Origin of the sequence: Pseudoalteromonas sp. 0303 (assembly GCF_013349995.1) — a bacterium.
GTDB lineage: Bacteria > Pseudomonadota > Gammaproteobacteria > Enterobacterales > Alteromonadaceae > Pseudoalteromonas.
On sequence record NZ_JABVXF010000004.1, the window covers coordinates 57,672 to 173,014 of the forward strand.

Consider the following 115,343-nt stretch of genomic DNA (forward strand, 5'->3'; position numbering starts at 1 on the left):
CGAAACCGAATCAACCCCAGTTTCAGGGGTTGAAACTAAAAATGCTGTGGTAGCACTTTTTGACGCTCCTGCCCTTCTTAAACCAATGGCCGCAGGGATCACACCACATGAGCACAAGGGCATTGGGGCACCAATAAAGGCTGCTTTAACTGTGGTCCATAACCCTTCTTTGCCTAAATGCCGGTTAAGAAAGTTAGCAGGCAAATACACATTGAGAAGACCCGCTATGAATAAGCCCAACATTAACCAAGGCGCTGAAAGTAAAAACAGATGCCAAAAATTATTGAGTAAGTCCATCGATATCCTCCAGCGTCGTTAGTATTGAACAGTTTTCAGCAGGCTCTTCTCCGCCACAGCATTTATCTGCTAATAATGATAGTGAGTCATAGAAGCGAGTAAGCTCTGCAATTCGTTGTGCAACGAGATCACGTTTTTGTATCGTCATCTCTTTAACTTCATGACAAGAATGCTGATCTTTATGAAACTTAATTTGCAGTAGCTCTTTGATCTCAGCCAGACTAAAGCCAACATTCTTTGCTCTGAGAATAAACGCCATTTGCTTATAGTCATTCTCAGAATAAAAACGATATCCCACGTCTGAACGCGAACTAGGCGTTAACAAACCATGCTTTTCGTAGTACCGTAGCGTATCTGTTGAGACACCCAACTGACGGGCAAACTCACCTATTTTCATCACCGTCTCCATTGTGAAGCGTTTATTTATTATGCTCACTATAAACCTTGGAGTACACCCCAAGGTCAAGCAATAAATTAAAAAAAGGAAAGCACATGAATATTACTGTCCTTGATGCAGCGACATTAGCCAACACTTCGTTAGATGCCTTAGCGCAATTAGGTAAATTAACCTGTTACGATTTAACCGCTCAAGAACAGGTTGTTGAGCGCTGCCAAGATGCCGATATCGTTATCAGTAATAAAGTGGTGATTGATCATAACGCCATGAGCAAATTACCTAATTTAAAATTAATATGCGTTGCAGCGACAGGGACTAACAATATTGATTTGGTAGCAGCCAAAGAGCATAACATCGCAGTGACAAATGTAGCGGGCTATTCAACACCGAGTGTGGTGCAGCATACCTTTACTCTTATCACTAATTTACTGGGCAATACTCACAGATACATTAATGATTGCCAGCAAGGCTTATGGCAGCAAAGCCCTATGTTTTGCCGTTTAGATTACAGCTTTAATGAAATTGCCGGTAAAACACTGGCTATTGTTGGCTATGGTTCACTGGGTAAAGCCGTTGCCGATGTAGCACGCGCCTTTGGTGCCAATGTCATCATTAGTGAACGAAAAGGCCAAACGCCTCGTGAAGGTCGTGTTAGTTTCAATGATGCCCTAACCACGGCCGATATTATTAGTGTTCACTGCCCGCTAACTGATGAAACACGCAACCAAATCGCTGCGGCAGAATTAAGCATGATGAAACCGTCAGCTATCATTATTAATACTGCTCGCGGTGGGATCATCAATGAAGCCGATTTAGCTGATGCATTAGCTAATAATATTATTGCCGGAGCCGGTGTTGATGTACTCAGTAAAGAACCTGCAGAGCAAGAAAACCCGCTGGCACTATACAAAGGTGCAAACTTATTACTTACTCCACATATCGCATGGGCCAGCCAAGAATCTATCGTGCGCCTAGTTAACGAAATTGCATTAAATATCCAGGCATTTAATCAAGGCGAAGCACGTAACAGGTTGGTCTAAACCGCAACTTATTAGTCAATAGAGCTAAGTAGTTAGCAATTTATTACTTAGCCCATTGAGTAAAAACAACATAAACAATTGATTTTGTTGTAATTTATAAGTTTGGCAAGCAGTTTGCTATTAAGTGAATAACTATAAAACAATTTCTTCGGGATAAAATAACATGAAAAAAGCACTTCTAATTGCCGCGCTAACTGCACCATTTTTAACTGGTTGTGTCATTGCTGTTTCTGACGGCGAAGCCGATACACATTGGGCGGGAAGCTCATCTAGCTGGCAGCAACAGCATAAAAATAACCGTGAAGTGATTTCTAATCTTGCATTAGATACGAGCTACCAAACTGTATTAAACAAACTAAATACACCTAACTTTACCGAGTTATTAAAGCAAGGTGATGATGTTTACCAAGTATTATTCTATGCAACGCATAGTATTCACTCTGATGGCAAGATGACTAAAGACGAGTGTACGCCACTCGTATTTAAAAATGATAAGTTAATTGGCGTGGGTGATACGATTTATAAATCACTTAGCAATGGTTAATAAATAATTTGAAACGAGTGAGTAGGCTTTGCCTACTCATGTTCATTTACTGCAATCATTCTCGATACTATCTGATCTCGTCCGGCGTCTTTAGCCTGATAAAGACCTAAATCAGCTTCTTCAAGTAAGGCTTGTTCTGCATAAACCTGACCATTTTCTGTGGTCGCAATACCAATACTAATTGTGACATGGTCGGCATTTAGCGACGCTTTGTGAGGGATGTTTAACTCATTCACCGCATTGCGCAATTTATTTGCAAACGAGATAGCCTCTTTCACTGAAGTATTGGGTAACACTGCAGCAAACTCTTCACCACCATAACGAGCAACAAAGTCACTGCCTCGTTCACACGCCCCAACTAAGGCATGAGCAATTTGTTTTAAGCAATCATCACCTGCTCGGTGACCATAGCAATCGTTGTAACGTTTAAAGTGATCAACATCCATCAGTAACACCGATAACGGGGTTTGATCTCGACGGCAACGACGCCACTCTCGCGCTAAATTTTCATCCAGATAACGTCGGTTTGGGATCTCGGTTAGGCCATCAATTGAGGCGAGCATTTCGAGTAAGTCATTTTTTTGTTTGATCAGCAGCTGATTGCGCACTCGAGCACGCACAATAGCAGCACTAAATGGTTTAGTGATGTAGTCCATCGCACCTAATTCAAGGCCCTTCGCTTCATCATCATGACTTGTATTGGCTGAAATGAACATTACAGGCAACATACTGGTGATTGCGCTTTCTTTTAGCTTAGTAAGCACTTCGTAGCCGTCAATGCCGGGCATTACAATATCCAAGATCAACAAATCAACAGTTTGCGTTTTTAAAAACGTTAGTGCTTTTTCGCCACTCTCAACACAAAAAACATCATAGTCTTGCTGCAATGTTTTCTCTAATACCAAGCGGTTTAACTGATCGTCATCAACAATCAGTACCTTGGCTCTTTTCAACATCAGTAGATCCTTGTTCGATGATAAATGCGATGACCTGTTTTATTTGCCACTGCAACTCATCATTTAATTGTTCGGGCAGTTCGCCATCTGCTTTAAGCCTAGCTTCACATTGATGAGCGCACGCTGACAATCGCTTAAAACCGAGATTTCCGGCTGACCCTTTTACATTATGAACCACACGGACCAACTCATCGGTAGTTTTTAATGTAGAGATTTGTAATAACTGCTCTGCTGCCATAGTCGCAAACTTCGACAACATAGTTAATACTAACATAGTATTGTTTGCAAACTGAGACAGTATAAAATCTTGATCAAAAAAGACTTCTTTTGTGTTATCAAGTTCACTCATTGCTAAAAACAACTTACTAGCAACAATCGGTTTAGTTAAATGCTTATTCATACCCGCCGCGATTGAATGCTCAATATCTTCGCTTTCACTGTGTGCAGTGAGTGCGTAAATCGGCATTTGCTCTTTGGTGAATGACTGACGAATAATACGCGTTGCCTGACAACCATCCATTTCTGGCATCTGAATATCCATAAAAATGAGATCGGGCCTTAAGCTATTTGCCAGCTCAATGCCTTTTTCACCACTATGTGCACACACAACGGTGACATCAATTTGCTCTAAAATGCTTTTAATAATGCTTAAATTAAGCGGGTTATCATCCACAGCCAGCACTAACATGCCAGATAAATCAGTACTAGAAGGCAATGAAACCAGCTCTTTTTTCACAGGCTCCGCGGCTTTATCTAGCTGTAAGCAAAAGCAAAACTCACTGCCTTTACCTTTTTCGCTTTCCAGCTTAATTTCGCCTCCCATTAGCGCAACTTCGTACTTAACAATCGCTAAGCCTAAACCAACCCCCTGATGAGAGCGCGTTAATGATTCATCACCTTGAGTAAATGCATCAAATAAGCGGCTTTGATCTGCCTTGCTAATACCAATACCGGTGTCTTTAACAGTAAAGCAAATGAGTTGCTGCTCAGCTGACTCTTCCACCAGCATTAAGTTTAATGTCACTGTGCCTTGTTCGGTGAATTTGGCAGCGTTGGTCAGTAAATTAGCCAATACTTGCTGTAAGCAAATCTGATCACCCATCAAGTTATCGCTAATGCTTTTATCGCATTCGACTTTAAACTCGATATCTTTATTTGCGCATAAAGGGGCTGTTATTCCCTGACAGTAGTCGATTAAGTCAGGCAGACTAAAAGGGGCTTTATTAAGTTGTACTTGCGAGCTTTCAGCGCGGGCAAAATCGAGCATACGATTCAATAAAGTAAGCAAGCTATTGGCTGCTGATTTTGCTTGTTCGGCATGATTACGCTGCGGCTGTGTTAAGCCTTGTAAAGCGATGACATCAATTAAGCCTAGTACAGCATTGAGTGGTGTGCGTATTTCATGACTAAGGTTTGCAATGAAGCGGCTCTTAGCTAATGTGGCCCGCTCTGCGTCATCTTTTGCTTTTACTAAATCCGTCACATCCTGTACATGAACAACATAGTAATCAGGTGTTTGCTCAGCATTCCAAACTAATGACACACTAATTTGTAGCCAGCGCTGTAGTTCTTGCTGCTCAAGACTAAAGTGATAAACTTTTTTCTTCTCATGCAACAGCTCTGTCAGGGTATTTTTTAACGTCTGATAAGACGCCTCAGCAAATAAGTCTATTAATTTGAGCTCATTGGCGTTTTCAATTGCAAAGATTTTACGTGCCGCTTTATTTGCTTGCAGCACCTGATCGTCAAGCGATACCAAAAGCACCCCATTTGCAGCATACTCCATGGCGCTACGTAATTTTGCTTCGGAGCTTTGTAATGCATTGAGCGCATTATGCTGCTCGGTAATATCACGACCAATCGCCATGGTGCCGAGAAATTGCTGATGCTCGTTATAAAATGGCACGATGCTAAACAGATAACTGTTATCTTCTGTGGTCAATCTTTTTTGATAAGCTTGGCGGTCTTTGAGTACTTGCTTTTCAAGCTCGTTTAACTCGCCATTATCATCGCTAATATCACATAATTGCTGCCCTACTAGCTTTTCTTGTGGCAAACCAATATAGCGCTCATACGCCTTATTACAGCCTAAAAACGAGCCATCAATATTCTTAAAATAAATGAGATCCGGTACGTTATTGAGCATGGTATTTAATAACGCTAAGTGACGCTCTTTCGCATCAATACTACGGCGTAATTGTTTTGACTTTACCTGTACTTGCGAATCAAGCGCTTTATTTGCCTCTTGTAACGACTGAACGAGCTCTTCATTACGGCTAAACACCTTTTTCACACGGCTGAACCAAGGCTGCCAATCAACAGGAATACGATAATGAACTAACGCTTGTTTGCCTTCATCATGCTGCTCAAGATAATTCATTAAGTGTGTCATTGGTTTTACAAAAATACGCTGACTTAACCAAAAAACAGCGCTGAACATCATCACTAAAAACACACTCAAAAATGCGAATTCTAAAAAAATGTCGTAGCCTACCGGTTCACTCAGGGCTTGCTTTGATTCATAGAAACGAGTGTAAATAGGTAAGTTGGTTGCTTCTTGCACTAAATGACTGTGGTTATTCTTGCTCATATCTACAGCGACATTCGGCCAATGCTCGCTAGCACTAATGGCAGTATTAAGTGCTGTTTTTGAGCTGGCAATAACTTGGTTATCTTGGTTGATAAAAATATACTCACCATAGTTAGGCGCTATTTTTTTTAACCAGTTAGAAATTGCTTTAAGGTTATAAATCAACACGATGTAATCACGACTATTGGCAGCTCGTTGCTTGCCAATAGCAAAGTAGGCATGACCATTAATCGTCAATACAGAGCTCGAAGCAAGTTTGTTGCTATTTATTGATAAAGGTCGAAATTTGTTATCTAACACGCTGGTCAGAAATTCACTTTTTGCTGTGCTACGGCGCTTAATATATACAAAGCCTTGCTCATTAACATAAGCAACCGCCTCTAAAGATTGAATAAGCGACAGCGTGGTATTAAAAGACGGGCCGAGGGCAATAACTCGTCGCCATTGATTAATTGCATAAGCGGTTGAGGCAAACTTTCCTTGCCCGACAACCTCCCCCACTCCATCACCAACACTTTGATAATAATAGTGATCAAACTGGTTCACATTGCGTGCCCAACTAGGATCAAAATCATAAGAAAGTGGCTGCTCGTAAAGCTTGAACATGGTGTCTATAAGGGCATCTGCGGCACTCATAGCATGGCTAAGCTGAGCTGATATATTATCAAAACCGTTTTGCCTGCTTTCTATCGCCCGCTCAAGTTTTAAATTATATAGGTGTAAACACAAAAAAAACGCCACCAGCAGTGGCACAATAAGTGCCACTGCCAAAGAGCGATAGTAATGCTTTAACGGTAAAAAATTCACTGGCTTATAAGTACCTTACCTCGATAACAGCTAGGTTAACGAGGCATAGGAATACTGGCAAGTTATAAATTTTCTTCAGCAAAGCTGGCTAAGCGGCTACGTACCACACCGTTTAAGTTAACAGTGGCACTGCCCTGAAAATCTTTAAAACGTTCAACAATATAAGTTAAGCCTGAGGTAACTGGCGTGAGGTAATTACTATCAATTTGCGCTAGGTTACCTGAGCAAATGAGTTTAGTGCCTTCGCCGCAGCGAGTAATAATGGTCTTCAGTTGTGAAGCAGTTAAGTTTTGACTTTCATCCAAAATAACAACCGCGTTTTGAATACTACGACCACGCATAAAGTTTACCGATTTAAACTGTACGTTGGCTTTTTCCATAATGTAATTACGGCTTGAAATTGGATTCTCATCTCCTTTATGCAGCACTTCTAACGTATCGGTAATAGCAGCTAACCAAGGCGCCATTTTCTCTTCTTCAGTACCCGGTAAAAAGCCTATCGATTCAGCAATTTCTGGGGTATTACGAGTGACAATCACTTTATCGTAAATGCCTTTTTCAATAATCATTTCGAGGGCACTGGCAAGAGCGAGTAAGGTTTTACCACAGCCTGCCGGGCCAGTTAAAATCACCAATTCAATACTTGGGTCAAGTAACGCATCAAGTGCCATCCCTTGATAAACATTTTTTGGCTTAACGCCCCAAGCGGTATGGCTCATCAAGCGCTCAACACTGATATCCTTTAAAGTAATTTGTTTATCATCGTAGCTTGTTACTCGAGCCGCAAAGTGGTCGCTTTCATCTAAAATATATTCATTACAGAACACATCGCTAATCGTGCTCTTTGCCACATGATGATAGGTATCTCGGCCTTGCTGCTCTGTTTCGCATTCTCCAACCTGTTGCCAAAAATCACCTTCAATTTTTTTATAGCCGCTAGTAAGCAAAGCAATGTCGTCAATTAATTGGTCTGTTCTGTAGTCTTCAACAAATTTAAGGCCTGCCCCTTTCGCTTTGAGGCGCATATTTATGTCTTTAGTGACAAGCACCACCTTGCTATCGCTGTGTTGCTTCTGTAAATGAACAGCACAATTGATGATGCGGTGGTCGTTTTCGTTGCCAGGTAAACCCGAAATACTGTCTGCAAATAAATGGTCATTAACGATAATTAAGCGGCCACGAGATTCTGTTTTAGCCTTTTTGTTACTAGGGAGCGCGACACCCTGCAACATTTGCTCTGGCGAAGCGTCCTTTAGCACTTCATCTAAACCACGAATAGCAACACGGGCGTCACGGCTAACGTCATGTTTCCTATCTTTAATGTGGTCGAGCTCTTCTAATACTGTCATGGGGATAACAACATCATGTTCTTGGAAAGATAAATAAGCGAGGGGTTCGTGGAGTAATACATTGGTATCGAGCACATACATTTTACTATCAAGGTTCGAAGCTTTTTCCATAGCACTTTCCTTACGTTTTATGATTTTTATGCTATACCCAATAAACTAAACAAGCGGCGGATGAAGCTATGGTTTATTCGTCAGGTATATACTCAGTTTAGTCTATTTACGACAAAAGTCCTTTTTATGACAAACAAATATACAATTATTTAACCGGTTAAAATACATACAATTTTTACCGTTAATAATGGCTTAAAAAGGTTGACTAAATTTAATTGTGCGCGGCGAGTTTACTGCCTTGAAGTAGCATGGCGTTACAGGTAACATAGCCGCCTTTTTTCTTCATAGACGAGACATACATGAATTTTTCCTTAGGTCAGCGTTGGATCAGTGATACTGAGTCAGATTTAGGATTAGGCACCGTTGTTGCCCTTGAAGGCCGTCAGGTCAGCATTTTATTTCCAGCCAGTGGAGAAAACAGAGTTTATTCTTTAACAGAAGCACCTGTTACTCGTGTCGCATTTAATCCAGGTGATATTATTCGCAGCGTTGAAGAGTGGGAATTAGAAGTCGAGTCTGTTGAAGAGCAAGGCGAGTTACTATGCTATCACGGCATTCGCGTCGATAATGGTGAAAAAGCGCAGTTAAAAGAAACCTTTTTAGATCACTTTATCAAATTCAATAAACCACAAGACCGCTTATTTGCAGGCCAAGTGGACCGTTTTGACCGCTACACGCTGCGCTACCAAACTTGGCAGCACCAGTTTGAGCGCCAGCAATCTCCTTTAAAAGGTTTAATTGGTCAGCGTGCAAACCTTATTCCGCATCAGCTTTACATTGCACAAGAAGTGGGTAAACGTTTTGCACCACGCGTATTACTTTCTGATGAAGTGGGTTTAGGTAAAACCATTGAAGCAGGTATGATTTTACATCAACAAATCATCAGTGGCCGTGCTAGCCGCGTACTGATTGTTGTGCCTGAAAACTTACAGCATCAGTGGTTAGTAGAAATGCTACGTCGCTTTAACTTACGTTTTTCAATCTTTGATGAAGAACGTTGTGATGAAGCATTCGCAGACTCTCCAAACGTATTCGAAACAGAACAGTTAGTACTTACTAGCCTTGAGTTCTTAAGCAAGAAAAAACGCTGGTTTGAGCAAGCAACCCTAGCTGATTGGGATTTATTGGTTGTTGATGAAGCGCACCATTTAAGTATCAATAATGGTAAGCCAAGCACTGAATACCAACGCATGGCAGAGTTAAGCCAAGACATTCCGGGCCTTATCTTATTAACTGCAACGCCAGATCAACTTGGTCACCGCAGTCACTTTGCCCGCTTACAATTACTCGACCCTGATCGTTTCTACGACTACGATGCGTTTGTTGAAGAAGAAAGTAACTACAAAGAGGTTGCTGAAGCTGCTAATCAATTACTGGGTGAAAAAGGCCTTGATGATGCATCTCGTGCTACATTAAAAGAGCTATTAAAAGAAACCGACATCACTGACCTTTTAGCGAAAGCGGAGCAAGGTGATGAAACGGCGCGCAACGAAATTTTATCAATGCTGCTGGACCGCCATGGTACGGGTCGTATTTTATTTAGAAATAGCCGCAGCGGTATTGATGGTTACCCAAGCCGTAAGCTTCATGCATACCCTATGGCAATGCCAAAACAATATAAAACGGCGATGTCGGTACTGGGTAACATGGGCGGCATTCAAAATGCTGAACTAACGGCACTTCGCGCTCTATTCCCTGAAAAGATCTTCCAAGAGTTTGAAGGTGAAAATGCTAGCTGGGGCGCATTTGACCCACGTGTTGATTGGTTAATCGAAACCTTAAAAACCCTTAAACACGAAAAAGTACTGCTTATCTGTGCTAAAGCCGAAACCGCACTTAGCCTAGAACAGATTTTACGTGAGCGTGAAGCAATTAAAGCCTCTGTTTTCCATGAAGGCATGTCGATTGTTGAACGTGACCGTGCAGCGGCTTACTTTGCCGACGAGTACGACAGCGCGCAAATTCTACTTTGTTCTGAAATTGGTTCTGAAGGTCGTAACTTCCAATTCTCGCATCACCTAGTATTGTTTGATTTACCACTTAATCCAGACTTACTTGAGCAACGTATAGGTCGTCTTGACCGTATTGGTCAAACTCAAGACGTAAACATTCATGTGCCGTATTTTGAAAACACCGCACAAGAAGTGTTATTACGTTGGTACAACGAAGGCTTAGATGCGTTTGAAACAACATCGACAACAGGGCAAATGCTGTATAAAGAGTATGGCGAAGAATTGCTTGAGTTTATTGGTGCACACAATTGCGACGAAGAAGAGCTAGACCCACTACTAGAACAAGTTGCAGGTCAAAATGCTAAGCTTCGTAAGCAAATGGAAAGTGGCCGTGACCGCTTACTAGAGCTGCATTCAAGTGGCCAAGGCCGAGCAGAAAGCCTTGTAGCTGATATCGAAGAGTTAGACGATCAATTCACGCTACCAAGTTACATGATCAATGTGTTCGACACCTTTGGGGTAAGCCAAGAAGATAAAGGTGAAAATACCATTATCTTAAAACCAACTGAGCACATGCTAAATCCATCTTTCCCATGTTTGAAAGATGATGGCATCACAGTAACGTTTGATCGCAGCACCTCGCTTTCGCAAGAAGACGCGCATTTCATCAGTTGGGACCACCCAATGGTGCAAGGCAGCTTAGACATGATTTGTGATGATGACTTTGGTACTGCCTCTGTGGCGTTACTGAAAAACAAAAAGCTTCCTGCTGGTACCTTCTTTGTTGAGCTTATTTTCATTGCGGAGGCGATGGCGCCTAAAGCTCTTCAGGTTGGCCGCTTCTTGCCACCAACGCCTATTCGTATCTTATTAGATAAGGGCAGTAACAATCTGGCTGATAATGTTGCTTTTGATGCTTTCAATCAGCAGTTGTCTGCGGTTGGTCGCCAAACGGCAAGTAAATTAGCCAGCGCGCTACAAAGTGCCATTCACCCAATGATCACTAGTGCGCAAGGCATGGCACAAACCAAGCTTGAAACACTACGCGCTGAATCGCTAGAGAAAATGCAAACTGCACTCGGTGAAGAGCAGGCTCGTTTAACAGCTCTTAAGCAGATCAACCCGAATATTCGTGATGAAGAACTGAGCTTCTTTGATAAGCAACGTAGTGAACTCACTACTTACATCGAAAAAGCCCAAGTTAAACTGGATGCAATTCGTTTAATTGTCGTTTCGCACTAACGTTAAATAGCTAAACTCAAACTACAAACGCGATGTGCTTTCACATCGCGTTTTTTATTACCCTCACATTGACCTTACCGAAACAAGGTGTACACTGTACACAACATAGATTAAATGGAATTAATGCTATGACACATGCAATTGAATTTATAGAAACCTCCATCTTCACTAGGCAAATAAAGCAAATTGCCACTGACGATGAGTTACGAAGTTTGCAAGTTGAACTAATAGCCAACCCTCTGAAAGGAGAGCTAATAAAAGAAACTGGCGGGCTTAGAAAAGTACGAATGGCAACGGGTCACAAAGGTAAAAGCGGTAGTACCCGAGTTATTTATTTTGTTGCTCATTTAGAACGTATTTACTTTGTTTTGGCATACCATAAAGCAACTAAAACTACTCTTAGTAAGTCTGAAAAGGCACAGCTTAAAGAGTTAGTTATTAAACTAAAAGGTGAATAATCATGAGCTTATTTGATGAGTTGAAAGCTTCTTTACAAGAAGCTGTTGATATTGAAAAACAAAAAGTCGCTCCTGCACGTAGTACTCAATTCGATATCGCCGATGTAAAAGCTATACGTATGAAACTGAACGTTTCTCAAGCTGAATTTGCTAAGGCACTTGGGACCAGTGCAGACACCATAAAAAGTTGGGAAACTAAACGTAGAAATCCAACTGGTTTAGCGGCAAAAGTGCTGGCTACAATTCAAGATAACCCTAACATCTATTTTGAAATTGCGGCTCATTAGCTAACAGCAAAGCCATGACGAATGTTTATACAAAAAACACCACTAGGGTAATAATTGAGGCCACTGCCGCTAGCTTGCAAAATAACTTAGCTAAGCTTTTGCTTCTTTGTATTAAATCGTCTTTGTAAGCTTGCTTCAAATATACTGCTTGTAGGTCTGAAAAACCTTTACAGTGCGGGCATTCAGGCTCAAGGTCATTAACTTCTAAGCCACAACGTGTACAAGGTTTACTGCGAATTAAACCAAGGCGAAACATTCACTTGTCCTTTTATTTAAACTCCATAGCTGAATTTACTGTATCTCAGCTGCTACTCGAAAACCAGCACTGGCATTGTGTATGCGCTCATACTCCTTTAAAATAGCGCCCTTGCATATCATCGAGGCTGGCTGTGTTACTCAATTATAATCCCCCAATGACACCTTATTTAAGTATTGTTTATCAAGACGATGACTTGCTTATTGTGAATAAACCAAGTGGTTTACTTACTGTGCCGGGAAAAGATCCAAAACACGCCGACTGCCTTATTGCTCGCATTAACCGCGTTTTTCCAACGGCAAAAATTGTTCATCGCCTTGATATGGCTACCTCTGGCATTATTTGTTTAGCTATGCACAAAGAAGCGCATCGTAATTTAAGCATTCAGTTTCAAGATAGGAAAACTGCAAAACGCTACATTGCTCGTGTATTTGGTAAGCTTGAGCAAGAAACTGGATCGGTAGATTTGCCACTTATTTGTGATTGGCCGAACCGACCAAAGCAAATGGTTGATCACGATAATGGCAAACCGTCATTAACCCACTTTAAAGTGCTTGAGTATGAACAGAATGCAACTCGTGTTGAGCTGATCCCAATTACTGGGCGCTCTCACCAACTACGTGTGCACATGCTGTCATTGGGTCACCCTATTTTAGGCGATAAGCTGTATGCTCACCCCGAGGCATTCGCCATGGCTCCTCGCTTACAACTGCATGCCGAAATGCTTACCTTAGCTCATCCAGCCAACGGTGAAACATTGATTTTTGAAGCAGCACCTGAGTTTTAAGACAATTCGCTAAATATTTAATAAATACTGCCGATAGTTAATTTAATCACTGATTTAATTAAAGACTCAGGTAATATCGGCATGAATTTGAAACCCGCACATCGCTTACTTTACGCAGCCTGTTTTGCGTTCATGGGCATTGTGAATGCTGCCGATTTTATTAAACCCACCCCTTGGTCAAGTTTGGTCACTAACGATATTCAACGCTTTTTACCAAGCGATGAAGTACGCACTCTGCTTGCCGGGGAAGATGAGTTCATTAGCTTATATCGCCAATCGATGGCAGCCAGTCAACGCGGAATTGTGCTCATTATTCCTGATTGGCAGCACCTACCCACTAATAATGCTGGTATTAACTTTTTGCGCAAGCAGTTAAACGAAATTGGCTATGCAACCCTTGCCATGACCATGCCTGACATTGATTGGCACCCTGTCGATATGACAACGCCCGAGCCACCTGAAAGCTCTGAACCTGAGTCAACACAAACTGTTGAACAAAGCGATGAGCAAGCAGCTTCTGCTCCACCAGCCGAAACGCAACAAGCGCCGCATTTTGTTACGGGTGAGCCCAATATCAGTGAAGCCGTGCTTGATGATTACAAATTAAAGCTAATTGCCAGATTCAATGCCTTGTATAACAGTGCAATGGATGAAGGCGGCAATATTATTGTGGTGGCACAAGGTGCCAGTGCGGGGCTATTGATTGAGCATTATGCTAGCTTTCCAAATAACGAACTAAACGCTTTTATTAGCCTAGGTAGTTATTTACCTAACAGTGTTCGTAACCAGCATCTCAATGCGACGCTTTCAACTATCAGCCCACCGTTACTGGATATTTTTTACAGCGAGGGTAACCCTGACACCCTGCAAAGTGTTAAAGACAGAAAACGCTGGGTAAGAAAACACGCTAAATATGACTACCGACAAAGAGAGTTATTTGGTGTGCCTTCAGAGCCTGAGCAGCACCAGCGGCTGCTTAAAGAGGTAGACGGCTTTTTACGCCGCCTTTTTTAAATACTCATAAGCCGCTTGAATATCTTGGCTTTTCTTTACCGCAACTTCCATCATATGTTTTGGTAAACCTTGCGATACCAGCTTATCGGGGTGATGCTGAGCCATGAGCTTTCGATAGGCTACTTTAATATCTCTCGCAGAAGCATCACTGTTTAAGCCTAAAAGAGCCAACGCTTGGGCGCGATTCATACCATTATTCGGTGGCACACTGTGCCCTCTTTGTTCACTATGACTGCTGCGATTTTGCTGGCTTTGTTGACGTTGTTGTTCATAAAAACGCTGTTGTTGCTGACGAAATGCAAATTCGGCTTGGTAGCGTTTTAATAAAAATGCGAACTGAGTACGTGAAATACCTAACTGCTTGCTCACCTCTTGCAATAGCTGCTTTTCTTGCTCTGCAAGGTGGCCATCAGAAAAGGCCATTTGAATTTGTATTTCGAGAAACAGTTGCAATAAATCATGGCGTCGAGCAAAGCGCTCTTTAAAGTCATGAACGGTTTCTTTTAATGAAAAATCGCTTTCTTTACCACTACGAAAGGCATCTTGTGCTTCTCTGCGCTCATCACCCGATAAGCCCATTTCGTCCATAAACAAACTTGCAGCACGAATATGCGTTTCACTAACGCGACCATTCGATTTGGCGATATGCCCCATCACTGCAAAACAGCTAGAAAAGAAAAGTGCTTGGCGCTCGTTAATATCATCGCCTTTAAACAAACCAGAAAAACCACCTGCTTTATCAAAGTCTTGTTTTAAGCTGCGATCGAACATATGGCCTAGGTATAGGCCCAGTAAGGCTCCTATAAATTTGCCAAACATAAAGCCAAAACAAAAACCGAGTACTTTTCCCCACATAATTTGGCAAACCTCTGTTGTTATTACAAAGCGAAACGTTGATTGATTTCGTCGAGTCTGGCAGGTGTGCCAATGTCATCCCATTGCCCCAAATAAAGCTCAGTCGAAACTTGATGTTCACTGAGCTTTTCTCGCAAAATGGGCCCAAGTGGACGAATACCTGCGCTGAGACCTTTAAAGAAATCAGCATGATAGCGACTTATACCGGAAAAAGTATACTTTTGACTATCTGGGCTTAGGTGACTCAGTGCAAAATCACCATCAGGGTTATGCGCAGGGTTTTCTACAAGGACAATATGCGCCTCCCCTGCTTGCAGATGAAGCTGCATCAACGAAGTCACATCATAATCAGTAAACACATCACCATTGATGACAATAAATTGCTCACCCAATAACGGCAATGCTTGAATGATGCCCCCGGCGGTTTCAAGCCCCCCAGCCTGCTCTTGGCTGTAAGTGATCGATACACCAAACTGCGAACCATTACCGAAATACTCTGTTATTTTGTCACCTTGCCAGGCAAGGTTAATGACAATATCGGTAATGCCTGCTTGGCGTAAGTTATTAATATGATGCTCTAATAATGGCTTGCCGTTAATCTTTAGCATCGGCTTTGGCATCGTTTCTGTTAGCGGCATCATGCGTTTACCACGCCCCGCCGCTAGGATCATTGCTTTCATTTGGACTCTTTCGTTAAACGCTGCTTAGTCTGTGGAATAATAGTCTGCTCTATCCACTGGCCAAGGGCTGTTAACTCTGGGTATTCTTTACTGACATTACTAATGTATGTAAGGGTTGGCAGTACATTATTCAAATAGCCAGACTTACCGTCACGTAATTTTAAGCGGCAAAATATGCCCGCAGCTTTTAAATGACGCTGCACGCCGGTTAAGTCAAACCAACGTTTAAACATCGCAAACGAAGTGTCTTGCAATAGCTGCTGCTCGCTAAATTCGTCATAAGCGTAATGTAAAAGGTAATCTAGCTCTTGCTCTGGTAACTTGAAATAGCAATCCCTTAATAACGACACAAGGTCATAACACACTGGCCCTTGTACCGCATCTTGATAATCGATAATTGCCCATTGCTGCCCCGTGCGCATAATATTGCGGCTATGAAAGTCTCGGTGCACCGTAACAATTGGTTGTTCAAGGGCATTGTTAACTAATAACTCACAAGCCTGTTGCCACATTTGCTGCTCATCAGCAGAAAGTTGCTCACCAATAAAGTTATCGACTAACCAATCTCTAAAAATGCTCAGTTCAAATTGTAAAAACTCGCCATCAAATACTTTCATATATTGGGCTGGCGGGATTTGCGCCCATTGTGCACTTAACTTTATTAGATGTTTGTAGTGTAAAGTGCGGTCTTCGTCGCCCAGTAAATCAGCTAAATGAGTATTGCCTAAATCACTCAACAAGAAGAAGCCTTGTTTTTCATCAGCCTGAAGAATTTTTGGTAATTTAAAGCCATGCTGAGAAAACACTTTATTGAGTTCTATATAAGGCGTGTTATCTAATTTATCTGGATCTGAGTCCATGACAATATAGCTTTGATCACTTGTGTTTACGCGGAAATAACGGCGAAAACTCGCATCCCCTGTGATGGCGGCTAATTGATATTCATCCTCTTTAAAATGAGGATTTAAAAACTGCTGTAAACTTTTATAACGATTCATTTAGTAAGATATCTATTTTTCACTAAGTCAATTACTGTATTTGCCATTGTTTTCCTTTATTATGTCTAGCTTATATCCAACCAAAGAGCATTAAGGTCATTAAATGAGCAAAACCTGGGGCATAATGATGCTAAGCGTACTTAGCGCACCATCGTTCGCCGAAACTGAACTGACACACAATTTTTGTGGCACTTCAATGCAAACCAGAGCTTGGCAACCGCTCCCTGGCCTTGAACTTAATATGATCGATATCAAATCCGATGATATTGAACTATTGGGTACCCAAAGCGCAGAATTTACCGGTAATGTAGATATTAACACCCTAACGATGAATTTGTCCGCACAAAGTGCACTGATTGACAAACAACGTGGGTTACTTAATGCAACCGGCCCTATCGTTTATCGCGATAAAGTAAGCCAAATTAATAGTTCTGGGCTCAATGCGGATTTAAATAATTCTGAATTAAGCTTGCTTGGTGCTGATTATAAGCTCACCGACCAACTTGGTCATGGTGGCGCAGAAAAACTAACAGTCAACGAGTCTGGCCTAAACCTGATGAACGCAAGCTTTACTACCTGCCCGGGCGAAACACCGGTGTGGGCAATTGAAGCTGACGAAATTGACTTATCTAGTGAAGATGGCTGGGGCGAAACTCACAATACCGTATTACGGGTATTTGATACGCCGGTGCTGTATGTTCCTTATTTTACGTTTCCGTTAGATGACCGTCGTAAATCAGGTTTATTAACACCTAACTTCTCAAGTTCAGGCCGCTACGGTATTGAAACCATCACTCCGTATTACTGGAATATTGCTCCAAATTACGACGCCACCATTACGCCTCGCTATATGTCTAAGCGCGGTTTACAAATGATTGGTGAGTTTCGTTATTTAACAGAGCAAAACAACGGTCTCATTGCCGTTGAGTACCTAGATAAAGATGATGAAGAGCCAAATGTTGACTCGCGTTATCTATTCCATTGGCAACAACAAAGTTACTTTGGTGAAAACTGGCGCGGTAATATCGATATTACTAACGTTAGTGATGATAATTACTTAACCGATTTAAATTCTGGCTACGCGACTCGCACAGATACTCAGTTATACCGTACAGGTTCACTCACCCACTTAGGTGACACTTGGCGCACTAATATTAAGCTACAGAGTTTTGAAGTACTTGGTGATCACCGCGAATCATATGCGGCACTGCCACAAATTAGTTTTTCGCAAACTGATGCGTATGATTTTTATGGCGTTGATTTAACCCTTGATGGTGAGCTTAGTTATTTCACGAATGATGACGCAGTTATTGATGAAGCAAGCCGTGTTCACATAGAACCTAAAGCAAGCTTTGGTTATCAAGAATACGCATGGTCATTTTTATCTGAGTTCAGCGTATTACATACTGAATATAACCAGCATGGCGATTTAGCAGGGACCGACTACGACGAAAAAGTCACCCGTACCCTGCCAAAAGTGCGTTTATACAGCCAATTAAATTTTGAGCGTGATACCGCATTTTTCTTTAAAGATGGTATTCAAACTCTTGAGCCACAAATTCAGTACTTGTATACGCCAAATAAAGACCAATCAAATATTGGCCTTTACGATACGGCAAAATTACAAGATGACTTTTTTGGTTTATTTAGAGACCGTCGTTTCTCAAGTATCGACCGTATTGCCACTGCGAATCAATTTACGTTAGGTGCGACTACTCGCTTATTTAGCAATGAAAACGAAGAAGTATTTAATTTCAGCGCAGGCCAAATCTTCTATTTAAGTGATGATGCAAAGCCTACATCACAAGGTATTAATGTTGATACTAACTACAATGCCTTGTTCGCAGCGCAAACCATGTTACATTGGCACCGTCGCTGGTATCTATCAGGTGGTATTCAATACGACACTGATGGTAAAGAAATTATTCAATCAAATATCACCTTAGATTATAAAGGTGACGATAAACAGCTCGTGCAATTGAACCATCGCTATGCAAATGATGTCTCAGGCAATACAATCGAGCAAGTTGGTCTATTTACCAGCATTCCGCTATCGCAAGATTGGCAGTTTGTTGGCAGCTATCACCGCGATTTAGAAAGTGGTCGTAGTATTGAGGTTTTCAGCGGTCTTCAGTATGAATCGTGCTGTTGGGCGTTTCAAATCACAGGCCGTCGTCAAATCGAAACAGATTTGAACCAGGCGATTGGTCAAGAGCAAGCAACCTTTGATACCAGTATTGGCTTCAATATCGTATTAAAAGGGCTTGGAAGTAAAAGCCGTTATGATGCACAAAAATTATTACAACAAGGTATTTTTGGCTATCGTAGACCGTATTTTCTTAATAACTAGTACCGCAGTACTATTAGCAAGAGTATTAGAAAAAGTATGAATTTAAAAAAATTATTTGCATCTGCATTATTAACAGTTGGCCTTTGCCAAAGCGTTTTCGCAAAACCTGTCGAAATTGACAAAGTCGTTGGTGTAGTTAACCAAGGTGTTATTTTACAAAGTGAAGTAGACACCATTATCAATCGCGTAAAAACTCAAGCGCAAGAGCAAGGTCAGCAATTACCTTCTGATGATACGCTTCGCATTCAAGCAATCGAGCGTTTAGTAAACCAAACTCTGATGATGCAACTTGCTGAGCGCATGGGTTTAGAAATCTCTGACTCTCAGTTAGACCAAACACTTGAAAATATGGCTCGTGAGCAAGGCGGTACAATCGCTGATTTACGTCGCACTATCGAGGCTGCAGGCGAGAGCTACCCAGCATACCGTGAAGAAATTCGTAAAGAAATCACCACGCAACAAGTAATGCGTGCGAACGTTGACCGCCGTATTTACATTAGCCCACAAGAAATCGATAACCTTCTTAAAATCATGGAAACTCAAGGCAAGAATGCCGAAGAGTATGATATTGGTCATATCTTGATTGATATCCCAAGTGATGCAACAGCTGATGAAATCACCAGTGCTAAAACGCGTGCAGATAAAGTTATCGAGTTTTTAAAAGAAGGCAAAGAGTTCAAGCGTATCGCTATTTCATCTTCTAGCGGTTCAAAAGCCCTTGAAGGTGGTCAGCTAGGTTGGATGAGCATCAACGAAATGCCATCACTTTTTGCTGAAGCAGTAAAAGGCCACAAAAAAGACGATATCGTTGGCCCGCTTCGTTCAGGTGCTGGTTTCCACATTATTAAAGTGCAAGATGTTCGTGGTCGCCAAGTTGTTGAAACAACAGAGGTTCGTTCACGTCACATCTTAATTAAGCCTTCTATCATCTTAAGCGAAGAAAAAGCGCGTGACATGCTAAAAGGTTTTGCTAAAGAGCTACGTGAAGGTAAAGCTGACTTTGGTGAACTTGCTAAAGAATACTCTGAAGACCCGGGTTCTGCATTAAAAGGGGGTGAGTACGATTGGACTGATCCAAGCACCTATGTACCAGAATTTAAAAATACCCTGCTTTCTCTAGATAAAAATGAAATCAGTGAGCCATTCAGAACACAGTTTGGTTGGCACATTGTACAGCTACTTGATAAGCGTGTAGCTGATAAAACAGAGCAAGCTAAGCGTAACCGCGCTCACCAACTACTGTTTAATCGTAAATTTAAAGAAGAAAGTTTCAACTGGCAGCAAGAAATGCGTGAACAAGCGCACGTTGATATTTTCCCAACAGAATAAAAATTATGACCATTAGAATTGCAATTACCCCAGGTGAGCCAGCCGGTATTGGCCCTGATTTACTTATCAAGTTAGCCCAGCACCAGTGGGATGCCCAACTGGTGGTGATTGCTGATGGCGCGCTGTTAAAACAGCGCGCTAAGTTGCTTGGTTTAGATATCAATTTAATTGACTTCGATGATAGCCAAGCACCAAGCATTGCCCCTGCAGGCAGCGTTTACTTACACCAAGTAGATTTAGGCTCTGATGTTGAAGTGGGCGTACTTAATGACGCCAATGGTCAATATGTGCTGGATACACTGCGCATTGCCAGTGAAAAAAATATGGATGGTACCTTTGCCGCTGTTGTTACAGGCCCTGTGCATAAGGGGATTATCAACAAAGCAGGTATCTCATTCAGCGGTCACACTGAGTATTTTGCACAGCAATCGAATACTGCCGATGTCGTGATGTTGTTAGCTACAGAAGGCTTACGCGTGGCGCTTGTTACAACGCATATACCGCTTGCTTATGTATCGCGCGCAATCACCGTTGAACGTTTAAGTAAAGTTGCCACTATTTTAAACCATGACTTACAAACTAAGTTTGGTATTGAAAATCCGCGTATCCTTGTATGTGGTCTAAACCCACATGCTGGCGAAGATGGTCATTTAGGCACTGAAGAAATTGATACCATAGCGCCAACGTTAGAGCTGTTAAACAATCAAGGTATGAACTTAATTGGACCATTGCCTGCTGACACCTTGTTCCAAGATAAATACCTTTCGCAAGCAGATGCCGTGCTTGCAATGTATCACGATCAGGGATTACCTGTGCTAAAATACAAAGGTTTCGGCAATTCGGTCAACATCACCCTTGGCCTGCCATTTATTCGCACCTCAGTAGATCACGGTACGGCTCTCGATTTAGCCGGCACAGGTACTGCTGATGTAGGTAGTTTTGAATTAGCGATCCGCGAAGCAATTAAGCTCGCCCATGAAAAAGCACAGAATCAATGACAGATAAAGTACATTTAGGACACCGCGCTCGTAAGCGTTTTGGTCAAAACTTTTTAAACGATGACATGATCATCGACAAAATCGTCACGGCTATCGATCCTAAACCTGAAGACAATTTAGTAGAAATCGGCCCGGGTCTTGGTGCAATCACTGAGCCAGTCGCTGATTTAAGTGGCCACCTAACGGTTGTTGAGCTAGATAAAGACTTAGCAGAACGTTTAACGAGCCACCCATTCTTAGGGCCAAAGTTAACAGTGCATCAAGGCGATGCAATGAAATTCGATTTTAGCTCTTTGATCAAGTCTGACGAAAAGTTAAAGATTTTTGGTAACTTACCATACAACGTTTCGACTCCGCTGCTATTCCATTTATTTGAGTTCGCAGATAACGTAGAGCACATGCACTTTATGCTGCAAAAAGAAGTGGTCAAACGTATGGTCGCAGGCCCGGGCAGTAAAGCATTTGGTCGCTTAAGTGTAATGACGCAATATTACTGTCACGCAATGCCAGTGATTGATGTGCCGCCAGAGTGCTTTAAACCAGCACCTAAAGTAGATTCAGCGGTTATTCGCTTGATCCCTAAAAAGCCTGAGCAACGTTCAGCTAAAAGCACTAAGCTATTAAACACGGTATGTTTAGAAGCCTTTAATCAACGCCGTAAGACTCTGCGTAATAGTTTATCTAACTTACTGACAGCTGAAGAACTAACAAGCATAGGCATTGATATCACTCTGCGTGCTGAAAGCCTGTCTTTACAACAATTTATTGATATAGCTAATTGGATTTATGACAACAAGCAGTAATTTAGGTTCTCCAATTAAGGTGTCGGTTGAAACCTTCTATGTAGAAGGCCAATCAGAGCCTGAACAAGATAAATACGTTTTTGCTTACTCAATCACCATTAAAAACCACAGTTTATGTAGTGCTAAGCTATTGAGTCGTTACTGGTTAATTACCGATGCCAACGGCAAAGAAGTGGAAGTACAAGGTGAAGGGGTTGTGGGTGAAACGCCTACCATTGCCCCAGGTGAAAGCTATAAATACACCAGTGGTGCAGTGCTTGATACCCCTGTTGGGACGATGCAAGGCCATTACACCATGCGTAACGAATTTGGTACTGAGTTCGAAGCGCCAATCGAGGTGTTCCGTTTAGCCCGCCCAAACATTTTGCACTAGGTAATAATGGCTGACTACGCAATTGGTGACTTACAAGGTTGTTACAGTGAATTTGATGCGTTACTAAAACGTGTCAATTTCAACCCAAGCCAAGATCACCTTTACTTAGTTGGCGATATTGTTGCTCGAGGTCCAGATTCACTCGCTTGCCTCGAGCGCCTTCATACTATGCAAGGCAGTGTAACTATTACTCTTGGTAATCATGATTTACACCTAATTGCTTGTCATTATCTAAATAAACCAGCAAATCCAAAAGATAAGCTTGCAGATGTTTTTGACAGCCCAAAGCTCCCTGAATATATTCACTTTTTGCAACAACAGCCATTAGCTATTTGGCTTGAACGCTATGACATGCTGATAAGCCATGCTGGCTTAAACCCAAATTGGTCAATAAAAAAAGCATTAAAACGCGCTCGCTTTGCCGAAAGTTGCTACCAAGGTAATGATGCCCATCATTACTTTGCCAATATGTATGACCCCCACCCATTAGAATGGCAATCAACGCTACCTAACGAGGCTAAATTTCGTTATATCGTTAATTACTTCACGCGCATGCGCTTCGTTAATTCGCTTGGTGAACTCGATTTCAGCAACAAAACCAGTATTAGTGAAGATAGTTCAATAATCCCTTGGTTTGAGCATCCGAGTATAAGTAAGCTCAAGCAACAGATCACATTTGGTCATTGGGCTGCTTTAGAAGGTAAAGTTAAAGCCGAAAATATTCATGCCCTCGACACTGGCTGTGTATGGGGAGGCGCGATGACCCTCATGGAACTCAGTCAAAAAGACTGTTTTGTCGAAAAATCCCACTCTTTTATCTAAATAAACTGAAAAATAGCTGAACATCTGTTAGATTTATAACAATTAAAGTTAATTTAATTTAAAGCTAATTAAATTTAAATACTTAACTAATTGGCAACCTTGCCGATAAGTGATGATTAGTACTATTTTCTGGAATTACATATGAACTTGACCGTTAGACAGCGTATTTGGGGTGGCTTTATTGTTATTACGTTACTCCTGCTATTTATTGGTGGTAACTCGTTGATCAGAATTACCAACATTGATCAATCGACACAGCGAGTTAATCAGCTGTCATTACCGGCTCTCGATAAAAGTTATGAATTGCAGGTTGAATTCATCCTGATGAGTAAATCAGCGCAAGCTAGCTTTTACACCACATCACAAGATGAATTAGCAACTATTCGCAAGAACTTTACCGAGCAGAAAAAGCGTTACGATAGCTCTTATCAAGACCTACAACAAATAGTGAGTAACGACCCTAAATTAAAACAAAGCAGTCAAGAAGTTGAGCAAACCTATAAGCGCTTTGCCAAATCTGTCGATAATCTTTTTAAAGATAAACAAACGCAACTTGAGCTTAACAATACGCTGCGCACCCAGCTTGAAGATATTGAGATCAGCGCAGAAGATGCTAACTCTGTTGTGCTTGATATCATTGATATTGATGGTCTTGAAGAGAACCATTCACGTGCCTACCAAGCTGCTAACAACATGGAAAACAACTTCCAGTCGGTAGTGACTAACAGTACCGATATGTTAACGGTTAAAACTCTTAACACGTTAGATATCGTGAAAAACGAACAAGTTTATTACTTAGAAGAAGTTGAGCGCAGCCTAGGTCTTATTCGCCCTGCTATCATTGAAAGTAATGCTGATTTATACAACGACCTAAACAGTTATGTTGAAAACCTTGTAAATAACGTACGTGGCAACAACAGCCTATCAGCAAATAAAAAGCGTTTAATTGATGCAATTGCACAAACTCAAGCTGAGCTAGCCAATGCAGAAAAATCAACCACTGAGGCCCTAAAACAACTTAAAGAGCTTGTTGACCAAGCAACGGTACTTGCCTTTGACTTACAGCAAGATGTAAGTGGTAACGTATCTACGGCAACCATCTGGACTTGGATTGCCATGGTTATCGCCACTTTAATTGCTATTGCTGTTGCAGCAATTACTGTTAGCCGTATTACTAAACCACTTTCTGAAGTAAACCGTATTCTTGATATTGTTGCTAGCGGCGACATGACTCAACGCTTAGATGACTCAGCTAAAGACGAGTTCGGTGAACTATCACGTAGTTGTAATACGCTAATCGAAAGTTTACGTACACTTATTCAAGGCATTATCTCTCGCTCAACCCAGCTTGCTGCGGCCTCTGAAGAAACTTCAGCAATCACTGAAGAATCAAGCCAAGCTATTCGTAACCAACAAGCACAAGTTGAACAAGCTGCTACAGCAACCACGGAAATGAGCAGTACATCACAAGCGGTAAGCAGCAGTGCTCAACAGGCACTTAGCGAAATCAAGAACGCTGATAAAGAAGCTGACCGTGTTAAAGGCATTTCTTCACAAAACAAAGCGACTATTGAACAACTTGCCCGTGAAGTTGATGATGCTTCACAAGTTATCAATAAGTTACACAAAGATAGCGCATCAATTGGTGGCATCTTAGATGTTATTCGTGGCATTGCAGAGCAAACAAACCTACTTGCACTTAATGCAGCCATTGAAGCAGCCCGTGCCGGTGAACAAGGTCGAGGCTTCGCCGTAGTTGCTGACGAAGTGCGCTCTCTAGCGAGCAAAACACAAGAGTCGACTCAAGAGATTCAAGCTATGATTGAATCGCTTCAGGTTGGCGCTGAGGCTGCTGTATCGGCAATGTCGAAAGGTAAGCAACAAGCTGAGTCGTGTGTTGAGCAATCAGACCTTGCAAATACCGCCCTTGATTCAATCACTGCAGCCGTTGCGCAAGCTCACAACGTAAGTGAAGAGATCTCAACAGCTGCTCATGAGCAACAGCAAGTTTCACAAGAGATTAGCGAGCGCTTAGAGTCGATTGTAGCAATTGCTGAACAAACAGCTGAAGGCGCAAACCAAACCAATATTTCAAGTTCAGAAGTTGCTAAATTAGCGGAAGAACTACGTTTATCGGTCGATGCGTTTAAAGTTTAAGAAGCTGTAAACGAGCTACGAGTTAACAAAAATAGAAGCCGTGTTTGTGAAAGCAGACACGGCTTAATACTATTGGGTCTTAGGCTATAACCCTTTAATAGCTCACTTACATTTTATCATTACTAATAACTTCTTTAGCGTACTTATACTCAACTCACCCATTTGTTCGTTATTACTTAGCGCATAAATAGCCCCTTCAACGGCACTCTCGTCGATGTCTTGCCTGGACTCTACTACATTTGCCCAAAGTTCTAATTCATCGATATCTATTTCGCCGTCTATAACACGCTGTAAAACCTGGCAGAAAACATCTTGTGTCAGAGTATAGACACCACCTTGCGTGTCTGGAGTACTGGTAATTACTGAGATTGCCTCAAATCGGTTATCACCAAAGCGGGCAAACTCATCTAATGCGTCTAATTTATCCATTTGCTATGCTTACCTTTTCAATCTCAAAGCATCTTTTTACTTAATGACAACCCTTACTTGCTCACAATGCAAAGCAACGCTTAACTGCCAAGCCGACAATATTAATGCCTGTTGGTGTAATGAGCTGCCCAACATTTTACCACTCGATGAGGCAGCAACAGAGTGTTTATGCCGAGACTGTACTATAAAAAAGATAAATTCATTTTTATCTAAACTTTACCAACAGCCTCTTGAACAGCAGCTTGCCTTTGCTAAGCCTTATTTTACTCAAGGTAATTTAATAGAAAATCTCGATTACACCATGCAAAACAACTACATGGTATTTAGCCGCTGGTTCTTTTTAAAACGCGGCCATTGCTGTAGTAATGGCTGTACTCATTGCCCTTATTCCGATAGCTAACCTCTTACAGAGTATTTATTCAATTATTTTGCATTTAATTGCAAACAACGCATGGACGATAAGAATAAAAATACATTATAATTGGATATAAATTCACTAAATCATCAATTTTTAAGCTTAAATCACTAGTAATGTCTATTTTTTAAGCATAAATTTACTGTAACTAAGTCGGAATCAATCATGAACACTTTTAAGCCTGCTCTACTTGCAAGTGCAATTTCTGCAGTTTTAATCAATAGCAATATGGCGTTTGCTGCAGAAGATGCTATCGAAGTTGATAAATCAATTGAAACTATTCAAATTACTGCAACACGACGTGCAGGCTCTGTGCAAGATGCACCGCTTAATATCACAGCGCTCAATGGCGATGTAATTAGCGACCAAAACATTGGCGATCTAGAAGATGTTGCTCGCTGGGTCCCTGGCTTAACAATTTCTGATCAAGGTGGTCGTGAAGGTTCTCCGATTATCGTGCGTGGTTTGAATACAAATACTTCTGACCGTATTTCTGATAGTGGCACAGTGGCAACCTATGTTGGTGAAATTCCACTTAGCATCGACTTACGTTTAACTGACGTTGACCGTGTTGAAGTGCTAATTGGCCCACAAGGTACACTGTATGGTGCAGGTACTTTAGGTGGTGCAATTCGTTACTTACTAAAACAACCAGAGCTTGATATCACTGAAGGTAAGGTTACAGGCGATGTATTTAGCATTAACGAAAGTGACGGCACAGGTGGTGAGTTTGGTGTGGTATTCAACACCCCGCTAATTGAAGAAAAATTAGCGCTTCGTGCTAGCTTAAATTATTACGATAACCCTGGTTACATTGACTACACCCACGTGGTTCAAGAACCGGGTGTATCAAACCCAAATCCTGATTTTTCAGACAGCAGCGATGTAAATGCCAACTTAAAAAGCGTAAGCGATGTTAACGATGAGCAAATCACCACTGCACGTTTATCACTTCGTTGGCTTGCAACCGAAGATATTGATGCAACGCTAAACTACTTCTATCAAAAGCAAGAAAATGGCGGTAACTCAACATCGCAATACGGCTCACTTGCTGATAGTAGTGCACTACAAGGTGTCCCAGGAAAGTACGAAAACGTAGCTCGTGTGCTTGAGCCTGGTGAAGAAGAAAACGATTTATTAAGTTTAGAAGTAAAAGCAGATCTTGGTTTTGCTGAGCTGGTATCTGCATCTGGTTGGTCTAGCTATGAGCAGTCTGGTCAACGCGATCAAACTGATCTACTTTACGATATTTGGTCAGGTTATGCCGACTTCCCTTCTTTTGTTGGCTACACGCACGATACCTCAGATCGCGATACCTTTACGCAAGAACTTCGTTTAGTTTCAAATAGTAATAGTGCTTTTAGCTGGATTGTAGGCGGCTTCTACAACAAAGTAGAAAGTTATTCTGATGATCGTGAGTACACGCCGGGTCTGACTGAGTACTGGGGTGGTGGTATTCCAAATGTTGAACAAGACCTTGAGTACATTCTAATTTCAGATAGCGAAACCACTGAAAAAGCACTTTTTGGTGAAATCGGCTACAGCATCACAGATCAGTTTGATGTAACTTTAGGTGCTCGTTTTTACGAATACGATGTATCAACAACATCAGGCTCTGCTACACCGCTTTATTCTGGTGATTTTGATTCACTAGATAACCTTGTTATGGAAAATGTGAGCGCTAGCGATAACGGTAACTTATTTAAGTTTAATGCTAACTATACATTCGATAATGGTGTACTTGCTTACTTTACTGTGAGTGAAGGTTTCCGTATTGGTGGTGGTAACGGTATTGCTCCTTGCCCTGATGTATTACCTGAGCAACAAATTGTTTGTGCCCTGCCAAACGAAGAAGATTACAAACCAGATACAACAGTCAACTACGAGCTAGGCTTTAAGTCATCATGGTTACGTAACCGCCTACATTTTAATGCGGCGCTATTTAATGTTGATTGGAAAGATGCACAAGTGGGTAGCAGCACCGTAAATGGTCAAGAGCTAATTACCTCAAATGCAGGCTCTGCTAATTCTAAAGGTGTTGAGCTTTCTACTCGCGCAATGATTGGTGATAATTGGGCTGCATATGCGACATACGCGTATGCAAAGGCTGAATTGACCGAAGATGCGCCTTACTTATTTGGTGTGTTAGGTGATGACTTAGCACAGTACCAAAGCTACTATGATGGTGCCAAAGGCGACCGTTTACCGGGCGCTCCTGAGCATCAATTCTCGTTTGGTCTTCGTTACGAGCAAGATGTCTTAGGTGATAAGTTATTAAGCGTAAACTACGGTATCACAGCGCAAAGCGATGTAATCACCAAAGTAGGCTTAAAAGCAGACGGCGAAGTATTACCTGGTTATGCACTAAGTAACTTATCTGCCAAAATTACTGGTGATATGTGGTCTGCAACGCTTTACGTAGACAACTTATTCGATAAGTACGCATTCACTTCTGTACGTCGTGATAAGTCTTGGGCTGGTATGTCGCAATATGCTGAGCTTAACAAAGAACTACCTGAGCTACAGCGTGTTTATGGTCACTACACCACAGCGCCTCGTACTATCGGTATGAAGTTTAGCTACAACTTTGAGCTGTAATTAAACATACCCATAAAAGCCTTGCCACCTTCAGGCAGGGCTTTTTAATACCTGAAAATAATTAATTGGTATACTATGCGCTTATGCTAAATGATACCCAACAAGCGCTTCGCGCTCATATCCAACAGTTGTTAAACAACAAACAACTAACCGATGCACATCACTTACTTGTGCAGCGCCTAAAACAAAATCCTGAAGACCATGTTTGTTACTTTTTGCTTAGCGAAGTCAACACCGCAGCTGGCGATATCACCAAAGCGATTAAGCTCCTTGAAAAAGCCCTAAGCCTAGCCCCTTTTGCAGTTTATCATTTAGCACTTGCCAGGTTATACGTACTGTTAGGCAAAGTAAGTAATGCAGCTGTACATTATCAAAGCGCATTACAAACAGCTGGTTTTAGTGGCGCAGACTTTGATACATTAGCCAACATTGCGACCCGTTTAGGGCATTATGACGATGCCCTTAGCTTTCAACAAGCAGCCTACCAGCGCAATAAAGATAACCCACAAATTAGCTATAATTTGGCGGTATGTTATAAAATTCACGGACTGTTCGATGAAGCTAAAAGCTTATTGCAGCAACTTACCATAAAACAGCCTAGCTTTTATCAAGCCCACTATTCGCAGGCTGAACTCAATACGAAAGTAGATGCCAAGCAGCATATACAAAAACTACAAACCTTGGCGGATAAAGAAAAAAGCATTGTTGAACAACAAGTGTATTTTCATAGTCTTGCTCTTAATTATGAGCACCTTAATGACTACAAAAATGCATTTAAATACTTTGCACTAAGTAAGCAAGTGATAGCCGGTAAACTTAACTACCAAGCAAGCCAACACCACCACTTTTGTCAAAAGCTCATTACTCAAAGCAAACAACAAGCACCTGCAAGGACTGACTCTGAGTTCTCACCCGTTTTTGTTGTTGGCATGCCCCGTTCTGGCACAACCTTAGTTGAAAAAATCCTTAATCAAAGTACACAGCTACGAGGCATTGGAGAATTAAACGATATTGCGCAGCTCATACAACACGCCACGCAATCAGCGCGTATGATTGATAGCGAAATGCTCGATAAGGCATATGAATCTGAAGCAATAAAAACAGCACTGGCTAGCTATCAACAAAGAGTCCAGCTGCTAAGTAATGACCAAAGAAGTTGTGATAAACAGCCATTTAACTTTTACTATATTGATTTTATTTTAGCGGCTTTTCCTAATGCGAAAATCGTTTGTATGCAGCGGGGCTGGCAAGATTGCAGCATCGCCAATTTTAGGCAGATGTATAACCCGCAAAGTGTGTTTCATCACTACAGCTTTGCACTTGAAGATATTGCCTCGTTCCATCAAGATTACTCGGCATTAGTCAGTCATTTTGCTAGCAAGTATCCTGAAAACGTTTTTTTACAAAGCTATGAGCAATTAGTAACAGAGCCTACCCAACAAACGCAAAAGCTCTATGCGTTTTGTGATTTAAGCTGGCAGGAAAACTGCCTGACTTTTTATAAAAGTAATGCAGCATCAGCCACGGCGAGTAAAAAGCAAATTCGCCAGCCACTGAATAAAAACAGTATAGGCAGCTGGCAAAATTACGCTGATTTTATTGATGCGGGCCTGTTTCAATAGGTAGGTCGTGACAAGCGCCCCACTCACTCCATGAGCCATCGTAAACACGTAAGTTAGCGTAACCGCATTCATCGGCACACAATGCAATTGCACAAGCGGTTACACCTGAACCACAGCTAAACTGCAACTGGGTGTGATGCGGCGCTATGTGTTGTTCAAATAATGCCTGCAATTCGCTAAGGGGTTTAAGCTCACCGTTATTTAGCAATGTTGCTAGAGATAAACTGCGACTATTTGGAATATGACCACTGCGCATACCTTCGCGCGGCTCTTCGTGTTCACCGGTAAAGCGCTCATAAGGACGAGCATCGAGTGTTAGTGTGCTGTGTTCATCAAGTGAGTTAAGTACTTGCTCAGCACTTATAAAGTAATTAGCGCGTGGGCTGGCAACAAAGTTGCCTTGATCAGTAGCAGCTGAATAGCTTGCTTGTGTAGCAAAGCCAAGTGCCTGCCACTTAGCTAAACCGCCACTTAAAACTTTTACGTTATCAAAGCCCATGGCTTTAAACATCCACCACGCTCTCGCTGAACTGAATAAGCCTTGGTCTTCATAAATCACAACCAGAGAGTCTTGGTTAACCCCAGCAAGCTGCATATGTTCTGTGAACTGCTCGCTACTGCACATCATACTTGGTACAGGATTACTGTTATCTGCTAGCGCCTTCTTGAAATCAAAACGCTGTGCATTAGGAAGCATAGCCTCAGGTGCATACTCACCCGGTAAACCAGGGCGCACCATTCCTGCATCGAAGATAACCAAGTTATCTTGGTTTAAATGCTCGTTAAGCCACTCTGGCGAGACGATGTTCTTCATTAGCTTTTACTGATCTTATCAAGCACTTCACGCAGTTTTGTGCTTGATGTGTGAGATGTGTAAGAAAAGTAGCAAATCTCAACATTAAGTTTTGCAAAATCTGCTTCAATTTTGTTCCACTTTTCAGTTCCTTTCCAATCATCTCCCACAAACATTTTATCAAATTTCAAATTGTTCCAAGCTTCTTCTTTGTCGTAATTAACCTGCGGAACAACTTCATCCACAAATTTAACTGCTTCAACAATTTCCATTCGCTCTTGAAAAGGGATGACGGGCTCTTTATTTTTTACATTACGACAAAGTTCATCGGTAGTTACACCAACAATTAAGTAATCACATTCTAATTTTGCTCGTTTTAAAATGTTTAAATGACCTATATGAAATAAATCAAAAACACCTGTCGTGTAACCTATCTTCTTCATTAATTTTTCCAGTGTGTACTCTTAATAACTTAATTGTTTTCGACTAAGTAATTGACGATTCGTTCACTTGCTTTACCATCAAGTTTACCTGCTAGCTTTTCAGCTAATTCAAGCCTTGTCTCAGCCAAAGACTCAGGGTTTTCAAGTTGCTCGATAACAAGTTTGTGTAAGTCTTTGTAATTTTTTGCATGTACCGCAATATTGGCATATTCACCGTAGTCTTGATCCATACGACGTTTAAAACGATAAGAGAAAACACCTCTGTAGCTCCAACGCAACTTCAAGAAATCGCACCAAATTACAGGTTTATTAAGTAAAGCAAATTCAAAAAGAGCGGAAGATGCATCACTTATAAGTAAGTCAGCCTGATCTAAAAATGGTAATAGTGAATAGTCCTCAACCCGAGCAAGATAAACATTATCGTAGTTTGACCAATGCTCTAATAAATCACGTTGCTTTTGATAGCGGCTTTTACATATTGAGAAATAGTGAGGTTTGATCAGAATGTTAAAGTCAGAAAATTGCTCTGGCCAGTTTTTTGGAAAGCGCTCGATACTACTTGGGTAGAATGTAGGAGCATAGAGAATAGTCTTTTTACTTTTATCAAATTTCGTTAAATCTAAAGCACCATCAAGAGGCACTTGATTAAAAATATCGTCAAGTTTACAAAAACCCACATCAACAAAACAATCATCTGGGTACATATTTTGTAAACGCTTAAGGCGATATTGCCCCTCAACAAACCTGACCGTCATGGCTTGTGATGATTTGGTGTAATAACTAGATTTAGGCCCAATGCCATGCCCTAACTGAGCGCTTTTAGACACTTTGTGTAAACGGTCTAAAAACTCGAATGAGTTTGCAAAAAACACCCAATCTGCTTGCTCATTTTCGTAATATTCAATAGCTTGGTTTTGATCATCAACCCAAATATGCTCAAGTTCATTGTCATCTATGATTTCTTGGGTTGTTTGTTCATGGCTATTTCGATAAAAAACAAACCGACCAGTTATTCCCTTAGTAAGTAGTTTTTTGTAGACCGGAATATATTGCGGCAGGTAGTAGAGGCTTTGAGTATCGAAAATTATATTCATTAAGGCTAAACAATCTTTATTATTATTTTTGAAAAAGGTAACTAGCAAGGAATCTTAAAAAGTACGAAGTATACATGGATTATACTATTGTTTCAGCTTTCAAAAGCAATAGACATGCTACTTTAGAAAGCATATTTATGGTTTAGAATAAAATTGTAGCATAATGTATGTAACTTATACGAAACGGCAATTCAACAACACTAAGAAAGTTAGTGTTATGATATTACTTCCAACAATTACAGTATATTTGAAATCGATAAACCTTTATGCAAAAAAAAATTATTGATGCTAAATCTATCAAAGGGAACATTTTAGTTATTCTGCCAAAGTTCATAGGCGATGCTATAAACTGTTCTCCAGCCATAGAGTTACTTAAGTCGCTTTATCCTCAAAAGCAAATTTTTGTAATTGCTCGGCCTCATTTAGTGCCTATTTTCGAAAGAGATAAATCACTCGTGATTATTTCCGACGACCGATTTAGCTCAACCCAACCTATATCACTACTTGGGTTTGCTAATTCCCTGAAAAAAAAGGATATTGAACTGGCATTTATACTGAGAAACTCTCTTTCAGAAGCCCTTCTTTGCTTTTTTGCAAAAATTAAATTCCGTATTGGCTACGCCCAAAATGGCCGAAGCCCCTTTTTGACCCATTCTCCGAAATTAAATAAGAATCATCATTACATTTTTCGTTATTGTTTTTTAGTAAACCATGCTCACGGAAATCTATTGCAGGAAATCCCTAACACAAAGATAAATATAAAGAAAAGTACTTTTATCGATACTGACATTAAGACTCTAAACATTGGGTTATATTTTGGAGGAAACAATAAGAAAAGTCGCCACTACCCTAATGATTTAGCGACCACAGCGATAAAAAAAATAGCTGAAAATAATAGCAATATCCATTTCATTTTGATCGGTGACCCGAGCGAAAAAAAAGACTCAGAACTTCTAATTGAAGAACTCAATAATCCTAAGATTAAAATCAGTAACTTGGCAGGGGAAACATCGATAGGTGAAATGCTGGATGTAATTGGCTCATTAAATTTATTAGTTACGATTGATTCAGGTCCTATGCATATAGCTGCAGCTGCTGGTATCCCATTTGTGGCTATTGTAGGTTTAGGCACTTCACCTTGGAGCACAGTTGCACCGAAGCAAAAAAATTACATCCCATTAGTTGCAAATGGCTACCAATTGGATGAAAAAGCTATAATTAGAGATATAACCCCTGATGATATAAGCTCTGCTGTGAGTAAACTAACTAAATATAAATTACCTCAGGGCGAAGTGATGCTAAGCGGCTAAGGATTTGATTTTTTTAACATTTGCAGAACTTATTGCTCATCCATAGCATTAATCAAAAGCTCTACCACACGGTTAAAGTCTTTTCAGAAGTGTTCATTCCTGTGTGGATATCAACCATTGACGGGTTAAAACACTGCGGTAGATGCTTCAAGTAACTATTACTTATAGTTTAGATATTACTTAAAAACATTTCAGCGACATTTATATCTTCACGTAACTTTGAACATTGAAGGGATTTATCGACCACCAAGAGCTCGCTAAACTGACTAAGCTAGTTAATAAAACGGGCTTACGCATAATACATTTGCTGCGCAGCACAGAACTACAAAAGAACATACCGTGCGAGCACAGTGCGCAAAAAACGTCATAATTGAACCCCCTTAGCCTAGTTTGCTAATAAGTATAGATTAATCTTAGCTTAAGTTAATGAGAGAGGGTATGAAAAGCAAGAAAAAAGCCAAGCAGTTTTAGTAGAAAACCAACTTGGCTTTAATAATATTGACTTAGAGCATATCTAAGTTAAAAAAATAGCAATTAATTGTGCTTAATTAAGCCGTATTCTTTATCTAAAATAGCGATTACTTCACTACGAGGGTCGCTTGGAATAGTAATTTCTTGACCAATGATTTTACTCGCAATGCCAACGTAAGTATCAGACACTTCAAGCATCACTGATTCTGGCAAGGTGTAGTCTTTAGCAAGCTGCTCACGCTCGTCCATGCGGTCTTTATTTAATAACACATCGCTGTCTGGCACGTTATTAATTAATAACTGGCGGAAACCCTCTTTTGAGTTTTCAATGATTTTACCGTCACGGTAAGCTGGGCCATCCCAGATACGTGATGAATCAGGCGTGCCTACTTCATCAATGTAGATAAGCTTATCTGAACCATCAATGTCTTCAACATAACCAAATTCAAATTTAGTATCGACAAAGATTTGGTCAAGCTGTGCAAGTTCATCACTGATCAGCTTAAAGCCTTCAACAAGTAATTGCTCATATTTAGCGACATCGTCTTCAGACTTGAAGTTAAAAACAGATAGGTTATTGGTGATGTTTTCACGGGTAATGTTCACATCATCTACTTCAGGAATGTCAGTAACACCTGTGATAATGCCTTTCGTTGATGGCGTAATTAACACTTCATCTAGCTTTTGGTTCGCAGCTAGTCCCTCTGGTAAATCAATACCACAGAAATTGCGCGTGCCTTTCGCATAATCACGCCACATACTGCCAGTAATATATTGGCGAGCAATGGCTTCAACTTTTACAGTACTTGCTTTACGCACAATCCATACATAAGGGTGTGGAATATCAACAATATGGTTACCTGCAAGGCCTGCTTTATCAAATAACTTAAACCAATGAGATGCCACAGAGTTTAGCGCGATGCCCTTACCAGGAACACCATTTAAACCGTTTTCACCTTGCCAAATACAATCAAACGCAGAAATACGGTCAGAAATAACCATAATAGCTAGCTCAGTTCCTTTTGGAACTTGATAACCTTTGTCATTAATTAAACGAGCGCTGTCTTCATCAGTTAACCAATAAACTGAACGCACTTTACCACTGTGTACCGCACCTTTGGTACGAATCGGTAAATCATCGTTTACGTCTAAAACTTTATAGCTAGTCATGCTATCTCCGATAGTATTTGGCATGCTCTTGTGAGCACATGTATGGGATTGGGGTTATGGCCGCCTATAATAATCTAGACGCCTTGAAAGCTCAATCATTGCACTATCATCAGCAGCCTGCGGATGTAATAAAAACCATAAAAATTTAAACTTTCAGTAATTTTGCTGTCATAAACATTATTTCGCTATACTAGTGCCCTCGAAATAGGAGGTTTTCTTGGATTACTTAGCAGCTACCGCAGAAAAAAGATATTTAATGTTTATTTCGCAGAACTATTCGTACGCGATCTTACGCCCATTGCAACGGGAGATTTTAGCTCGTGGTGGTGAAGTTAAATGGTTTTTCTATGGTGATGAAGTTAATCAGAACTTCCTTCGTTCAGATGAATCGTGTTTAGAAACTATAGATGATGTAATCCAGTGGCAACCAGACATTTCATACATTCCCGGGAATGTAATTCCAAACTTTATCCCAGGAAAAAAAGTAGCTGTTTTTCACGGCTTTAATTCTGGAAAACTAAATCGAAAAGGATACGAAGATCATTTTAACATCCGAGGCTGCTTTGACCTGTATTGTACCCAAGGCCCTAATACAACTTCTAAGTTTGAGGAACTAGCTAAAAAGCATGGTTTCTTTTTAACTAAAGAAACAGGTTGGCCTACTCTAGATCCATTATTTTCAAAAATAGAAAACAATCCATACGTAGATGAAGGCGATAAAAGGCAAACTCTTTTAATTTGTTCAACTTTTTCTAGAAACCTTTCTCTTGCACCTAAATTATACGAACAAATAAAAGCGTATAGTGAGCAAGGTAAATGGCGAATTTTGGTGCAATTCCACCCGAAAATGCCAAGCGAGCTTGTTGATAAATACAAGGCTCTACAAAACGACAATCTAATCTTTGTCGAGACTGATAACGTATTACCACTATTACAAGCTGCTGATGTCATGCTGTGTGATACCTCATCTATTTTGCTTATGTTTATCTTACAAAGAAAACCCGTCGTGACTTTCTGCAACCAAGCACCCGGCGAGCACCTTATTGATGTCACAGATGTCGATAAACTAACTGAAGCGATTGATTATGCCTTCACACAGCCTGCTGAATTAATGGCGAAAATTGAGCACTTCTGCCAGCAACTGCATCCATATCAAGACGGCTTATCGAGTCAACGTGTACTTGCTGCTAGCAATGAATTACTATTGAGCAATCCTGCACTTAAGCCGAAACCACGTAATTTTATTCGTAATTTTAAAATGCGTAGAAAATTAAATTACTGGCGATGGTAACAATTCATAGGTCGTTATGATCACGCTTGAAAATGTGCTTTTTAAATGGCACGCAAAACAACCCGAGCCGACGATCAATATTACTAAGCTAGATATTGATCAAGGCGAACATGTTTTTCTTCACGGTCCGAGTGGTTGTGGTAAATCAACGTTATTATCATTGCTTGCTGGCGTCACAGTGCCAACACAGGGCAATATCGAGCTGCTTGGTAAAGCGATTAACCAACTTAGTAATAGTAAACGTGACCGTTTTCGTGCCGACCATATTGGCTATATTTTTCAAAACTTTAATTTACTACCCTATTTATCGCCCATTGAAAACGTGACTTTGGGTTGCCAATTTTCAAAGCAAAGGCAAAAAAACGCATTAAAAAATAGTGCAACAATAGCCGCTGAAGCAAGCCGCTTACTGAGCGCTTTAGGGCTAAATGATAATTTGCAACATCAAGCCGTTGCACAGCTGAGTATTGGCCAGCAACAAAGAGTTGCCGCTGCGCGAGCCTTTATTGGCAGCCCTGAAATTATTATTGCAGATGAACCTACCTCAGCACTCGACACACAAAATCGCCAAGCATTCGTAAAATTGTTATTTGAGCAGGCAAGCGCAGCAAATAGCACGCTAATCTTTGTTAGCCATGATGAAACATTACAAACGCTATTTACCCGCAGTATCAGCCTTGTTGAGTTACAAGGAGGCACAGATGCTACTCATTAAACTCGCCACAAAAAGTTTATTAAACCGAAAGGCCAGCGCCCTACTCACCCTATTTACCATTGCTATCAGCGTAATGTTATTGATGTCGATTGAGCGGGTTCGAGTTGATGCTAAAAGTAGCTTTAGCAATACAATTTCTGGCACTGATTTAATTGTCGGTGCGCGTACCGGTGATATCCAGTTGCTGCTGTCTTCGGTATTTCGAATTGGCCATGCTAACAATGGTGTGAGTTGGAAAAGTTACCAATACATCACTGAGCAACGGGGTGTAAAATGGGCTATTCCTATGTCACTTGGCGACAGCCATAAAGGCTTAGCTGTACTTGGTACAAATAAAGACTATTTTGAACACTATCGCTTTGCTAAAAAGCAGTCGTTGAGCTTTTCACAAGGCCATGAATTTAATCACTTATTTGAGGTTGTTTTAGGTGCAGAGGTTGCCAGCAGCTTAGGCTATCAGCTAGGCGATGAAGTGGTGATTGCGCACGGCATGGGCAATACCAGTTTTCATAATCATGACGATAACCCATTTAAAGTGGTCGGTATTTTAAATCCAACGGGCACGCCTGTTGATAAAACCCTGCATATTCCACTTGCAGCAATTGAAGCGATTCATGGTGGTCATGCTCATCAGCATGAAGCCGTTCAGGCTGATGCAAATGACCACGACCACGACCACGACCACGACCACGACCACGACCACGACCACGACCACGACCAGCATGATGATGTTGATTTAATTGGCACACCAAAACAAATAACCGCTTTTTTACTTGGTTTCGATTCACCACTTTATACCTTACAAGTACGTCGTAATATCAACCAATACAAAGATGAGGCACTGCTTGCCATCATGCCGGGGGTTACTTTGCGTGAACTATGGGAAATGCTCTCTATCGTTGAAAAAATCTTGCTATTATTTTCTATCGTCGTGGTGCTGATCAGTTTGCTTGGCATGTTAACGAGCCTGCTTTCAAGCTTAAATCAACGCCGCAGAGAACTTGCTATTTTGCGCTCTGTTGGCGCAAGACCTTGGCATATTTTCACCTTGATCAGTGTCGAATCATTACTCATTACAGGGCTTGGCTGCATTGTTGGTATCGCATTATTCTATGCTTTAATGCTACTCGGCGCAGATTACTTGCAAAGCCATGCCGGAATAAGCCTAAATATAGCCTTATTGTCATCCTATGAACTCATGCTTTTAGCTGCGATAATGGTTGCAGGCTTTATTGTAGGGTTAATTCCCGCAACTCGCGCGTATTTCTACTCTCTTGCTGATGGTATGAGTATTAAAATTTAAGGAATGTTATGCCGTTTTTTCGAAAATTCGTCGCTTCAGTCGCATTAGTTGTGTGTGCTGGAGCTAATGCTGGCGCACCTAAAGAAATCTTCTGGGAAGATTTAATTCCAAAAGGTCATGTGCAAATCGATACCCAAGCGCAAGCAAACCATGAAGGCTCTGAACAAAACTGGGTGCAACCAGACCTTGATGCTCCCGTGGTAAAAGAACTTAATGGTCAATCAGTAAGTTTGCCTGGTTTTGTTGTTCCGCTTGAAGGCGACAGCGAAGTGATCACCGAGTTCTTATTGGTGCCTTATTTTGGTGCTTGTATTCACGTACCACCACCGCCGCCAAACCAAATTGTGCATGTCACGATTAAAGACGGCGTACCAATCGAAAGCCTCTACGATGCGATTGTCGTGACTGGCGTTATCAGCACCGAAACCTGGTCTGGTGAAATTGCTCAAGTCGGCTATAAAATGAAAGCCGTTGGTGTAGCACCATTTGAGTTATAAGTTTTTAAAGAGCATGCTTTTGCATGCTCTTTTAATTAATCTACCACCTTTTCTTTTTCTAGTTCCTGTTCGCTTAATTCATACCATCCGCCACCAAGGGCTTTATAAAGCGTTGCTAGGCTTTGCAGACGATCATTCTTTGCCTGCGATAACGCTATTTCTGCCGAAAATAGCTGGCGCTGTGCATCCATTAAATCAAGAGAGCTGGCAACACCATTGCTATACCTAAGACGTGCTAAGCGGTAGTAATCTTGACTACTGAGCACCAAGCTTCTTTGCGCATCATAGCTTTGCTCTGCCGACTGATAGTTCGAAAGCTGATTGCTTACTTCTTGCAGTGCCACCAGCACTGTTTTTTGGTATTGAATACTTGCCTGATAAGCTCGTTGTTCCGCCACCGTTAAATTTGCCTGATTGCGTCCCATATTAAATATTGGCATTAACAGCTCTGAGCCCAGCAACCAAACCTGCGAATTACTGGCGAGCAAATCACTAAAATCAGTGCTTTCACTGCCATATTCGGCATACAACTTAAGTTTTGGGAATAACGCCGCTTTTGCGACCCCAATTTCAGCCATGGCCGCTTGCCATTGATACATTGCTTGCTGCACATCTGGTCTACGCTTTAACAGTTCACTAGGTAGTCCTGTGGGTAATTGCTTAGGAAGAGTTTGCACAGATAACTCATTCCCCCCTTGCACATCAGCATTGGCATCACCAATCAAAAACTTTAACTGATTAATAATCCGCCTTTCACTGTGCTGTAAAGGCGGGATCTTCACTTTCGCTGACTCTAATTCAACCTCGGCTTGGCGCTGTTCTAACCCTGAAATAATACCGCCTTTTTTACGAATACGCGCAATTTCAAGCTCCTTCTCGCGAAGCTTAATCGTACTCAGGCTAATTTTTAATTGCTCTTCAACTTCTTTAAGGGCAAAAAACTGCTGCGCAACATCAGCAATCAAGGCGAGCTGCAACGCGTTTCTTACTTGCTCTTGGCTATAATAATTTGCCAGTGCGGCTTCGCTTGCACGTCGGTTACTACCAAATAAATCTAGCTCCCAACTTAAGTAACCTTTTAAATCAAAGGTATTTTCGGGGCTACTATTGAGTTCTTCTTCTCGCTCTGAAGTAAGCCCTACATTCACATCAGGCCATAAAGCGGCATCGGTAATTCGATACCGAGCTCGCGCTTCAATAATTTTCGATTGCGCAATTAACATATCTTGGTTATTAAGAAGCGCTTGGCTAATCAGCTTTTGCAAATGAGGGTCGCTATATATTTGCTTCCATCCCGCTAAAGCCTGCGACTGTGGCGTAGCTGTTGCACCCATAAAATTAGCAACTTCACTATGCTCAGGTGCTTCAAAATCAGGCCCTACAGCACAGCCTTGAATGCAAGCGAAACAAAGCAATGGTAACAATTTATGCATCGACTTGCTCCTCTACTACTTTAGAGGCCGGTATTTGCTGTTTTTTTACAAACCGTGCAGCGGTAATAAAGAACAGCGGCACTAATATTATGCCGATAGAGCTTGCCAGTAACATCCCCCCTAAAATAGGCATAGATACCGACTGCCGACCAACCGCTCCGGGGCCAGAAGCAAGTACCAACGGCAATACACCAAGCACAAAAGAGGCTGCAGTCATTAATATAGGCCGAAAGCGAGAACGGGCGGCTTCTATTGCAGCATCAGCAGCGTCCATCCCCTCCTGATAAAGCTGATTTGCCACCTCAACAATCAATATAGAATTCTTTGCCGCAAGGCCAATCAAGGCAATAAAGGCGACTTGGAAGAATAAATTGTTTTCATGCCCCGTCACTAAGGTTAATACAGAGGCTCCCAACATGGCTATCGGGCTTATTAGTAGTACAGCAAACGGCAAGCTCCAACTTTCATAGAGCGCCGCTAAAAATAAAAATACAAACACAATAGCAAGGCTGATAGCGATACTTAGCTGACCCGATGAGCGAATTTCTTGATAAGTTAATCCCGTCCATTCATAGCCAAGGTTAGGCGGTAGTTTTGCCATTTCTTCTTTAATTACGTTAATTACATCTCCCGATGCATAGCCCTCAGCTGGCGACACATTCACCATGGCACTGGTAAACATATTAAAGCGATTTATTGCAGACGGACCGGTTGTTAAATTTAACTTAGCAAGCACATTTGATGGCACCATAGCGCCATTTTTTGAACGCACATAAAATTCGTTGAGGTTTTCAGGGCGTGCCCTAAATTCATCTTCAGCCTGAACTTTAACCCGATAAACGCGGCCAAATAAATTAAAGTCATTAATTGTTGATGAGCCAGTAAGCACTTTCATTGTGCTGTAAACATCGGCAATCGGCACCTCTAGCGCCATGGCTTTTTCTCTATCTAACTCTAAAAACAGCTGAGGTACTGAGCCACGCAGTGAGCTACTTGCTTTAGCAACTTCAGGGCGGTTATTTAAATTTGCCAGCAGTACCTCGAGCGATTCAACCAGACCCGTTAAGTTGCCTCCTGTTTTTTCTTGCAGCGCAAACTCAACACCAGAGCCCGAACCAAGCCCCGCCACAGCCGATGGCTGAAACACATTAAATTCAGCATCGGGAATGGCGTACAGCTGCTTACGAATATCATTCATCACACTTGTGACCGTAAAACCTTGCTCTGCACGCACTTGCCAAGGCTTTAAAATCACCTCCATTTGACCATGTGATTGCGCACTACCAGCACGGCGGTTTTCACCCGCTAGCGTGAATGAATAAGCTACCCCAGCATGGCTCATAACAAATTGGTTAGCTTTACTTATCACCTCGTTGGTACGTGAGACCGTTGCCGCATCTGGCAAGGTAATATCAACAAAAAAGCGTCCTTGATCTTCTTGCGGCATAAAGCTACTTGGTAATTGGCTGAACACAAAGTAACAGCCACCAAGCATTATAAAAAAGCCAATATAACTACGTTTTGCTTTTTCAGAGCATGCCTTTACAAGCCAGGTGTATTTTTTGCCAACACCTTCAAGCCAATTATTAAATTTAACAAAAATCTTATTGTTTGATGGGAGGCTAGGTTTTAAGAAAATCGCACATAAAGCAGGGCTCAAGGTTAACGCAACTAGGGTCGAAATGAGTACCGCAACGGTAATTGAAATCGCAAATTCTCGGTACATAATGCCCGTAATACCTGCTAAAAATGACACCGGCACAAACACCGCTGCCAGTACTAAAGAGGTTGCCACTATGGCGCCAGAAAGCTCTGTCATCGCTTGCTTAGTAGCAGCAACTACCTCCATATTTTGCTCATTGATCAGTCGCTCAACACTTTCGACTACGACAATCGCATCATCAACGACGATGCCGATTGCCAATACCATAGCCAATAAACTGACATTGTTTATGGTAAATCCAAATGCAGCCAAGGCGATAAAGGTACCCACTATTGACACCGGCACAGCTAAAGCGGGTATTAAAGTTGTTCGCCAGTTTTGCAAAAATAAATACACCACTAAAATCACTAAGATCAGCGCCTGAATAAGGGTATTGATCACCTCATAAATCGACAGCTTGATAAACTCAGAGGCATCATAAAATAACTGCCATTTCACTCCCTTTGGAAAAGCCTCGCTCAGGCGCTCCATCTCAGCCTTAACACGCTCGGTTACCGCTAATGCATTAGAGCCTGGTAACATATAAACCTGCAAAATAGTGGGGGCTGTTCATTTAGTTTTGAATTTAAAGTATACGCAGAGGAAGCTAGCTCAACCCTTGCGACATCTCGTAAACGGATCATCGAGCCATCACTGTTCACTCGCAGCATAATGTTATTAAACTCATCCACCTTATTAAGCCTTCCTTGCGCTCGTACTGGAAAGTTAAGCTTAATTGCATCGCTCATTGGCTGAGCCCCGATCTCCCCAGCAGCGGCCTCTTTATTTTGTGCTTTGATTGCTGCGGTCACATCATTCACGGTTAATTCGTAACCCGCTAAAATATCGGGCTTTAACCAGACCCGCATAGCATAAGAACGCGAGCCGGTGTTACGCACTTTTCCACCCCCCGGAACACGCTTTAAAGCCGCCTCAACATTGATGCTAGCGTAGTTACTCAAATAGATTTCGTCATAGCGAGGGTCATCAGAGGTCAGTGCCAGTTTCAACAACTCAACGGAACTTTCATTAGAGACATTCACCCCTTCAGTTTGCACATCAACAGGTAAATTACTGCCTGCTTGGCTTGCGGTGTTTTGCACATCAACAAGGGCGAGATCTGGGTCGGTGCCAACATCAAAGGTGAGTGTGATCCCAACACTGCCAGAGTTAGTTGCCTTTGACTCCATATACAACATATTCGGTGTGCCATTTAATTCTTGCTCAAGAGGAATGGCTACCGACTCCGATGCGGTCTCAGCCGTTGCGCCAGGGAATGAAGCAGACACTTTAACCGACGGCGGAGCAATATCAGGGTATTGATCAATGGGTAGGGTAAAGAGCGAGACCAAGCCTGTGAGTAAAATAACTAACGAAATAACGATAGCAAACACTGGACGCTTGATAAAAAAATGCGAAAACATAGTTAAGCTCCCTGCTGATTTTTTTCATCATCTTGTTTGCTTGGTTTATCTGGCGCCAGTGGAATAGTGCCCGTGTTTGGCGTTAATCGGCGTTTTTCAAACTCGGCTAACGAAATCGCTTTTACTTGCTGACCATGACGAATGCGATGCAAACCTTTCACCACCACTTGCTCACCGGCACTCAAGCCTCCGCTAGCAACAATTCCTTGTTCACCGTAATGCTCAACAACAATAAAGCGCCGCTCTATCTCACCTGAATCAAGTACCACCATTACATAAATACCACCCTGTTCCACTTGGGTGGCTTCTTCAGGGACGACAATGGCATCTTTCAACTCAGATAATTTAATCCGTGCTTTTGTATATTGCCCAGGTAATAGCTCACTATTAGGGTTAGGCAGCTTTGCTCTTACTTTAAAGGTGCCCGTTTTCGGGCTAATTTTAGGGTCGGTGAAACTCACATCACCCCAATATCGATACTCACTGCCATCAGGCAAAGAAATACGTACGAAGCCTTCTAGCGCCTTGCCTTGTTGTTCGGCTTGTAGCTGCTCCATCATGCTGGTCATACGCCGCTTGGCATTCAAATAATCAAGTGCCGACATATTAAAATTAACGAAAATAGGGTCTATTTGCTGAATGGTAGTAAGGAGTGAAATACCGTTACTGCCGACCAAAGCACCGAGATCGGCTTCAGAGCTACCAACCATGCCGCTAATTGGCGCCGTAATACGGGTATATTCTAAATCGAGCTTGGTTTCTTCAAGTTCTGCTTGGGTTGCTGATAATGACGCTTGCGCTTGCTCTTGAATAGAAATTGCATTGTCGTAGTCGAGCTGACTTGCTGCGTCTTGCTCATAGAGGGGTTTTAAACGAGTAACATCGCGCTTTGCTTTTGCCAACGCAGCTTGGTCTTTTTGTAGTGCGGCTTTAACGCGATTAAGCTTAGCTCGGTAGGGTCTATCATCAATGGTGTAGAGTAAATCACCTTCGTTTACCCAACTACCTTCAACAAATTCAACACTTTGTACAAAGCCGGTGATCCGTGCGCGTACTTCAACATCAAGTGATGCGTCTGTACGCGCCACGTAATTCCCATACAGCGGCACATCAAACTGCTTAACCTCAGCGGTAACCACTTCTTCAACGATAACTTGAGGTTTCTCTTTAGAACAACCCAGCAGTGCCGCTAAGCACACGCACCCTATGACGTATTTGTTTAATAGCATACAACCTTCTCATTCCTTAAGCCTGTCTCTATCTTGCTATCTGTTGCAATACTACATAGATGAGGGATTCTTTGTTATTTTTGACAATTAGAGCAGTACACAGTGCTTCTTTGCCCTAATCTAATTTCTTTTAATGGCTCTTTACACGTTACACATGGCTCACCTTTGCGACCATAAACTAGTAATTGCTGGGCAAAATAACCGGGCTTACCATCACTTTGAGCAAAATCTTTTAATGTTGTGCCGCCTTGCGTGATAGCCGCAGCAAGTGTTTCTTTAATAATAGGCACTAATTGCTGATAACGCTTTAAAGACACCTTGCCGGCTTCTCGTTTCGGGTGAATTCCGGCCTTAAATAACGACTCATTGGCATAGATATTACCTACACCAACGACCACAGCGTTATCCATAATAAACTGTTTTATCGGTACTTTTTTATTTCTAGACTGTTCGTAGACACGCTTTGCAGCGAAATCATCGGTAAGTGGCTCCGGCCCAAGCTTGGTTAGCAAGGTATGACATTCGCCTGGAGCTTGCCATAAGCAGGCACCAAAGCGACGCGCGTCGTTGAGTCTTAGCGCTTTACCTGAGGCTAAAATAAATTCGATATGGTCGTGCTTTTTTAATGGCTCATCTGCGCTCACAACTCGTAAGTTGCCCGACATTCCTAAGTGCAAAATAACACTACCCAGCTCACAACCGAGTAATAAATATTTTGCTCTACGCTCCACTGAAGTAACTTTAAGTCCTTGTAATTGATATACATCATCAGGCACAGGCCAACGCATACTGGCGTTATGAATATTTACTTTGGTCACTGTTTGGTTAAGCACATGCGGCGTTATTCCCAAACGGCTAACTTCAACTTCTGGTAATTCAGGCATCTGTGACTCTCTTAAAACGGGTATAACGGAAATAACTTAGCAGCATCAGCTTGTTCAAGCTCAAATACTCGTTGTAACCGCTTATCTAATAAATAGTATTGCTGATCTATGTTGTACAACTGATACACCGCTGGCAACTGCTCCCCGGCTAGCCACACGGAGGCAACATAATCAGCCGATGTCTGTGAAATTTTACTCACAGGGAGACTGGCAATAGTGAGTTGTTGATGCTGCCAAAGTTCAACAAGTTGTTCGAGCTGCTGCTCATCGCCTTGCCATATGGTTTCTTGCAGTGATTGGCTACGCCAAGAGGTGCCGATACGCTCTATTTTTAATTCTGGAAATGCCATTGCTAAAATGAAGCTTTGCTCTGGGAGTAGTGCTTGTACTCCTTCTTCAACGGGCTGTGTATTGAGCTTTTTATGTAGGCCATTGAAGAAAAAAATCATCAATAGCATCGAAATAATCACCACATTATTCCATGCTTTTCGGCTCAAGCGCATCAGTATCTTCCTCAGTTTTCAATATCTTAAAGTGTAACCAAAAAGGACATTAATTGGCAGTTGTAATTGATCAACAAAATTTCATGTCTGTTATGTATCAATCTGTCGATACTTTGCTAAAATATCCGCCAAATTTAAAGGAGTTCCGTCAATGTCAATGTATGTAGTGGGTCATAAGATCCCTGATTCAGATTCAATTTGCGGTGCAATTGCGCTTGCTTACTTAAAAAACCAGATCAATGAACCTGCGATCCCGACGCGTTTAGGTGAAGTATCACCTGAAACACAATTTATCCTAGATAAATTCGGTTTCGAAGCACCTGAGCTAAAACTTAGCTACGCAGGCGAAGACGTTTATATCGTTGACCACACAGAAAAAACACAAGCACCTGATGACATCGATGAAGCACGTGTTGTAGGTGTTGTTGATCACCACAAACTAGGCGACTTAACATCATCAACACCACTTGAGTGTTGGATCCGCCCAGTGGGTTGTTCAAACACTATCATCAAAATGATGTATGACTTCTACAACGTAGAGATTCCAAAAGATATCGCAGGCATCATGTTATGCGCTATCTTAAGCGACACTGTAATCTTTAAATCACCAACGTGTACAACAGCTGATATCAAATGTGTTGAAGCACTTGCTGAAATCGCTGGCATCGAAGATTTCAAAGAACTTGGCATGGAAATGTTCAAGGTTAAATCAGCAGTTGAAGGCACGCCTGCACGCGATTTAGTAATGCGTGATTTCAAAGACTTCAACATGAACGGTAAGCTAGTAGGTATTGGCCAGCTAGAAGTTATCGACCTTGCTGTATTTGATGAGATCAAAGCAGATCTTGAAGCTGACATCGCAAAGCTTAAAGAGGAAGGCGGTCGCCACTCAGTATTACTCCTGTTAACTGATATCATGAAAGAAGGCTCAGAAATGCTAATTGCGTCTGATGACGTATCAGTAATCGAAGCTGCCTATGATGTTAAGTCAGAAGACGGTCGCGTATGGTTAGATGGCGTATTAAGCCGTAAGAAGCAAGTAGTACCACCACTACAAGACGCTTTTGCAAAGATCTAATCTTATTAAAAAGACCGCATAAACATTATGCGGTCTCTAAGATCAAATTAATTCAATGTTATTAAAAGGATTTATATACATTGACTACCTTTATTATTGATGACAAATCAGGCGCATGTGATTCTATGTGGTCTGATGAATATGGATTTAAAGTAACCGTTCCGTTAAACAAGTACCTTTTCATCCCAACTTTAGAGCCTTTTGAAAATACGCAAGCTCTGAAAATAGGTGCACCTAAATTACTGTTTTATTGCGGCTCTTATGAACAAATAGTTCTTCATCAAGCATTTTCACTTAACCTTCTAAATACAGATCAATATTCTATTTATGCGAGTAATGCAGTAAAACTTGGGTTCGATAGTTTTGGTTTTATTGAAGTATTGCTCAATAACTGGGAACCTATAGCTTATTCAAATATTGAAAATAGCTTAGGCGTATTATTTGGCGGAACAGGTGGGAATATAGCAAATCTGCATTATAAAGATAATTACAGTACAGTCCTTGCTGTAGAAGAAGCTATAAAACTGGACGCACACTCAGATAGCCCCATATCTCACTATCATCACACCATTGGCGGCGAAGATTTTTTTGAAAATTTAGATTATACTGGCAATAAAGTCGTTCAAAATATATACTATTTAGCAAGCGAGTTAATTATTTCTATGCAAACGGGTGAGCGAGGTGGAAATATGAAAGATATTCAATATTCTGGCTGTACTACTTCAGCACAGCAAGAAGCCCCAGCTATTAATATAAACAATGTTGTGGGCTCTGCAAAAGTTGCTCAGAGGAAAATTTTAAAGCGAAGAAGAAAACCTTCAACTTTAAAGTTCAGAGATGATATGAACATTACTCCTGAAAAAGTTCAGTTTAAAATGATAGATGTATAAAAGCCGATGTAACATCGGCTTTTTTATGTCTGAAATTTTCGCGGCAGTTAGATTTGCGTTGCATTACGCTGGCGTAACACTTCAAATAAACAAATACCGGTCGCAACTGACACATTTAAACTAGATACCGAACCAGCCATTGGGATTTTAACTAATAAATCACAATGCTCACGAGTAAGGCGGCGCATACCATCCCCTTCAGCACCCATAACAACAGCCATTGGCCCTGTTAGATTTGCATCAAATAACTCTGTATCTGTTTCACCGGCAGTGCCGACAACCCAAACGCCAGCATCTTTAATTTCACGTAACGTACGCGCAAGATTGGTTACTTGCACCAATGGCACTGTTTCTGCCGCACCGCATGCTACTTTACGCGCTGTGCCGTTCAGTTTTGCAGACTTATCTTTAGGAACGATGATCGCGTGCACGCCCGCAGCATCTGCACTACGTAAACAGGCACCTAAGTTATGCGGATCTGTTATACCATCAAGCACCAATAAGAAAGGCGTTTCTTCACGGGCTATGATCTCATCTAGATCTTTTTCGTTATACATGCGCGCCGCTTTCACATTAGCGATAATGCCTTGGTGCTGCTCACCATTTGCTTTATTATCAAGCACTTTACGCTGCATAAATTGTACAGAAATACCGAATTTACGTGCTTGTTCAATAACCGGGTTTAAACGTTTATCTTCACGCCCTTTTAAAGCGTATATTTCTAAAAAGCGCTCAGGCTCTTTTGCTAATATTGCTTCAACTGAGTGAAAACCAAAAATTAATTCATTACTCACGTATTATTTGCTCCTCGGCCATTACGTTTACGGGCATTCTTACCCGGTCTTTTTGCCTTTTTGGTGGCTTTTTTCTTACTCTTCTTTTTGCCGGCTTTTACAGCATCAGCTTGTTTACTATTAGGCTTTTTGCGCCCTTTAGAAGGTGAAGACTTGCCACGTTTTTCATTCTCTTTGTCGCCTGATTTTGCCTCAAAGCTGCCTGACTGCGGTTTTTTACCAGGAATTTTACCTGCTTTAAGCTGGGCTCGAACACTTGGTTTTGCAGGGGCACTACGGCCACGACGACGCGCATAACGGTCTTGTTGCGCCTCACCTGCTAACACTAAGTTTATACGTCGCTCATCAAGACTGACAGATGACACCTGAACCGTTAATTTATCGCCTAGACGATAAACGGTGTGAGTTTGTTCACCAATCAAGCAATGCTTAGCACCATCGTAATGGAAGTACTCATTGCCCAGGTTAGTTACATGGATCATGCCGTCGATTTGTAAATCGTCTAAGCGTACAAATAAACCAAAGTTAGTTACCGATGAGATCACCCCACCAAATTCGTCACCAACATGGTCTTGCATAAATTCACATTTAAGCCAATCTGCCACTTCGCGAGTCGCATCATCAGCACGGCGTTCAGTGGTTGAACACTGCTCACCTAAAATATCAACTTCGTCATCAGTGTAGGCATACTCACCCGATGTTTGCTGACCTTGCGCTTTAAGTACCGCTTTAATTGCACGGTGCACCACTAAATCAGGGTAACGACGAATAGGCGACGTAAAGTGGGCATAGGCTGGTAAAGCTAAACCAAAGTGGCCAATGTTATCTGGCTGATAAACCGCTTGCTTCATTGAACGGAGCAACATGGTTTGAATAAGCTCAGCTTCTGGGCGGTCGCCTAATTTAGCTAACACTTGCGTTATTTCTTTTGGTGTTGGCTCATCAGAAATCGCGGTTTCGATACCAAGCTCTGATAAAAAGTTTCTGAAGAAACCAAGCTTTTCAGCATCAGGCTCATCATGCACACGATAAAGCGCACTCGCCTCGTGCTTTTCTAATAATCGGGCTGCCGATACGTTCGCTAAAATCATGCACTCTTCGATAAGTTTGTGTGCATCATTGCGAACCACTGGCACGATTGATTCAATCTTACGATGTGCATTAAACACAAAGCGCGTTTCTAAGGTTTCAAACTCAATCGCACCACGCTCTTGGCGAGCAGCTTTAAGTGCCATGTACATTTGCTGTAAGTCAGTTAAGTGTGGCACCATCTTGGCGTACTCTTCACGCAGCTTTTCATCGCCTTGTAAAATCGCATTCACTTTCGTGTAGGTAAAACGAGCGTGTGAATTCATCACCGCTTCGTAAAATTTATACCCAGACAACTTACCCGCTTCTGACACCGTCATCTCAGCAACCATACATAAACGGTCAACTTCTGGGTTCAATGAGCACAAGCCATTCGATAGCACTTTTGGCAGCATCGGAATAACTTGCTCAGGGAAGTATACTGAGTTACCACGTTCAATCGCTTCTTTATTCAGAGGCGTGTTCATTCCTACGTAGTGCGACACATCGGCAATGGCCACCCATAAACGCCAACCACCTGATGGTTTGCGCTCACAATAAACGGCATCGTCAAAGTCACGGGCATCTTCACCGTCGATTGTCACCAGCGGTAAGTCACGTAAATCAACGCGACCTTGCTTTGCTTGTTCATCAACAAACTCACCTAAATGAGCAACTTGCTTTTCAACCGCTTCTGGCCAAACGTGGGGAATATCGTGATTGCGTAGTGCAACTTCAATTTCCATACCCGGTGCTAAATGCTCACCCAGTACCTCAGTGACTTTACCTACCGCATTCATATGTCGGCTTGGGTTTTGGGTAATTTGCACCTGCACCATTTGGTTGTGGCGCGCGCCATTTTCACTACCCGGTAGTATCATAATATCTTGCGTTATGCGTGGGTCTTCAGCCACAACAACTGCAATACCATGCTCAACAAAATAGCGGCCAACAATCGGGGCTCGCTCATTGGTCAGAACCTTGATGATGCGTGCATCGCATTTGCCACTTGAGCCTTTGCGGTTGCCTTTAGCAAGCACAATGTCACCGTGCAACACCATATTCATTTGGTGCTTTGCGATAAACCAATCTTTACTCTCACCTTCAACTTCTAAAAAGCCGAATCCGTCACGATGACCAATGACCTTGCCTTTAACCAGGCCTGATTCATCAATCAATGCGTAGCATTTAAACTTATTGAAATACAGTTGACCATCGCGTTCCATAGCACGTAAACGACGTTTGAACGCAATTTGACGCTCTGTATCATTCACATGTAATTCGTCACAAAGTTGTGTGAAATTTGCTGGTTTGGCGCGAGATTCTAAGTGAGTAAGTATAAACTCACGGCTAGGGACGGGGTTTTCGTACTTTTCTTGTTCTCGACTGAGATTTGGATCCTGTTTTGACATTCACTATCTTGTTAGTTGGTTATGTTGTTATTTTAACCCATAACCTAACAATGAGACAGGCAAAAGCTATGAAACTTTTAAGAAATTGATTAATTCTGCCAAAAATGAAGCTTTGATATTCTTTGCAACAAACACTCTGTGTTAATATTTTCGGAAAATAACAACAAGCTAACATAATTATATGGATATTAACTTAACCCACCACCTTGCAACGATGGCCTACAACAGCGCCTATATTGGTCTGTTCATTGCGATCATAGCCGTTGCAAAACTGTCGTATAACTTAGCAACCCCTTATAACACCACCAGCCAATTAACAGATAATGCCAACAGTGCCTTGGGTTTATCTATTGGCGGCTACTTAGGGGCAATTACCATTATTTATGGCTTTGTTTTAGCTGGGCCTAGCCAAGGTTTGCTAAGCGATTTGATGAATGTATCACTGTACAGTGTATTAGGTATGGTGCTGCTAACCTGCTCACGTATTTTAAATGACAAATTACTGCTACGTTTGTTCTGTAACCAAGAGCAATTAATTAACCAACAAAATGAGGCTGTTGGCTTAGTACAAGCAGCAAACTATATGGCCGCAGCACTGATCATTGGTGGCGCATTAACCGGTGAAGGCAGCTGGTTATCAGCCATAGTGTTTTATTTTTTAGGGCAACTAATGCTGATCATTTTTGCCAAAGGCTATGATCACCTAACTGCTTTTAATCTTCACGAACAGCTCGAAAAAGGCAACAAAGCCGTTGCACTTAGCTTTTCAGGCACTATGTTGGCGTTAGCTATTATCTTGTGTCATGCGCTCATTGGTGGCTTTCATACTTGGCAACAAAGCTTAAGCTTATTCTTTATTGACGCATTATTTGGCTTTTTAATTTTACCAATTGTGCGTTACCTCGTTGATAAAATTATCTTTAGCAAAATTTCACTCGACCAAGCAATGCACGACAAAAACACCGCCGTTGCGGTTATTGAAAGCAGCATTGCAATCTGTGTTGCTGTTATCATCACTATCGCTATTTAAGCTTATTTATGGAGTAATGGATGAACATCTATAAGCTTTTTATTATTGCCGCTATCACATTTGTTGTTTGCTTAGTGATACGTGCAGATCTACAAGCGCCACTTATTAGTGGCCAATATGGCAACTTTAAAGACTACGACGGACAAGACAAACCTTACCTATTTACTGTGCCAGAAGGTGGCCAAATGATGCGCTTAGAAATTAAAGGCAGACTGCCTTTAAACTCATGGAAAGCCATTGATATCGAAATTTTTGACCCTGATGGTAACTACTTATTTAGTTACTCTGATGAACTTTGGGCCGAAACCGGACACGATTCAGATGGAAAATGGACTGAGTACCGAGATTATACTCATCACGATGTCCACTTCCCTAAGAAGGGGCAATATAGCGCCTACGTCAGTAGTACGTTTGGCCCAAATAAGCGTGCCGAACATTTTAGTTATACGTTTCGTATTATCCCAATCAAAGGTAACAGTAATTTTATGCTACCGCTGTTATGGATTTCTGGTTTCATCGGCGGTGTAGCGCTATTTGTAATGCTGCATCGTTTAGAAGCTGAGCGTGAAGGCTCTGATATTACTTATAAACCAATCAATAAGTTAAACCCTGAGGCTATAAAAGCAATGGAATCGCGCATCTCTGTTTGGCCTATTGTGTTACTGTTTTTAGCACCCGTGCTCTTCTTTTCCTTCTTGGCATATAGCAAAGGTGACAAAGAGCAAGATTGGCAAGTTTACTCCTATCACCACCTCACGATAAGCGTTGATAAACAATTGCGTGAACAAAGTATTGGCAGTGCAGGTTTCCGTTCACGAGGCGGCCCAGGTGGAAAATAAATCAATTCGCGAAAGCCACATTTTACTGTTTAGTATTTTTGTTGCTGGCCTTTGCTCAATTATCTATGAGCTACTGATCGCAACCACTGGTGCCTACTTTTTGGGTGATAGCATCACCCAATTTTCCCTAACAATTGGCGTTTATATGGCAGCAATGGGAGTTGGCTCTTATTTTTCGCGTTTTGTGCCTGATAAGCCATTGCTGGTGTATTTTATTGGTTTTGAGCTTGCGCTTGCACTACTTGGCGGTTTGAGTGTGCCATTGCTGTATTTCTGTTATGCGTTTGGCTTACCACTGCAAGCCATTAGTATTTTACTCACCACGCTAATAGGGATTTTGATTGGCTTAGAAATTCCGCTATTAAGTCGCCTAATGGAAAAACATTATGCGCTAAAAGCAAACCTCGCCAATGTGTTATCTATTGACTACTTTGGCGCCCTACTTGCGACTTTACTGTTTCCTTTTCTATTTTTACCTTGGCTTGGGGTTTTTAAAACAGCCTTAAGCTTTGGCTTAATGAATCTAAGTATTGCGCTGTTATTGTTGTGGTACTTTATCGACCATATCAGCCCAAATCGTCGAAAAGTGCTTAGATTCACTTTAGTTTTAGTCAGCTCAGTATTAGTGCTTTGTTTATTTGCTAGTAAACAGCTCACCCATCTTTGGCAAAGCCAAATCTACGATGACCGTGTAGTACACTCAGAGCAAACGCCCTATCAGCAAATCGTACTGACTCGTCATAAAGATGATATTCGGCTTTATTTAAACGGTGGCTTACAGTTTTCATCGATTGATGAGTATCGCTATCACGAAGCGCTTATTCATCCCGCTATGGTGCGCCATGGTAATGCCAAACGTATTCTAATTTTAGGCGGTGGCGATGGCTTAGCAGCTAGAGAGCTTTTGAAATACCCGCAAATAGAATCTATTACCCTAGTCGATTTAGACCCAGCAGTAGCTAAGCTTGCGCAAACTAATCACAACCTGACAACACTTAACAAGCACTCACTCAGTGACCCTAAAGTGACGGTTATTCATCAAGATGCTTATGTGTTTATTGAGCAAAACGAACAGCTGTTCGATATTATTTTTATTGATTTACCTGATCCAAAAGCAATCAATTTAGCACGGCTTTACAGTCAGCAGTTTTATCAACTAGTAAAAACACGACTACCAAATAACGGTATTGTAGTGACCCAGGCCACCAGCCCATTTTTTGCGAAACACGCATTTTGGTCTATCAATAACACACTCAGTGCAGCGGGCTTTGCGCACACCTTGCCTTATCATTTGAATGTGCCCTCTTTTGGCGAATGGGGCTTTGTTATGGCTTGCAACTTGATGTGCAGTAACCAACAAGTATTACCAGTTAAAACCCGCTTTTACCGCCCAGAAAATGACGCACAATTGTTTATTTTCACCCCAGATATTAGCGCTAACAATGAAAAAGTATCGACCCTTGATGAGCCTAATGTGCTGCACTATTACTTGCAGGGGTGGAAATATTGGAACTAAACGAATGGATTAGCCCATTTGGGGAGTTTACAAAGTAAAGGATTACCGTTACAAAGAGAGTTAATAACAACAATAACAAGGTTTGTAATGCAGGCGCACAAACAGAGCCTTATATACTTACATATTGCAGTACTCCTATTTGGTGGTACTGCATTATTCGCAAAGCTAGTCAGCTTAAGTGCATTAGATATTACCGTTTACCGAACAGCAATTGCAGGCTGTGCCTTACTGATCTTACTTACAATTCAACACAAAGCGATTAAGCTTCACTCGCGTCGCGACTACCTTATAGCCTTGTTACTTGGTATCACTGTTGGAATACATTGGCTCACCTACTTCGCAGGTATGCAACTAGCAGGTATTGCAGTCGGTATGATTGCCTTTTTTACTTACCCTGTTATCACGGTATTTTTAGAGCCTCTATTTCATGGCAGTAAACCACAGCTCAAAGATATTTTTAGCGCCTTAGTGGTGATGCTTGGTATTTATTTACTTATTCCTGATGCCAGCTTAGGCAATGATGTCACACTCGGTATTGCTATTGGCATTTTGTCAGCGTTCTTTTTTGCGTTTCGAAATATCGTTCACAAACGTTACTTTAGCCAATATGGCGGCCCACAAACCATGCTTTATCAAACTTGGATCGCCTGCATTATGCTGTGCGCCTTTGTCGAAGTACCGCCATTACAAGTTGATACAATAAATTGGCTGCTATTAATTACCGTAGGGGTTATTTTTACAGCAGCACCGCATTCACTGTTTGCAGCAAGCCTAAAAAACTTATCAGCTTCAACCGCTGGTTTGATATCGTGTTTGCAGCCTTTATACGGTACGTTTTTCGCTTTTTTAATTTTGCATGAGCAACCTTCAATTAGCACTCTTATTGGTGGCGCACTGGTGATTAGCGCCGCTTTTTATGAAACATGGTCAGTGACTCGTAGGTATAAGCAATGATGAAAGTATTCGCTCACAGAGGTGCCAGTGGTACCTACCCAGAAAATACTCAAAGCGCCATTATCGCAGCTGTTGATTTAGCAGTAGATGGCATCGAAATTGATGTGCAAAGCTGCCTTGATGATTACATGATTATTCACGATACTTGGCTTGATCGCACAACCTCGGGTCGCGGTAAGGTAAATGCCTGCTCAAAAGAGCAAATTCAACAATACGATGCTGGCAATGGCGAGTGCGTGCCCACTTTACAGCAGGCAATCGATTGGGTTGCTGATAAAACCTTGCTTAATTTAGAGCTTAAACATACTTTTTCGTTAGATAAATTTGTAGAGCTTATTGAGTCAAACGTTAGCGCTGGGAAAATTTCTCGTGATAACCTGTTAGTCTCTTCATTCGATCATCACCAACTGATGTGGCTAAAGCAAAAATTGCCGTGGGTAAAGATAGGTGCACTCACCGCTTCTATTCCAATTAATTACAGCGAGTTTGCTCAAAAACTCCATGCCTATAGCATTCATGTAGATAAAAACTTTATAAACCATGAGTTTGTTGCTGACGCAAAACAACGCGGCCTTCAAGTTTATGCTTACACGGTCGATAAAGTGGAAGATATCGAATTAATGCTAGAGTATGGCGTAGATGGTATTTTTACTAATTTTCCGTGTCATACACAAATGACACTGCAGTCACTGTAACTCAACAAAACTAAGCTATACTGTTGAATTATGTGACATTGAACAATAAAAAATTACGCCAAAATGAATCAACACAACACCTTAATGAGTAGCTATATGCGCATTTACAATTTTATCGAACAAACTTTCTTTTACACCCTCACACGTAAGATTGTCGGTAATTTAGGTTTTGTGTTTGCGTTTCAAGCCATTACTTTGATCTGGCTTTATAGCAGCCTGTCAGAACAGCAAGCTGGCATGGGACTATTTTGGTTAATGACCTTTGTTATCATCGCGAGCTTTATTTTTACTATTTTCTATATGCGCTTTTTAATTGTGCGCCCAGTGCAAGCAATGCGCGATACACTTGAGCAAATCAACCGCCATGATGCCGATTTATCTGCCAAGTTACCACATTTTACCTACGATGAATTTCGTGATTTAAGTGAGCAGTACAATACCTTTACAGTTCATTTAGCAAACCTATTAGCAACTACTTATCAAAGTGCACAAGCCAGTGCTGATAGCAGCTCAAAGATGACTCATTCGATGCAGCAAACCGCAGAAATGAGCCATCAGCAAATAAAATTCAGTCAAACCATTACTGATTCAAGTAACCAAATTACTTCAAGCCTTGAGAATATCTCAGCAAATACTGACAGCGTGCACCATGTTAATAGTGAACATTTAAACTTTGTTAAGCACTCAGCCACTGAGTTATCGGCATTAGTTAAAAAGGTCGCGATGATTAGCCAAATTTTGGGTAACTTCTCAGCAACGGTGTCTGGCCTTAAAGAAAACAGCGAGAACATTCGTGCCATTTTAAAAATGGTCGAAGAGTTTTCTGATCAAACCAATTTACTTGCCCTAAATGCTGCAATTGAAGCGGCACGTGCCGGTGAAGCAGGCCGAGGTTTTGCGGTGGTTGCCGATGAAGTTAGATCGCTATCGGTTAAAGTTAACGACGCAACTCGCCAGATCAGTGATTTTATTAATCAAATGAATAGCCTTGTTAGCGAAACCAATAAAGAGTCTGAGCAACTAATTAGCCACTCGAGTGAAGCGGAAACAGCAATTAGCAACACCTCAACAGGTTTTAGCAATATGCTTGGCGAATTTGAGCAAAACCAACAACAACTACAACAGATTGTCAGCGCGGTGCATTTACTAGAGCAAACCCAAATCCAAACCCATCAAACGGTTGAGCAAATAGTTGCTTTGGGTGAGCAAGCTAAGCAGCAAATTGATGAATCACTCGCTGATTGCCAACAGTCGCATAAACTGAGCCAACAAACCCAAGAGCAGTTAAAACGCTTTGTGTAAAAATTGACTTAATTCAATTAGTTACAGTACTGTATAAGAAAACATCAAAAGGGAATTTAAATGAAAAATGTTTTCTTTGCAGTGCTCACGCTATGCACGCTTTTTATTACTTATAAAGTCGTTAATCTGCTCGAGGATAACACTACACACAATGTTACGGCTGTAGAAACAGCAGAAGAAACCGCATCCCTTGCTATTAAGTCATCAACACTTCAAACAAAAATAAACCCGCAATTATCTCAAGAGACTGACTCACTAAGTTCTGATGATGCTTTTACCGACACAGACAGCTCCATAGGTGCACTAAGCTCATTGGATGAACTCGTAGCAGACAAAGAAAACGGTCAAAAAGTGCTTAATACTGAGCCATTAAATGAAATGGGATTTGCACAAATTCAAAATTATGTTTCTGAGTTAGCGAATGGCTTAACTGATGCCAACAAAGCGCAAGTTAGAGAACTGGTTTACGATGAAACAATAAAATACCAAGAAAAACACGCAGACATTACTGTGTATGATATGCAGTGCTCAAATCAACTATGCGGCATTATTCTGCAAAGCGATAATACAGATACTATTAGCCAGAGCCTAGATGATTTAATTAGCAACAATACTGTGAGGCAAAACAGTAAAGGTGGATTATCGCGTGTTTATACTGAAAACAATGTCGAGTACGGCTTACTAATTGCTGTTATTACTGACGATGGAATTACCCTACAATAAGTGATTATTGTTCAGAGCCTACCTCAAACTATGTTAAAGTAGCCGCTTCTTGGCTACTTTTTTATTGACCGTGACAACACCCGCTATTGATTATGAACAACTCGCACTGCAAATAAAGCAATGGGGTAAAGACCTTGGCTTTGCAGAAGTCGGGATCACTGATATTGACCTAACGAAGCATGAAGCGCAGCTACAGCGCTGGTTAGATTTAGGCTATCACGGTGAGATGGAATACATGGCAGCCCATGGTATGAAGCGAGCGCGCCCAGCAGAGCTGGTACCTGGCACGCAGCGAGTCATCTCAGTAAAAATGAACTACCTGCCGCCTGATGCAAGTTTTGCTAAAAACCTTAAACAAACCGACAAAGCGTACATTAGTCGCTATGCATTGGGTCGTGACTATCATAAGTTAATTCGCAACCGTCTGAAAAAGTTAGGCCAAAAAATAGAGCAGCAAGTTGGCCAACTCGGCTTTCGTCCCTTTGTTGACTCAGCCCCAGTACTTGAAAGGCAACTAGCCGAAAAGGCAGGCTTGGGCTGGCGTGGAAAACATAGTTTATTAATCAATAAAGAAGCAGGCTCTTGGTTTTTCTTAGGTGAGCTGTTTGTTGATATACCGCTACCAATTGATGAAGAAAATAGCTTTGAAGGCTGTGGGAAATGCGTTGCCTGTATGACGCTGTGCCCAACCGGTGCGATTGTCGAGCCTTATGTAGTCGATGCCCGTAAATGTATCTCTTATCTTACTATTGAACTGCAAGGCGCTATTCCTGAAGAGTATCGCCCACTGTTAGGGAATCGTATTTATGGCTGTGATGACTGCCAATTAGTTTGCCCATGGAATCGCTATGGTCAGCTTACCGATGAAGCTGACTTTCATCCAAGAAAGCAACTTAAAGACCAAGACTTACTGACTTTATTTGCATGGGATGAAACTACCTTTCTTAAAAATACCGAAGGCAGCCCTATACGCCGCATTGGTCACGAACGTTGGTTAAGAAACCTCGCTGTCGGATTAGGTAACGCTGATTACAACGAGCAAATAATCGAGGCTTTAGAGCAAAGGTTAACAACCGCTACACCTTTGGTCGCTGAACATATCGAGTGGGCGCTTGAGCAGCAAAAAAATAAGCGCCAGTTAAAGCTTCGTAAAACGGCGCGCTTAATTCGCATTGTTGAAAAAGGCCTACCCAGAGATGCTTAATGACTAGTTAAAGCTTTGCCCTATCGCGTTAATAATAGCGATAAGTCATTTTCAATTTCTTTAAAGGCCGCTTTAACCCCTTTTACAGACTCCTCTCGAGCCACTGAGTTTTGAATGGTTTCGTCGACCTTTTGATATATAAACACCTCTTGGTCTTCATCTAAACCCATGGTTGGTATGCGCCTTTCTAAATCTTCTTGAAGCTGCTTAAAAATCGCTTCGTTATTGATACGGTTTTCATTTAAAAGCTCAATCAAACCAGTAAATTTACTATGCACTTTACTTACAGCATCATTTAACTGTTGCTGCTGCTGAAGAAGCTCTTTTTTAGTCAGAATCGCTTTAAGCTGCTGCTCTGTGACACTGACTAAAAAACAAATATGATCTCTGATTCGGCCATGTTTATCAGGGTCTTGCTCAGGCATGTTTAAGATAAGCAAACTAATCATTTCATAGTTAACTAAAATCCGGTTCGAGAACTCATGCAAACGACCTTTATTTTTGAGCATTTCAAATAGTTCAATAACTATGGGTGAACACATGCCAGATACAGAAAAGTGTTCAACGCCTGTCGCTAAGCGAAACTCAACATTGCTTTGTAAATCAAATGAGCTTAGGCAGTTAAGTAGAGCCTTGCCCAGCTCTTGCTCATCTTCAATAGCACCAATATGCTCAATATAATTAACAATTTGACCCATTTCACTGCTGTTTGCCATGGCGTTAAACGCCGTTGAAGTCGCATCTTCAACCTGTTGCTCTAACGACTCTTTTTCAATGAGTACTTGATTCAAATGTTGTAATTTAAGTCTCAGTTCTTCATGGCTAAATGGCTTAACAATGTAGTCTTCTGCACCGACAGAGTAGCCTTCCATGCGCTCTTCAACCGTGCCCCTTGCTGAGACAAACATCACTATAATTTTTTGTGTGATTGGGTTTTCTTTGAGTTTGCGGCATACATCGTAACCACTCATTTGTGGCATGCTCACATCGAGTAAAATCACCTGAGGATCAAACTCTTCAACTACTTCTAAACATTCTGGGCCGCTATTAACCATTTTCAGCTCAAAATCGAGATCTTCTAAGATCTCTTCAATAATTTCTAAATTAAATGGTTCATCATCAACCGCTAAAATACGTTTCAAGGCCATGATTATCTTTTCCGTTTTATTAATTCATCGATATAGACTGTTGTTCATTTGCCAAGTGTTGTGGCAAGTCTATTTCTAAGGGAAGTCGTACCAGAATAGTTACGCCTCCGTATTCATTATTACTTGCTGAAATAGTGCCTTGATGTAAGACTACAAATTCACGACAAATAGCTAAGCCAAGCCCGGTGCCTCCCGCACCGCTATTTGTTTTACTACTTTGCTCAAACTTAGCAAAAATTTTTTCAAGTTCCTCTTCAGGGATCCCTATTCCGCGGTCAATTACAGCGATTTCGGCCATCTGTTCATTCACCGCTAAGCTTATATCAATGTCGCTATTCGGCTCACTAAACTTCAGTGCATTACCTAGCAAGTTACGCATAATTTGATTAATTTGTTCTTCGTCGCACTCAAGTACAATACCTTGCTCAAAGCCTATTGGTCGAATAGCAATACTTTTTTCAAGGGCTGTGCCCGACACATCATCAATGCTGGTTTTTATAATATTGCTTAAATTATGCTTTTGCGGATTGAACGGGAATTTCCCGACATCGAGTTTTGAGAGATCGAGCAAGTTATTTAGCAGCGATAGCAATCGTTCACCACTTTGCTCAATTCTAGATAGATACTTATTTAACTTATCTTTACTTAAATCGTCATTAGCAACTTTATCAAGCCCAAAACGAGCAAAGCTTAAAATAGAATGCATTGGCGTTCTGAGCTCATGAGACATATTCGCTAAGAATTCAGATTTACTATGACTTGCGGCTTCAGCCACATTTTTAGCATGCTCTAACTGTGCCGTACGGGCTTTGACCTCTTCTTCAAGCAAATCTTTAGCTTCAACGAGTAAATCTTCTTTTTCTTTGAGGTGCGTGACATTTTTAAAGATTACCGCTAACGCAATTTCGCCGTGGTGGTCGATTTCATTAAACGAGCCAACTAAAGGCACCTCACTGCCGTTTTTCTTGAGTAGTCGTAAGTCACAACTAAATTGCCGGTTCTTATTTAAAGTCGCAATCTTATCTTTGATACGCTCAGTTGAAGCAACATCAAAAAACTCAAAAACCGAACAATTCTCAAACTCTTTCAGCGGTTTTTCGAAAAGCTGCTCGCAGGCGTCGTTAGTTTCTATAACCTTACCACCACGTTCAAATAGAATGATGGCATCGGGTGTGTGTTTAAAAATAACTCGAAGTAGACTATCTTTTTCTATGAGTGCATCAACTGTATTTTGTAAACGCTCTACTAACTCAGTGTTGTGGCGCCTTAAAAGCTCTGTTTGCCACAATTTATGTACTGATTGCAGCAGGCTGTTGTCATCAACTGGCTTAATGAGCACATCTTCTACCCCTTGACGAATAGCTTCCACCATAGAGACTTGATCAGGTTTAGAGGTATAAAGTAAACATCGACTATTTGGTTGGCGTGTTTTGAGCTTATTAAAGAGCTCAAGCCCAGTGCCATCTTCAAAACTAAAGTCACTAATAAGCAAGTCAAAGTTTGTACTTTCAATATGCTCAAGTGCCAAATAAGTGCTGGTTGCTGTATAGGTTTTAATATGAGCCCCTTTTAGATTTTGAGCTATTTTCTCTAATCGATGTGGGCAGTGATCAACTAAAAGTACAGTTGGTAGCTTAAGAATACTATCGCTGTCGAGTTCAAGTACCCCTTCTAATAAAGAGCTGATCTCTTTATTTGCAAAGAAGGGGTAAATCACCACAGCATTAGGTAATAGGCGGTTTACTTCACTAAAATGTTCTAGTAAATCACTACGCTGTGCTTTGGGCGCTAAAAGCATGAAGTGCTCTTGTGCGAACACTGCCATTAGCGTTTTAATAACAGTGGTTGGCACACCATGAGAAGCTGCCACAAGATCAAAGTCTTGCTCTAAAACAGCATCATCAACCATCGCAAAATGTAATAGCTCAACACTACAGCCTATCAGCTCTAACAGCACTTTGACCCGCATTGCTAAAACACTATTGCTATCAACAATTAATATTCTTCGCACAGTAGACTAGACTCGCTTAACAATAAGTACATACATTAGCGTAGTCTAAAATCACAATGGGTCACAATTTGTACCGCATTTTTTTATTAGCTTTTTAGCTAATTAACTGTCTAAACGCTTACCTAAGATAGTGAGGCTATAGGCTTTATTATCCATGATCGCAATTTCAGGAAGCTCTCCCCAGACCTTGTAATCAAAACGATTAAACAGTTTTATACTTGGTAGGTTATGACTAAAGATAAAAGCTAATAACACCTTGATATCAAGTGTTTTTGCATGCTGTTCTGAAAATGTAAGCAATTGTTTACCTAGCCCTTTCCCTTGAGCTTGCTGGGTGATGTAAATGCTAATTTCAACGGTACCATCATAGGCAGGTCGGCCATAAAATGACTTATAACTCAGCCAAGCAAGCACTTTACCTTGTTGCTCAAAAACAAAGATAGGCCTTTTCTCTGTATGGCTATCAAACCAAGCTTGTTTGTCTGCAACCGACACCTCTTCAGTATCTGCGGTTACCATACGGCCAGGGATGGTCTCGTTATAAATAGCGACTATGTCAGTTAAGTCGTTTTGTGTTGCTTTGCGAATCGTCATAATAGCTGAAATTAAATGATCACTTTGCTGCATATTAGCGTATATTCATCACAAATAACTAGCGGGAAATAACTATGTATAAATATGCTTTGTTACTTGCAGCAGGTCTAATAACAACCAACCTTGCAGCACAAACCACAGAGGCGACACCTACTGCTAAAGCAAGCAGCCAATGTGATGACTTTACCAATGTTACAATGAGAAAGTTACGCTCAAAAGAGTCAATTAACTTCTGCGAATTCAAAGACAAACCACTGCTCATTGTAAATACCGCTAGTAATTGTGGTTTTACCGGCCAGTTTGAAGGCTTAGAGGCTATTCATAAAGAATATAAAGACCAAGGCTTAGTGGTACTAGGGTTTCCATCAGATGACTTTTTCCAAGAAGAAGACGATGAAAAAGACACTGCAAAAGTATGTTTCATCAATTATGGCGTAACCTTTAATATGCTGGCTACCAGTGCCGTTCGCGGTAGCGATGCAAACCCGATATTCAAACACCTAAACGAAGCAACTAGCTCACCTAACTGGAACTTTTACAAATATTTAGTGTCTGCTGACCGTAAGACAGTGCAGCGCTTTAATAGTAAAACTAAGCCACAATCGCAAACTTTACGCGATGCAATTGAAGCTGAGCTAACTGCAAAATAAATTTAATTTTTCGTTCGGTAAATATTGAACTAAACTAGTAATTTAATACTAAAACACACATTAGGAGATGTTATGGCAGTAGCCAGTGCAAGACACATTCTCGTAGACAGTGAAGCTCACTGTTTAGATTTAAAACAGCAAATTGAGCAAGGAGCTGACTTTGCAGAGCTTGCTCGTGCTCATTCTAATTGCCCATCAGGTCAAGATGGTGGTGCATTAGGTGAGTTTGGCCCTGGCATGATGGTTCCAGAGTTCGACAAAGTCGTATTCTCTGCACCAATTAACCAAGTACAAGGCCCAGTGCAAACCCAGTTTGGTTATCATCTTCTAGAAGTAACAAGCCGTACTGACTAATTGACAAATTGATTTCAGAAAGCCGCTTCACAGCGGCTTTTTTTTGCGAAGGATCTCAAAATGAAACTTTTAGGCTCTACTACCTCACCTTTTGTGCGCCGTATTCGAATTTGGGCGGCACTTAATAACCTACCTATTGATTTTGTTAATTTGGATATTTTCTCTGAGCAAGACAGACAAACCATGATTGCTCATAACCCTGCCAGAAAAATTCCTGTATTAATCGACCATGATTTTACCTTATGTGATTCCAACTCAATTATTCGCTATCTACTAGAGAAAGCTGATCAGCCGTTACTTAGCTGGCAGCAAGAGAACTACTTAACCATTATCAATGCCTGCAATGATTCACTGGTAGAAATTTTACTTTGTCAGCGTTCAGGGTTTGATACCAACAGCGACAAACTATTTTTTAATTTACAGAATGAACGAATTGTTGAAACATTAGCCTATTTAAATACTCATTTATTGGAGCCAGTATTTAAAAGCTGTGAATACCTCAACATCAGTTTATACTGCTTGCTAGATTGGATCCGCTTCCGCGAATTAACTGATTTTAGCCAACTAGAAAACTTAGTTGGTTTTTATCATAAATTCGCCGATAAAGCGGCGGTACAACAAACAGATCCACGAATATAAAGATAAGGGTTACGCAAATGAGCGATATCGAAATTGAATCAGAATTAGTTAGCTTTGTAGAAAAAGTTCGTTTGAACGAATCTATGTGGGCACTGGGTGCCGAAGATGGTGGTTTTGTTGTCTGTGAATCAAACCAATTTAGCGACACAGATGTGCTATTACTTTGGGGTACTGAAGATGCTGCAAAAGCACAATGTAAAGATGAGTGGCAAGACTATACCCCTGTTGAAATTGGCCTAGACGAATTTCTTGATGAGTGGGTTGAAGACCTTAACGAAGATGATGCGCTTGTTGGTTTAAACTGGAACGATGATCAAGTATGCGTTGAAATCGAACCGGTTGGTTTAGCTAAAGCTCTTTGCGATTAATCGCAATCCTTAAGCTTATAACGACACGGCCGTATTTATGGCAGTGTCGTTAAGCTGGAAACTTGATACTTATATTGATTTTAACAATAGAACCACTATTACTTGCAATCAATGCCTTGCCTAAATCGCTTTTAATTCCAACTGAAACTCGCATCTTGAGGTGGTTTGGGTATATCAGTTATACTCTTCGACACATCTTTATTATCAAGGTATTAGGTTGAAGTCCCATCTTGGTCGTAGGCCCTTTTCGGCCATGGAATTACATACCCTGTATAATGGTTACATTTATGGTGATCAGCGTTTAGCACGTGAACAAGCTAAGCATTGGCACTTTTGGCTGCCTTTATTTGCCTATTACACCGGTGCCTACAGCGATGAAATTGGCCATTTAACCCTTGATAATATTGTCACCCTTGATGGAATTCGCTGCTTTGATTTTCATACACATGGCAAGATAAAACCCCGCTATGTGCCTATCCACAATGCATTACTCGATGCAGGACTTGACCAATACTTAGGCTATTTAAATGAACAAAATCAGCAACGACTGATGTTTGATTTACCCGCTAAATCTGGTCGCTACAGCGAAAAAGTACGTATTTGGTTTTCGGGTGAAGGTGAACGCGCTGGTTATTTACAAAAGTGCGCTATTCCTACTGTTGATCAGCAAGGTATGAAAACCGCGATAAGCAGTTTACGGCTCAACTTTGAACAACAAGTGCGAATTCATGCACTGCAAGCCAACTGCAAAGATGCCTTTAACTACTTGCTTGGTTTTAAAGATTTCAACGAGCAACGCTTTGCTGATATGCAGTTATTAAATACCGTGCTGCAAAACATACGACAAATAAACCCGCAACTGCATTGGCAGCGTTTCATTGACCGCCATAATTAACTGACAAACTTTGTTACTAACTATTTATTACTGTTCAAATTAAAACCTGATAGCATGGTGATTCGCCCCTCATAGCAGGTGCCTTTCTAACAACAAAAAATCAGGGATACTTATGTTCTTAAAAAGCCTATTAACGGTGAGTGTTGCACTTGCTGTTAGCTCTGCCCATGCCAATGAATATGTTATCGAAAAGCTTGCCAAGCCTAGCTCACAACAAGTAGAACTTACGCTTGATCCTGCCAAAGACAATTTTTCTGGTCATACCGAAATTGCTTTAGAGGTTCTAAAAGCAACGAATTATATCGAATTAAACGGTATTGATTATGCAGTTAGCATGGCGAAAATTTTAGGTGCAGAAAACTGTGACCTAAGTGCTGAAATGCTAAAAACAGGCAAAGTTAAATTCGCTTGTGAAGAAAAAATTCAGCCAGGTAAATACACTTTAAAAGTTGATTTTACCGCACCTTATAACCGTCAAAGTGTTGGTTTATATAAAACTTTAGATCAAGGCACACCTTATCTTTTCACGCAATTTGAAATGAGCGATGCGCGTCGTGCATTCCCGGTTTTTGACGAGCCAAGTTATAAAATTCCATTTCAGCTAACTATCACAGCGCCAACATCACAAAAAGTGTATGCCAATACACCGGTTTTAAAAACCAAAGTTGATGGCGATATGACAACGCACTTTTTCGACAAAACGCCACCGATTCCTTCGTACTTAGTCGCTATGGCTGTGGGCCCGTTTGAAGAGCTTGAAATTAAAGGCATGCCAATCCCTGGCCGTGTACTGACTCCTCAAGGTAAAATTCACCTTGCTGATTACGCAAAAGAAAATATGCCGCGTGTGTTAAAAGCCCTAGAAGATTATTTTGGCATTCCTTACGTATATAAAAAGCTAGACTCAGTGGCAGTGCCAGAGTTTCCATTTGGCGCAATGGAAAACGCAGGCCTAGTGACTTATCGTGAAGACATTTTACTAGTAGACCTAGCAACAGCAACGCGCAGCAAAAAAGAGCGTAATGTATCAATCATTGCCCATGAGTTAGCGCACCAGTGGTACGGTAACCTAGTGACTATGAAGTGGTGGAATGATTTATGGTTAAACGAAGCATTCGCAAGCTGGATGGCAGCGAAAATCACTGCACAAATCAACCCAGAATTTGAGTCGCACTTAGACTTACCACAAAACCATGTGATGGCACTAGATGCGCGTCTAAGTACTAAACCTATTCGTAAACCAATCAAGACTGAAGCTGATATCATGGATGGCCTTGGCCTTGCTTACAGTAAAGGGAGTGCGGTTTTATCTATGGTTGAAAACTGGATTGGCGAAGAGGCATTCCAGCAAGGTATTCGTGCTTACTTGAAGAAATTCTCGTATAAAAATGCAGAAGCTGCTGATCTATGGCAAGCACTAGGCGAAGCGTCTAATAAAGATGTGGCAAGTGTTCTTAAATCGTTTATCGAACAGTCATCTTTCCCACTTATTAAAGTAACGCAAGATGGCAAGAAAATTAATATTAGCCAAAGCCGCTTTGTAAATGCTGGCGTTGATGCACCTGCACAACTGTGGAATGTTCCGGTTGCAATTAAGTATGGTGCGGGCGACAAAGTTAAAACCGCAAGTGTACTGCTGAATAAAGAAACACAGCAACTAACTCTCGACTTTGAACCTGAGTGGATCTACCCAGATCAAGGTGCCATGGGTTATTACCGCTGGGTATTAGATGATGCTCAGTTTAATGCCCTGTTAGAGAACGCTGCTGACAAGCTAACGGTACGTGAGCGCTTAGCGCTACTTTCTGCGGTTGATTCATTACTTGATGCAGGTGTTATCTCTGCGGCTCACTTAATGCAAACTTTAGAAGCCTTTGTGAGTGATGCTCACCCATTAGTAGCAAACACAGCGTTAGGTTACCTTACTTCTCAAAAACGCGTATTCGAAGACGACAGCAACCTTGACTTATGGCCTAAGTTTATCCGTAACAGCATTGCACCAGCTGCTAAACAATATGGTTTAACAGCAAAAGCAGGTGAAGATGCAGCGGTATCGCAATTGCGTGCGCAAGTTATTGCCCGTTTAGGTTTTGATGGCCAAGATCAAAAAGTCATTGATACTGCAAAAGCACAAGCGGCACTGTACTTAAACAACCCTGAAAATGTTGACCCATATTTAGCCTCAACTTACTTAAACCTTGCGGCTTACCATGGCGATGCGAAGTTACTTAAAAAGTACAAGCAAACCTTTAAAACGACCAAAGATCCACAAGTGCGTACTAAGATGCTGGCAGCGATGGGTTACTTTGGTAAACCTGAGTTACAAAAAGCGGTTCTAGAGTACAGCTTAACAGATAACGTAACAGCCTCTGATATGCGTACGTTATTAGGTGGTTTAGGCTATGGTAAAGAACGTGAAGCACTGTTTATTGAGTGGATTTACAACAATTACGATGCCATCACTAAGAACTTACCGCCGTTCTTTGTACCAAACTTACCGTTCTTCACGACAGCAAGCTGTGATGCGAAAAGCCTAGAGAAAACCAAAACCTTCTTCAACGATAAAATCACTGAAGTACCAGGTTATGCACGTTCTCTTAGTAAGCTTGAAGAAAGCATTAATGATTGTATTGCACTGAAAAACCGTGAGTTAAGCTCGGTGAATAGCTTCCTTAAGCGCTAATTAAAGCAAATGCAAAAAGGGCCACAATGTGGCCCTTTTTTATTGCGCTAAAATAGCAGTTAACTTAGTTATAAATTGCTCTGCAGCTTCAGGTGAGGTGACTTTAAATGCAATACCATAATGAATGGGTTGTGCACTTTTATGAATGCGAGTTGGAAAACGGGTCATTTCACTACTGTGAAAGTAGTCTTTGATACGCGTAATGCCCTCTATTGACTCAAAATCAGCACTGAATACTTCAAATATAGGTCTAATAACAATTTTAGCCTGGCCACTTTGCTCATGAACATAAAATGCCTCTTTTGAGCTAGCTGGCATAAATTCGTTAATATTTTTAATCTTAAAATTACTGCGGCAGCCCGCTTTAACCAGCTGTACACTCACTTGCTCGGCAGAAAAAGACAAAGGCGTTCCTTACATATAACGTGGATAGTTTAGCCACAGTACAGCAATCAGGCAAAAACCGTTACTCATTTATTACATACAAATGCCAGTTTGCTCTGTTTGTAATTTAACCGTGAGATTGAACCATCACAAAAGCGTCTTAAATCAAGCCACTGTGATACCACTTCAGGCTCTGTAAGGCTGCGCTTATGAACTCGATTATTAACCGCATAAGCCACAGTGTCTTTGTCAATTAAAGCAAAGTCTTGCACCGACTCAGGTAATCTAAATAAATCACTAACTTCCTCAGTTTGCGGCGCAAAGCGTGCAACCCAATGTTGGTTGTTTTTGTTATAACTAAATAAATAACTGTTTGTGTGCTTATCAAAAATTAAAGTACGGCCAATATCACCGGCAATGACACGCGGTTTAGCAGCTGCAACACGAGTGTATTGCAATGTATGCGGCTCACCTAAGATAAACATGATCAGGTCTTCATCAGCGCCCCAAGCGTGGTAGCCAACCGGCTCAATCCATTCAAAAACTCGGCTAGCAACAGATTCTTCTGCTAATGGATACTGCCATAACTTTTGCTTGCCATCTGCTTCGACCACGATTGCCGACAAGGCTTGCTGATTTGGCATCAGCGTAGGCGAGTATTCACTGACAGGCGTGTTGGTGATATTCACGCTGCTCTTAGATGTAAAGTCATAAAACGCAATATCGGTTTGTGACTGGCCATTTTCGTCAACAACCTCATGGGTATAGTAAAGCCCTGTATCAACTAAAAATGGTTGATTATTATAAGCTTTATCATCTGTTACTCGCGACACCTGCATGCCATATGGGGTGTCTAACTCGGCAAGTAATATTTCGCTTTTAGGCATCGCTGCATGTACGTGACTGGTAAAAAATGTCCCTGCTGCGACGAAAAGTAAAGACGAAATCAATTTCATGTTGTTCTCTCGTTTTAATTTTTATCAGCCCATGATAGCGTTAATTAATCCGCCAGTCACTTGACCTTACCATGCTCGACCTTTATAACTAGGACGTGTTCGTTTTTTATCAGTTTCTACTGATTGATTTTATGCACGATAATACCAATCGAGCTAAGTAACTGACCATTTAACACGCTAGAATGGTTAACAATTCAAGCCGACTGGTATCAACAATAACGAGAATAATTATGTCAGCTAAACACCCTATCATCGCTATTACCGGTTCATCTGGGGCGGGGACTACTACAACCACCAATGCGATTAAGCACATTTTTAGAAGCTTAAGCATTGATGCAGCCTTCATCGAAGGCGATAGCTTTCATCGTTATACACGTCCAGAAATGGATAAAAAAGTCCGTGAAGCACAACAAGAAGGCAAGCATATTAGCTACTTTGGCCGAGAAGCTAACGATTTTGGCGCCCTTGAGGAGCTTTTTTATCAATATGGCGAAACCGGGCAAGGTAAAATCAGACGCTACTTACATACTTTCGACGAAGCGGTCCCTTATAACCAATTACCGGGCACCTTTACCCCTTGGCAAGACTTAGAATCAAATACAGATATCTTATTCTATGAAGGTCTACATGGTGGTGCTGTCGATGAGAATCATGATGTTGCTAAGCATGTCGATTTATTGATTGGTATGGTGCCTATTATCAACCTTGAGTGGATCCAAAAGCTCATTCGCGATACCTCGGAACGAGGCCACTCTCGTGAAGCGGTAATGGGCTCTATTGTGCGCTCGATGGACGATTACATAAATCATATTACTCCGCAGTTTTCGCGTACTCATATTAACTTCCAGCGAGTGCCAACGGTTGATACCTCAAACCCATTCAGCGCAAAAGATATTCCTTCTTTAGACGAAAGCTTTGTTGTTATTCGCTTTCGTGGCATAGATGACGTCGATTTTCCGTACTATTTGAGCATGATTGAAGGCAGCTTTATGTCTCGTATCAATACCCTTGTGGTACCTGGAGGCAAAATGGGTTTAGCTATGGAGCTTGTGTTAACCCCATTGATCAAAGATATTATTTTGAAAAAACGCGCCCTTGAAAATTTAGCCCCGGTTGACTTGCCGATTTAACTCACTCGGGTACACTGCTGACTCTGGTGAAAACAATGGAGTCGTCGGCTTGAAACAAACTTTACGTGTTATTGTTGGTTCAAAGAACCCCGTTAAAATTAACGCGGCTAAACATGTCTTTAGTCTTTATTTCCCAAATCATACCATTGAATGTAAAGGTGAAGATGCACCTTCTGGTGTGCCTGATCAGCCGCTAGGCGAAGATGAAACCCGTATCGGCGCTGAAAATCGTGTTAAGTATTGCCAAGATCACTTTGACGCCGACTTTTATGCAGCAATGGAAGGCGGCGCAGAACAATTTAGTTATGGCGCTGCAACCTTTGCCTTTGTAGTGATTGCAAACAAGCAGCAATTTAGCGTTGGTCGCAGTAGTAACCTACCGTTACCGCAACCTTTTTACGATGCCTTGCTAGCTGGTAAAGAACTAGGTGATGTCATGGATGAGGCATTCAATACCGTTAATATCAAACAACAAGGTGGTGCTATTGGCTTATTAACCAATCATCTTGCCACGCGCGAAAGTACTTATGTACAAGCGCTGACATTGGCCATGGCGCCATTTTCACACCCTACCCTATTCAACCAGTAATTAGGATAACCATGAAGTATAGCCACGTATTATTCGATGCAGATGAAACGCTATTTAGTTTTAATGCATTCGAAGGTTTAAAAGTGATGTTTGCACATTACGGCGTAGAATTTACTGAGTCAGATTATCATCATTACCAAGCAACCAATAAGCCGCTTTGGGTTGCTTATCAAAAGCATGAAATTACCGCCAGTGAGCTACAGATAACTCGCTTTACAGAATGGGCTAATAGACTCGATGTGCCAGCAAAAGAGCTTAACGATGGCTTCTTGGATGCTATGGCCTCTCTTTGTGTGCCATTACCTGGTGCAGTTGACTTGCTTACAAAGTTAAAACCACACGCCAAGCTAGGTATTATTACCAATGGGTTTGATAAGTTACAACAAAAACGCCTAGAGCACACCGGTTTACAGGATATGTTCGATTGGCTGGTTATTTCAGAGTTAGTCGGTAAAGCAAAACCTGCCCCAGAGATTTTTCAACATACATTTCAATTGATGGGGAATCCGCCAAAAGAGCAGATTTTAATGGTAGGTGATACCGCTGCCAGTGATATTTTAGGTGGTCACAATGTGGGTATCGACACGTGTTGGTTACAACACCCGGGAGTTGAGCTACCAGAGGATATTAAACCAACTTATCAAATCAATCAGTTGGTCGAGCTTGAAGCTATTCTAGGGTTATAAATCTTGATAATAGTTTGGCAAAAAAAATGACGCTTAAAGCGTCATTTTTTATAACTGTAATATGCTTGCGATTAAGCTGTCGCTACTTCTAGGCCTGGTGCTGGCATAGTCACTGGGGTATCGAATGTTGCCCATTCCCATGCTGACTCAGTCGCCATAATTTTACGAAGTAGTTTATTGTTTAAATCATGGCCTGATTTATAAGCCGTGATTTTACCTAGAATGTTGTGGCCTGTCATAAACATATCGCCCACACAGTCTAAGATCTTGTGTTTAACAAACTCATCGCTGTAACGTAAGCCGTTTGGATTTAGTACTTTAAACTCATCCAATACAACTGCGTTATCCATGCTACCACCTAATGCTAGGTTGTTAGCGTGCATATACTCGATATCTTTCATAAAGCCGAAAGTACGTGCGCGGCTGATTTCTTCAGTGAAGCTTTGTGCCGTGATATCTAAACCGATACGTTGGCGGCTTTCATTGATTGCTGGGTGATCAAACGCAATTTCAAAATCGATGTGGAAACCATCGTATGGTTCGATCTCAGCCCATTTATCGCCTTCTTCAATGCGTACTTTTTCTTTAATACGAATAAAGCGCTTAGCTGCATTTACTTCTTTAATGCCGCCTTTTTGTAACAAATAGATGAATGGTAATGCACTACCATCCATAATTGGTACTTCTGAGCTGTCTAATTCAACAATTAGATTATCAATACCCATTGCCGCTACCGCCGCAATAAGGTGCTCAGTCGTTGATAAGCGAACGCCATCTTTGTTTGTTAAACAGGTACATAATTGCGTATCACCAACGGCTTCTGGTGTTGTTTCAAAATCAACAACCGGATCAAGGTCTACGCGACGAAATACTATCCCAGTATTTGCGCTCGCAGGTCGGAGAGTAATAGTGACCTTCTCACCTTTATGAAGTCCAATTCCTATGGCTTTGACTACTTCTGCAATCGTACGCTGTTTAATCATAGGTTCGCTCACTTATAGTTACAGTTAGACGGCGAATTGTATCATAAATACATCCAGCTGCCAATTTGTTTATTTATCGAACAAAATAACCAGTAAAAGTCTATTTAGTCAGCTTGCTTTCTAAGAAAAGCAGGGATATCGAAATAATCTCCCCCTTCTGACTTATCAGATTTTTTGCTGCTCTCAGTGCTGCTAGATACTGAGCTGCTCGTTGTACTTTGTTGTACTGGCTCTTGCTTTTCAGACGCAGATGATATGCTTACATCATCGCTGCTACCTTGACTTGCAAAGCTTGGTACATACATGCTGCTAGTTGTTTGGTTCATTGAGCTTTGTACATCAGAACCTGATGCTTTCTTAAAGCCATTATCAACAATACCAAACTGTGGACGACGATCACCACCTAAACCTGTTGCAACAACCGTTACACGTAACTCGTCGCTCATTTCAGGGTCAATTACCGCACCCACAACCACTGTTGCGTTTTCTGACGCAAGTGCTTTAACGTGGTTACCAACAATTTCAAATTCTTCAATCGCAATATCCATACCTGCAGTGATATTAACTAGGATACCTTTAGCACCTGTTAAATCGACATCTTCAAGTAGTGGGCTTGAGATAGCCGCTTCTGCTGCTTCTTGCGCACGGTCAGGACCAGACGCAGATGCTGTGCCCATCATCGCAGTACCCATCGCTGACATAACAGTACGTACGTCGGCGAAATCCACGTTGATTAGACCTGAACGTGTGATTAGCTCTGCAATACCTTGTACCGCACCAAATAACACGTCATTCGCTTTTGCGAAGGCATCTAATAGTGTAGTGCCTTTGCCTAAAACTTTAAGCAATTTATTGTTCGGAATTGTAATAAGTGAGTCTACAGTTTCTGACAATTCATTAATGCCTTGTTCAGCAGCTGCAGCACGCTTTTTACCTTCAAAGTCAAACGGGCGCGTTACAACAGCAACCGTTAAAATGCCTAACTCTTTAGCAATTTTAGCAACCACTGGCGCAGCACCTGTACCAGTACCACCGCCCATACCAGCTGCGATGAACACCATGTCAGCGCCTTCAAGGCTGGCACGGATAGTCTCAGCATCTTCTTCAGCAGAGTTACGACCCACTTCAGGATTAGCACCCGCACCTAGACCAGAGGTGATTTGTGTACCTAGCTGTACAGTTACATCTGCTGATGAATTACGTAATGCTTGTGCATCCGTATTCGCAGCAATGAAACGTACGCCTTCAATTTGTTGTTTTACCATGTGCTCAACAGCGTTACCGCCGCCACCGCCCACGCCAATTACTTTAATGACAGCTTCTTCGCTGTGCTGTTCCATCATATCAAACATGTTTACTCTCCGACTTGAGTCTTAAAACTCACCTTGGAACCACTTAGTAATACGGTTCCACCAATTATTATCACCTTCAGCTTTCGACTTTTGTGCATTCATCGATTGCATTGTACGGCCGTATTGTAACAAACCAACCGCGGTCGCGTACGAAGGATCATCTACATAATCTGTCAAACCAACAATCCCGATTGGTTTGCCAATTCTGACTGGCATTTGGAAAATGTCTTCTGCCACTTCCATTGCACCCGTCATTTTTGCTGTTCCGCCAGTAATGACGAGACCTGCAGCAATTTGGTCTTCAAAACCTGAGCGGCGTATTTCTTCCATCGCCAACTCGAATAATTCTCTAAAACGTGGCTCAACAACCTCAGCTAAAGTATGGCGCGACATAATACGTGCAGGTCGGCCACCAACACTCGGTACTTCAATTGTGTCTTCGTTGCTTGCCATTTGGCTACTCGCACACGCATATTGTACTTTGAGTGACTCAGCATGTGATATAGGTGTTCTAAATATTTTTGCAATATCACCAGTCACTTGGTTACCCGCCACTGGAATAACCGCTGAATGACGAAGCGCACCATTAATATAAATGGTGATATCCATGGTGCCCCCACCGATATCTAACACGGCTACACCGAGCTCTTTTTCGTCATCTGTGAGTACTGAATAACATGATGCCAGTGCAGTAAAGATCAACTGATCCACTTCAAGGCCACAACGCTCAACACATTTCTCGATATTCTTTGCCATATCGTTTGAGCAAGTAATGATGTGCGCGCGAGCTTCCATACGCACCCCGCTCATGCCAAGTGGGTTTTTAATCCCTTCTTGCATATCGATGCTGTATTCTTGTGGCAATGCATGGAGCATTTTTCGTTCTGCCGAAATAGGCACTGAACGAGCTATGTGAATGACATTTTCAATATCTTCGTCAGTCACTTCCGTGTTGTTAATTGCCACGACACCGCTTTCATTTTGGCACTGGATATGTTTACCAGAAATACCTAAATAAACAGAGCTAATACGACAATCAGCCATCAACTCTGCTTCATCTATAGCTCGACGAATCGATTCAGAAACAAGGTTAAGGTCGTTAACGCCGCCTTTATCCATACCATGCGATACTTGGCTGCCAACACCCACAATGCTTAGTTTGTTATCTGCGGTGATTTCACCAACGGTGGCCACAACTTTCGATGTGCCAACGTCTAATCCAATCACTAGGTTTCTTTCTGCTGACTTGGTCATGCCTTACTCTTATTTTCTAATTGTTCTTCTTGCACTGGCTTCCAGCTCACTGCAAGACCGGTATCATACCGTAAATCAACAACATCGATTTGTGCATCTGCACGTTGTTCCATGCGCGGATACACGTCAATAAAACGCTGTACACGCTTTGCTTTTTCTTTGCGGCCTAAGTTCAGGCGAATGCCGTTATCAAGCCATAACTGCCACGAAAAGCGCTCAGAAAGCGCTAAACTGGTCAGCTCTAAGTTATTCACTTTGAGCATTTCTTGAAATTGACTAAAAGCAGTCCACGCCTCGATTTCACTGCCTTCTGGACCATATAGCTGTGGCAAGCTTGTAGGTAATTTATCACTACTTGCTTGGAAAACTTCGCCAGCTTGGTTTAACAGTAAATCACTGTTCCAATGCGCTACAGCTTGATGCTCAACAACATATACTTGCAAGGTATCTGGCCATTGCTTTCTGACCGATGCCGTTGCCACCCAAGGCAAGCCTTGTACTAAGCGTTGCACATGTTTTACGTCTAATTCAAAAAAACTCGATAAGTCGGCTTTTTTTATTGCACCAATAATTGCTTTCTCATCAGTATATTGGGGTTGCCCAAGTACTGATAGGTGCTTTATTTGTGCGTCTTTGTTCTCTACCAACCAATCTGAGACGCCTGTAGTGATTTTTACTAATGCAAAAATCACTACTAGAAAAAAGCTCACACCAAAAATCAACGACCAATTTAGCTGCTGTTTTAATTGTTGTGCTTTTTCTAAAAAAGGATGCATATTAAAGGGTTTGCTCCAAAATGCGAACAACTAATTGCTCAAAGCTTGCACCATTAGCTTTTGCTGCCATTGGTACTAAAGACTTTTCTGTCATGCCTGGTACCGTATTTACTTCTAATAAGTAAAAGTTACCTTGCTGATCACGCATCGCATCAACACGACCCCAACCACTTGCACCGACTAAATCAAACGCTTTTAATGCCATATCTTGCAACAATTCAGTTTCTTGCACAGATATATCTGCAGGGCAATGATACTGAGTTGTATTCGATTGATACTTAGCTTGATAGTCATAAAAACCATTTGGCGTCGTCATCTCAATGACAGGCTGAACATCTTGCCCTAGCACAGCAACAGTAAATTCACGGCCAGTGATCCATTGCTCAACAAGCACTTGGCTATCAAACTTAAATGCAGCATTAAGCGCAGCATCGAGTTGCTCCGCACTGTTTGCTTCTGCCATTCCAATGCTTGAACCTTCATGTGACGGTTTCACCATCACTTTACCAAATTCATTAATAATCGCTTGGCTATCAAACTCATGGCGGCTATCAACAACAGCATAAGGTGCTGTGCTCAGCCCCATTGCTTTAAATAAATGCTTACAACGTACTTTATCCATCGCAAGCGCAGAACCTAAAACATCACTGCCTGTATATGGAATACCCATAAACTCAAGTGCACCTTGAATAGTGCCATCTTCACCACCACGACCATGAAGGGCAATGAATACACGTTCAATGTTTAATTCTTTTAATTGCCATAACGGCTGATCTTTCGGATCAAAAGCAATGGCATCAACGCCAGCACTTTGCAAAGCATTCAATACAGCTTGGCCTGATTTAAGAGATACTTCTCTTTCGGCAGATGTGCCGCCGAAAAGTACCGCTACTTTGCCAAATTTGTCACTTAACTGGCTCATACGTTTACCTGCTTTAGTTGTTCAATAGACAACTCGGTTGCTGCTAACTTTTTCACTAACTGGCCTATGTTACCAGCGCCTTGTGTTAAAACTAAGTCATTATCTTGCAGTGTATTTGCTAGGACACCGGCAAGCTCAGAGCTACTAGCAACATGCAGCGGCTCTTTACCACGTTGGCGTAAACTACGACATAAACTCTTGCTGTCAGCTCCCACGATTGGCTCTTCGCCCGCTGAATACACATCTAGCAGTAATAACTGATCAACATCAGCCAGTACTTTGACAAAGTCTTCGTATAAATCACGGGTTCGACTATAGCGATGCGGCTGATAAATCATCACTAAACGTTTATCTGGCCAACCTTCACGAACCGCCGCAATCGTCGCCGCAACTTCTGATGGGTGATGACCATAATCATCAACTAACATCACATTGCCGCGCTCATTTTCAAAGCTTCCGTAATGCTGAAAACGACGGCCCACCCCTTCAAATTTTGTTAACGCTTCTAAAATTGCATGGTTAGCGATGTTTTGATCTTTAGCGACCGCAATCGCTGCAGTCGCGTTAAGCGCATTGTGCTTACCCGGCATATTAAGCGTAACTGCTAGGCTTTCACCTTGCTTATTCACAACATTAAATGAACAAGTATTTGCTGTTTGGCTAAAATCAACCATACGGTAATCAGCTTCAGCCGACTCACCATAGGTAATAACAGGACGCCCAAAGCGAGGGATCAGCTCTGCCGCAACCTCAGAATCAATACACACTACAGCTAAACCATAAAACGGTAAGTTATGAATGAAATCAACATACGTGTCTTTCATTTTTTCTAAGCTACCGCCGTACGTATCCATGTGATCTTCTTCAATATTCGTGATCACCGATACCATAGGCTGTAAATGTAAGAATGACGCATCGCTCTCATCAGCTTCTGCAATTAAAAAGTCACTTTTACCAACCTTGGCATTACTCCCAGCACTGTTTAGCAAGCCACCAATAATAAAGGTTGGATCAAGGCCTGCTTGTGCATAAATGCTCGCGATTAAACTCGTGGTTGTTGTTTTACCATGAGTGCCTGCCACTGCAATACCGTGGCGAAAACGCATTAATTCAGCCAACATTTCTGCGCGGCGAACAATTGGAATACGCGCCGCTTTTGCTGCTTTAATCTCAGGGTTTTGCTCGTTAATCGCACTTGATACCACCACCACGCTGGCATCTTTTACATTGTTCTCATCATGACCAATAAATACTTCTGCACCCACTTTAATTAAGCGCTCAGTCATCGCACTGTGCGCAATGTCTGAACCTGTGATGCGGTAGCCTTCAAAAGCAAGTACTTCGGCAATACCACCCATGCCTGCGCCACCAATACCCACAAAGTGGATAGTGTCGATACGACGCATCGCAGGACGAGTGTTGTTTTCTTTCATCGTGCTTTCTTTCACTACTAATCTCTTCTATCTGCTAGTTGCTCACAGCGTTTTGCAACATTGGCTGTGGCATCTAAAATAGCAAGCTGTTTTGCTTTACTTGCCATTGTTGAAATTTTTTCTGGTGCATTTACGTAAGGCGTTAATAACTCAACAACTGCCGCTTGGTTAAACTCACTTTGCTGCATAATCAACGCTGCTTGCTCAGTCACTAAATACTTTGCATTGGCAGTTTGATGGTCATCTACAGCATGCGGAAAAGGCACAAATAAGGCCATTCTTCCTGCTGCCGCAATCTCACTCACCGTTAACGCACCAGCACGGCAAATTACCAAATCGGCCCATTGATATGCACTATCCATATCATCAATAAATTCAGCGACTTTACTATTTTCAGTTAACCCTAACTGTTGATAGCTGGCAGTCACATTCGGTTCATTATTTTTACCCGTTTGGTGCCATATATTAAGCGTTGTTAGCGCTGAAAGTTCACTGAATACAGCAGGTAAAGTCTCATTTAGTACCTGTGCACCAAGTGAACCGCCTACCACCAGCACATTAATTGGTGTCGTTGTTTGCTTAGCAGTGACATTAGCGACACTTGCTCTGACTGGGTTACCCACTACTTCACATTGTTCTTTTGCAAAAGCCGATGGAAAAGCTGCCAGCACTTTGTTGGCAAACTTCGCTAGCCAGCGGTTACTCATGCCTGCAACAGCATTTTGCTCATGAATAACCAAAGGAATTCCTAAGCTCTTTGCTGCAATGCCAGTAGGTCCGGTCACATAGCCCCCCATAGCAAGAACAACATCAGGCTTTTGAGCTTTTAAAATTTTACGTGCTTGAAAAATCGCATTCATCACCATAAAAGGTGCTTTAATCAGGCGTTTAATTCCATTTCCGCGTACACCTTTCACATTGATAAAATCAATCTCAATGTTGTGCTTAGGTACTACCGTTGCTTCCATTCTATCAGGCGTGCCAATCCAGCTAACTTGCCAGCCTTGCTGTTTTAAAAAGTCAGCAACTGCAATACCTGGAAAAATATGGCCACCGGTACCACCTGCAACAACAAGTAATTTTTTACTCATCGCTTACCTCCACGTGAGGTTGCCTGCTTAGTCGCCATCTTTGTTTCAAAATCTATTCGCAAAAGTACACCTGTTGCTATGGTCATAATTAATAAGCTAGAACCACCGTACGAAATAAACGGTAGTGTTAAGCCTTTGGTTGGCAAAATACCTGCACTTGCACCAACATTTACCATGGTTTGAAACGCAAACCAGATACCAATAGCAAAGGCAAAATAGCCTTCGTACTCTTTGCCACATTGCAGCGCTTTTTGGCCAATTAACAAGGCTCTGAATACGAATACAGCAAGCACAATCAAAATACTAAATACGCCAAAAAAGCCGAGCTCTTCACCAATCACTGCAAATATAAAGTCATTATGTGCTTCGGGCAGGTATTGCAGTTTTTGTACGCTATTGCCTAAGCCTTGACCAAACCAACCACCTTGGCTGTACGCCATTAGCGATTGTACTAACTGATAACCTTTACCGAATGGATCTTCCCACGGTTCTAAAAAGCCTGTAACACGAGCCATACGATATGGTTCAGCGATAATTAGCACCACCACTGCAGCAATACCCGTTAAGATAAGGCCAAAAAACTGCCATAACTTAGCACCCGCTAAAAATAACAAACCAACTGTCGTCACAAACAATACAACCACTGTACCTAAGTCTGGCTGCATCAAAATCAAAAACGCATACACACCAAATACAGCTAATGGCTTAAAGAAACCTTTTAAGTTCTCTTGTACTTCTTCACGTTTACGCACTAAGTAACCAGCAATGTAGCTAAAGAAATACAATTTGGCGGCCTCAGCAACTTGAAAGCCCACTGGGCCAATAGGTATCCAACGCTTTGCACCGTTCACTTCACGGCCAACAATCAGCACCAAAACCAGCAAACCTAAACCCAGCAACAATAAATAGGCGTTACTGCGCTTCCACCAATCCATAGGCACGTTAGTGGCAATCCAAAATAAGAAAAAGCCCATAATTAAGAACATGCCATGGCGAATGATAATGTGATACGGATTATCAAATAATCGCTCTGCTGTTGGCATAGAGGCACTGGTTACCATCACAAAGCCAACGCCAATCAACATCAACATGCAATACAATAACGGCACATCATAAAGTTGCGGCGATTGTTTTGGTGTTAATGCTTCACGGATGTCAGCAAATGCAATCATACTGCCTCCGCCAATACGCACTGCGCAAAGTCATCACCACGTTGCATATAATTGTTATACATATCAATGCTGGCACATGCAGGTGCTAATAAAACGATATCGCCACTGCTGCTTAACTGTTTTGCTAGTTGCACAGCTTCATGCATGTTGGTGGTTAGGTGACCTTTTTCAGTCAGAGCCACTAACGCTTTAGCATCTTTACCAAAACAAACAAGCGCTTTTACTTTGTTGTTTAAGTATGGCTTTAAGGCATCTAAATCAGCCCCTTTTGCATCACCACCGGCAATCACAACTAGTTGCTTAGCTTGATCAGCTAAGCTTTCAATCGCAGCGATAGTTGCACCTACATTGGTCGCTTTTGAATCGTTAAAGTATTTTACTTCATTAATTTCAGCAACAAACTGACAACGGTGTGCAAGCCCAGTAAAAGCACTAAACGCTTGCTGGTAATGCTCTTTAGCAATATCAAACGGGCTCAGTAATGCCATCACCGCTAAGGCGTTTTGTTGATTGTGTGAGCCAACAACATTTAAGCAGCTTGCTGGTAATACTGGCTTACCGTGTGCTGCAAAGTATTGCTCACCTTGATGTTCAACCAAGGCAAAATCTGCATTAGCGAGCGCAAAGCTCACTTGGGGCTGCTTTGCAGTATGCGTTGCCACATCAATGGCATTAACTACCGCAAGCTCAGAGCCGTTATAAATACTTTGCTTAGAGTCAATGTATGCTTGGTAGCTTGGATAACGATCGAGGTGATCTTCACTCACATTCAATACACAGGCACTTTTTGCTTTTAAGCTGTGTGTAGTATCAAGTTGAAAACTCGACAGCTCAAGTACATACACATCATAGTCTTGCGATAGTAAATCAAGTACCGCAGTACCAATGTTGCCACCGAGGCCAACTTTATAACCAGCCGCTTTAAGTACTTCAAACGCCAATGTAACTACAGTCGACTTACCATTTGAACCAGTCACCGCAACAATTGGTTTATCGGTTAATCGGGCAAAAAGCTCAACGTCACCAATCACTTCAACACCAGCATCAATCGCTTTTGCTACTGCAGGTGTCGCGAGGCTTAGACCTGGGCTGATGATAATAATGTCATTGCTGGCTAAGTCTGCCTGCTCTAAATCACCAAAGTGAATCGTTAACTCACTGGCATGCTCATTTAGCCAATCAGCACCCGGCGGCGCTGTGCGGCTATCAACAACAATTGGCTTAATATTCTGAGACAATAAAAAACGCACAATGCCCAGACCGGTTACACCGAGTCCGAGCACTGAAATTTGTTTGTTTTTAATCTCGTTAATAACTGTCATTTACCTGATCTTTAATGTCGCAAGGCCAGCAAGTACTAGCACGATTGAAATAATCCAAAAGCGCACAATTACGCGCGGCTCAGGCCAACCCTTTAATTCATAATGGTGGTGAATAGGCGCCATTCTAAAAATACGTTGACCACGTAATTTGTAAGAGCCCACTTGTAAAATCACCGACAATGCTTCCATTACGAACACACCACCCATGATAATAAGTACCAGTTCCTGACGAACCAGCACCGCAATAATACCCAAAGCACCACCGAGTGCTAATGAGCCTACATCACCCATAAATACCTGTGCTGGGTAGGTGTTAAACCATAAGAAACCAAGTCCAGCTCCCACAATTGCTGTACACACAACCACAAGCTCACTGGCGAGTGGCAAATGCGGAATATGTAGGTAGCTTGAGAAATTAACGTTACCTGTTAAATAAGCAATAATGGCAAGCGCTGCCGCCACTAAAATGGTTGGCACAATCGCTAAACCATCAAGGCCATCTGTTAGGTTTACCGCGTTCGACGTACCTACAATTACAAAGTAAGTCATCACGATATAAAACAATCCTAGCTGTGGTAACACGTCTTTGAAAAACGGCACAACTAATGAGGTTTCGCTGCCTTGCTGTGAGGTAAAATAAAGTGCACTGGCAACCACTAACGCAATCACTGATTGCCAAAAGTATTTCCACTTAGCGATTAAGCCTTTAGGGTCTTTGCGGATCACTTTACGGTAGTCATCAATAAAACCAACTACACCTAACGAGCCCACAACAAATAAGGTTGCCCAAACATATTTATTTGAAAGGTCTGCCCACAGTAATGTGCTGGTAAAAATCGCTCCTAAAATCAAAATACCGCCCATAGTTGGCGTGCCTTTTTTAGATAGGTGTGACTCTGGACCATCGTGACGAACCACCTGACCAATCTGCATTTTTTGTAATGCACGAATTAGTTTAGGGCCAAAATAAAGTGAGATAAGTAGTGCTGTTAAAATACCTAAAATCGCGCGCAGCGTTAGGTAAGAAAAAACATTAAAACCACTGTAATACTGTGTTAAATACTCGGCCAGCCAAACTAACATGACGATACTCCATTGTTGCCATTTTGCTGGCTATTTACTAAATCTGTGACCACAAGCTCCATACGAGAACTGCGCGAACCTTTTACAACAACTGTGGTTTTTTGCGTCGATTGAGCAAGTTCATTTTGTAATTGTTGTAATAATTGTTCACGGCTTGAGAAGTGGCGGTTTGGCTTTTCAAATACATCACTGGCTGATTTACTTAGTACACCTAGGCTATAAAGTTCATCAATGCCTTTTTGCTGTGCATATTCACCGACTTGTTGATGATAAAAACGCGCTTCTTCACCAAGCTCGCCCATATCACCTAACGCAAAAATACGACGCCCCGGCATATCACTTAATAAATCAATTGCCGCTTTAACGGATTGCACATTCGCGTTGTAGGTATCATCAATAACCGTCAATGTGTCTGACACTTTAAGGACGTTTACACGACCTTTAACTTCACCCATGGTTGCCAGCGCTGATGCAACACTTTCGAGGCTTACACCCAGCTCAGTGGTTAACGCGGTGGCTATTAATGCATTTGCAATATTATGTTTGCCCGGTAATGCCAGTGTGACAGGTACTTTTTTATCTTTATTACAAAGCACAAAAGAAGCACGGGCTTGCTCATCAAGCACCACACCTTCTGCCCAATAATCTAATTGTTGGCTAGTAGAAAAACGTTTTACGTTGCGATCAGTTAATTTATCAAGCCAAAAATCGGCATAATCACTGTCGCAATTAACTACGGCAACACCATCAGGCTTTAAGCCGTCATAGATTTCGCCTTTGGCCGTTGCTACACCTTGTAGTGAGCCAAAGCCTTCTAAGTGAGAAGCTGCAACATTACATACCACAGCAACATCAGGTTTCGTCATTGCTACTGTGTATGCAATTTCACCAATGTGGTTTGCACCTAATTCAATCACCGCATATTGGTGTTGTGGTTCAAGGCGTAATAACGTTAGGGGTACACCAATGTCATTATTAAAGTTGCCTTTTGTTGCCAGTACTTCACCATGGCCAGATAAAATCGCCGCGCACATTTCTTTAACGGTCGTTTTACCCACGCTACCTGTGATAGCAATTGTTTTTGGTGCAACCTGTGCCATCACAGCTGCGCCAATTTGGCCAAGCGCAATACGTGTGTCACTGACCACAAACTGCACAATATCGACATTAACAGGACGCGCTACAATGGCAGCTATCGCGCCTTTTTCTTTTGCTTGCGTAACAAATTTATGACCATCAAAATTAGGCCCTTGTAGCGCTAAAAACACTTCACCATCGCACAAAGTACGGGTGTCTGTGTTAATATTTTTTACCGTTTGATTACCACCTTGGTAATCGGTTGCTAGAACTTTAGCTAGCCAATCAAAATCCATAGGGATCATAACTGCGCCCCTTGCGATTTTTCATTTAATTGTTGTTGTACATATTGACGATCGCAGAAGTCGATTCGTTGGTCGCCAATAATTTGATAATCTTCGTGGCCTTTGCCCGCAATTAGAATGACATCATCAGCCTCCGCTTGCGCAATGGCATAACTAATAGCCAGCGCGCGGTCTGCTTCACAATGTGCACGTTCAGGCTGCTCAAGCCCCGCAACCACATCAGCAATAATTGTGTCGGGGTCTTCACTTCTTGGGTTATCGCTGGTGACAATAATATGGTCTGCATTACCTTCAGCAGCTTTTGCCATCATCGGGCGCTTGCCTTTATCACGGTCACCACCACAGCCAAACACACAGCTGACGCCACCTGGAACATGTTTTTGCAATGCTTGTAATGCCAGAGCTAACGCGTCAGGTGTATGAGCATAGTCAACAATACAAGTCGGTTGACCTGGCGCACTAAATGCCTGCATGCGCCCAGCAACAGGCTGCAATGATTTACACCCTTCAACGAGTAAATCAAGTGGGTAACCCATACCTAATAAAGTGGCCATTGCAGCAGCTAAATTATATAAGTTGAATTCGCCAAACAGTGTGCAATTAACTTCAGCCTGCCCCCAACTGGTATCGAACTTCGCCGATATACCGGTATTATCATATGTTACATCGCTGAAATACACAAAGCGTGCATTTTCAGGTGTTAGGTTTTTATGGCCGTAACAAATTAGGTTATTGAAGTCGTATTTTTCTAACCACGCTTCAACTTGAGCATCATCTTGATTAAGCACCACAAGCTCAGGCATATGGTCACGCATTAACATCAACTTTGCATTGCCGTAAGCATCCATAGTGCCATGATAATCTAAGTGGTCACGAGACAGGTTGGTAAATACTGCCGCTTTAAATTTACACTGTTCTACACGTTGCTGTACTAAGCCATGAGAAGAGACTTCCATTGCCACAACATCATGCTGCTCTGCTACAAGTTCAGATAAAATACGCTGTAAATCAACGCTCGATGGTGTGGTGTTTGCAAGCTCAGTCAGGTTATCTGGGTGCCCATAACCGAGCGTACCAATCACAGCCGAACGTTTATGACAATGCTGTGCTAAATGCGCGATCATCGCTGTGGTCGTTGACTTGCCATTGGTGCCTGTCACACCCACTAAATCCAACTGTTTTGATGGTTGCTGGTAAAAAGCAGCTGCAAGTGCAGGCAGCTTTTTCGCTAAATCGGTTACTAAATAAAGTGGTTCAAACTCACTTTCGAACTCACATAAACGGTCAGCAATAACTGCCACCGCACCATTTTCAATGGCTTTTTCAATAAACTGTCCACCATCAAGCTGATGACCTTTTATAGCGACAAACACATCGCCAGCTTTTACATCTCGACTATCAAGACGTAGTTGATTGACCACTAAACTATTGGCCTCAACATCAATATGATTAAGAATCGGTTTTAAATCACGCATCGTTATCTTTGCCTTCTACGTACGCAACCGCATCTTTGTCCGGTGCTACGTTTAGAATTCTTAAGGCATTGGAGACAATCTCTGCAAATGCAGGACCTGCCGTCGCACCGCCGTAATAAACATCTCCACCCGGTTCATTAATCAATACAACTACCGCCAAGCGTGGGTTGCTTGCAGGTGCGATACCAGCAAAATAACCAACGTATTCGTCACCGTAACCACCTACCGCGGCTTTTTTAGAGGTACCTGTTTTACCTGCAGCACGATAACCATCAACGTGAACTTTTTGTGCAGTTCCACCTTTCTCAAACACGCTTTCCATCATGTGAACAACAGCTTCAACATCTTTTTGTTGAAAAACGCGTTCGCCTTCAGGTACCGACTCTTGCTTCAGCACAGTTAATGGGCGCATAACACCGCCAGAACCTAACATGGCATAAAATCGCGCCATTTGTGCGGTGCTAACAGCGAGATTATAGCCAAATGATAGTGCAGCAATTTCATGATCTGACCAGCGGCGATTTGGGTAAAATAAACCACTGCTTTCACCAACCATGCCCGTGCCACTATCACTACCAAAACCAACTTTTTCATAAAGACTTACAAAGTAGTCTTTTGGTAGCTCTTGGCTCACTTTTGTAACACCCATATTACTGGAATACTTTAAGATCTCTCTTAACGTCATCTCACCATGGTTACGAGTATCTTGCACAAGGCTTCCGCCTACTCGCATCCAGCCTGGGTATGTATCAACAATAGAATCCGGTTGAATTGTGCCGTAGTCTAAACCAGCTAAAATGGCTAGCGGCTTAACAGTTGAGCCAGGCTCAAATAAATCAGTAATTGCACGGTTACGACGCTTATGTGGTGCGGCATCATTAAGGTTGTTTGGGTTAAACGATGGGCTATTTACCATGGCTAACACTTCACCGGTTTTAACATCCACAACCATAGCTGAACCTGAGGTCGCTTTGTACGATAGCACCGCTGATTTCACCGCTTTATATGCAATTGCTTGAATACGTTGGTCGATACTTAAATGAATATTCTCTGGCTCTACACGTTCTCTTTCATCAAGTACTTCTACTTCACGACCTTGAGCATCTTTTCGGATAGTACGTTGCCCTTCTACACCGGTTAACGATTTCTCATATAGCTTTTCAATGCCTTCAATACCATGACCATCAATATTAGTGAAGCCAATAACATGAGCAGTTACTTCACCTGCTGGGTAATAACGTTTTGATTCATCGAGCAAATGGATGCCTGGTAAGCGAAGATCACCAATGTAGTTAGCTACAGCAGGAGTAACCTGACGTTTTAAATAAACAAACCGACGCTTTGGGTTGTCACGAAGGCGAGAGTTAATTTTACTAGGGTCGATACGCAGCACATCGGCAAGCTCACGCCAACGAATATCGTTATTGTAGTAAGTGGCAATACGTTTATTTAATTCAGCGGTGTTTTCAGCAAGCGCTTGTTGATCCTCGCCGTTTTTACGGGCCTGACGTAGTACCTTGCTGATCAGTGATTTATGTAGCGCTTTAGGATCGGCATACACACTCACCACAGGCACACTGACTGCCAACTCTTTACCATTGCGATCGAAGATCATGCCACGCTGTACATGTTGTTTTTCAACTCGCACAGTACGTTTATCACTTTCTGAGCGCGCTTTGTCTGGCTCAATCACTTGTAAAAATGCGGCTCGCGCAACCAGCGACATGAATACTAAGAACACCACCGAGCACACCAGCGAAAAACGCCATGTGATTAAGGTGTTCGTTGGCTTTTTCCCTCTGCTTCTCATTGCAGTACCACCACCTGTTCATCTTTACTAGTTGGTCGTTTCATTTCTAATTGCATGGTTGCCACTTCTTCAATGCGCGCATGCTGAGAATAAAACTCTTCTTCTACAAGCAAGTAACGCCACTCAAGATCGAGTTCATCACGCTCTTGCAATAATTTATCTTGTTCTATCAATTGTTGACGCGCTAGATGCGTCACTTGAACCACACTCAAGCTTGAAGCCAGAATCACAACCAACAAGGCCAAGGTCAGCTTATTAGCTCCTAGGCCTTTAAAAATCTCTACAAATAAATTAGGTTGGCGATGTGTCGCTTTGGCTTTCATTACAACCTCTGAGCAACCCTTAACACCGAACTACGTGAACGCGGATTTGCTTCTATTTCCGCCTTACTCGGCTTAATGGCTTTACCCACTGCCTTTAACGTCAGGTTTTTATTTATTTGTGCGTCAGTCAAAGGCAGACCTCTGGGTATCGCCTCTCCCTTACTCTGTTTTTTTATAAACTGCTTAACAATGCGATCTTCTAACGAGTGGAACGAAATAACGACTAGGCGCCCACCTGGTTTTAAAACGTCAACAGCGGCTTGCAATGCAGTTTGAATTTCTTCAAGTTCACTGTTGATATAAATACGGATCGCTTGGAATGTACGTGTAGCCGGGTGTTTGTGTTTATCTTTCACTGGCACCGCTTCATCGACCAAGTCAGCAAGCTGCTTAGTGCTTGTGATTGCAGTGTGCTCACGTGTTTCAATTATTTTATGAGCGATACGGCGACCAAACTTTTCTTCGCCGTAGGTTTTAATCACATGGGTAATATCTTCAAGTTCAGCTTCAGCTAGCCATTGTGCAGCACTGCGACCACAGGTTGGGTCCATGCGCATATCAAGCGGGCCATCTTTCATAAAGCTAAAACCGCGTTCAGCATCATCAAGCTGTGGCGAAGAAACACCGATATCTAACAAAATACCGTCAACTTTACCGATTAAATCGTTATCTTCAGCAACTGTTTTAAGGTTTGAAAAACGAGTGTGGGCAATCGAAAAACGTGCATCATCTGCGAATTTCTCGGCAGCTTTAATAGCTTGTGGATCTTGGTCAATTGCTTGTAAGCGACCTTCCTCACCTAAACGCGCAAGAATTTGTCCAGAGTGCCCACCGCGACCAAATGTGCCATCCATGTAAATGCCTTCGGGTTTAATATCCAAAGCATCTATGGTTTCGTCCATCAGTACAGAGACATGTTCAAATTGCGCTGTCATTAGCTATTTTTTGCCTTTTTATTATTGTGGTTAGAGTGAGAAATTATCGAACTCAGGATTCGCCTCAAAATCGCCTAGGCGTTCAATTTCAGTATCTTGGCGCATTTGTTCATGCCAACGATCTTCATCCCAAATTTCAAACTTGTTCATCAAGCCAACCAACATGATTTTTTTTCCAAGTTCTGCATGTGCGCGTAACGACGGCGCCAGCAAAATTCGGCCATTTTTATCTAGTTGATACTCTGTAGCGTTACCGAGCAGCATACGTTGCATACGGCGAGCGCGTGGATTCATGTTCGAAATCTTTAATAATCGTTCTTCAATTTCGAGCCATTCTGCTAGCGGGTATAACCACAAACAAGGTTCATTTAAGGCCACAGTGCAGATAACCGTTCCCTGATCTTCAGACAAGATCGCATCTCGGTACTTAGTCGGTACCGCAAAGCGTCCTTTATCATCCAAACTCAGAGAGCTCGCACCCCGAAACATAACTTGCCTTAAAAATAGGTTGTTAATCGTTAATGATTATTTCCGATCCAGTTTGATCCACTAAAAACCACTTTTTACCACAGTGCTCCAGTTTAGGGCTTGACAAGCCATTTTGTCAAGTAAGCAGATCATCATAAGCGCCTTGTGAAGCCAGAAAAAATAAGGCCTCAAGCAAAGCCTATGAATTACGTGGGAAAAAGTGGAAAACATCGAAAAAAAATATTTTTTCAATTTTCTTGGCGATGTATTAGGGAAAATGGTTAATGAATAACCAATGAATAATTACAAAATTATCGAATGTTGTAATTTTTACTTAATCACCCTGCAAGAGTTACGGGAAACCTCTAATTATCGCCATTTAAATATATCTAACACATTGAAATTTAATGATTTCACCATTTGGTATGAAGGTTGCGATAGGTTAGCTACCAATTAAATGGCAATTTTTAAGGAATGATTATGACTACCGCAACTTCAAAATCGAACTCAAGCACACAAACTAATAGCAGTGCAAACTCGAACGCGGCTCAAGTAGAGGCGCCATTCACAGAAAAAGCAACTGAAGCAGCACATCACGCTGTTGATGCACTTTCAACTCGTGCAGCAAGTGCTGAACATAGTGTTCGCCAAGGCGCATCGAGCTCTGCTCAAACGCTTTCTGAAAAGCAAGCTGTAGCACGCGCTAAAATTAATGAGTACAGTGGTAAAACTCGTAAGCTTGCATCAGAAAACCCACTTGCAACAGCAGGTATTGCCTTTGCTGCAGGCATGTTAGTAACTGCTCTTATTCGTCGTAAGTAATTGTTATGCAGTCTTCTCAATCTACAGATGAGAAAACGCAAGATGCCACTGAACAGCCGTTAAACGCTGATCAGTGGCAAGATCATCTTGCTAAATTATCTGATTACGGCAAACAGCTATACATTGACTACCGCAAACAAACTGGAACTTGCAAACAACTTGCAGCTGCTGAGTGGCGCTTATCAACACGCTCACTCGCCTTAACGATAATCTTACTCGTCTGTTTTGCAGGCGGCTTGGTGCTACTTTGGGCTGGTCTACTTGCTACTGTCGGTATCGCAATATTTAGCTTTAGCCAATCATTGTGGTTAGCCGCTATTTCACTGATTGCATTACAACTGCTATGCCTTGCATGGCTTTGGAAAAATATTGGTTATGTAAGTAGTAAGATAGGCTTTGATCACACGCTAAAAAGCGTTCGTCAATTATTTAATATTAATAAGGATAAATGATGTTAATTGATTATTTTATTAATAAACCACAGCACAGAGTGACTGAACTAAGCCAACAAATGGATCTACAAGATGAGCTTAAACGTCAACACCATCAAGCATTCAAATACCGTTTAAAACGCTTTGCAGTAAGTAAAGTAGGTATTGCCAGTGCCTTCACTGCGGGAATGGGCTACGAAGCACTTAATAACTCAGACCACAAAGACGGTAAATTGAAACAAGTCAGCCGCTTCAGCTGGTTACTGCGTTTGTTGTGATCTTTATCATGTAATGTTTGCTTTTTACTTCTCTTTGCCAGCTGTTTTCATTACCTTAAACACAAACGAGCAATTTGTGAGAATGTAAGGTGAAAAAAAGGATTGTATTAACAGGCGGCCCTGGCGGTGGTAAAACAACAGCCATCGATTTATTAAGACGTGAGTTTTCAAAACAAATTGTCGTGGTGCCAGAGTCTGCGACCATGCTGTTCAGCGGTGGTATAGAACGTGGTGATGCACCTCACCTTATAAAAGCTCACCAACAAGCTATCTTCAGCTTACAAAAACACCTTGAACATATTCAGCGAACCATGCACCCAGAACGATTAATGCTTTGCGATCGTGGTAGTTTAGATGGGCTTGCCTATTGGCCCGGTGAGCAAGATGAGTTTTTTCAGTGTTTAAACACCAGCCTAGAAATCGAACTTAACCAGTATGATGCAGTGATCTTTTTTGAAACAGCTGCTAAGTCTGGGCAAAGTATTCATTCTAATAACCCTGTAAGAAACGAATCTGATCAGCAAGCTATTTTGCTTGATGACAAACTACAAGCTGTTTGGTCACAGCACCCTAATTTTAATTTAGTGAAAAGTTCAGAGTCATTTATTCAAAAGGTGATGTTTGGCATCGACACTATCCGCAAGGTCATGGATAGTTATAACTAACAGCTTAATAAGTCATTAAACTGTTAGTTATCAGAGTCTATTAACCACGATTATGTGGTCGAGCGTAGTCTATATCAGGCCCTTTTGGCACAACTTGAGTTGGGTTGATCATGGTGTGGCTAAAATAGTAATGACGTTTTATATGATAAAAATCAACGGTCTTACTTACACCTTCAATTTGATATAACTCACGTAAATAGTTGCTGATCGCCGGATAGCTCTCAATAGTACGCAAATTACATTTAAAGTGGCCCACATAAACACTGTCGAAGCGAATTAAAGTGGTAAATAAACGCCAGTCGGCCTCTGTCAGTGTCTCACCCACTAAATAACGATTAGCTGTTAAGCGTTGCTCAATCTTATCTAGAGCGGCAAAGAGATCATCAAAGGCTTCCGTGTAAGCTTCTTGCGTTGTCGCAAAGCCTGCACGATACACCCCATTATTAATGTTGTGATAAACAAACTCATTAACTTCATCAATTTCAGAACGTAACAATTGCGGATAAAAGTCGCGTTCATTACCTGTTAGGGCATTAAACGCGCAATTAAACATTCTGATAATTTCAGCAGATTCGTTGCTAACAATACGCTGCGTTTTTTTATCCCAAAGCACGGGAACCGTAACACGACCTGAATAATCGGCTTTGTTACGCGTATAAATCTGATGCATAAATTCGCTATCGAAAAGTGCATCACCGGTGCTGTGATTGTCTTTATCAAAGGTCCAGCCATGCTCTAGCATGTCAGGACTTACAACCGACACACTGATATAATCTTCAAGGCCTTTTAAATGGCGGAAAATCAAAGTGCGATGAGCCCAAGGGCAAGCTAAAGAGACATAAAGATGGTAACGATCTTTCTCAGCTTTAAAGCCCGCATCACCACTTTGCCCTGCACTGCCATCTTCGGTAACCCAGTTACGTAACTGGGCTGCCTCACGTTTGAACTCACCTTGATTGTTATCGGTGTCGTACCATTTATCTTGCCATTGACCATTTACTAGTAATCCCACAATAACCTCCTATAGTGTGCCAAATTTACCTAGCTGATAGTCACGCACTGCTTGCTGTAACTCAGCTTGGGTTGTCATTACAAACGGGCCCATATGAGCGATTGGTTGCTTAAGTGGCTCACCGGCTAGAATTAACGCCCCTGCACCAGTTTGCGAGTTAAACTCAATGTTGCTGCCAGGCTCTAAAATCAATAAGCTGCCGGCTTTAACTGGGCCGCCCTGTTCAGTATGAATTTCTCCAGTATGGATATAAATCATCACCTTAGTTTGCGCTAATGGAGCATGGTAAAACTGCGTACCAGCCGGTAAAGTTACATCGGCAAGCATGCCATCAGCGGCAAGGTCTTGTAGGCTAGAGTCCTGCTTTTCACCGGCAAACTGCCAGCTTCCTGCCAACGCTTTAAGCTCAACACCTTGCTCATTTTGAGTCATTGGTGCTGGCGCTTCAGTGGTATCTTGATAACGTGGTGCTCTTAGCTTCTCAGCACTTGGCATATTGAGCCAAATCTGAAAGCCGTGCATGCCTTCTTTGGCATCTGCTAATGGCATTTCACTGTGGATCACACCAAAACCGGTACTCATCCACTGCACATCACCAGCGCGAATCGCTTTTTTGTTACCCATTTGATCTTGGTGCTCAAAGCCACCTTTAATAATATAAGTAAAGGTTTCAATACCACGGTGAGGATGCGCAGGAAAGCCGCCCATAAAATCACTGTGATCATCTGACTTAAGCTCATCGATCATTAAAAAAGGGTCTAAATACTTGCCATCAAAGCCAGGAATACGACTGATGTTTACGCCGTCACCATCTTGTGTGGCATGGCTATTTAATTGTTGAATCACTTTCATAACTTTACTCCCGTAAATTGTATGAAATGATTGTAGGCGCTAATTTAACTAACAACCATGAGTAAAATTAGCGCTAATCATTCTATTTTTAAGAATGCTCATTTTGTTGTCTGGTTAATCTATCAGCCACTGTAGCACCCCGCTCTCCAACTTCTTTCTCTGGCCCTATGGTGCTATCGACTAAAGTTTGTTGTTCAGCACTAGCATTAATGGCCGCACCAAAAATGATGATGTATGCGCTGATATAAAGCCACATCAACATGATCACCACGCCACCTAACGAACCATAAGTTTCGTTATAACTCGCAAATTGCGATACATAATATGAAAAACCGATTGATGCGATGATCCACATTAACGTGGCAAGTATTGAACCTGGGGTGATCCAGCGCCACTTAGCGGGCGTTCTATGCGGTGCATAGCGATATAAAAATGCTAACGCGCAATTAAAAATAATGGCTAATAGCGGCCAAGTAACAAGCTTAATCATTAAATCAATGAGCTCTGTTAGACCAACTAAATTTAGCACTATCGGTAAAATACCAATGATCAATAACGCCACCAGCGCAACCACAATAGCACCTAGCGAAAATAAAAAACGCACCACTAAAGCCATAAAAAACTGGCGCTTGTTACGCTGATGGTAGGTAATATTACAGGCAGTGATGAGTGCTTGGCAGCCTTTACTACTACTCCAAACTGTTAATAACAAGGTCCCTATGGCGCTGACACTTAATACCTTTTGTGATTGCTGAGTGATGCCACTTACTTGCAGCAAAATAATGTCGCGGCTACTTGCAGGTAAAATGGCAATCACTTTATCAAGCTGCTCATAAATATCGGTTGGCGAAGCAAAATAAGCATACACAGAGACTATGGCCGCCAGCGCAGGGAAAATCGCCAACAAGGCATAAAACGCCACACCTGCCGCCACGAAAGATAAATTGTCTTGTGATAGGTTGTGATAAACCCGCTTACTGATATCCCACCAACCGCGAATTGGGATCTCCATCGGTGAGCGAGCGTGGTAACCACGATTGTCCTTACTCATAAACGACCTAAAAAATTGCTTTAATCACTCTCAAGCTGCAAACAACTTGCCAGTAATAATGGCGTCTGAATTGCATTAAGCTATGCTTATAAAAACAGTATAAGGGTCCATGGAGCGGTGCGATGAATTATTATTTACTTATTAAAAATCAATTGGCTAGTTTGTTTACACCGACAGTTTCAGTAACATCGCAAGCAATCCCTGCGAGCTTATCTTGGCAAGACTTAAACTCTCAAATTACGCAGTTTTTACATACTACATGGCAAATGTTACCTGCACTGACACTCGGTATTGTAGCCATCATTGTTTGCTACTTATTAGCCCGCCCTTTATCGTATTTATTAATCAAACCGCTTGGTTTTGTCAGTGAAAGTAAACTTTTGCATGTGGTGACTAGGCGCTTTTTTAGCATCATTATCATCTTGTTTGGCGTGTACTTATTTTTGCGTCTTGCAGGGCTTACCAGTTTTGCCGTGGCGATTATGAGTGGGACTGGCTTAGTCGGGCTTATTTTAGGTTTTGCTTTTCGCGATATCGCCGAAAACTTTATTTCAAGTATGCTGCTTAGTGTGCAGCGCCCTTTTCGTATTGACGATGTTATCGAAGTTGATAGTCGTTTAGGGGTAGTTAAAAAAGTTACGGCTCGCGCCACCACCTTGGTGGATTTTGATGGTAATCACATTCAAATTCCCAATGCGACCGTCTATAAAAACGTCATTAAAAACCTCACTGCAAATCCTAAAATGCGAGGTCACTTTAACGTTGGCATTGGCTACGATAATGACATTCGCTACGCCCAACAATTAGCAATGAAGGTGGTTAATCAAAACCCTGCTGTTATTAGTGATCCACCAAGCCAAGTGTTAATTGATTCATTAGGCTCAGCGACTTTAAATCTAACCATTTATTTTTGGGTTAATAGCCGCGAGCACAGCACCGTCAAAGTAGCCTCACAATTAATGCGAGAATTGGTCAATACCTATTTAGCAGAGCAAATCAGCATGCCTGATGATGCTCGCGAGCGAATTATTTTAAATAGCGAGAACGATACCGAGCAGCTAAACAATAATGTAAGCGCAGAGCCAAAAACGGCAAAATCACTCGACGACCATAGCCTTGATGACGTTAGCAGTGATGCCGATGATATTCGCGAACAAGCCGATCAATCTCGCGATCCTGAGCAAGGTAGCAATATAATTTAAAGTACTTAAGAGCTAGGTTTCATCATTGGGTTTATCTTGCATAGCGCGTTTAAACCCTTTGACTGACGTCCCTAAATCGCCACCTATTCGGGATAAATTTTTTTTGTGCCAAATAACAGCACCACAATTGCAGCAATAATGGCTAATTGCCAAACACTAATTCCTGCCATAACAACCTCTTTTTAAAATAAAAAAGACGGCAAAAGCCACCTATTCTCAATTCTATTTAACTAGAGAGTTAAACAGTAATCACTTCGATACCTAAGCTCGTTAATGATTCAACGAACTCTGCTGGCATATTTTTGTCGGTGACCAGAACATCGATTGATTTAAGCGGCAATACATTATACAAAGCACGCTTACCAAATTTACTTGAATCAGTAACTGCAATGACTTTATCTGCGCGGGTGCACATGGTGCGATTCAGCATTGCCTCGGGCTCATAATGAGTGGTGATCCCTGCTTCTGAGTCGATACCATCAACCCCTAAAATAACCTTTTTAAAGTTATATTTACTAAGTGCTTGCTCGACTTCATTAGAGTAGAAAGACATTGATTTCTTTCGCAATTGCCCACCCAGCATAAACACACTCGCATCTTCAATATCAGCCAGTACATGGGCAATATTAAGGCCGTTTGTCATCACTGTGAGGCCCTGCTTATTGGTTAATGCTTTGGCTACTTCTTCTGTGGTGGTGCCAGAATCAATAATTAAAGAGTCGCCATCATCAACCAAACTTGCCACAGCTTTCGCTAATAACACTTTCACAGCGTAGTTTTCGTTATGCTTATCTTTTACCGAAAGCTCTTTTGCCAATTTATCGCAGGCAATTGCCCCACCACGAGAACGGACAACTAAGCCTCGTTTACCGAGCTCGTTAAGATCATGGCGAATGGTAACCTCCGAAATATCAAAGGTCTTTGCAAGATCTTTAACATTTACTTTGCCATTTTCCTCAGTCATCAGGACGATTTTTTGTCTTCTTTCTATTGTGGTTAGCATAGCTGGCCTGTTGTTTTAATAGCTGCTTTCAAGTTTGTAGTTCAATATTACACAATTTACAGTTTTAAAGCCAAATTTAGTTTCGAAATAAAATAAAACTTTCAAAACTTACGAACTTTGTTTTATGATTATTTCACAACAAACTTCTTTGGTGACAAAAATGACAACACAAAGCTCACTGTTAGAGCAAACAGAACACACCAATCGCACGCAATTACTACCTATGATGATCATAGGTGGCTTGTTTTTCTTATTTGGTTTTATAACCTGGCTTAACGGCTCCTTGATCCCATTTTTACAAATGGTCTGCGATCTCAACCATATTGAAGCTTACATGGTGACACTGGTGTTTTATGTCGCCTATACCGTGATGGCACTGCCAAGCGCCAAGATTTTGCAAATCTTCAGTTATAAACATGGAATGTCGTTTGGTTTAGGTACCATGGCATTTGGTGCACTGTTGTTTATTCCTGCGGCACAAATTCAAGCGTATTGGTTATTTTTGGTTGCCTTATTTACGTTAGGTAGCGGCCTCACCTTATTACAAACCGCTGCGAATCCTTACATCGTGCTAATAGGCTCTAAAGACACGGCAGCCGTGCGCATTAGCATTATGGGTATTCTCAATAAGAGTGCTGGTGTGGTGGCTCCATTGCTCTTCTCAGCGATTGTATTTAGCGACATTGCCAACTTTAGCCCAGAAGCTCTGGCCCAATTAAACAGCATTCAAAAGCAATTACAGTTACAAGAACTGGCTAACCGTTTAATTACTCCTTACTTTGTAATGGCAATCGCATTAGCTATATTAGCGGCGTTAATCATGCTGGCTCCGCTACCAGATATTGAGCAACCAAAAACCAGCAACAACAGCGAGAGTAAATCAGTACTGCAATTTCCACACTTAGTTTTAGGCGTGATAGCCCTTTTCTTTTACATAGGTGCAGAAGTCATTGCTGGCGACACCATTGGCCTTTACGGCAAAGAGCAGGGGGTATTGCAGTTCGCAGAACTCACCTCTTACACCATGGGCTTTATGGTGCTGGGTTATGTTTTAGGTATCGTGTTAATTCCTCGCTTTTTTAGTCAGCAACAGGCGCTGATATTTTCTGCGTTAAGTGGTTGTGTGTTTTCACTTGGTATCATTTTGATAGAACCGCAACAAACTGCGATTGCAAACGTAGTGCTCTTTTGGCTTGCTGATAATAGTTTTCCAGATACCGTGTTATTTGTCGCATTACTTGGTTTATCGAATGCGCTGGTATGGCCGACCATTTGGCCTATGGCCCTTGCAAATCTTGGCGATAAAACCCAAACCGGCGCGGCATTACTGATTATGGGGATTTCAGGTGGCGCGCTATTGCCTTTGGTATACGGTGTATTTGCAGAATATACGGGCAATGCACAACAAGCTTACTATCTGTTGATCCCTTGCTATGCGTTTATTCTTTATTACGCACTGATTGGTCACAAACTAACAAGTTGGCGTAAGTAAAGACATGGGCAGGCTTAGTTGTTTTACTATTTAACTAGCCTGCAATTTTTCTGATGTGAAATAGCCCAGTAGCAAAAATTCACGCACGGTAAAAATACACTTATATATTAAGTACTCGTCACGCTTATCAGGGCTCACTTCTGAAAGAGGTAAGGCTTGCTGCGCTATTATGCGCTGTTGCTGCTGCAAAGAGATAGTAAATAAACCTGTGAGTTTATCTGCTAATTGCGACGATGAAAGAGCACCTTCTGCAATCAGCTCTGCGCCTTTTAAGCATGCCGCACGTTCAGTCACAGTTAGTGTATTTGCTAGCATTAAATCTGTGAAAGCGACTAAATTAAAATACAGTTGCTCATTTGGCTCTAGCTCTAAAATAACCGCCTGCATGTGCGAAACCACATCTCGATGCGCCACTGCTTTAAGCACCTCAAAATGATTGTCATCCACTTTATCAAATAGCTGAGTCGCAGCCACTGGCGTAATAGCCGCACCGAATAATGCTGCTAAACATTTAATGGCATTTCGCCTTTGTAGATCAGCCATTGAACACCCCGTTTTGATAATGCCGTACAGCGTGATCGGCGGCTCTTGCCGTAAATGCCATATAGGTTAACGAAGGGTTCTGATAACCCGACGAGCACATAAACGAGCCGTCAGTGACATAGACGTTACGCACACTATGAATTTGGTTGTAACGATTAAGCACAGAGGTTGCAGCATCATGCCCCATGCGCGCAGTTCCCATTTCGTGGATGGCTTGCCCCGGCGCTGAGCCTTTATCGTACGCTTGCACATTTTGATAACCAGCTTTGCTGAGCATCTCGACGGCTTGCGCTTTCATATCCTCGCGCATGCGCTGCTCGTTTTCAGCAAATTGACAATCAAAATTAACTAAAGGTAATCCCCATTGATCTTTTAATACCGGATCTAAGCTCATTTTATTACGATGATAAGGCAGGCATTCACCAAAGCCAATTAATGCAACTTGCCAAGGCCCAGGTTTGGCAAGCTCTTCTCGAAAAGCCTTACCAAAGCTAAGTTCTTTAAAACCCCGTCGCCAATCTTTGCGTGTTGCGTATCCTTGATAGCCATAGCCGCGAATAAAGCTATGCTGCTCGTTATCATCAAGGTTTCGAAAACGCGGAATATGAAAGCCAACGGGCCTGTCGCCATCATTAAAGTCATCAGCAAAACCTTTTGGCTCACCCGTTGCGCCAACCCTAAAATGGTGGTCCATAAGGTTATGACCAAGCTCTCCACTATCGTTCCCTAAGCCATTAGGAAAACGTGCAGAGGTTGAATTTAATAACAAGGCTGTTGTGGCTACCGTTGATGCACAGCAAAAAATGATGTTCGCTCGCTCGATACGCTCTTTTTTAGATTCAGCATCAATTACTTTCACACCTGTGGCTTGCCCGCTTTCTGGATTGTAAATAATCTCTTTGGCAATGGAGTGAGTCTGAATAGAGAGTCGCCCTGTACGCATCGCTGCAGGTAAGGTCGAGGCTAAACTACTAAAATAACTACCGGTTGGACAACCTCGCATACAGCGGTTGCGCTTGCTGCATGGAGCACGACCTTGCTCAGGCTTTGCCTTAGTTAAATGCGCAACTCGCCCGATGGTGAGGTGCCGATTAGTGTAGTGAGTTAATAAACTTTGTTTAAGCTGCTGCTCTACGGCATTAAGCGCAAAAGGAGGTAAGTAAGGTCCATCTGGTAGCTGAGGTAAGTTCAGCGCTTCGCCAATAACCCCGATGTAGGCTTCGACTTTATCGTACCAAGGCGCTATATCTTTGTAGCGCACAGGCCAATCTACGCCGAGACCATCTTGTTTGTTGGCTGCAAAATCTATATCACTGAGGCGCAAGCATTGCCGCCCCCAAGTTAATGAACGCCCACCAAGGTGATACCCTCGGATCCAATCAAAACGCTGTGATTCTTGATAAGGGTGCTGCAAATCATTCACAAACCAGTGTTTTATTGATTGCTTGGTGGCATAGCCAGTGCGTGCTTGTTTAGCTTGATTCTGTTTTTCTAGTAGGCTGGGCCTGTCGCGAAATGGCAGTTGCCAATCATCTTTAAAGGCAGTGATATAGTCTGTACCGTGCACAACCTGCCTGCCACGTTCCAGTAACAGTACATTGAGCCCTTTTTCGGTTAGTTCTTTAGCAGCCCAGCCGCCAGTAATGCCACTGCCAATAACAATGGCATCGAATACTTTTGCCTGCATTCTCACTTAACTTTTAAAAGATTTGCTTACCCGCACAGATCGTTGCTTGAACAGAAAAGTCTTTATCGAGCAGGGCAAAATTAGCCTGTTTACCTACCGCAATACTGCCTATTTGCTCCGCTTTATTTAAAAACTCAGCGGGTACTAAACTAGCCATGTTAGTTGCTTCGACTAGGCTTGCGTCGGTTAGGTTATAAAAACGTTCAACGCCAACTTCCATGGTTAATGTACTGCCCGCTAAAGAGCCGCTCTCAGTTCGCGCAACACCTTGCTCAACCACAATAGGAAGCTCACCTAAACGGTAGCGACCATCTTGTAAGCCTCCGGCGCTCACGCAATCTGTGATCAGAGCAATTTTATCTGCCCCTTTTAAACGGTAAACCATGTTCATGATGCTCGGGTGCAAATGAATACCATCAGGAATAAGCTCAACCATGGCATCGTTGTCCATCAATAGTGCACCAGTACAGCCGGGATCACGATGATGAATACCGCGCATACCATTAAAAATATGCACACCACCGCAGGCACCATGAGCAAGAGCTAGTGTTGTTTGCTCAAAATTAGCATCTGTATGACCCAGCATCACACGCACACCTTTATCGGTGATATAGCGGATCATATCGGGCGATTTAAGTAGTTCTGGCGCTAACGCAAATGAGCTTAAGCAACCTTCACATGCGGCATAAATTTCATCAAATCGCTGTTTAGTAAGCTCTAAAAAAAATGACTCGTTATGCGCGCCTTTATGTGCTTCGGCAAAGAATAAACCTTCGTTATAAGCCCCTAGCAACTGCGCCCCAGCCAAGCCTTTTTGATAGGCACTCGCCATATTTTTATAAGCTTGAATTGATACGTCCCAGTCTGCGGTCACCGTTGTGCCAACAAACCCCGTTACGCCGTGCTTTGCTAAAGAGCGAGAAATAGTCTCTAGTGATTCTGGGGTGCCGTCCATAATATCGCAGCCTTCACGGCCATGAATATGTAAATCGATAAAGCCCGGAAATAAACTGTGCTCACCTAAATCTATTACCTCGATCTCGGGCGCTATTTGCGTAGTAATGGCACTAATTTTACCTTGCTCGACCAAGACCACGTGATCGAGTAAAACCGCATCAGCTGTCACCACTTTTGCGGCTTTTAAGTAATAGCGATTAAGATGCGTTGGAATTAGCATGGACACTTCCTATTATTGCAGCGCCTCTTACGCCACTAGAGTCACCAAATTTTGCGCGCTTCACGTCGGGCACGGCAAAACCTGAAAATAAATGAGTTTGAATCGCGTCAGGGAGCTTATCTACAATTGCATCAATGAGCGACAACCCGCCCCCAAGCACGATAACTTCTGGATGCAAACTTTTACTAATAGCAGCAAAGGTTTCGCCAAGAATATCTAAGTAACAGGCGAGCACCTTTAAGGCTTGCTCATCACCATGTTTGATATCGTTTGCCCATTCAATCGCTGATTTAGGGGATTGCGTAATATGCTGATACAGTGATTGTACACCTGGCCCTGCAATATAACTTTCGACACAGCCATTTAAACCACAGCCACATTTTAAAACCGGCAGCTGGTATTTTTGCTGCAAATACGCAGACAGCGGTAAATGACCGTACTCCCCAGACATACCCAAACCTTGGTTAAACAAGGTTCCATCAATACACATACCACCCGCAGCACCAGTACCAACAATAGCACCAAACACCCGACTATAACCTTCACCAGCTCCGCCATTTGCTTCTGATAAGGCAAAACACCGAGTGTCATTTAATATCGCAACAGGGCGTTTTAATAATGTTTGTAGGTCGTCGGCAATCACCTTACCTGTGGCACAAGGCACATTTGCAGATAACACTTTGCCAGCCTCATTAATGATACCTGGCATACCGATCCCCACAGCCCCCTGACTATGTGTTAATTCATCGGCCTTTAGCACCTGCTGATATATTGCCTGCAAAAATAGCTGATAATCATCTGTGGGCGTTGCAATACGCCAACTCTGCTGTTGCTCTAAATTATTATTAAAAATGGCGGTTTCTATTTTTGTTCCACCAATATCGAGTCCATAAACAGCCATACTCTACCTAACACTTTCTAACAAGAAGTTAACGGGTAAATAGTTACCCCTTGTACAACACGGTTAACTTCGCCCGTTGGGCAAGGATTGTCAGGTGTTAAACCGAGTGAGATTGATTTATAAAATGCAAAAATCTGACAATAGACAATATAATACAGACCTTGCCACACATCATCCAGCGGTTGCTGCTTTGTACCTATCGATAATTTTTCTATTTGCAGGCATTGTTGCTCTCTGACCAATTCATTATATAAATCAGTATCATATAAACTGCTATATAAATTCCCTGATGACATCAATAGTACGGCAGTTTTATTATTAATAATGGTTTTCGGGCCATGCCTAAAACCCAAAGGCGTTTCAGAATAACTAATTAATTCACCATTTGTTAACTCTAAACACTTTAATGCAGCTTCTTTCGCGTAGCCAAGTAAAGAGCCGGCTCCTAAAAACACTAAGCGCTCAACCTTACTTTGTGCAAAACGCTTAATGTCATCAATTTTCGTATCGAGTAGCTGATTAGTATGTGTCACAACTTTTTCTAATTGAACGTTATCAGGAGTAAAAATACACAGTGTTGAAATCAGCATAGAGGTGAAACTACTGGTCATAGCAAAGCTTTCGTCTAAGGTTTCTTTTGGCATAAGTACACTAAAACTATTTTTTTTAGTTGCCGCCCTTTTAGCTAACTCACCATTTTCATTACAGGTAATAACTAAGTGATAGCACTTTTCAACGACTTGTTCTGCAATATCAACCGCCGCGACACTTTCAGGGCTATTACCTGAACGCGCATAAGAAATTAGTAAAGTAGGTGTGCTCTTTTGTAAAAACCCATATGGGTTAGAGACAATATCAGTGGTGCTGACAGCACATACATCCAAATCGGTTTTCGCAGTTAAATGAGGTGTTAAAGCCTCGCCCACATAAGCTGATGTACCAGCGCCTGTTAAAACTACTTTTAAGTTATTAAGTGCTAAAATCGGCGCTAAAAAATCATTAATCTCAGCTCGCTTGTTATCAACCACTGTTGCCGTATTACACCATGATTTGGGTTGTTGTGTGATTTCTCTTGCTGTCCAATATGCGTTTTGCTGCTTAAGCTCGGTTTCGTTTAAGGATAAAAACTGTGTCATAATAAATTCTCTCTCAACACCACTTATTGATTACAAGCAAGCGAATAGCTATTCGTCACTTCCATTATTTTGTTAAGTACTAACTCACGCGGTGATGAGTTAATTTGGCCATTAATTAATGCTTTGTATTGCATTGGCATAAATTGGCTAAGCAAAGTCTGTGGAATAATTTGCCCTTCTAAGTTGGCAAATAAGATTTCTACCGTTTGTTTTATTTCATCTTCAGGCCAGTAATAACGAATACGATCGCTATAACTATAAGCTCTAAATAGCTTAGCTTCAGCACCTTGTGTTGGGTAAAATTTATTCCAGTAATGTGGCTTTTCTAGCATAATGCGCTCACACACATCACGTAAATTAGAACGCTGACTAGCTTCGACTAATTGATCTTCAATATAAGATAATGCAAACAACCCTTCGCGTAGTGCATAAGTAAGCTGTGGGCCCACTTTTAATATGGCAAAGTGATCTTGTACCAACTCGTGATAGCAATGATCTGGCTGATAGTCGGTAGAGTGAGCTTCATAAACAAGATTATCGACAGTGGTGATAAACTCTTTCAGTTTTTGCGCTTCATTACGTTGGTAATCAAAAACTTGATGGTTATCAAATTCAACTCCCGGCTGCACAACAACAGCAATAACACGTGACCACACATCGCTTATGTTTAAGTTCGCAAATGCAGCCTGATGTAATTCGATTGTTTGCTGTACCCCCTCAACATGGGATACCTCAATAATTTCATGCTCTTGTGTTGCGCCACCCGGAGGAGGAACCTCAGTGCCCACTACATACAGAATATCGTTATCTTCTGCTGCCAACTCTGCGGCTTGGCACATCAATGCTGCACGCTTGGCAATTTCGGCATCAGCTAAACGTTCTCCATCGTCAGCGCATGGCATACTGGCATCTAAATGAATTTTCTTAAAACCCGCACTTGCATAGGCTTTTACTAGCTCAACAGCTTTTACCATCGCGACCTCTGCAGGCTCATTTACCCAACACACTGGGCCTAAATGATCACCACCTAAAATAATGCGCTGGGTATCTAACCCTACTTTTTCCGCTATTGCATGAACAAACTCAACGAAGTCATGGGGCTTCATTCCTGTGTAACCACCAAACTGATTAACTTGATTCGCTGTAGCTTCTATTAAAATTTCGGTGTCATCATTTAGAGCTTGCAACATTGCTGCTTCAATAACGAGCGGGTGTGCACAACACACAGAATAAATACCCTGCGCTTGCCCTACTCGATTGTTATTTATAATCGTTTTTAATGCATTCATGGTTTTCTCCAAGCAGCTTACGCTAATGGTTAGATACGTGATTTGAAATTACATTAGCACAGCGCGAAACGCCGCGCAACAAAACGAAAGACAACGAAAGACCAAAGGTAAGTTTAAAACATGCTAAACACGGTATTCCATAAGAGTAAAAATGATAAAATCCAAAATTACGAAAGAGTTTGAAAGCATTTAATTGTAATTAACTTTGAGTTGCGATATAACAGAAACAACTGAAACCCACTATTAAAATAATCTCAGTGATTTAGGTATCGTTATGACAATAGATAGACGTAGTTTTTTAAAATCTGCCGCAGCCATTACCGCCGCGACAGTCGTGACAGGCTGTGCGAAAAGCCAAAAAGGTGATAATCAAAGCACACCACTTGCAGCACAAGGTAAAAGCGTAATGGGCTTAGCTGTACCAGCAATGGATGTGGTACGTGTTGGTTTTATTGGGGTTGGTCAACGTGGTAGCGGCCATGTAAAACATCTTTGCCATATTGAAGGTGTTGAAATTAAAGCTATTTGTGACACTGATCAGCTGATGCTAGATAAGTCTGTTAATTATGTTGTTGAAAAAGGCTTACCTAAACCAACTGCTTATACGGGTTCTGATAAAGCCTATTTAGACATGCTTGCTCGTGATGACATCGACATTGTGATCATTTCAACACCTTGGCGTTGGCATACACCAATGAGCGTCGCGACCATGGAAAGTGGTAAGCATGCCTTTGTTGAAGTACCTGCAGCAACCACGATGGAAGAGTGTTGGCAACTAGTAAACACTGCTGAGCGCACGCAAAAGAACTGCATGATGATGGAAAACGTTAACTACGGCCGTGACGAGTTAATGGTTTTAAACATGGTTCGTAAAGGCATATTTGGTGAGTTACTGCATGGTGAAGCTGCTTATATTCATGACCTGCGTTGGCAAATGAAAGAAATTGACCGCAGCACTGGTTCTTGGCGTACTTACTGGCATACCAAAGTAAACGGTAACTTATACCCAACCCATGGTTTAGGCCCTGTTTCTCAGTATATGAACATCAACCGTGGTGACCGCTTTGATTTTGTTACCTCAGTCAGCTCACCTGCACTTGGCCGCGCAGCATACGCAGAGCGTGAATTCCCTGCAGGTCACGAACGTCGTTCACTAAAATTTACCGCTGGCGACATGAACACCAGCATTATTAAAACAGTGAAAGGTCGTAGCATTATGGTTCAGCACGACACCACAAGCCCTCGCCCGTACAGCCGCCATAACCTAATTCAAGGTACTAATGGTACATTTGCTGGTTTCCCTAATCGCATTGCTCTTGAAGATGTGCCACCAGCCATCGCGAAAATTAACCAACAGCAATATGAAGCAGAACTCGCTGCATGGGAGAAAGCGGGTTCGCAGGGTCGTAAGCCACATATGCAAAACTTCCATAGCTGGGATCAAGATATGGAAAAGTGGCGTGCTGAGTTTGATCACCCACTGTGGAAACGCATGGGTGAAGAAGCGGTCAAGAACGGCGGCCACGGCGGTATGGATTTCATTATGCTTTGGCGCATGATCTACTGCTTACGCAATAATGAGCCACTCGATCAAGATGTATACGATGCCGCAGCATGGTCATCAATCTTCCCACAAAGTATGGCATCGGTTGCTGATAGAAGTAACAGCAAAACAATTCCAGATTTTACCCGTGGCGCTTGGCAAACTGGTAAGCCACTAGGGATTGTGTCTTAGCACTTTCTTTCCTTGGAACATTAAAAAGCCCGCCCTTTGCCCTGCGGGCTTTTTTATTTTTATACCAATTCGCTTAATTAAGTAGTCTATTTTGAGGCAATAAAACCTCGTTGATAACAAGGCAAAAATTTCGTTATTTAGTTGTTCTAAATGAGAAATTTTTAACGCAGGTAGCGACAGGTTTAATCCCTCAAAATGATTAAGTATTATTGCGGATTGGTATTAATCCTTCTTGCTAGCGCGTAAATCTAGCGCTGGCGCTCTATCGCCTATCTGAGGATAATACTTTACGTCCCCTTTACGCTGTTTAAACTCTGCTTTCGCTTTTTCAATTAAACTCGGATTTTGGTATAACTTTACTGCGCTCAAAGCAAGGGTTTCAGCGGCAAGAATCATCCCTTTGTGGCCAATCGAAGTACCACCAGAAGCAACTGCCTGCCAACTATGAAATGCTGTTCCTGGTACCCAGGTTGAAGCAATCAGGCCTGCCGTTGGTACATTCCAACTCACATCACCAACATCTGATGAGTAAGTGCCTGCATGCACCTCATCGCTTAAAGGCATAATTTGCTTTTCAAGACCTATAATTGACTCTGCTTGCTTGCCTAAAGTAGGACGGATCTGCTCTGCAAACGCCTGTTCTTTTTTAGAGTATTCAATACCACCAAACTCACTCATGCTTTCGTGCATAACATGGGCTAACGTCATATTAGGTAAAATATCCCATACTCCCGACACGACTTCCCATTCTGCTTTGGTGCCCGTACCGAGCGCAGCTGCTTTTGCGGTGTTTTCTAATCGCTGCCAAAGCTCTGCGAGATCTGCGGCTCTCGGCGTACGAAGGTAGTAATAAACCTCTGCAAACTCAGGCACAACATTAGGTGCACCACCACCATTAGTAATCACATAATGAATACGCGTATCAGAAGGCACATGCTCACGCATCATATTAACCATGTAGTTCATTGCCTCGACACCATCGAGTGCTGAGCGGCCTCTTTCTGGCATCACGGCGGCATGCGCAGCAATCCCTTTAAAACGGAATTTTGCCCCTTTGTTTGCTAATGACGATGTCGCATCTGCATTGTTTTGTGATCCGGCATGCCAATGTAGAGCAATATCAACATCATCAAACAAACCATCACGAACCATATACACTTTACCTGCTCCACCTTCCTCAGCAGGGGTACCATAAACTCTTACTTGCCCTTGCGTACCGGTTTCTTCAAGCCAGCGCTTGATTGCCATTGCAGCTGTTACAGAGCCACCAGCAAATAAGTGATGACCACAAGCATGGCCCGCTTGCTTGCCTGCAATTGGGGAGTGAGCGGGTTGCGCGTCTTGCGATAGCCCAGGCAAGGCATCCATTTCAGCCAAAATACCAATCACAGGGCCTGAATCACCATAACTTGCCACGAAAGCTGTTGGCATACCTGCAACGCCTGATTGAATGTCAAAACCAGCGTCTTGAAGAGTTTGCTGCATTAACTCGCTACTTTTATGCTCTTGAAATCCAACTTCAGCCCAGTTCCATAAATTATCGGCAATATTAATCGCGGGCTTTTTAAGATCATCAAAATAACCACTAACACGCTGTTGCTCATTACTTGCCTGCACAGAGTGAGAAACTAAAACACCAACAGCGAATAGGCTTAATGCTAATTTTTTCATCGGATTTCCTATTTATTATTATATGACTTAGCGAGACAGTAACTTCATCCTAAGCGCTATTTCAGACAGCTACAATCTTGTACCTTAAATAATTAACCTATTTAGAAATAAAATAGTGGATCAGATAAGCCAGTGGCGTACTCATCAATAAGGTTAATAAGGTCCGCTGATACCAGATAATCAAAATATGCTTTACAGTAATCGGGATCTGAGTTGATAAAATGCACGGTATCGACGCTGAGAAAAATAAAATCGAAGATATAGATATTTGTGCCACAACAAACCGAGTTACAAAGTCGCTGTTTGTCACTAAGAGCGAAGGTAAGAACATTTCAGCAAGCCCTGTAGCGGCAGCTTTCGAGACAAGTTCAGGATCTGGGGTTTGAATTAACCATGCAAATGGATAAAACAGCATTCCTAACAACTCAAAAACAGGGGTGAACTTCGCTAATAACAAGCCAATCAAGCCAACTGACATAATTGAAGGCAAGATCCCCATTACCATCAACATGCCTTCTTTAAAGTTTCTGAACATACTCGCCAATAAAGGCTCTGCACTTTTCGCAATCTCTAAGCCTTCACTTACAGCTTGCGTAATTCTCGACGCCTCAGTTTGCTTTTCATCAGTCATTAATTTGTTGTCGTCTAAATTTGCTAGCGGAGGTAATCGTACTGTAATGGCGGTGACTAAAAAGGTGAGTAATAAGGTACTCCAAAAAAACTGATTCCAAATATCCATTAGGTTAAGCGTTTTAGCGACTATCACCATAAATGTAGCTGATACCGTTGAAAAGCCGGTGGCAATAATGGCTGCTTCTTTTGCAGAGTAATGACCTGAGTTGTAGACACGATTGGTGATCAGTAAACCTATCGAGTAACTGCCAACAAAAGAAGCGACGGCATCAATGGCTGATTTACCGGGCGTTTTAAATAACGGCTTCATTATTGGCTGCAGCAACACACCGAAAAATTCCAATAAGCCATACCCCAATAAAAATGCCAAAAAAATGGCCCCCAATGGCACAATCAGTGAAATAGGCACCACCAGTTTAGAGAATAAAAAAGGCAGCATATCTTTTTCAAATAATAGACTTGGCCCTATGCTAAAAAAGCTCATCAGAGCGGTCACAACACCTAACAGTTTTAAAATGGATAATACTTTTTGTGTTGTATTCGCCTGCCAGCCACCACTGATAAAAGGATAGATCCCCCCTGCAAGGATCATCAATAGAGCGTATATCTCCACTTGATGTGGAAAGACATCTCGACCAAAGCCGACCATGTGATCAAGTAATATTGTTGATTTACCGCCAATCGAAAAAGGAACAAAGAAAAACACGATGCCTATCAGACTAAAAATAATCAGCTTTAAAATAGCTGCTGAGTTAGCCTGTGAAGTTTCGTTTTGTGTTGATGACATAAAAATCGCCTTGCTTTTATTATTCTAGTTGAAGGTCTATCTGATCAATTTAACTGAAAACGACTCTGTACCAAAAACATTCAAACTTTTTGAGCATTTAAGACGTAGTTAGAGAAACATCGCCAACCAAAAAGGTTGATAATACAAAAAAGCCCGCAACATCGGCGGGCTTTTTAATTAGACTTTAACCTTACTGAGCATGTGCTGCAGCACGGAAAATCGTGTTAGTTAACAGTACATTCATGCCCTCAAGGTAAGCACGGTAGGTTGGTGACTGTGTAAAGCCTATCACCATGCCTTTGCCTTGCGGTTGATGAACAAGCAATGGCTTATACGCAAGCTGTGCTTTATTTTGCTGCCATAGATAACCACTTGCTAGCACATCATCTTTACCTGTAAACCAGGCTAAGTTTTTACCTGAGTTCAGTTTTATTGGCGTGTAAATATCATTACCGTAAGCTACCGCAACAAGGTCTTTATCAACCCCAGCGGTTAACCAATGCTCTTGGTCTACTTCAACATTTGCAAGTACACCAGCTACATAGTCTGGCGATGTATGTGGCTCAATGCTCGCTGCTTTTAAATCATCGCGAGAAGTGAATAACTGCCCTGCCACTTTACTACTTTTATCATCATTGCTACTTGCTTTATCTTCTCGGTAAGCTTGCTCGCGTTTAACATCTAACAAACCGTAATCAGCATTTGTGGTAAAGCGGTTAGCATTACCTAGGGCAATCAACACGCCACCCGCTTCAACCCAGCTTTTTAAATTAGCCGCCCCCGATTTACCGAGTGCTTGCTCGTAATTACCTTCTGGTAAAATAAGCACTTGGTAATCACTTAAATCAGCCCAAGCAAGCATGGGTGTGCGAATAGCGGTTACCGGATAACCAAGCTGTCTTTCGATAACAAAACGAGTGTTACCGGCGCTTAGCTCACGAGTGGCTGCATCCCATGCAATCGCCACTTTAGGTGCCACCATAGGCACTGTTTTGTTACTACCAAAGCTTGGGCCTTCAATCACCCAGCTTGAATCAACACCATCAACAATTGCACCAGTTTGCTCGGCAATTTGGCTAATTTTAGTCAGTAAGTCTTTATCGTTTAGACGTTTTTCGATTACTAAGCTACCCGCTGGGTAGTTAGTTTTATCACCTAATACAAATGCTTGATCAGCACTTTTCAGTTTAATGCCAGCTTGCAGTGCTGCTGTTAAAAAGCGTGCTGCGGCCGTATCACCCCAAGCAACAATATAAGCCACAGAGGCTTCTGGATTATTCACTTTACCAAGCAATGTGTCGTCGGCCTGAACCGCTTTGCTATCTGCGCTAACAGCGCGACCACAACTATCGCTATCAACATTAAACATCATCGGCAGCGACCAACCTGTGACATCGTAAATTTCATCACCTAGGTTACGAGCACGACGTCTTTCTTGCTCTTTTACAAATGCTTCAGCCATATCTACTTGGTCTGTAAATGTGGTACGCACAAATACCCCGCGTGGCTGTGCGGTATCAATAAAATAGCTACCCGCTTTATACTTAACGCCACAGGCTTTGAAGTCTTCAGTTGCTTGTTTAACTTTAACACCATGCTCAGCCATTAAGGTTGCGAGTCTATGAGCGCCTTCACGGTTACTTTGATTAGGTAAGATATAAACACGCTCTTTGCTATCTTTACCCGAATCAATTGCATCAACTTGATATTGATAAAAGTCACCTAGTAGTTTTTCACGTTGGTTGGCAGCCCCTTCGGCGGTCGAAATTGATGCCACAAATTGACGCTTTACAGTATTAAAATAGGAGAGTAGTTCACCGGTATTTTTCTCAAACACGTGGCCACGTGCAGAGCCTACTTCGTAAGTTGATGCTGATGCACCATAAAAAACAGGCCAGCTATCACCGTAGCCTGGGTAAAAGGCATCAAAGATTTCACGGGTAAAGTAATCAAAGCCAAATTCATCAAAATACTTCGCATGATTTTGCCCAATCGCATCCATGTTGGCGATTTGGGTTTTCGTCATATGCGGATTAAATGGCTGAGCAGCCGGTGCAAAGTAGTAAGATTGGTCGCCGCCCATTTCATGAATATCAACCACCACTTGTGGTTTATATTTATTGATTGAAGCCACTCTGCCTTTACTTTCAGGCTGAGTAAGCGCTAACCAATCACGGTTCATATCAAACAAATAATGATTTGTTCGGCCTCTTGGCCATGGCTCATTATGCTCTGCACTTAACCTATCTGCACTGTGTTCAAGACCTACGGTCGCATAATAACGAGTAACAAAGCGCTCACGACCATCAGGATTTTGTAGTGGGTCGATAAACACCACTGTGTTATCTAAAATTTTGCTGTTAACGGCATCATTCGGGGCTGCTAATAAGTGATATGCAGTAAATAATGCAGCATCGGTTGAGCTAATTTCATTACCGTGCACGGCATACTGAAGCCACACAGACGTAGGTAAATTTTTAATTAGCGACTTAGCTTCTTTTTCAGAGGTAATACGCGGATCAGCCAAAGCTTGGGTGTTATTGGCGAGAGTTTCTAATGAGCGAATATGCTCCGTAGTGCCAACCACCGCATAAACCAGTTCACGACCTTCCCAGCTGTTTGCGTACTTAAACACTTTAATACGATCAGGCGCTGCTTGCTCTAAAGCGCTTAAATAACGACGCATATCGTTGTAATTGGTGATACGCTCACCTACATCGTATCCGAGTACTTGTTTAAATGTTGGTATTTGCTGATTATAAGCCGTGCCCGGCCACATTGCTTCGGTATTCGCTGCACTGGCATTAAAGCTTGCCGTTATTGCCACAACACTCACTGAAATGGCTTTTATTATTTGTTTGGCGCTCATTATTTTTCCCAAGTAAAAGTATCTGCTTTGTACATTACAAAAGTATTGAAAATAAACAAATTAAAAACGTTAGATTGGCAAAAATTAAAGACATAAAAAAACCGCAGCGATTGCTGCGGTTATTATTAACATAGCGGAGCTATTTAACTAGGGTCATTTCATCAAGTAGGTAACCTGCGTTATCAACTTCTTCCATTAACCAAAGCATGTATCGAATATCAACGTGAATAGCACGGGTAATTTTGGCGTTAAAGTACCAATCTTTGGTGATTGATTCATAAGTCGAGTCAAAATTAAGACCCACCAATTCACCTTTACCATTCATGACTGGTGAACCTGAATTACCACCTGTGGTATCAGCGCTACTTAAAAAGTTGACTGGTACTGAGTTAACTTCAAGAGGTTTAGCCGCTTGTGGCTCACAACCAAAGCTAAATAAACTACAGCTTACGCCAGGCAAACCTAAGTCACCGCGGTAGTACGCGCCAAACGCTTGCTTTTTGTAAGCTTCAAGTACTTTATCGGTAACAACAAATGGTTTTTCACCTGTGTGTTTAGCCACTAAACCACGTAGTGATGTAAAAGGTGTTTTATACACAGCATCTGCTGCTGGGTAACCATCAACTTGTGCATAGCTTACGCGTAGTGTGCCATTTGCATCTGGGTAAACTGGCTTACCTTTAGCATTATTGAAAGCGATCACGGCTTGCATATACTGCGGGCGAATTTCTGCTAAGCGACCCGCCATTTCTTTTTTATCAGCTTCTTGTGCCATGTTGGTATCGTATAGAGCAACAGCTAACTTTATGAATGGGTCGTTTGATGCTTCAAACTCTGCGACAGATTTACCAATCCAGTTAACACGTGCTTCTACATCTGTAAGCTCTGTATTAGCATAAAAAGAAGCAATAATCGCATCAAGCTCAGCTTGTGTTGTGGTATCTGTAATACCTAAG

Annotated in this window: 105 protein-coding genes and 1 pseudogene (2 of these 106 cut by a window edge); 48 read left to right on the forward strand and 58 right to left on the reverse strand. The window is 41.9% G+C overall.

The features are described 5' to 3' along the window. Both HUS62_RS04380 and zntR read right to left on the reverse strand, forming a co-directional pair. Nucleotides 1-297, reverse strand: the start of a protein-coding gene (locus HUS62_RS04380) for an SO_0444 family Cu/Zn efflux transporter (RefSeq protein WP_175078658.1). Its footprint begins 900 nt before the window's first position; 297 of the gene's 1,197 nt are visible here — the first part of the coding sequence; its start codon is at nt 295-297; its stop codon lies beyond the left edge, outside the window. After that, entirely contained in the window at nt 281-694 is a 414-nt protein-coding gene (gene zntR / locus HUS62_RS04385) for a Zn(2+)-responsive transcriptional regulator (RefSeq protein WP_082401639.1), read from the reverse strand. The genes HUS62_RS04380 and zntR overlap by 17 nt, the downstream gene beginning before the upstream one ends. Before the next feature lie 95 nt (nt 695-789). Here zntR and HUS62_RS04390 point away from each other — a divergent pair, with 95 nt between their 5' ends. Continuing rightward, nucleotides 790-1,734 carry a D-2-hydroxyacid dehydrogenase gene (locus HUS62_RS04390; protein WP_175078659.1) on the forward strand — a complete coding sequence of 315 codons (945 nt, stop codon included), beginning with the start codon at nt 790-792 and terminating at the stop codon, nt 1,732-1,734. 163 nt (nt 1,735-1,897) lie between these two features. Continuing rightward, nucleotides 1,898-2,278: a DUF3192 domain-containing protein gene (locus tag HUS62_RS04395; RefSeq protein WP_063702046.1), complete on the forward strand. Its 381-nt coding sequence runs from the start codon at nt 1,898-1,900 to the stop codon at nt 2,276-2,278. A 32-nt stretch (nt 2,279-2,310) separates the two neighbouring features. Here HUS62_RS04395 and HUS62_RS04400 read toward each other — a convergent pair whose 3' ends face one another. From HUS62_RS04400 to HUS62_RS04410, 3 genes are all read right to left on the reverse strand, one after another. Continuing rightward, nucleotides 2,311-3,234: a diguanylate cyclase gene (locus HUS62_RS04400; protein ID WP_175078660.1), complete on the reverse strand. Its 924-nt coding sequence runs from the start codon at nt 3,232-3,234 to the stop codon at nt 2,311-2,313. Then, complete coding sequence (locus HUS62_RS04405) at nt 3,203-6,631, reverse strand: response regulator (protein WP_175078661.1); 3,429 nt, start codon at nt 6,629-6,631, stop codon at nt 3,203-3,205. The genes HUS62_RS04400 and HUS62_RS04405 overlap by 32 nt, the downstream gene beginning before the upstream one ends. Before the next feature lie 62 nt (nt 6,632-6,693). Beyond that, nucleotides 6,694-8,091: a PhoH family protein gene (locus tag HUS62_RS04410; protein ID WP_175078662.1), complete on the reverse strand. Its 1,398-nt coding sequence runs from the start codon at nt 8,089-8,091 to the stop codon at nt 6,694-6,696. 299 nt (nt 8,092-8,390) lie between these two features. Between HUS62_RS04410 and rapA the strand changes: the two genes are divergently transcribed. From rapA to nadS, 3 genes are all read left to right on the forward strand, one after another. Continuing rightward, nucleotides 8,391-11,285, forward strand: a complete 2,895-nt coding sequence (rapA, locus tag HUS62_RS04415; protein ID WP_175078663.1) for an RNA polymerase-associated protein RapA — start codon at nt 8,391-8,393, stop codon at nt 11,283-11,285. Nucleotides 11,286-11,413: 128 nt separating this feature from the next. Then, nucleotides 11,414-11,743 carry a type II toxin-antitoxin system RelE/ParE family toxin gene (locus HUS62_RS04420; RefSeq protein ID WP_063527258.1) on the forward strand — a complete coding sequence of 110 codons (330 nt, stop codon included), beginning with the start codon at nt 11,414-11,416 and terminating at the stop codon, nt 11,741-11,743. Between the two features lie 2 nt (nt 11,744-11,745). Next, nucleotides 11,746-12,030, forward strand: a complete 285-nt coding sequence (gene nadS, locus HUS62_RS04425; RefSeq protein WP_063527257.1) for a NadS family protein — start codon at nt 11,746-11,748, stop codon at nt 12,028-12,030. Nucleotides 12,031-12,055: 25 nt separating this feature from the next. On the opposite strand, the gene HUS62_RS04430 is transcribed toward nadS, so the two are convergent. Next, nucleotides 12,056-12,286: a hypothetical protein gene (locus tag HUS62_RS04430; RefSeq protein ID WP_175078664.1), complete on the reverse strand. Its 231-nt coding sequence runs from the start codon at nt 12,284-12,286 to the stop codon at nt 12,056-12,058. Nucleotides 12,287-12,419: 133 nt separating this feature from the next. On the opposite strand from HUS62_RS04430, the gene rluA reads away from it, so the two are divergent. After that, nucleotides 12,420-13,073 carry a bifunctional tRNA pseudouridine(32) synthase/23S rRNA pseudouridine(746) synthase RluA gene (gene rluA / locus HUS62_RS04435; RefSeq protein WP_175078665.1) on the forward strand — a complete coding sequence of 218 codons (654 nt, stop codon included), beginning with the start codon at nt 12,420-12,422 and terminating at the stop codon, nt 13,071-13,073. An 81-nt stretch (nt 13,074-13,154) separates the two neighbouring features. Further along, nucleotides 13,155-14,087 (forward strand): DUF3530 family protein, encoded by a 933-nt coding sequence (locus tag HUS62_RS04440; RefSeq protein ID WP_175078666.1) that lies wholly within the window; start codon nt 13,155-13,157, stop codon nt 14,085-14,087. Here the strand turns inward: HUS62_RS04440 and djlA are convergent. The 3 genes from djlA to HUS62_RS04455 are packed head-to-tail and all read right to left on the reverse strand — an operon-like array spanning nt 14,070 to nt 16,620. Beyond that, complete coding sequence (djlA, locus tag HUS62_RS04445) at nt 14,070-14,942, reverse strand: co-chaperone DjlA (RefSeq protein WP_062566162.1); 873 nt, start codon at nt 14,940-14,942, stop codon at nt 14,070-14,072. The two genes, HUS62_RS04440 and djlA, sit on opposite strands and share 18 nt — an antisense overlap. A gap of 23 nt (nt 14,943-14,965) precedes the next feature. Beyond that, nucleotides 14,966-15,622 (reverse strand): N-acetylmuramate alpha-1-phosphate uridylyltransferase MurU, encoded by a 657-nt coding sequence (murU, locus tag HUS62_RS04450; RefSeq protein WP_175078667.1) that lies wholly within the window; start codon nt 15,620-15,622, stop codon nt 14,966-14,968. Then, nucleotides 15,619-16,620, reverse strand: a complete 1,002-nt coding sequence (locus HUS62_RS04455) for an aminoglycoside phosphotransferase family protein (protein WP_054562769.1) — start codon at nt 16,618-16,620, stop codon at nt 15,619-15,621. The genes murU and HUS62_RS04455 overlap by 4 nt, the downstream gene beginning before the upstream one ends. 103 nt (nt 16,621-16,723) lie before the next feature. Here HUS62_RS04455 and lptD point away from each other — a divergent pair, with 103 nt between their 5' ends. From lptD to HUS62_RS04490, 7 genes are all read left to right on the forward strand, one after another. Next, complete coding sequence (lptD, locus tag HUS62_RS04460) at nt 16,724-18,970, forward strand: LPS assembly protein LptD (RefSeq protein WP_054562770.1); 2,247 nt, start codon at nt 16,724-16,726, stop codon at nt 18,968-18,970. A gap of 36 nt (nt 18,971-19,006) precedes the next feature. Continuing rightward, nucleotides 19,007-20,299, forward strand: a complete 1,293-nt coding sequence (surA, locus tag HUS62_RS04465; protein WP_054562771.1) for a peptidylprolyl isomerase SurA — start codon at nt 19,007-19,009, stop codon at nt 20,297-20,299. A gap of 5 nt (nt 20,300-20,304) precedes the next feature. After that, nucleotides 20,305-21,297: a 4-hydroxythreonine-4-phosphate dehydrogenase PdxA gene (gene pdxA, locus HUS62_RS04470; RefSeq protein WP_175078668.1), complete on the forward strand. Its 993-nt coding sequence runs from the start codon at nt 20,305-20,307 to the stop codon at nt 21,295-21,297. Then, nucleotides 21,294-22,100 (forward strand): 16S rRNA (adenine(1518)-N(6)/adenine(1519)-N(6))-dimethyltransferase RsmA, encoded by an 807-nt coding sequence (rsmA, locus tag HUS62_RS04475; RefSeq protein WP_054550997.1) that lies wholly within the window; start codon nt 21,294-21,296, stop codon nt 22,098-22,100. Before pdxA ends, rsmA begins: the two co-directional genes overlap by 4 nt. Further along, nucleotides 22,084-22,473, forward strand: coding sequence for a Co2+/Mg2+ efflux protein ApaG (gene apaG / locus HUS62_RS04480; RefSeq protein ID WP_054550996.1), 390 nt, complete (start codon nt 22,084-22,086; stop codon nt 22,471-22,473). The genes rsmA and apaG overlap by 17 nt, the downstream gene beginning before the upstream one ends. Before the next feature lie 6 nt (nt 22,474-22,479). Next, on the forward strand, nt 22,480-23,295 hold the full coding sequence (locus HUS62_RS04485) for a symmetrical bis(5'-nucleosyl)-tetraphosphatase (RefSeq protein WP_175078669.1): 816 nt from the start codon (nt 22,480-22,482) through the stop codon (nt 23,293-23,295). A gap of 141 nt (nt 23,296-23,436) precedes the next feature. Continuing rightward, nucleotides 23,437-25,452, forward strand: coding sequence for a methyl-accepting chemotaxis protein (locus HUS62_RS04490; protein ID WP_054562774.1), 2,016 nt, complete (start codon nt 23,437-23,439; stop codon nt 25,450-25,452). A gap of 102 nt (nt 25,453-25,554) precedes the next feature. Here HUS62_RS04490 and HUS62_RS04495 read toward each other — a convergent pair whose 3' ends face one another. Then, a complete protein-coding gene (locus HUS62_RS04495; protein WP_175078670.1) occupies nt 25,555-25,881 on the reverse strand; it encodes a hypothetical protein in 327 nt (108 codons plus the stop codon). Nucleotides 25,882-25,924: 43 nt separating this feature from the next. On the opposite strand from HUS62_RS04495, the gene HUS62_RS04500 reads away from it, so the two are divergent. The 3 genes from HUS62_RS04500 (at nt 25,925) to HUS62_RS04510 (ending at nt 30,516) form a co-directional block, all read left to right on the forward strand. After that, nucleotides 25,925-26,281, forward strand: a complete 357-nt coding sequence (locus tag HUS62_RS04500; RefSeq protein ID WP_062566463.1) for a DUF5522 domain-containing protein — start codon at nt 25,925-25,927, stop codon at nt 26,279-26,281. A gap of 180 nt (nt 26,282-26,461) precedes the next feature. After that, nucleotides 26,462-28,894, forward strand: coding sequence for a TonB-dependent receptor (locus tag HUS62_RS04505; RefSeq protein WP_054561007.1), 2,433 nt, complete (start codon nt 26,462-26,464; stop codon nt 28,892-28,894). Between the two features lie 83 nt (nt 28,895-28,977). Next, on the forward strand, nt 28,978-30,516 hold the full coding sequence (locus HUS62_RS04510; RefSeq protein WP_175078671.1) for a sulfotransferase: 1,539 nt from the start codon (nt 28,978-28,980) through the stop codon (nt 30,514-30,516). Here the strand turns inward: HUS62_RS04510 and HUS62_RS04515 are convergent. From HUS62_RS04515 to HUS62_RS04525, 3 genes are read right to left on the reverse strand one after another with little or no spacing between them, the layout of a single operon-like run. Continuing rightward, a complete protein-coding gene (locus HUS62_RS04515) occupies nt 30,491-31,330 on the reverse strand; it encodes a sulfurtransferase (RefSeq protein WP_175078672.1) in 840 nt (279 codons plus the stop codon). The two genes, HUS62_RS04510 and HUS62_RS04515, sit on opposite strands and share 26 nt — an antisense overlap. Continuing rightward, the gene (locus tag HUS62_RS04520) at nt 31,330-31,752 is read right to left on the reverse strand and encodes an adenylyltransferase/cytidyltransferase family protein (RefSeq protein WP_058585869.1); all 423 of its coding nucleotides are present in this window, start codon (nt 31,750-31,752) and stop codon (nt 31,330-31,332) included. Before HUS62_RS04520 ends, HUS62_RS04515 begins: the two co-directional genes overlap by 1 nt. 29 nt (nt 31,753-31,781) lie before the next feature. Then, nucleotides 31,782-32,846: a CDP-glycerol glycerophosphotransferase family protein gene (locus HUS62_RS04525; protein ID WP_175078673.1), complete on the reverse strand. Its 1,065-nt coding sequence runs from the start codon at nt 32,844-32,846 to the stop codon at nt 31,782-31,784. A gap of 266 nt (nt 32,847-33,112) precedes the next feature. Between HUS62_RS04525 and HUS62_RS04530 the strand changes: the two genes are divergently transcribed. After that, nucleotides 33,113-34,156 carry a glycosyltransferase family 9 protein gene (locus HUS62_RS04530; protein WP_175078674.1) on the forward strand — a complete coding sequence of 348 codons (1,044 nt, stop codon included), beginning with the start codon at nt 33,113-33,115 and terminating at the stop codon, nt 34,154-34,156. A gap of 534 nt (nt 34,157-34,690) precedes the next feature. Here HUS62_RS04530 and HUS62_RS04535 read toward each other — a convergent pair. Then, nucleotides 34,691-35,797: a phosphoribosylaminoimidazolesuccinocarboxamide synthase gene (locus HUS62_RS04535; protein WP_054561015.1), complete on the reverse strand. Its 1,107-nt coding sequence runs from the start codon at nt 35,795-35,797 to the stop codon at nt 34,691-34,693. Nucleotides 35,798-36,053: 256 nt separating this feature from the next. Between HUS62_RS04535 and HUS62_RS04540 the strand changes: the two genes are divergently transcribed. From HUS62_RS04540 to HUS62_RS04555, 4 genes are read left to right on the forward strand one after another with little or no spacing between them, the layout of a single operon-like run. Further along, a complete protein-coding gene (locus HUS62_RS04540; RefSeq protein WP_175078675.1) occupies nt 36,054-37,088 on the forward strand; it encodes a CDP-glycerol glycerophosphotransferase family protein in 1,035 nt (344 codons plus the stop codon). A 16-nt stretch (nt 37,089-37,104) separates the two neighbouring features. Further along, nucleotides 37,105-37,803 (forward strand): ABC transporter ATP-binding protein, encoded by a 699-nt coding sequence (locus HUS62_RS04545; protein WP_054561016.1) that lies wholly within the window; start codon nt 37,105-37,107, stop codon nt 37,801-37,803. Next, on the forward strand, nt 37,790-39,106 hold the full coding sequence (locus HUS62_RS04550) for an FtsX-like permease family protein (protein ID WP_175078676.1): 1,317 nt from the start codon (nt 37,790-37,792) through the stop codon (nt 39,104-39,106). Before HUS62_RS04545 ends, HUS62_RS04550 begins: the two co-directional genes overlap by 14 nt. Before the next feature lie 8 nt (nt 39,107-39,114). Then, nucleotides 39,115-39,603 (forward strand): DUF3299 domain-containing protein, encoded by a 489-nt coding sequence (locus HUS62_RS04555; protein ID WP_175078677.1) that lies wholly within the window; start codon nt 39,115-39,117, stop codon nt 39,601-39,603. 35 nt (nt 39,604-39,638) lie between these two features. Here the strand turns inward: HUS62_RS04555 and HUS62_RS04560 are convergent, their stop codons facing one another. The 6 genes from HUS62_RS04560 to HUS62_RS04580 form a co-directional block, all read right to left on the reverse strand. Next, complete coding sequence (locus tag HUS62_RS04560; protein ID WP_175078678.1) at nt 39,639-41,036, reverse strand: efflux transporter outer membrane subunit; 1,398 nt, start codon at nt 41,034-41,036, stop codon at nt 39,639-39,641. Beyond that, nucleotides 41,029-43,281 carry an efflux RND transporter permease subunit gene (locus tag HUS62_RS04565; RefSeq protein WP_258536713.1) on the reverse strand — a complete coding sequence of 751 codons (2,253 nt, stop codon included), beginning with the start codon at nt 43,279-43,281 and terminating at the stop codon, nt 41,029-41,031. Before HUS62_RS04565 ends, HUS62_RS04560 begins: the two co-directional genes overlap by 8 nt. After that, entirely contained in the window at nt 43,257-44,162 is a 906-nt protein-coding gene (locus HUS62_RS23020) for an efflux RND transporter permease subunit (protein ID WP_258536714.1), read from the reverse strand. The genes HUS62_RS04565 and HUS62_RS23020 overlap by 25 nt, the downstream gene beginning before the upstream one ends. A 2-nt stretch (nt 44,163-44,164) precedes the next feature. Next, the gene (locus HUS62_RS04570) at nt 44,165-45,391 is read right to left on the reverse strand and encodes an efflux RND transporter periplasmic adaptor subunit (RefSeq protein WP_175078679.1); all 1,227 of its coding nucleotides are present in this window, start codon (nt 45,389-45,391) and stop codon (nt 44,165-44,167) included. Nucleotides 45,392-45,465: 74 nt separating this feature from the next. Next, nucleotides 45,466-46,275 (reverse strand): bifunctional DNA-formamidopyrimidine glycosylase/DNA-(apurinic or apyrimidinic site) lyase, encoded by an 810-nt coding sequence (mutM, locus tag HUS62_RS04575; protein WP_175078680.1) that lies wholly within the window; start codon nt 46,273-46,275, stop codon nt 45,466-45,468. A gap of 11 nt (nt 46,276-46,286) precedes the next feature. Further along, a complete protein-coding gene (locus HUS62_RS04580; RefSeq protein ID WP_175078681.1) occupies nt 46,287-46,778 on the reverse strand; it encodes a hypothetical protein in 492 nt (163 codons plus the stop codon). 151 nt (nt 46,779-46,929) lie between these two features. Here HUS62_RS04580 and HUS62_RS04585 point away from each other — a divergent pair, with 151 nt between their 5' ends. Continuing rightward, nucleotides 46,930-47,856 carry a manganese-dependent inorganic pyrophosphatase gene (locus HUS62_RS04585; RefSeq protein ID WP_054552703.1) on the forward strand — a complete coding sequence of 309 codons (927 nt, stop codon included), beginning with the start codon at nt 46,930-46,932 and terminating at the stop codon, nt 47,854-47,856. Between the two features lie 80 nt (nt 47,857-47,936). After that, complete coding sequence (locus tag HUS62_RS04590) at nt 47,937-48,746, forward strand: hypothetical protein (RefSeq protein WP_175078682.1); 810 nt, start codon at nt 47,937-47,939, stop codon at nt 48,744-48,746. Nucleotides 48,747-48,793: 47 nt separating this feature from the next. Here HUS62_RS04590 and rlmB read toward each other — a convergent pair whose 3' ends face one another. Continuing rightward, nucleotides 48,794-49,540, reverse strand: a complete 747-nt coding sequence (gene rlmB / locus HUS62_RS04595) for a 23S rRNA (guanosine(2251)-2'-O)-methyltransferase RlmB (protein WP_175078683.1) — start codon at nt 49,538-49,540, stop codon at nt 48,794-48,796. After that, the gene (rnr, locus tag HUS62_RS04600) at nt 49,537-52,020 is read right to left on the reverse strand and encodes a ribonuclease R (RefSeq protein WP_175078684.1); all 2,484 of its coding nucleotides are present in this window, start codon (nt 52,018-52,020) and stop codon (nt 49,537-49,539) included. Before rnr ends, rlmB begins: the two co-directional genes overlap by 4 nt. A gap of 181 nt (nt 52,021-52,201) precedes the next feature. Between rnr and HUS62_RS04605 the strand changes: the two genes are divergently transcribed. The 8 genes from HUS62_RS04605 (at nt 52,202) to queG (ending at nt 60,283) form a co-directional block, all read left to right on the forward strand. Next, a complete protein-coding gene (locus HUS62_RS04605) occupies nt 52,202-53,050 on the forward strand; it encodes a DUF350 domain-containing protein (RefSeq protein WP_175078685.1) in 849 nt (282 codons plus the stop codon). A 20-nt stretch (nt 53,051-53,070) separates the two neighbouring features. Continuing rightward, entirely contained in the window at nt 53,071-53,889 is an 819-nt protein-coding gene (locus HUS62_RS04610; protein ID WP_175078686.1) for a hypothetical protein, read from the forward strand. Then, nucleotides 53,879-55,405 (forward strand): polyamine aminopropyltransferase, encoded by a 1,527-nt coding sequence (locus tag HUS62_RS04615; RefSeq protein WP_175078687.1) that lies wholly within the window; start codon nt 53,879-53,881, stop codon nt 55,403-55,405. Before HUS62_RS04610 ends, HUS62_RS04615 begins: the two co-directional genes overlap by 11 nt. Before the next feature lie 87 nt (nt 55,406-55,492). Further along, nucleotides 55,493-56,359 (forward strand): DMT family transporter, encoded by an 867-nt coding sequence (locus HUS62_RS04620; protein WP_054561031.1) that lies wholly within the window; start codon nt 55,493-55,495, stop codon nt 56,357-56,359. Continuing rightward, the gene (locus HUS62_RS04625; protein ID WP_054561032.1) at nt 56,356-57,054 is read left to right on the forward strand and encodes a glycerophosphodiester phosphodiesterase family protein; all 699 of its coding nucleotides are present in this window, start codon (nt 56,356-56,358) and stop codon (nt 57,052-57,054) included. The genes HUS62_RS04620 and HUS62_RS04625 overlap by 4 nt, the downstream gene beginning before the upstream one ends. 84 nt (nt 57,055-57,138) lie before the next feature. Further along, nucleotides 57,139-58,356 carry a methyl-accepting chemotaxis protein gene (locus HUS62_RS04630; RefSeq protein WP_175078734.1) on the forward strand — a complete coding sequence of 406 codons (1,218 nt, stop codon included), beginning with the start codon at nt 57,139-57,141 and terminating at the stop codon, nt 58,354-58,356. A 60-nt stretch (nt 58,357-58,416) separates the two neighbouring features. Then, nucleotides 58,417-59,079, forward strand: a complete 663-nt coding sequence (locus HUS62_RS04635; protein ID WP_175078688.1) for a hypothetical protein — start codon at nt 58,417-58,419, stop codon at nt 59,077-59,079. Nucleotides 59,080-59,149: 70 nt separating this feature from the next. Then, a complete protein-coding gene (queG, locus tag HUS62_RS04640) occupies nt 59,150-60,283 on the forward strand; it encodes a tRNA epoxyqueuosine(34) reductase QueG (RefSeq protein WP_175078735.1) in 1,134 nt (377 codons plus the stop codon). 20 nt (nt 60,284-60,303) lie between these two features. Here queG and HUS62_RS04645 read toward each other — a convergent pair whose 3' ends face one another. From HUS62_RS04645 to HUS62_RS04655, 3 genes are all read right to left on the reverse strand, one after another. Next, nucleotides 60,304-61,431: a PleD family two-component system response regulator gene (locus HUS62_RS04645; protein WP_175078689.1), complete on the reverse strand. Its 1,128-nt coding sequence runs from the start codon at nt 61,429-61,431 to the stop codon at nt 60,304-60,306. Nucleotides 61,432-61,450: 19 nt separating this feature from the next. Continuing rightward, complete coding sequence (locus HUS62_RS04650) at nt 61,451-63,400, reverse strand: ATP-binding protein (RefSeq protein WP_175078736.1); 1,950 nt, start codon at nt 63,398-63,400, stop codon at nt 61,451-61,453. 144 nt (nt 63,401-63,544) lie between these two features. After that, nucleotides 63,545-64,036 (reverse strand): GNAT family N-acetyltransferase, encoded by a 492-nt coding sequence (locus HUS62_RS04655; protein ID WP_175078737.1) that lies wholly within the window; start codon nt 64,034-64,036, stop codon nt 63,545-63,547. 74 nt (nt 64,037-64,110) lie between these two features. Here HUS62_RS04655 and HUS62_RS04660 point away from each other — a divergent pair, with 74 nt between their 5' ends. The 6 genes from HUS62_RS04660 to HUS62_RS04685 all read left to right on the forward strand — a co-directional run bounded on the left by HUS62_RS04660 (nt 64,111) and on the right by HUS62_RS04685 (nt 69,625). Continuing rightward, nucleotides 64,111-64,686 (forward strand): glutathione peroxidase, encoded by a 576-nt coding sequence (locus HUS62_RS04660; protein ID WP_054561036.1) that lies wholly within the window; start codon nt 64,111-64,113, stop codon nt 64,684-64,686. Nucleotides 64,687-64,758: 72 nt separating this feature from the next. Next, a complete protein-coding gene (locus HUS62_RS04665; protein ID WP_054552716.1) occupies nt 64,759-65,040 on the forward strand; it encodes a peptidylprolyl isomerase in 282 nt (93 codons plus the stop codon). Between the two features lie 60 nt (nt 65,041-65,100). Next, complete coding sequence (locus HUS62_RS04670) at nt 65,101-65,679, forward strand: glutathione S-transferase family protein (protein ID WP_175078690.1); 579 nt, start codon at nt 65,101-65,103, stop codon at nt 65,677-65,679. A gap of 17 nt (nt 65,680-65,696) precedes the next feature. After that, nucleotides 65,697-66,047 carry a DUF2750 domain-containing protein gene (locus HUS62_RS04675; RefSeq protein ID WP_054552718.1) on the forward strand — a complete coding sequence of 117 codons (351 nt, stop codon included), beginning with the start codon at nt 65,697-65,699 and terminating at the stop codon, nt 66,045-66,047. Nucleotides 66,048-66,264: 217 nt separating this feature from the next. Further along, entirely contained in the window at nt 66,265-66,942 is a 678-nt protein-coding gene (locus HUS62_RS04680) for a hypothetical protein (RefSeq protein WP_062566485.1), read from the forward strand. 112 nt (nt 66,943-67,054) lie between these two features. Beyond that, nucleotides 67,055-69,625 carry a M1 family metallopeptidase gene (locus HUS62_RS04685; RefSeq protein ID WP_175078691.1) on the forward strand — a complete coding sequence of 857 codons (2,571 nt, stop codon included), beginning with the start codon at nt 67,055-67,057 and terminating at the stop codon, nt 69,623-69,625. A gap of 39 nt (nt 69,626-69,664) precedes the next feature. Here the strand turns inward: HUS62_RS04685 and HUS62_RS04690 are convergent, their stop codons facing one another. Further along, nucleotides 69,665-70,030: a hypothetical protein gene (locus HUS62_RS04690; RefSeq protein WP_175078692.1), complete on the reverse strand. Its 366-nt coding sequence runs from the start codon at nt 70,028-70,030 to the stop codon at nt 69,665-69,667. Between the two features lie 65 nt (nt 70,031-70,095). Further along, nucleotides 70,096-70,965 (reverse strand): hypothetical protein, encoded by an 870-nt coding sequence (locus HUS62_RS04695; protein WP_175078693.1) that lies wholly within the window; start codon nt 70,963-70,965, stop codon nt 70,096-70,098. Between the two features lie 230 nt (nt 70,966-71,195). Here HUS62_RS04695 and HUS62_RS04700 point away from each other — a divergent pair, with 230 nt between their 5' ends. The 3 genes from HUS62_RS04700 to yjjG are packed head-to-tail and all read left to right on the forward strand — an operon-like array spanning nt 71,196 to nt 73,370. Continuing rightward, a complete protein-coding gene (locus HUS62_RS04700; RefSeq protein WP_054561042.1) occupies nt 71,196-72,095 on the forward strand; it encodes a phosphoribulokinase in 900 nt (299 codons plus the stop codon). A gap of 49 nt (nt 72,096-72,144) precedes the next feature. After that, nucleotides 72,145-72,684: an inosine/xanthosine triphosphatase gene (gene yjjX, locus HUS62_RS04705; RefSeq protein WP_054561043.1), complete on the forward strand. Its 540-nt coding sequence runs from the start codon at nt 72,145-72,147 to the stop codon at nt 72,682-72,684. A gap of 11 nt (nt 72,685-72,695) precedes the next feature. After that, the gene (gene yjjG / locus HUS62_RS04710) at nt 72,696-73,370 is read left to right on the forward strand and encodes a pyrimidine 5'-nucleotidase (RefSeq protein ID WP_175078694.1); all 675 of its coding nucleotides are present in this window, start codon (nt 72,696-72,698) and stop codon (nt 73,368-73,370) included. Nucleotides 73,371-73,441: 71 nt separating this feature from the next. Here yjjG and lpxC read toward each other — a convergent pair whose 3' ends face one another. From lpxC to mraZ, 16 genes are all read right to left on the reverse strand, one after another. Continuing rightward, nucleotides 73,442-74,353: a UDP-3-O-acyl-N-acetylglucosamine deacetylase gene (gene lpxC / locus HUS62_RS04715; RefSeq protein WP_036971181.1), complete on the reverse strand. Its 912-nt coding sequence runs from the start codon at nt 74,351-74,353 to the stop codon at nt 73,442-73,444. A gap of 104 nt (nt 74,354-74,457) precedes the next feature. Further along, on the reverse strand, nt 74,458-75,705 hold the full coding sequence (ftsZ, locus tag HUS62_RS04720) for a cell division protein FtsZ (RefSeq protein ID WP_175078695.1): 1,248 nt from the start codon (nt 75,703-75,705) through the stop codon (nt 74,458-74,460). A gap of 21 nt (nt 75,706-75,726) precedes the next feature. Further along, nucleotides 75,727-76,959: a cell division protein FtsA gene (ftsA, locus tag HUS62_RS04725; protein WP_054552726.1), complete on the reverse strand. Its 1,233-nt coding sequence runs from the start codon at nt 76,957-76,959 to the stop codon at nt 75,727-75,729. Then, a complete protein-coding gene (locus tag HUS62_RS04730) occupies nt 76,956-77,735 on the reverse strand; it encodes a cell division protein FtsQ/DivIB (RefSeq protein WP_054561046.1) in 780 nt (259 codons plus the stop codon). Before HUS62_RS04730 ends, ftsA begins: the two co-directional genes overlap by 4 nt. A 1-nt stretch (nt 77,736) precedes the next feature. Continuing rightward, nucleotides 77,737-78,657, reverse strand: coding sequence for a D-alanine--D-alanine ligase (locus HUS62_RS04735; RefSeq protein WP_054561047.1), 921 nt, complete (start codon nt 78,655-78,657; stop codon nt 77,737-77,739). Continuing rightward, entirely contained in the window at nt 78,654-80,090 is a 1,437-nt protein-coding gene (gene murC / locus HUS62_RS04740; protein ID WP_220094966.1) for a UDP-N-acetylmuramate--L-alanine ligase, read from the reverse strand. Before murC ends, HUS62_RS04735 begins: the two co-directional genes overlap by 4 nt. Before the next feature lie 17 nt (nt 80,091-80,107). Next, a complete protein-coding gene (murG, locus tag HUS62_RS04745; RefSeq protein ID WP_062566491.1) occupies nt 80,108-81,181 on the reverse strand; it encodes an undecaprenyldiphospho-muramoylpentapeptide beta-N-acetylglucosaminyltransferase in 1,074 nt (357 codons plus the stop codon). Further along, nucleotides 81,178-82,353, reverse strand: coding sequence for a cell division protein FtsW (gene ftsW, locus HUS62_RS04750; protein WP_054561050.1), 1,176 nt, complete (start codon nt 82,351-82,353; stop codon nt 81,178-81,180). The genes murG and ftsW overlap by 4 nt, the downstream gene beginning before the upstream one ends. Beyond that, nucleotides 82,350-83,675: a UDP-N-acetylmuramoyl-L-alanine--D-glutamate ligase gene (murD, locus tag HUS62_RS04755; protein WP_175078697.1), complete on the reverse strand. Its 1,326-nt coding sequence runs from the start codon at nt 83,673-83,675 to the stop codon at nt 82,350-82,352. The genes ftsW and murD overlap by 4 nt, the downstream gene beginning before the upstream one ends. Further along, complete coding sequence (gene mraY, locus HUS62_RS04760; protein ID WP_054552733.1) at nt 83,676-84,758, reverse strand: phospho-N-acetylmuramoyl-pentapeptide-transferase; 1,083 nt, start codon at nt 84,756-84,758, stop codon at nt 83,676-83,678. Then, nucleotides 84,752-86,140, reverse strand: coding sequence for a UDP-N-acetylmuramoyl-tripeptide--D-alanyl-D-alanine ligase (gene murF, locus HUS62_RS04765; protein WP_175078698.1), 1,389 nt, complete (start codon nt 86,138-86,140; stop codon nt 84,752-84,754). The genes mraY and murF overlap by 7 nt, the downstream gene beginning before the upstream one ends. After that, nucleotides 86,137-87,615 (reverse strand): UDP-N-acetylmuramoyl-L-alanyl-D-glutamate--2,6-diaminopimelate ligase, encoded by a 1,479-nt coding sequence (gene murE / locus HUS62_RS04770; RefSeq protein WP_175078699.1) that lies wholly within the window; start codon nt 87,613-87,615, stop codon nt 86,137-86,139. Before murE ends, murF begins: the two co-directional genes overlap by 4 nt. Beyond that, nucleotides 87,608-89,425, reverse strand: coding sequence for a penicillin-binding transpeptidase domain-containing protein (locus HUS62_RS04775; protein ID WP_175078700.1), 1,818 nt, complete (start codon nt 89,423-89,425; stop codon nt 87,608-87,610). Before HUS62_RS04775 ends, murE begins: the two co-directional genes overlap by 8 nt. Next, nucleotides 89,422-89,748, reverse strand: coding sequence for a cell division protein FtsL (gene ftsL / locus HUS62_RS04780; RefSeq protein WP_175078701.1), 327 nt, complete (start codon nt 89,746-89,748; stop codon nt 89,422-89,424). The genes HUS62_RS04775 and ftsL overlap by 4 nt, the downstream gene beginning before the upstream one ends. Further along, the gene (gene rsmH, locus HUS62_RS04785; RefSeq protein WP_175078702.1) at nt 89,748-90,683 is read right to left on the reverse strand and encodes a 16S rRNA (cytosine(1402)-N(4))-methyltransferase RsmH; all 936 of its coding nucleotides are present in this window, start codon (nt 90,681-90,683) and stop codon (nt 89,748-89,750) included. Before rsmH ends, ftsL begins: the two co-directional genes overlap by 1 nt. Before the next feature lie 30 nt (nt 90,684-90,713). Continuing rightward, nucleotides 90,714-91,172 carry a division/cell wall cluster transcriptional repressor MraZ gene (gene mraZ, locus HUS62_RS04790; RefSeq protein WP_054552739.1) on the reverse strand — a complete coding sequence of 153 codons (459 nt, stop codon included), beginning with the start codon at nt 91,170-91,172 and terminating at the stop codon, nt 90,714-90,716. A 459-nt stretch (nt 91,173-91,631) separates the two neighbouring features. On the opposite strand from mraZ, the gene HUS62_RS04795 reads away from it, so the two are divergent. From HUS62_RS04795 to HUS62_RS04810, 4 genes are all read left to right on the forward strand, one after another. Further along, the gene (locus HUS62_RS04795) at nt 91,632-91,973 is read left to right on the forward strand and encodes a DUF883 domain-containing protein (protein WP_175078703.1); all 342 of its coding nucleotides are present in this window, start codon (nt 91,632-91,634) and stop codon (nt 91,971-91,973) included. 5 nt (nt 91,974-91,978) lie between these two features. Then, entirely contained in the window at nt 91,979-92,425 is a 447-nt protein-coding gene (locus tag HUS62_RS04800) for a hypothetical protein (RefSeq protein WP_175078704.1), read from the forward strand. After that, nucleotides 92,425-92,682, forward strand: coding sequence for a hypothetical protein (locus HUS62_RS04805; RefSeq protein ID WP_054561060.1), 258 nt, complete (start codon nt 92,425-92,427; stop codon nt 92,680-92,682). The genes HUS62_RS04800 and HUS62_RS04805 overlap by 1 nt, the downstream gene beginning before the upstream one ends. Nucleotides 92,683-92,771: 89 nt before the next feature. Next, on the forward strand, nt 92,772-93,347 hold the full coding sequence (locus HUS62_RS04810) for an AAA family ATPase (RefSeq protein ID WP_175078705.1): 576 nt from the start codon (nt 92,772-92,774) through the stop codon (nt 93,345-93,347). Between the two features lie 40 nt (nt 93,348-93,387). Here HUS62_RS04810 and HUS62_RS04815 read toward each other — a convergent pair whose 3' ends face one another. The 3 genes from HUS62_RS04815 to HUS62_RS04825 all read right to left on the reverse strand — a co-directional run bounded on the left by HUS62_RS04815 (nt 93,388) and on the right by HUS62_RS04825 (nt 96,262). Continuing rightward, nucleotides 93,388-94,359 (reverse strand): glutathione S-transferase family protein, encoded by a 972-nt coding sequence (locus tag HUS62_RS04815; protein ID WP_175078706.1) that lies wholly within the window; start codon nt 94,357-94,359, stop codon nt 93,388-93,390. Nucleotides 94,360-94,368: 9 nt separating this feature from the next. Then, complete coding sequence (locus HUS62_RS04820) at nt 94,369-95,211, reverse strand: pirin family protein (protein ID WP_175078707.1); 843 nt, start codon at nt 95,209-95,211, stop codon at nt 94,369-94,371. 88 nt (nt 95,212-95,299) lie between these two features. Next, nucleotides 95,300-96,262 carry a YihY/virulence factor BrkB family protein gene (locus tag HUS62_RS04825; RefSeq protein ID WP_175078708.1) on the reverse strand — a complete coding sequence of 321 codons (963 nt, stop codon included), beginning with the start codon at nt 96,260-96,262 and terminating at the stop codon, nt 95,300-95,302. A 122-nt stretch (nt 96,263-96,384) separates the two neighbouring features. Here HUS62_RS04825 and HUS62_RS04830 point away from each other — a divergent pair, with 122 nt between their 5' ends. Next, entirely contained in the window at nt 96,385-97,464 is a 1,080-nt protein-coding gene (locus HUS62_RS04830) for a mechanosensitive ion channel family protein (protein WP_175078709.1), read from the forward strand. Between the two features lie 12 nt (nt 97,465-97,476). Here the strand turns inward: HUS62_RS04830 and tatA are convergent. Together tatA and agaR are read right to left on the reverse strand one after the other, a co-directional pair. Continuing rightward, nucleotides 97,477-97,634, reverse strand: a pseudogene (gene tatA / locus HUS62_RS04835) (twin-arginine translocase TatA/TatE family subunit). Between the two features lie 68 nt (nt 97,635-97,702). After that, nucleotides 97,703-98,467: a transcriptional repressor AgaR gene (gene agaR, locus HUS62_RS04840; protein WP_175078710.1), complete on the reverse strand. Its 765-nt coding sequence runs from the start codon at nt 98,465-98,467 to the stop codon at nt 97,703-97,705. Nucleotides 98,468-98,627: 160 nt separating this feature from the next. Between agaR and HUS62_RS04845 the strand changes: the two genes are divergently transcribed. After that, nucleotides 98,628-99,959 carry a sugar MFS transporter gene (locus HUS62_RS04845; RefSeq protein ID WP_220094960.1) on the forward strand — a complete coding sequence of 444 codons (1,332 nt, stop codon included), beginning with the start codon at nt 98,628-98,630 and terminating at the stop codon, nt 99,957-99,959. A gap of 30 nt (nt 99,960-99,989) precedes the next feature. On the opposite strand, the gene HUS62_RS04850 is transcribed toward HUS62_RS04845, so the two are convergent. The 6 genes from HUS62_RS04850 to HUS62_RS04875 are packed head-to-tail and all read right to left on the reverse strand — an operon-like array spanning nt 99,990 to nt 106,692. After that, nucleotides 99,990-100,502, reverse strand: coding sequence for a hypothetical protein (locus HUS62_RS04850; RefSeq protein ID WP_175078711.1), 513 nt, complete (start codon nt 100,500-100,502; stop codon nt 99,990-99,992). After that, nucleotides 100,495-102,189 (reverse strand): GMC oxidoreductase, encoded by a 1,695-nt coding sequence (locus HUS62_RS04855; protein WP_175078712.1) that lies wholly within the window; start codon nt 102,187-102,189, stop codon nt 100,495-100,497. Before HUS62_RS04855 ends, HUS62_RS04850 begins: the two co-directional genes overlap by 8 nt. Nucleotides 102,190-102,202: 13 nt before the next feature. Then, complete coding sequence (gene nagA, locus HUS62_RS04860; RefSeq protein ID WP_175078713.1) at nt 102,203-103,366, reverse strand: N-acetylglucosamine-6-phosphate deacetylase; 1,164 nt, start codon at nt 103,364-103,366, stop codon at nt 102,203-102,205. Continuing rightward, the gene (locus HUS62_RS04865; RefSeq protein ID WP_175078714.1) at nt 103,344-104,267 is read right to left on the reverse strand and encodes an ROK family protein; all 924 of its coding nucleotides are present in this window, start codon (nt 104,265-104,267) and stop codon (nt 103,344-103,346) included. Before HUS62_RS04865 ends, nagA begins: the two co-directional genes overlap by 23 nt. 17 nt (nt 104,268-104,284) lie before the next feature. Next, entirely contained in the window at nt 104,285-105,403 is a 1,119-nt protein-coding gene (locus HUS62_RS04870) for an SIS domain-containing protein (RefSeq protein WP_175078715.1), read from the reverse strand. Between the two features lie 23 nt (nt 105,404-105,426). Continuing rightward, a complete protein-coding gene (locus HUS62_RS04875; protein ID WP_175078716.1) occupies nt 105,427-106,692 on the reverse strand; it encodes a D-tagatose-bisphosphate aldolase, class II, non-catalytic subunit in 1,266 nt (421 codons plus the stop codon). Between the two features lie 274 nt (nt 106,693-106,966). Here HUS62_RS04875 and HUS62_RS04880 point away from each other — a divergent pair, with 274 nt between their 5' ends. Further along, nucleotides 106,967-108,427 carry a Gfo/Idh/MocA family protein gene (locus HUS62_RS04880; protein WP_175078717.1) on the forward strand — a complete coding sequence of 487 codons (1,461 nt, stop codon included), beginning with the start codon at nt 106,967-106,969 and terminating at the stop codon, nt 108,425-108,427. A gap of 222 nt (nt 108,428-108,649) precedes the next feature. Here the strand turns inward: HUS62_RS04880 and HUS62_RS04885 are convergent, their stop codons facing one another. The 4 genes from HUS62_RS04885 to HUS62_RS04900 all read right to left on the reverse strand — a co-directional run. Then, nucleotides 108,650-110,098, reverse strand: coding sequence for an amidohydrolase (locus HUS62_RS04885; RefSeq protein ID WP_175078718.1), 1,449 nt, complete (start codon nt 110,096-110,098; stop codon nt 108,650-108,652). Nucleotides 110,099-110,195: 97 nt separating this feature from the next. After that, nucleotides 110,196-111,518 carry a YjiH family protein gene (locus tag HUS62_RS04890; protein WP_175078719.1) on the reverse strand — a complete coding sequence of 441 codons (1,323 nt, stop codon included), beginning with the start codon at nt 111,516-111,518 and terminating at the stop codon, nt 110,196-110,198. A 190-nt stretch (nt 111,519-111,708) separates the two neighbouring features. Then, nucleotides 111,709-114,387 carry a M14 family metallopeptidase gene (locus HUS62_RS04895; protein WP_175078720.1) on the reverse strand — a complete coding sequence of 893 codons (2,679 nt, stop codon included), beginning with the start codon at nt 114,385-114,387 and terminating at the stop codon, nt 111,709-111,711. A gap of 139 nt (nt 114,388-114,526) precedes the next feature. Further along, nucleotides 114,527-115,343: the 3' end of a S46 family peptidase gene (locus tag HUS62_RS04900; RefSeq protein WP_175078721.1), read on the reverse strand. Its footprint extends 1,430 nt past the window's final position; 817 of the gene's 2,247 nt are visible here — the last part of the coding sequence; the start codon falls outside the window, past its right edge; its stop codon occupies nt 114,527-114,529.

Bases quoted from the DNA above. Each gene is read 5' to 3' on its own strand.
- zntR (WP_082401639.1), bottom strand. From the start codon at position 694: ATGAAAATAGGTGAGTTTGCCCGTCAGTTGGGTGTCTCAACAGATACG.
- HUS62_RS04390 (WP_175078659.1), top strand. From the start codon at position 790: ATGAATATTACTGTCCTTGATGCAGCGACATTAGCCAACACTTCGTTA.
- HUS62_RS04395 (WP_063702046.1), top strand. From the start codon at position 1,898: ATGAAAAAAGCACTTCTAATTGCCGCGCTAACTGCACCATTTTTAACT.
- HUS62_RS04400 (WP_175078660.1), bottom strand. From the start codon at position 3,234: ATGTTGAAAAGAGCCAAGGTACTGATTGTTGATGACGATCAGTTAAAC.
- HUS62_RS04410 (WP_175078662.1), bottom strand. From the start codon at position 8,091: ATGGAAAAAGCTTCGAACCTTGATAGTAAAATGTATGTGCTCGATACC.
- rapA (WP_175078663.1), top strand. From the start codon at position 8,391: ATGAATTTTTCCTTAGGTCAGCGTTGGATCAGTGATACTGAGTCAGAT.
- HUS62_RS04420 (WP_063527258.1), top strand. From the start codon at position 11,414: ATGACACATGCAATTGAATTTATAGAAACCTCCATCTTCACTAGGCAA.
- nadS (WP_063527257.1), top strand. From the start codon at position 11,746: ATGAGCTTATTTGATGAGTTGAAAGCTTCTTTACAAGAAGCTGTTGAT.
- HUS62_RS04430 (WP_175078664.1), bottom strand. From the start codon at position 12,286: ATGTTTCGCCTTGGTTTAATTCGCAGTAAACCTTGTACACGTTGTGGC.
- HUS62_RS04440 (WP_175078666.1), top strand. From the start codon at position 13,155: ATGAATTTGAAACCCGCACATCGCTTACTTTACGCAGCCTGTTTTGCG.
- djlA (WP_062566162.1), bottom strand. From the start codon at position 14,942: ATGTGGGGAAAAGTACTCGGTTTTTGTTTTGGCTTTATGTTTGGCAAA.
- murU (WP_175078667.1), bottom strand. From the start codon at position 15,622: ATGAAAGCAATGATCCTAGCGGCGGGGCGTGGTAAACGCATGATGCCG.
- HUS62_RS04455 (WP_054562769.1), bottom strand. From the start codon at position 16,620: ATGAATCGTTATAAAAGTTTACAGCAGTTTTTAAATCCTCATTTTAAA.
- lptD (WP_054562770.1), top strand. From the start codon at position 16,724: ATGAGCAAAACCTGGGGCATAATGATGCTAAGCGTACTTAGCGCACCA.
- surA (WP_054562771.1), top strand. From the start codon at position 19,007: ATGAATTTAAAAAAATTATTTGCATCTGCATTATTAACAGTTGGCCTT.
- pdxA (WP_175078668.1), top strand. From the start codon at position 20,305: ATGACCATTAGAATTGCAATTACCCCAGGTGAGCCAGCCGGTATTGGC.
- rsmA (WP_054550997.1), top strand. From the start codon at position 21,294: ATGACAGATAAAGTACATTTAGGACACCGCGCTCGTAAGCGTTTTGGT.
- apaG (WP_054550996.1), top strand. From the start codon at position 22,084: ATGACAACAAGCAGTAATTTAGGTTCTCCAATTAAGGTGTCGGTTGAA.
- HUS62_RS04485 (WP_175078669.1), top strand. From the start codon at position 22,480: ATGGCTGACTACGCAATTGGTGACTTACAAGGTTGTTACAGTGAATTT.
- HUS62_RS04490 (WP_054562774.1), top strand. From the start codon at position 23,437: ATGAACTTGACCGTTAGACAGCGTATTTGGGGTGGCTTTATTGTTATT.
- HUS62_RS04495 (WP_175078670.1), bottom strand. From the start codon at position 25,881: ATGGATAAATTAGACGCATTAGATGAGTTTGCCCGCTTTGGTGATAAC.
- HUS62_RS04500 (WP_062566463.1), top strand. From the start codon at position 25,925: ATGACAACCCTTACTTGCTCACAATGCAAAGCAACGCTTAACTGCCAA.
- HUS62_RS04505 (WP_054561007.1), top strand. From the start codon at position 26,462: ATGAACACTTTTAAGCCTGCTCTACTTGCAAGTGCAATTTCTGCAGTT.
- HUS62_RS04510 (WP_175078671.1), top strand. From the start codon at position 28,978: ATGCTAAATGATACCCAACAAGCGCTTCGCGCTCATATCCAACAGTTG.
- HUS62_RS04515 (WP_175078672.1), bottom strand. From the start codon at position 31,330: ATGAAGAACATCGTCTCGCCAGAGTGGCTTAACGAGCATTTAAACCAA.
- HUS62_RS04520 (WP_058585869.1), bottom strand. From the start codon at position 31,752: ATGAAGAAGATAGGTTACACGACAGGTGTTTTTGATTTATTTCATATA.
- HUS62_RS04525 (WP_175078673.1), bottom strand. From the start codon at position 32,846: ATGAATATAATTTTCGATACTCAAAGCCTCTACTACCTGCCGCAATAT.
- HUS62_RS04530 (WP_175078674.1), top strand. From the start codon at position 33,113: ATGCAAAAAAAAATTATTGATGCTAAATCTATCAAAGGGAACATTTTA.
- HUS62_RS04535 (WP_054561015.1), bottom strand. From the start codon at position 35,797: ATGACTAGCTATAAAGTTTTAGACGTAAACGATGATTTACCGATTCGT.
- HUS62_RS04540 (WP_175078675.1), top strand. From the start codon at position 36,054: ATGTTTATTTCGCAGAACTATTCGTACGCGATCTTACGCCCATTGCAA.
- HUS62_RS04545 (WP_054561016.1), top strand. From the start codon at position 37,105: ATGATCACGCTTGAAAATGTGCTTTTTAAATGGCACGCAAAACAACCC.
- HUS62_RS04550 (WP_175078676.1), top strand. From the start codon at position 37,790: ATGCTACTCATTAAACTCGCCACAAAAAGTTTATTAAACCGAAAGGCC.
- HUS62_RS04555 (WP_175078677.1), top strand. From the start codon at position 39,115: ATGCCGTTTTTTCGAAAATTCGTCGCTTCAGTCGCATTAGTTGTGTGT.
- HUS62_RS04560 (WP_175078678.1), bottom strand. From the start codon at position 41,036: ATGCATAAATTGTTACCATTGCTTTGTTTCGCTTGCATTCAAGGCTGT.
- HUS62_RS04565 (WP_258536713.1), bottom strand. From the start codon at position 43,281: ATGTTACCAGGCTCTAATGCATTAGCGGTAACCGAGCGTGTTAAGGCT.
- HUS62_RS23020 (WP_258536714.1), bottom strand. From the start codon at position 44,162: ATGTTTTCGCATTTTTTTATCAAGCGTCCAGTGTTTGCTATCGTTATT.
- HUS62_RS04570 (WP_175078679.1), bottom strand. From the start codon at position 45,391: ATGCTATTAAACAAATACGTCATAGGGTGCGTGTGCTTAGCGGCACTG.
- mutM (WP_175078680.1), bottom strand. From the start codon at position 46,275: ATGCCTGAATTACCAGAAGTTGAAGTTAGCCGTTTGGGAATAACGCCG.
- HUS62_RS04580 (WP_175078681.1), bottom strand. From the start codon at position 46,778: ATGCGCTTGAGCCGAAAAGCATGGAATAATGTGGTGATTATTTCGATG.
- HUS62_RS04585 (WP_054552703.1), top strand. From the start codon at position 46,930: ATGTCAATGTATGTAGTGGGTCATAAGATCCCTGATTCAGATTCAATT.
- rnr (WP_175078684.1), bottom strand. From the start codon at position 52,020: ATGTCAAAACAGGATCCAAATCTCAGTCGAGAACAAGAAAAGTACGAA.
- HUS62_RS04605 (WP_175078685.1), top strand. From the start codon at position 52,202: ATGGATATTAACTTAACCCACCACCTTGCAACGATGGCCTACAACAGC.
- HUS62_RS04610 (WP_175078686.1), top strand. From the start codon at position 53,071: ATGAACATCTATAAGCTTTTTATTATTGCCGCTATCACATTTGTTGTT.
- HUS62_RS04620 (WP_054561031.1), top strand. From the start codon at position 55,493: ATGCAGGCGCACAAACAGAGCCTTATATACTTACATATTGCAGTACTC.
- HUS62_RS04625 (WP_054561032.1), top strand. From the start codon at position 56,356: ATGATGAAAGTATTCGCTCACAGAGGTGCCAGTGGTACCTACCCAGAA.
- HUS62_RS04630 (WP_175078734.1), top strand. From the start codon at position 57,139: ATGAGTAGCTATATGCGCATTTACAATTTTATCGAACAAACTTTCTTT.
- HUS62_RS04635 (WP_175078688.1), top strand. From the start codon at position 58,417: ATGAAAAATGTTTTCTTTGCAGTGCTCACGCTATGCACGCTTTTTATT.
- HUS62_RS04645 (WP_175078689.1), bottom strand. From the start codon at position 61,431: ATGGCCTTGAAACGTATTTTAGCGGTTGATGATGAACCATTTAATTTA.
- HUS62_RS04650 (WP_175078736.1), bottom strand. From the start codon at position 63,400: ATGCGGGTCAAAGTGCTGTTAGAGCTGATAGGCTGTAGTGTTGAGCTA.
- HUS62_RS04655 (WP_175078737.1), bottom strand. From the start codon at position 64,036: ATGACGATTCGCAAAGCAACACAAAACGACTTAACTGACATAGTCGCT.
- HUS62_RS04660 (WP_054561036.1), top strand. From the start codon at position 64,111: ATGTATAAATATGCTTTGTTACTTGCAGCAGGTCTAATAACAACCAAC.
- HUS62_RS04665 (WP_054552716.1), top strand. From the start codon at position 64,759: ATGGCAGTAGCCAGTGCAAGACACATTCTCGTAGACAGTGAAGCTCAC.
- HUS62_RS04670 (WP_175078690.1), top strand. From the start codon at position 65,101: ATGAAACTTTTAGGCTCTACTACCTCACCTTTTGTGCGCCGTATTCGA.
- HUS62_RS04675 (WP_054552718.1), top strand. From the start codon at position 65,697: ATGAGCGATATCGAAATTGAATCAGAATTAGTTAGCTTTGTAGAAAAA.
- HUS62_RS04685 (WP_175078691.1), top strand. From the start codon at position 67,055: ATGTTCTTAAAAAGCCTATTAACGGTGAGTGTTGCACTTGCTGTTAGC.
- HUS62_RS04695 (WP_175078693.1), bottom strand. From the start codon at position 70,965: ATGAAATTGATTTCGTCTTTACTTTTCGTCGCAGCAGGGACATTTTTT.
- HUS62_RS04700 (WP_054561042.1), top strand. From the start codon at position 71,196: ATGTCAGCTAAACACCCTATCATCGCTATTACCGGTTCATCTGGGGCG.
- yjjG (WP_175078694.1), top strand. From the start codon at position 72,696: ATGAAGTATAGCCACGTATTATTCGATGCAGATGAAACGCTATTTAGT.
- lpxC (WP_036971181.1), bottom strand. From the start codon at position 74,353: ATGATTAAACAGCGTACGATTGCAGAAGTAGTCAAAGCCATAGGAATT.
- ftsZ (WP_175078695.1), bottom strand. From the start codon at position 75,705: ATGTTTGATATGATGGAACAGCACAGCGAAGAAGCTGTCATTAAAGTA.
- ftsA (WP_054552726.1), bottom strand. From the start codon at position 76,959: ATGACCAAGTCAGCAGAAAGAAACCTAGTGATTGGATTAGACGTTGGC.
- HUS62_RS04730 (WP_054561046.1), bottom strand. From the start codon at position 77,735: ATGCATCCTTTTTTAGAAAAAGCACAACAATTAAAACAGCAGCTAAAT.
- HUS62_RS04735 (WP_054561047.1), bottom strand. From the start codon at position 78,657: ATGAGCCAGTTAAGTGACAAATTTGGCAAAGTAGCGGTACTTTTCGGC.
- murC (WP_220094966.1), bottom strand. From the start codon at position 80,090: ATGAAAGAAAACAACACTCGTCCTGCGATGCGTCGTATCGACACTATC.
- murG (WP_062566491.1), bottom strand. From the start codon at position 81,181: ATGAGTAAAAAATTACTTGTTGTTGCAGGTGGTACCGGTGGCCATATT.
- ftsW (WP_054561050.1), bottom strand. From the start codon at position 82,353: ATGATTGCATTTGCTGACATCCGTGAAGCATTAACACCAAAACAATCG.
- murD (WP_175078697.1), bottom strand. From the start codon at position 83,675: ATGACAGTTATTAACGAGATTAAAAACAAACAAATTTCAGTGCTCGGA.
- mraY (WP_054552733.1), bottom strand. From the start codon at position 84,758: ATGTTAGTTTGGCTGGCCGAGTATTTAACACAGTATTACAGTGGTTTT.
- murF (WP_175078698.1), bottom strand. From the start codon at position 86,140: ATGATCCCTATGGATTTTGATTGGCTAGCTAAAGTTCTAGCAACCGAT.
- murE (WP_175078699.1), bottom strand. From the start codon at position 87,615: ATGCGTGATTTAAAACCGATTCTTAATCATATTGATGTTGAGGCCAAT.
- HUS62_RS04775 (WP_175078700.1), bottom strand. From the start codon at position 89,425: ATGAGAAGCAGAGGGAAAAAGCCAACGAACACCTTAATCACATGGCGT.
- ftsL (WP_175078701.1), bottom strand. From the start codon at position 89,748: ATGAAAGCCAAAGCGACACATCGCCAACCTAATTTATTTGTAGAGATT.
- rsmH (WP_175078702.1), bottom strand. From the start codon at position 90,683: ATGACAGCGCAATTTGAACATGTCTCTGTACTGATGGACGAAACCATA.
- mraZ (WP_054552739.1), bottom strand. From the start codon at position 91,172: ATGTTTCGGGGTGCGAGCTCTCTGAGTTTGGATGATAAAGGACGCTTT.
- HUS62_RS04795 (WP_175078703.1), top strand. From the start codon at position 91,632: ATGACTACCGCAACTTCAAAATCGAACTCAAGCACACAAACTAATAGC.
- HUS62_RS04800 (WP_175078704.1), top strand. From the start codon at position 91,979: ATGCAGTCTTCTCAATCTACAGATGAGAAAACGCAAGATGCCACTGAA.
- HUS62_RS04805 (WP_054561060.1), top strand. From the start codon at position 92,425: ATGTTAATTGATTATTTTATTAATAAACCACAGCACAGAGTGACTGAA.
- HUS62_RS04820 (WP_175078707.1), bottom strand. From the start codon at position 95,211: ATGAAAGTGATTCAACAATTAAATAGCCATGCCACACAAGATGGTGAC.
- HUS62_RS04825 (WP_175078708.1), bottom strand. From the start codon at position 96,262: ATGAGTAAGGACAATCGTGGTTACCACGCTCGCTCACCGATGGAGATC.
- HUS62_RS04830 (WP_175078709.1), top strand. From the start codon at position 96,385: ATGAATTATTATTTACTTATTAAAAATCAATTGGCTAGTTTGTTTACA.
- agaR (WP_175078710.1), bottom strand. From the start codon at position 98,467: ATGCTAACCACAATAGAAAGAAGACAAAAAATCGTCCTGATGACTGAG.
- HUS62_RS04845 (WP_220094960.1), top strand. From the start codon at position 98,628: ATGACAACACAAAGCTCACTGTTAGAGCAAACAGAACACACCAATCGC.
- HUS62_RS04850 (WP_175078711.1), bottom strand. From the start codon at position 100,502: ATGGCTGATCTACAAAGGCGAAATGCCATTAAATGTTTAGCAGCATTA.
- HUS62_RS04855 (WP_175078712.1), bottom strand. From the start codon at position 102,189: ATGCAGGCAAAAGTATTCGATGCCATTGTTATTGGCAGTGGCATTACT.
- nagA (WP_175078713.1), bottom strand. From the start codon at position 103,366: ATGCTAATTCCAACGCATCTTAATCGCTATTACTTAAAAGCCGCAAAA.
- HUS62_RS04865 (WP_175078714.1), bottom strand. From the start codon at position 104,267: ATGGCTGTTTATGGACTCGATATTGGTGGAACAAAAATAGAAACCGCC.
- HUS62_RS04870 (WP_175078715.1), bottom strand. From the start codon at position 105,403: ATGACACAGTTTTTATCCTTAAACGAAACCGAGCTTAAGCAGCAAAAC.
- HUS62_RS04875 (WP_175078716.1), bottom strand. From the start codon at position 106,692: ATGAATGCATTAAAAACGATTATAAATAACAATCGAGTAGGGCAAGCG.
- HUS62_RS04880 (WP_175078717.1), top strand. From the start codon at position 106,967: ATGACAATAGATAGACGTAGTTTTTTAAAATCTGCCGCAGCCATTACC.
- HUS62_RS04885 (WP_175078718.1), bottom strand. From the start codon at position 110,098: ATGAAAAAATTAGCATTAAGCCTATTCGCTGTTGGTGTTTTAGTTTCT.
- HUS62_RS04890 (WP_175078719.1), bottom strand. From the start codon at position 111,518: ATGTCATCAACACAAAACGAAACTTCACAGGCTAACTCAGCAGCTATT.
- HUS62_RS04895 (WP_175078720.1), bottom strand. From the start codon at position 114,387: ATGAGCGCCAAACAAATAATAAAAGCCATTTCAGTGAGTGTTGTGGCA.